At 67.0% G+C, this 113,776-nt stretch carries 106 protein-coding genes, 1 tRNA gene and 1 rRNA gene (1 of these 108 cut by a window edge); 35 read left to right on the top strand and 73 right to left on the bottom strand.

The genetic code is table 11. From position 1 onward, the window contains the following. The 7 genes from holA to LGN10_RS18400 all read right to left on the bottom strand — a co-directional run. A protein-coding gene (gene holA, locus LGN10_RS18430) for a DNA polymerase III subunit delta (RefSeq protein ID WP_059581043.1) crosses the window boundary here: on the bottom strand, positions 1-193 show its start. 902 nt of this gene lie to the left of the window's left edge; the window shows 193 of its 1,095 coding nt (coding positions 1-193); the start codon lies at positions 191-193; the stop codon falls past the left edge of the window. Between the two features lie 18 nt (positions 194-211). Continuing rightward, a complete protein-coding gene (gene lptE / locus LGN10_RS18425; protein ID WP_006483412.1) occupies positions 212-763 on the bottom strand; it encodes an LPS assembly lipoprotein LptE in 552 nt (183 codons plus the stop codon). Between the two features lie 38 nt (positions 764-801). Further along, positions 802-3,396 (bottom strand): leucine--tRNA ligase, encoded by a 2,595-nt coding sequence (leuS, locus tag LGN10_RS18420; protein WP_226224532.1) that lies wholly within the window; start codon positions 3,394-3,396, stop codon positions 802-804. A gap of 182 nt (positions 3,397-3,578) precedes the next feature. Further along, entirely contained in the window at positions 3,579-4,034 is a 456-nt protein-coding gene (locus LGN10_RS18415) for an ExbD/TolR family protein (RefSeq protein ID WP_060965568.1), read from the bottom strand. Positions 4,035-4,058: 24 nt separating this feature from the next. Continuing rightward, positions 4,059-4,727 (bottom strand): MotA/TolQ/ExbB proton channel family protein, encoded by a 669-nt coding sequence (locus tag LGN10_RS18410; RefSeq protein WP_059581034.1) that lies wholly within the window; start codon positions 4,725-4,727, stop codon positions 4,059-4,061. A gap of 19 nt (positions 4,728-4,746) precedes the next feature. Further along, positions 4,747-5,544 carry a 4-hydroxy-tetrahydrodipicolinate reductase gene (dapB, locus tag LGN10_RS18405; RefSeq protein WP_226224530.1) on the bottom strand — a complete coding sequence of 266 codons (798 nt, stop codon included), beginning with the start codon at positions 5,542-5,544 and terminating at the stop codon, positions 4,747-4,749. A 65-nt stretch (positions 5,545-5,609) separates the two neighbouring features. Further along, a complete protein-coding gene (locus tag LGN10_RS18400; RefSeq protein WP_059581029.1) occupies positions 5,610-6,407 on the bottom strand; it encodes an outer membrane protein assembly factor BamE in 798 nt (265 codons plus the stop codon). Between the two features lie 141 nt (positions 6,408-6,548). On the opposite strand from LGN10_RS18400, the gene fur reads away from it, so the two are divergent. Then, the gene (fur, locus tag LGN10_RS18395) at positions 6,549-6,977 is read left to right on the top strand and encodes a ferric iron uptake transcriptional regulator (protein ID WP_006400349.1); all 429 of its coding nucleotides are present in this window, start codon (positions 6,549-6,551) and stop codon (positions 6,975-6,977) included. Positions 6,978-7,070: 93 nt separating this feature from the next. On the opposite strand, the gene LGN10_RS18390 is transcribed toward fur, so the two are convergent. The 3 genes from LGN10_RS18390 to LGN10_RS18380 all read right to left on the bottom strand — a co-directional run bounded on the left by LGN10_RS18390 (position 7,071) and on the right by LGN10_RS18380 (position 10,076). Next, positions 7,071-7,604, bottom strand: a complete 534-nt coding sequence (locus tag LGN10_RS18390) for an ureidoglycolate lyase (RefSeq protein ID WP_226224528.1) — start codon at positions 7,602-7,604, stop codon at positions 7,071-7,073. A gap of 14 nt (positions 7,605-7,618) precedes the next feature. Continuing rightward, the gene (alc, locus tag LGN10_RS18385; protein ID WP_226224526.1) at positions 7,619-8,626 is read right to left on the bottom strand and encodes an allantoicase; all 1,008 of its coding nucleotides are present in this window, start codon (positions 8,624-8,626) and stop codon (positions 7,619-7,621) included. 130 nt (positions 8,627-8,756) lie between these two features. Next, positions 8,757-10,076 carry a C4-dicarboxylate transporter DctA gene (locus tag LGN10_RS18380; protein ID WP_059581022.1) on the bottom strand — a complete coding sequence of 440 codons (1,320 nt, stop codon included), beginning with the start codon at positions 10,074-10,076 and terminating at the stop codon, positions 8,757-8,759. 210 nt (positions 10,077-10,286) lie between these two features. On the opposite strand from LGN10_RS18380, the gene LGN10_RS18375 reads away from it, so the two are divergent. After that, positions 10,287-11,009, top strand: a complete 723-nt coding sequence (locus tag LGN10_RS18375; RefSeq protein WP_179231710.1) for a FadR/GntR family transcriptional regulator — start codon at positions 10,287-10,289, stop codon at positions 11,007-11,009. A gap of 240 nt (positions 11,010-11,249) precedes the next feature. On the opposite strand, the gene LGN10_RS18370 is transcribed toward LGN10_RS18375, so the two are convergent. Next, complete coding sequence (locus LGN10_RS18370) at positions 11,250-12,308, bottom strand: L-idonate 5-dehydrogenase (RefSeq protein ID WP_059581017.1); 1,059 nt, start codon at positions 12,306-12,308, stop codon at positions 11,250-11,252. Positions 12,309-12,323: 15 nt separating this feature from the next. Continuing rightward, a complete protein-coding gene (locus LGN10_RS18365) occupies positions 12,324-13,097 on the bottom strand; it encodes an SDR family NAD(P)-dependent oxidoreductase (RefSeq protein WP_059581203.1) in 774 nt (257 codons plus the stop codon). Between the two features lie 152 nt (positions 13,098-13,249). Here LGN10_RS18365 and LGN10_RS18360 point away from each other — a divergent pair, with 152 nt between their 5' ends. Together LGN10_RS18360 and LGN10_RS18355 are read left to right on the top strand one after the other, a co-directional pair. Next, the gene (locus tag LGN10_RS18360; protein WP_059608822.1) at positions 13,250-14,116 is read left to right on the top strand and encodes a LysR family transcriptional regulator; all 867 of its coding nucleotides are present in this window, start codon (positions 13,250-13,252) and stop codon (positions 14,114-14,116) included. 181 nt (positions 14,117-14,297) lie between these two features. Beyond that, on the top strand, positions 14,298-14,987 hold the full coding sequence (locus LGN10_RS18355; RefSeq protein WP_143328687.1) for a hypothetical protein: 690 nt from the start codon (positions 14,298-14,300) through the stop codon (positions 14,985-14,987). Between the two features lie 245 nt (positions 14,988-15,232). Here the strand turns inward: LGN10_RS18355 and gap are convergent, their stop codons facing one another. Beyond that, on the bottom strand, positions 15,233-16,243 hold the full coding sequence (gene gap, locus LGN10_RS18350) for a type I glyceraldehyde-3-phosphate dehydrogenase (protein WP_059581011.1): 1,011 nt from the start codon (positions 16,241-16,243) through the stop codon (positions 15,233-15,235). 87 nt (positions 16,244-16,330) lie between these two features. Further along, positions 16,331-18,403, bottom strand: a complete 2,073-nt coding sequence (gene tkt, locus LGN10_RS18345) for a transketolase (RefSeq protein WP_059581007.1) — start codon at positions 18,401-18,403, stop codon at positions 16,331-16,333. A gap of 217 nt (positions 18,404-18,620) precedes the next feature. On the opposite strand from tkt, the gene speE reads away from it, so the two are divergent. The 3 genes from speE to LGN10_RS18330 all read left to right on the top strand — a co-directional run bounded on the left by speE (position 18,621) and on the right by LGN10_RS18330 (position 20,768). Then, the gene (gene speE, locus LGN10_RS18340; RefSeq protein ID WP_104012447.1) at positions 18,621-19,478 is read left to right on the top strand and encodes a polyamine aminopropyltransferase; all 858 of its coding nucleotides are present in this window, start codon (positions 18,621-18,623) and stop codon (positions 19,476-19,478) included. A gap of 88 nt (positions 19,479-19,566) precedes the next feature. After that, positions 19,567-19,983 carry a VOC family protein gene (locus LGN10_RS18335; protein ID WP_059581002.1) on the top strand — a complete coding sequence of 139 codons (417 nt, stop codon included), beginning with the start codon at positions 19,567-19,569 and terminating at the stop codon, positions 19,981-19,983. A gap of 17 nt (positions 19,984-20,000) precedes the next feature. Further along, positions 20,001-20,768: a 16S rRNA (uracil(1498)-N(3))-methyltransferase gene (locus LGN10_RS18330; protein ID WP_226224524.1), complete on the top strand. Its 768-nt coding sequence runs from the start codon at positions 20,001-20,003 to the stop codon at positions 20,766-20,768. A gap of 307 nt (positions 20,769-21,075) precedes the next feature. On the opposite strand, the gene LGN10_RS18325 is transcribed toward LGN10_RS18330, so the two are convergent. From LGN10_RS18325 to LGN10_RS18315, 3 genes are all read right to left on the bottom strand, one after another. After that, positions 21,076-21,639 carry a barstar family protein gene (locus tag LGN10_RS18325; RefSeq protein ID WP_059581000.1) on the bottom strand — a complete coding sequence of 188 codons (564 nt, stop codon included), beginning with the start codon at positions 21,637-21,639 and terminating at the stop codon, positions 21,076-21,078. Positions 21,640-21,655: 16 nt separating this feature from the next. Next, a complete protein-coding gene (locus LGN10_RS18320) occupies positions 21,656-22,087 on the bottom strand; it encodes a ribonuclease domain-containing protein (RefSeq protein WP_124658328.1) in 432 nt (143 codons plus the stop codon). A gap of 375 nt (positions 22,088-22,462) precedes the next feature. Continuing rightward, entirely contained in the window at positions 22,463-24,805 is a 2,343-nt protein-coding gene (locus LGN10_RS18315; RefSeq protein ID WP_367033070.1) for an NADP-dependent malic enzyme, read from the bottom strand. Between the two features lie 134 nt (positions 24,806-24,939). Here LGN10_RS18315 and thiL point away from each other — a divergent pair, with 134 nt between their 5' ends. From thiL to LGN10_RS18300, 3 genes are read left to right on the top strand one after another with little or no spacing between them, the layout of a single operon-like run. Then, entirely contained in the window at positions 24,940-25,938 is a 999-nt protein-coding gene (gene thiL / locus LGN10_RS18310; protein ID WP_226224522.1) for a thiamine-phosphate kinase, read from the top strand. Beyond that, the gene (locus tag LGN10_RS18305; RefSeq protein ID WP_226224520.1) at positions 25,928-26,473 is read left to right on the top strand and encodes a phosphatidylglycerophosphatase A; all 546 of its coding nucleotides are present in this window, start codon (positions 25,928-25,930) and stop codon (positions 26,471-26,473) included. The genes thiL and LGN10_RS18305 overlap by 11 nt, the downstream gene beginning before the upstream one ends. A gap of 31 nt (positions 26,474-26,504) precedes the next feature. Beyond that, the gene (locus LGN10_RS18300; RefSeq protein WP_059580979.1) at positions 26,505-27,005 is read left to right on the top strand and encodes a CinA family protein; all 501 of its coding nucleotides are present in this window, start codon (positions 26,505-26,507) and stop codon (positions 27,003-27,005) included. A gap of 33 nt (positions 27,006-27,038) precedes the next feature. Here LGN10_RS18300 and LGN10_RS18295 read toward each other — a convergent pair whose 3' ends face one another. The 18 genes from LGN10_RS18295 to mpl form a co-directional block, all read right to left on the bottom strand. Next, positions 27,039-28,097 carry a haloacid dehalogenase-like hydrolase gene (locus LGN10_RS18295; RefSeq protein ID WP_226224519.1) on the bottom strand — a complete coding sequence of 353 codons (1,059 nt, stop codon included), beginning with the start codon at positions 28,095-28,097 and terminating at the stop codon, positions 27,039-27,041. Positions 28,098-28,295: 198 nt separating this feature from the next. After that, the gene (gene pyrF, locus LGN10_RS18290) at positions 28,296-29,123 is read right to left on the bottom strand and encodes an orotidine-5'-phosphate decarboxylase (RefSeq protein WP_006483119.1); all 828 of its coding nucleotides are present in this window, start codon (positions 29,121-29,123) and stop codon (positions 28,296-28,298) included. Between the two features lie 39 nt (positions 29,124-29,162). Next, positions 29,163-30,224: an aldose 1-epimerase gene (locus LGN10_RS18285; RefSeq protein WP_059638072.1), complete on the bottom strand. Its 1,062-nt coding sequence runs from the start codon at positions 30,222-30,224 to the stop codon at positions 29,163-29,165. A gap of 49 nt (positions 30,225-30,273) precedes the next feature. Next, positions 30,274-31,083 (bottom strand): SDR family NAD(P)-dependent oxidoreductase, encoded by an 810-nt coding sequence (locus tag LGN10_RS18280; protein ID WP_059580973.1) that lies wholly within the window; start codon positions 31,081-31,083, stop codon positions 30,274-30,276. Positions 31,084-31,106: 23 nt separating this feature from the next. Then, the gene (araH, locus tag LGN10_RS18275) at positions 31,107-32,123 is read right to left on the bottom strand and encodes an L-arabinose ABC transporter permease AraH (RefSeq protein ID WP_226224517.1); all 1,017 of its coding nucleotides are present in this window, start codon (positions 32,121-32,123) and stop codon (positions 31,107-31,109) included. An 88-nt stretch (positions 32,124-32,211) separates the two neighbouring features. Further along, positions 32,212-33,723, bottom strand: coding sequence for an L-arabinose ABC transporter ATP-binding protein AraG (gene araG / locus LGN10_RS18270; RefSeq protein ID WP_226224515.1), 1,512 nt, complete (start codon positions 33,721-33,723; stop codon positions 32,212-32,214). 67 nt (positions 33,724-33,790) lie between these two features. Continuing rightward, positions 33,791-34,786, bottom strand: a complete 996-nt coding sequence (locus LGN10_RS18265; RefSeq protein WP_059580965.1) for an arabinose ABC transporter substrate-binding protein — start codon at positions 34,784-34,786, stop codon at positions 33,791-33,793. A 111-nt stretch (positions 34,787-34,897) separates the two neighbouring features. Continuing rightward, positions 34,898-35,677, bottom strand: coding sequence for an SDR family oxidoreductase (locus LGN10_RS18260; protein WP_099316604.1), 780 nt, complete (start codon positions 35,675-35,677; stop codon positions 34,898-34,900). Beyond that, positions 35,677-36,354 carry a 2-dehydro-3-deoxy-6-phosphogalactonate aldolase gene (locus tag LGN10_RS18255; RefSeq protein ID WP_059638065.1) on the bottom strand — a complete coding sequence of 226 codons (678 nt, stop codon included), beginning with the start codon at positions 36,352-36,354 and terminating at the stop codon, positions 35,677-35,679. Before LGN10_RS18255 ends, LGN10_RS18260 begins: the two co-directional genes overlap by 1 nt. A 22-nt stretch (positions 36,355-36,376) precedes the next feature. Then, positions 36,377-37,402, bottom strand: coding sequence for a 2-dehydro-3-deoxygalactonokinase (locus LGN10_RS18250; protein WP_059580960.1), 1,026 nt, complete (start codon positions 37,400-37,402; stop codon positions 36,377-36,379). Beyond that, positions 37,399-38,298, bottom strand: coding sequence for an IclR family transcriptional regulator (locus tag LGN10_RS18245; protein WP_059580957.1), 900 nt, complete (start codon positions 38,296-38,298; stop codon positions 37,399-37,401). Before LGN10_RS18245 ends, LGN10_RS18250 begins: the two co-directional genes overlap by 4 nt. 350 nt (positions 38,299-38,648) lie before the next feature. Then, a complete protein-coding gene (locus LGN10_RS18240) occupies positions 38,649-39,047 on the bottom strand; it encodes a hypothetical protein (RefSeq protein WP_059580955.1) in 399 nt (132 codons plus the stop codon). A gap of 76 nt (positions 39,048-39,123) precedes the next feature. Next, entirely contained in the window at positions 39,124-40,734 is a 1,611-nt protein-coding gene (locus tag LGN10_RS18235; RefSeq protein ID WP_059580953.1) for a S10 family peptidase, read from the bottom strand. Between the two features lie 424 nt (positions 40,735-41,158). Further along, a complete protein-coding gene (mtgA, locus tag LGN10_RS18230; RefSeq protein WP_226224514.1) occupies positions 41,159-41,896 on the bottom strand; it encodes a monofunctional biosynthetic peptidoglycan transglycosylase in 738 nt (245 codons plus the stop codon). A gap of 12 nt (positions 41,897-41,908) precedes the next feature. After that, the gene (aroE, locus tag LGN10_RS18225) at positions 41,909-42,775 is read right to left on the bottom strand and encodes a shikimate dehydrogenase (protein WP_124658333.1); all 867 of its coding nucleotides are present in this window, start codon (positions 42,773-42,775) and stop codon (positions 41,909-41,911) included. After that, positions 42,772-44,856 carry an RNB domain-containing ribonuclease gene (locus tag LGN10_RS18220; RefSeq protein WP_060312609.1) on the bottom strand — a complete coding sequence of 695 codons (2,085 nt, stop codon included), beginning with the start codon at positions 44,854-44,856 and terminating at the stop codon, positions 42,772-42,774. Before LGN10_RS18220 ends, aroE begins: the two co-directional genes overlap by 4 nt. Positions 44,857-44,936: 80 nt before the next feature. Beyond that, positions 44,937-45,506, bottom strand: a complete 570-nt coding sequence (locus tag LGN10_RS18215; RefSeq protein ID WP_124861668.1) for a YqiA/YcfP family alpha/beta fold hydrolase — start codon at positions 45,504-45,506, stop codon at positions 44,937-44,939. After that, a complete protein-coding gene (gene mpl, locus LGN10_RS18210) occupies positions 45,503-46,888 on the bottom strand; it encodes a UDP-N-acetylmuramate:L-alanyl-gamma-D-glutamyl-meso-diaminopimelate ligase (protein WP_124861671.1) in 1,386 nt (461 codons plus the stop codon). The genes LGN10_RS18215 and mpl overlap by 4 nt, the downstream gene beginning before the upstream one ends. Before the next feature lie 248 nt (positions 46,889-47,136). On the opposite strand from mpl, the gene LGN10_RS18205 reads away from it, so the two are divergent. The 10 genes from LGN10_RS18205 (at position 47,137) to LGN10_RS18160 (ending at position 55,432) form a co-directional block, all read left to right on the top strand. Then, entirely contained in the window at positions 47,137-47,781 is a 645-nt protein-coding gene (locus tag LGN10_RS18205; RefSeq protein WP_059580939.1) for a hypothetical protein, read from the top strand. Positions 47,782-47,788: 7 nt separating this feature from the next. Next, positions 47,789-48,340 carry a TlpA family protein disulfide reductase gene (locus LGN10_RS18200; protein WP_059638048.1) on the top strand — a complete coding sequence of 184 codons (552 nt, stop codon included), beginning with the start codon at positions 47,789-47,791 and terminating at the stop codon, positions 48,338-48,340. 194 nt (positions 48,341-48,534) lie between these two features. Next, positions 48,535-48,987 (top strand): type II 3-dehydroquinate dehydratase, encoded by a 453-nt coding sequence (gene aroQ, locus LGN10_RS18195; protein WP_040143361.1) that lies wholly within the window; start codon positions 48,535-48,537, stop codon positions 48,985-48,987. Positions 48,988-49,053: 66 nt separating this feature from the next. Then, positions 49,054-49,527 carry an acetyl-CoA carboxylase biotin carboxyl carrier protein gene (gene accB, locus LGN10_RS18190; RefSeq protein WP_059638044.1) on the top strand — a complete coding sequence of 158 codons (474 nt, stop codon included), beginning with the start codon at positions 49,054-49,056 and terminating at the stop codon, positions 49,525-49,527. A gap of 85 nt (positions 49,528-49,612) precedes the next feature. After that, positions 49,613-50,980 carry an acetyl-CoA carboxylase biotin carboxylase subunit gene (gene accC / locus LGN10_RS18185; protein ID WP_226224512.1) on the top strand — a complete coding sequence of 456 codons (1,368 nt, stop codon included), beginning with the start codon at positions 49,613-49,615 and terminating at the stop codon, positions 50,978-50,980. A 2-nt stretch (positions 50,981-50,982) separates the two neighbouring features. Further along, positions 50,983-51,885 carry a 50S ribosomal protein L11 methyltransferase gene (gene prmA, locus LGN10_RS18180; protein ID WP_099316055.1) on the top strand — a complete coding sequence of 301 codons (903 nt, stop codon included), beginning with the start codon at positions 50,983-50,985 and terminating at the stop codon, positions 51,883-51,885. Positions 51,886-51,930: 45 nt separating this feature from the next. Then, complete coding sequence (locus LGN10_RS18175; protein WP_226224510.1) at positions 51,931-53,340, top strand: zinc-ribbon and DUF3426 domain-containing protein; 1,410 nt, start codon at positions 51,931-51,933, stop codon at positions 53,338-53,340. Between the two features lie 71 nt (positions 53,341-53,411). Continuing rightward, positions 53,412-53,915, top strand: coding sequence for a thiol peroxidase (tpx, locus tag LGN10_RS18170; protein ID WP_050013872.1), 504 nt, complete (start codon positions 53,412-53,414; stop codon positions 53,913-53,915). Positions 53,916-54,000: 85 nt separating this feature from the next. Further along, complete coding sequence (locus tag LGN10_RS18165) at positions 54,001-54,939, top strand: carbohydrate kinase family protein (protein WP_059580925.1); 939 nt, start codon at positions 54,001-54,003, stop codon at positions 54,937-54,939. Between the two features lie 19 nt (positions 54,940-54,958). Beyond that, the gene (locus tag LGN10_RS18160; protein ID WP_059580922.1) at positions 54,959-55,432 is read left to right on the top strand and encodes a glycine zipper 2TM domain-containing protein; all 474 of its coding nucleotides are present in this window, start codon (positions 54,959-54,961) and stop codon (positions 55,430-55,432) included. Between the two features lie 243 nt (positions 55,433-55,675). Here LGN10_RS18160 and LGN10_RS18155 read toward each other — a convergent pair whose 3' ends face one another. The 7 genes from LGN10_RS18155 to LGN10_RS18125 all read right to left on the bottom strand — a co-directional run bounded on the left by LGN10_RS18155 (position 55,676) and on the right by LGN10_RS18125 (position 63,607). Continuing rightward, positions 55,676-56,323 (bottom strand): histone H1-like DNA-binding protein, encoded by a 648-nt coding sequence (locus LGN10_RS18155; RefSeq protein ID WP_081059044.1) that lies wholly within the window; start codon positions 56,321-56,323, stop codon positions 55,676-55,678. A gap of 28 nt (positions 56,324-56,351) precedes the next feature. After that, complete coding sequence (locus LGN10_RS18150) at positions 56,352-56,678, bottom strand: hypothetical protein (protein ID WP_081059043.1); 327 nt, start codon at positions 56,676-56,678, stop codon at positions 56,352-56,354. A gap of 82 nt (positions 56,679-56,760) precedes the next feature. Continuing rightward, complete coding sequence (locus LGN10_RS18145) at positions 56,761-57,972, bottom strand: ribonucleotide-diphosphate reductase subunit beta (protein WP_006476978.1); 1,212 nt, start codon at positions 57,970-57,972, stop codon at positions 56,761-56,763. A gap of 365 nt (positions 57,973-58,337) precedes the next feature. Continuing rightward, positions 58,338-61,352 carry a ribonucleoside-diphosphate reductase subunit alpha gene (locus LGN10_RS18140; RefSeq protein WP_059580916.1) on the bottom strand — a complete coding sequence of 1,005 codons (3,015 nt, stop codon included), beginning with the start codon at positions 61,350-61,352 and terminating at the stop codon, positions 58,338-58,340. 452 nt (positions 61,353-61,804) lie between these two features. Further along, entirely contained in the window at positions 61,805-62,395 is a 591-nt protein-coding gene (ampD, locus tag LGN10_RS18135; protein WP_226224508.1) for a 1,6-anhydro-N-acetylmuramyl-L-alanine amidase AmpD, read from the bottom strand. Beyond that, a complete protein-coding gene (locus LGN10_RS18130; protein ID WP_060312603.1) occupies positions 62,392-62,700 on the bottom strand; it encodes a PP0621 family protein in 309 nt (102 codons plus the stop codon). Before LGN10_RS18130 ends, ampD begins: the two co-directional genes overlap by 4 nt. Positions 62,701-62,713: 13 nt before the next feature. Then, entirely contained in the window at positions 62,714-63,607 is an 894-nt protein-coding gene (locus LGN10_RS18125) for an inner membrane protein YpjD (RefSeq protein WP_059580909.1), read from the bottom strand. Positions 63,608-63,696: 89 nt separating this feature from the next. Between LGN10_RS18125 and ffh the strand changes: the two genes are divergently transcribed. Continuing rightward, positions 63,697-65,064 carry a signal recognition particle protein gene (gene ffh / locus LGN10_RS18120; protein ID WP_059580906.1) on the top strand — a complete coding sequence of 456 codons (1,368 nt, stop codon included), beginning with the start codon at positions 63,697-63,699 and terminating at the stop codon, positions 65,062-65,064. Positions 65,065-65,158: 94 nt separating this feature from the next. Then, positions 65,159-65,710: a hypoxanthine-guanine phosphoribosyltransferase gene (locus LGN10_RS18115; protein WP_059580903.1), complete on the top strand. Its 552-nt coding sequence runs from the start codon at positions 65,159-65,161 to the stop codon at positions 65,708-65,710. 92 nt (positions 65,711-65,802) lie between these two features. On the opposite strand, the gene LGN10_RS18110 is transcribed toward LGN10_RS18115, so the two are convergent. Together LGN10_RS18110 and LGN10_RS18105 are read right to left on the bottom strand one after the other, a co-directional pair. Beyond that, entirely contained in the window at positions 65,803-66,405 is a 603-nt protein-coding gene (locus LGN10_RS18110; protein WP_059580901.1) for a MarC family protein, read from the bottom strand. 20 nt (positions 66,406-66,425) lie between these two features. After that, positions 66,426-68,162 (bottom strand): proline--tRNA ligase, encoded by a 1,737-nt coding sequence (locus LGN10_RS18105; RefSeq protein WP_059580899.1) that lies wholly within the window; start codon positions 68,160-68,162, stop codon positions 66,426-66,428. Positions 68,163-68,390: 228 nt separating this feature from the next. Between LGN10_RS18105 and LGN10_RS18100 the strand changes: the two genes are divergently transcribed. Further along, the gene (locus tag LGN10_RS18100) at positions 68,391-69,035 is read left to right on the top strand and encodes an RNA pyrophosphohydrolase (protein WP_059580896.1); all 645 of its coding nucleotides are present in this window, start codon (positions 68,391-68,393) and stop codon (positions 69,033-69,035) included. A gap of 13 nt (positions 69,036-69,048) precedes the next feature. Next, on the top strand, positions 69,049-69,657 hold the full coding sequence (locus LGN10_RS18095) for a CNP1-like family protein (protein WP_059580894.1): 609 nt from the start codon (positions 69,049-69,051) through the stop codon (positions 69,655-69,657). 96 nt (positions 69,658-69,753) lie between these two features. Here the strand turns inward: LGN10_RS18095 and proB are convergent, their stop codons facing one another. From proB to rplU, 4 genes are all read right to left on the bottom strand, one after another. Beyond that, on the bottom strand, positions 69,754-70,872 hold the full coding sequence (gene proB / locus LGN10_RS18090; RefSeq protein WP_059580892.1) for a glutamate 5-kinase: 1,119 nt from the start codon (positions 70,870-70,872) through the stop codon (positions 69,754-69,756). Between the two features lie 91 nt (positions 70,873-70,963). Beyond that, positions 70,964-72,076 carry a GTPase ObgE gene (gene obgE / locus LGN10_RS18085; RefSeq protein ID WP_059580889.1) on the bottom strand — a complete coding sequence of 371 codons (1,113 nt, stop codon included), beginning with the start codon at positions 72,074-72,076 and terminating at the stop codon, positions 70,964-70,966. A gap of 186 nt (positions 72,077-72,262) precedes the next feature. Further along, entirely contained in the window at positions 72,263-72,526 is a 264-nt protein-coding gene (rpmA, locus tag LGN10_RS18080) for a 50S ribosomal protein L27 (protein ID WP_006476999.1), read from the bottom strand. 24 nt (positions 72,527-72,550) lie between these two features. Beyond that, complete coding sequence (gene rplU, locus LGN10_RS18075; RefSeq protein ID WP_006025184.1) at positions 72,551-72,862, bottom strand: 50S ribosomal protein L21; 312 nt, start codon at positions 72,860-72,862, stop codon at positions 72,551-72,553. A 210-nt stretch (positions 72,863-73,072) separates the two neighbouring features. Between rplU and LGN10_RS18070 the strand changes: the two genes are divergently transcribed. The 9 genes from LGN10_RS18070 to LGN10_RS18030 all read left to right on the top strand — a co-directional run bounded on the left by LGN10_RS18070 (position 73,073) and on the right by LGN10_RS18030 (position 80,939). Then, positions 73,073-74,068 carry a polyprenyl synthetase family protein gene (locus LGN10_RS18070; RefSeq protein ID WP_059580886.1) on the top strand — a complete coding sequence of 332 codons (996 nt, stop codon included), beginning with the start codon at positions 73,073-73,075 and terminating at the stop codon, positions 74,066-74,068. A gap of 148 nt (positions 74,069-74,216) precedes the next feature. Further along, positions 74,217-74,293, top strand: a tRNA-Pro gene (locus LGN10_RS18065). A gap of 140 nt (positions 74,294-74,433) precedes the next feature. Continuing rightward, a complete protein-coding gene (locus tag LGN10_RS18060) occupies positions 74,434-75,726 on the top strand; it encodes an HlyC/CorC family transporter (protein ID WP_226224507.1) in 1,293 nt (430 codons plus the stop codon). Positions 75,727-75,809: 83 nt separating this feature from the next. Beyond that, complete coding sequence (locus LGN10_RS18055) at positions 75,810-77,072, top strand: GspE/PulE family protein (protein WP_226224505.1); 1,263 nt, start codon at positions 75,810-75,812, stop codon at positions 77,070-77,072. Between the two features lie 2 nt (positions 77,073-77,074). Continuing rightward, positions 77,075-78,280: a type II secretion system F family protein gene (locus tag LGN10_RS18050; RefSeq protein WP_226224503.1), complete on the top strand. Its 1,206-nt coding sequence runs from the start codon at positions 77,075-77,077 to the stop codon at positions 78,278-78,280. Between the two features lie 46 nt (positions 78,281-78,326). Further along, on the top strand, positions 78,327-79,238 hold the full coding sequence (locus LGN10_RS18045) for a prepilin peptidase (RefSeq protein ID WP_226224501.1): 912 nt from the start codon (positions 78,327-78,329) through the stop codon (positions 79,236-79,238). Position 79,239: 1 nt separating this feature from the next. After that, positions 79,240-79,845 (top strand): dephospho-CoA kinase, encoded by a 606-nt coding sequence (gene coaE / locus LGN10_RS18040; protein ID WP_059580872.1) that lies wholly within the window; start codon positions 79,240-79,242, stop codon positions 79,843-79,845. A 109-nt stretch (positions 79,846-79,954) separates the two neighbouring features. Further along, the gene (gene zapD / locus LGN10_RS18035; RefSeq protein ID WP_059580870.1) at positions 79,955-80,710 is read left to right on the top strand and encodes a cell division protein ZapD; all 756 of its coding nucleotides are present in this window, start codon (positions 79,955-79,957) and stop codon (positions 80,708-80,710) included. A gap of 28 nt (positions 80,711-80,738) precedes the next feature. After that, positions 80,739-80,939, top strand: a complete 201-nt coding sequence (locus tag LGN10_RS18030) for a DNA gyrase inhibitor YacG (protein ID WP_021159902.1) — start codon at positions 80,739-80,741, stop codon at positions 80,937-80,939. Between the two features lie 57 nt (positions 80,940-80,996). Here the strand turns inward: LGN10_RS18030 and LGN10_RS18025 are convergent, their stop codons facing one another. The 4 genes from LGN10_RS18025 to secA form a co-directional block, all read right to left on the bottom strand. Further along, a complete protein-coding gene (locus tag LGN10_RS18025; protein ID WP_059580864.1) occupies positions 80,997-81,440 on the bottom strand; it encodes an NUDIX domain-containing protein in 444 nt (147 codons plus the stop codon). Then, entirely contained in the window at positions 81,437-82,306 is an 870-nt protein-coding gene (locus LGN10_RS18020; protein ID WP_027783462.1) for an ATP-binding protein, read from the bottom strand. The genes LGN10_RS18025 and LGN10_RS18020 overlap by 4 nt, the downstream gene beginning before the upstream one ends. A 19-nt stretch (positions 82,307-82,325) precedes the next feature. Then, positions 82,326-83,567, bottom strand: a complete 1,242-nt coding sequence (argJ, locus tag LGN10_RS18015) for a bifunctional glutamate N-acetyltransferase/amino-acid acetyltransferase ArgJ (RefSeq protein WP_226224499.1) — start codon at positions 83,565-83,567, stop codon at positions 82,326-82,328. 144 nt (positions 83,568-83,711) lie between these two features. Further along, positions 83,712-86,510 (bottom strand): preprotein translocase subunit SecA, encoded by a 2,799-nt coding sequence (secA, locus tag LGN10_RS18010; protein WP_059580857.1) that lies wholly within the window; start codon positions 86,508-86,510, stop codon positions 83,712-83,714. Positions 86,511-86,766: 256 nt separating this feature from the next. Here secA and LGN10_RS18005 point away from each other — a divergent pair, with 256 nt between their 5' ends. Further along, on the top strand, positions 86,767-87,243 hold the full coding sequence (locus tag LGN10_RS18005; RefSeq protein ID WP_059580855.1) for a DUF721 domain-containing protein: 477 nt from the start codon (positions 86,767-86,769) through the stop codon (positions 87,241-87,243). An 80-nt stretch (positions 87,244-87,323) separates the two neighbouring features. Here LGN10_RS18005 and lpxC read toward each other — a convergent pair whose 3' ends face one another. The 18 genes from lpxC to coq7 form a co-directional block, all read right to left on the bottom strand. Further along, positions 87,324-88,241, bottom strand: coding sequence for a UDP-3-O-acyl-N-acetylglucosamine deacetylase (lpxC, locus tag LGN10_RS18000; RefSeq protein WP_059580853.1), 918 nt, complete (start codon positions 88,239-88,241; stop codon positions 87,324-87,326). A 240-nt stretch (positions 88,242-88,481) separates the two neighbouring features. Continuing rightward, on the bottom strand, positions 88,482-88,988 hold the full coding sequence (locus tag LGN10_RS17995; RefSeq protein ID WP_059580848.1) for a peroxiredoxin: 507 nt from the start codon (positions 88,986-88,988) through the stop codon (positions 88,482-88,484). Positions 88,989-89,176: 188 nt separating this feature from the next. Then, positions 89,177-90,373 (bottom strand): cell division protein FtsZ, encoded by a 1,197-nt coding sequence (ftsZ, locus tag LGN10_RS17990; protein WP_021159911.1) that lies wholly within the window; start codon positions 90,371-90,373, stop codon positions 89,177-89,179. A gap of 116 nt (positions 90,374-90,489) precedes the next feature. Further along, positions 90,490-91,722, bottom strand: a complete 1,233-nt coding sequence (gene ftsA, locus LGN10_RS17985; protein ID WP_006487138.1) for a cell division protein FtsA — start codon at positions 91,720-91,722, stop codon at positions 90,490-90,492. A 26-nt stretch (positions 91,723-91,748) separates the two neighbouring features. Next, positions 91,749-92,501, bottom strand: coding sequence for a cell division protein FtsQ/DivIB (locus LGN10_RS17980; protein WP_034186356.1), 753 nt, complete (start codon positions 92,499-92,501; stop codon positions 91,749-91,751). Positions 92,502-92,520: 19 nt separating this feature from the next. Beyond that, on the bottom strand, positions 92,521-93,462 hold the full coding sequence (locus LGN10_RS17975; protein WP_034206326.1) for a D-alanine--D-alanine ligase: 942 nt from the start codon (positions 93,460-93,462) through the stop codon (positions 92,521-92,523). Positions 93,463-93,546: 84 nt separating this feature from the next. After that, positions 93,547-94,944, bottom strand: coding sequence for a UDP-N-acetylmuramate--L-alanine ligase (gene murC, locus LGN10_RS17970; protein ID WP_059580845.1), 1,398 nt, complete (start codon positions 94,942-94,944; stop codon positions 93,547-93,549). Beyond that, entirely contained in the window at positions 94,941-96,044 is a 1,104-nt protein-coding gene (murG, locus tag LGN10_RS17965) for an undecaprenyldiphospho-muramoylpentapeptide beta-N-acetylglucosaminyltransferase (RefSeq protein WP_226224497.1), read from the bottom strand. Before murG ends, murC begins: the two co-directional genes overlap by 4 nt. Positions 96,045-96,165: 121 nt before the next feature. Then, positions 96,166-97,449, bottom strand: a complete 1,284-nt coding sequence (gene ftsW / locus LGN10_RS17960; RefSeq protein ID WP_060965539.1) for a putative lipid II flippase FtsW — start codon at positions 97,447-97,449, stop codon at positions 96,166-96,168. Then, a complete protein-coding gene (gene murD, locus LGN10_RS17955; protein ID WP_226224495.1) occupies positions 97,446-98,954 on the bottom strand; it encodes a UDP-N-acetylmuramoyl-L-alanine--D-glutamate ligase in 1,509 nt (502 codons plus the stop codon). The genes ftsW and murD overlap by 4 nt, the downstream gene beginning before the upstream one ends. 28 nt (positions 98,955-98,982) lie before the next feature. Beyond that, positions 98,983-100,152, bottom strand: coding sequence for a phospho-N-acetylmuramoyl-pentapeptide-transferase (mraY, locus tag LGN10_RS17950; RefSeq protein WP_006477019.1), 1,170 nt, complete (start codon positions 100,150-100,152; stop codon positions 98,983-98,985). 16 nt (positions 100,153-100,168) lie between these two features. Further along, positions 100,169-101,575 carry a UDP-N-acetylmuramoyl-tripeptide--D-alanyl-D-alanine ligase gene (locus LGN10_RS17945; RefSeq protein ID WP_226224493.1) on the bottom strand — a complete coding sequence of 469 codons (1,407 nt, stop codon included), beginning with the start codon at positions 101,573-101,575 and terminating at the stop codon, positions 100,169-100,171. Further along, a complete protein-coding gene (locus LGN10_RS17940) occupies positions 101,572-103,110 on the bottom strand; it encodes a UDP-N-acetylmuramoyl-L-alanyl-D-glutamate--2,6-diaminopimelate ligase (protein WP_060312581.1) in 1,539 nt (512 codons plus the stop codon). The genes LGN10_RS17945 and LGN10_RS17940 overlap by 4 nt, the downstream gene beginning before the upstream one ends. After that, on the bottom strand, positions 103,107-104,954 hold the full coding sequence (locus LGN10_RS17935) for a peptidoglycan D,D-transpeptidase FtsI family protein (protein ID WP_226224491.1): 1,848 nt from the start codon (positions 104,952-104,954) through the stop codon (positions 103,107-103,109). Before LGN10_RS17935 ends, LGN10_RS17940 begins: the two co-directional genes overlap by 4 nt. After that, positions 104,951-105,292 carry a cell division protein FtsL gene (ftsL, locus tag LGN10_RS17930; protein ID WP_059580826.1) on the bottom strand — a complete coding sequence of 114 codons (342 nt, stop codon included), beginning with the start codon at positions 105,290-105,292 and terminating at the stop codon, positions 104,951-104,953. Before ftsL ends, LGN10_RS17935 begins: the two co-directional genes overlap by 4 nt. Further along, positions 105,289-106,230 carry a 16S rRNA (cytosine(1402)-N(4))-methyltransferase RsmH gene (gene rsmH / locus LGN10_RS17925; RefSeq protein ID WP_226224489.1) on the bottom strand — a complete coding sequence of 314 codons (942 nt, stop codon included), beginning with the start codon at positions 106,228-106,230 and terminating at the stop codon, positions 105,289-105,291. The genes ftsL and rsmH overlap by 4 nt, the downstream gene beginning before the upstream one ends. A gap of 23 nt (positions 106,231-106,253) precedes the next feature. Beyond that, positions 106,254-106,682 (bottom strand): division/cell wall cluster transcriptional repressor MraZ, encoded by a 429-nt coding sequence (gene mraZ / locus LGN10_RS17920; protein ID WP_006487094.1) that lies wholly within the window; start codon positions 106,680-106,682, stop codon positions 106,254-106,256. A 386-nt stretch (positions 106,683-107,068) separates the two neighbouring features. Beyond that, positions 107,069-107,695, bottom strand: coding sequence for a 2-polyprenyl-3-methyl-6-methoxy-1,4-benzoquinone monooxygenase (coq7, locus tag LGN10_RS17915; protein WP_060312576.1), 627 nt, complete (start codon positions 107,693-107,695; stop codon positions 107,069-107,071). Between the two features lie 276 nt (positions 107,696-107,971). On the opposite strand from coq7, the gene LGN10_RS17910 reads away from it, so the two are divergent. After that, complete coding sequence (locus LGN10_RS17910) at positions 107,972-109,123, top strand: porin (RefSeq protein ID WP_059580821.1); 1,152 nt, start codon at positions 107,972-107,974, stop codon at positions 109,121-109,123. Positions 109,124-109,411: 288 nt separating this feature from the next. On the opposite strand, the gene LGN10_RS17905 is transcribed toward LGN10_RS17910, so the two are convergent. From LGN10_RS17905 to rrf, 3 genes are all read right to left on the bottom strand, one after another. After that, positions 109,412-111,085 (bottom strand): long-chain fatty acid--CoA ligase, encoded by a 1,674-nt coding sequence (locus LGN10_RS17905; protein ID WP_226224488.1) that lies wholly within the window; start codon positions 111,083-111,085, stop codon positions 109,412-109,414. Between the two features lie 137 nt (positions 111,086-111,222). Further along, positions 111,223-113,298 carry a molybdopterin-dependent oxidoreductase gene (locus tag LGN10_RS17900; RefSeq protein ID WP_226224487.1) on the bottom strand — a complete coding sequence of 692 codons (2,076 nt, stop codon included), beginning with the start codon at positions 113,296-113,298 and terminating at the stop codon, positions 111,223-111,225. 378 nt (positions 113,299-113,676) lie between these two features. Continuing rightward, positions 113,677-113,776: ribosomal RNA gene (gene rrf, locus LGN10_RS17895) — 5S ribosomal RNA — on the bottom strand; the annotation flags it as partial.

Here is a 113,776-nt window from a genome sequence, read left to right as displayed (position 1 = left end):
CGAGCAGCACGCTCCAGTCGAAGCCGCGTTCGACCGTATGCACCGAACGCTCGGTAAAGCCGGCCGCGCGCGCGGCCGCACGAATGCGGTCGCACGCTTCCTGCGCGAGCAGCGGCTCGTCGCCGTAGACGGTGTAGAGCCCGGCCAGCCCCTTCGCGAGGTGCGGCTCCAGCGCATCAAGTCGCAATTGCATCGCTGCGTGCGCCCGCGATCAGAGCGGCGGCGGCGGCAGCGGCGCGCGCGGCGCCACGCCCGGCACCACGTCCTCCGGCGCCGGCGTCAGCGAATGGACGATCGCGAGACGCCGCATCAACTGGTCGACTGCGTCGTTCTGCATGTCGCCGTACAGGATGTCGGCTTCCTGCGCCTTCGCGTTCGTGTACTGGTCGCTGTAGGTCATCGCGCGGTTCAGCGCGATCGCGCTCGGCGGGATCAGCACGGTGCCGTCCTTGCTCGTCAGCGTGTAGTTCAGCGTGTAGAACAGCGCGTATTCCTGCGCGGAGCCGTACTTGTTGAGCGTCAGCGTGTTCTGGCCACGCGACTCCCACATGCGCAGCACGGCGTCGGCATCGTCCGCCGACTTGACGATCTTCGTGTCGCTGCCGGCCTGGACGAGGCGCGTGAGCCGCGCCTCGACGGGCGCCGGCGCACCGGCCACGAACAGGTGCTTGAACGCGTAGTCCTGCTGGCCGCGCAACTGGAAGCCGCATGCCGACAGCGCGACCGCGCTGCCGACGAGCATCAAAAACGATCTGCGGATCACCTTCGCTCCTTCTGTGTGCACCCGACGGCCCGCGGCCGTCAGACGACGATGTTCACGAGGCGGCCCGGCACGACGACGATCTTCTTCGCCGGCTTGCCGTCGCTGAATTTCGCGAATGCCTCGTCGGCCACCGCCGCCGCTTCGATCGCGTCGCGGCTCGCGTCCTTCGCGACCTTCAGCGCGCCGCGCACCTTGCCGTTCACCTGCAGCACGAGTTCGATCTCGGCCTGCTCGAGCGCGGCCTCGTCGACCTTCGGCCACGGCGCATCGAGCAGCGGACCGAATTCGTCCGCGTAGCCGAGCGCCTTCCACAGCTCGAACGTGATGTGCGGCACGACCGGGTACAGCACGCGCAGCAGCACGCCGTAGGTTTCGCGCAGCACGGCGGGCGTCGCGCCCTTCGCGCCGTCGATCGCGTTCAGCATCTTCATCGCGGCCGACACGACCGTGTTGTACTGCAGGCGCTGGTAGTCGAAATCGGCCTGCTTCAGCACGCTGTAGATCTCGCGGCGCAGCGCCTTGTCGGCGTCACCCAGCGCGGCGGCATCGAAACCCGCGCGGGCCGCGAGCGCTTCGCGGTTGCCGAAGCCGAAGCTCCACACGCGGCGCAGGAAGCGGCTCGCGCCCTCGACGCCCGCGCCCGACCACTCGAGCTGCTGCTCCGGCGGCGCCGCGAACATCGTGAACAGGCGCGCGGTATCGGCGCCGTACTGGTCGATCAGCAGTTGCGGATCGACGCCGTTGTTCTTCGACTTCGACATCTTCTCGATGCCGCCGAGCACGACCGGCTGGCCGTCCGCATTCAGCGTCGCGCCGACCGGGCGGCCCTTGTCGTCGTGCGTGACCGTCACGTCGAGCGGGTTGTACCAGGTCTTCTTGCCGGCCGCGTCCTCGCGGTAGTACGTCTCGTTCAGCACCATCCCCTGCGTGAGCAGGTTCTTCGCCGGCTCGCCGAACTTCACGAGGCCGAGGTCGCGCATCACCTTGGTCCAGAAGCGCGAATACAGCAGGTGCAGGATCGCGTGCTCGATGCCGCCGATGTATTGATCCATCGGCATCCAGTAATCGGTGCGCGCGTCGACCATGGTCTCGGCGTCCGGCGCCGTGTAGCGCGAGAAGTACCACGACGAATCGACGAAGGTGTCCATCGTGTCGGTTTCGCGCTTCGCCGCCGCGCCGCACTTGGGACACGTGCAGTTCAGGAACGCTTCGGACTTCGCGAGCGGGTTGCCCGTGCCGTCCGGCACGAGGTCTTCCGGCAGCACGACCGGCAGGTCGGCCTCCGGCACCGGCACGTCGCCGCACGACGGGCAGTGGATGATCGGGATCGGCGTGCCCCAGTAGCGCTGGCGCGACACGCCCCAGTCGCGCAGGCGCCACGTGACCTGCTTGTCGCCGAAGCCGCCGGCCTTCAGGTCGGCCGCGACCGCGTCCACCGCTTCCGTGTAGCGCAGGCCGTCGTACTTGCCGCTGTTCACGCAGACCGCGGTTTCCTTGTCGCCGTACCACTCCTGCCAGGCATCCAGCGAGTACGTCTGCCCTTCGCTCGCGATCACCTGCTTGATCGGCAGATCGTATTTCTTCGCGAACGCGAAATCGCGCTCGTCGTGGCCCGGCACGCCCATCACCGCGCCTTCGCCATAGCTCATCAGCACATAGTTGCCGATCCACACCTCGACCGGCTCGCCGGTCAGCGGGTGCTTGACCGAGAAGCCGGTCGCGACGCCCTTCTTCTCCATCGTCGCGACGTCGGCCTCGGCGACGCCGCCGCGCTTGCATTCGTCGATGAACGCGAGCAGCTCCGGCTTGTCCTGCGCGAGGCGCGTGGCGAGCGGGTGCTCGGCCGCGATCGCGCAGAACGTGACGCCCATGATCGTGTCGGCGCGCGTCGTGAACACGCGCAGCAGCTTCTGCTCGCCGTCGAGTTCGTACGGGAAGCCGAAGTTCACGCCGAAGCTCTTGCCGATCCAGTTCTGCTGCATGATCTTCACGCGCTCGGGCCAGCCGAGGCCGTCGAGGTCGTTCAGCAGCTCATCCGCGTACTGCGTGATGCGCAGGTAGTACATCGGGATCTCGCGCTTCTCGACGAGCGCGCCGGAGCGCCAGCCGCGGCCGTCGATCACCTGCTCGTTCGCGAGCACGGTCTGGTCGACCGGATCCCAGTTCACGGTGCCCGTCTTCTTGTACGCGATGCCCTTCTCGAGCATCTTCAGGAACAGCCACTGGTTCCACTTGTAGTAGTCGGGCTTGCACGTCGCGATTTCGCGCGACCAGTCGATCGCGAGGCCCATCGACTGCATCTGGCCCTTCATGTAGTCGATGTTGTCGTAGGTCCACTTCGCGGGCGGCACGCCGTTCGCCATCGCGGCGTTCTCGGCCGGCATCCCGAACGCGTCCCAGCCCATCGGCATCAGCGTGTTGTAGCCGTTCATCCGCAGATAGCGGTACATCACGTCGTTGATCGTGTAGTTGCGCACGTGACCCATGTGCAGCTTGCCGGACGGGTACGGCAGCATCGACACGCAGTAGAACTTCGGCTTCTGCGCATCTTCCTTCGTCTTGTAGGCATCGGCTGCGCGCCAGTCGCCCTGGGCGGCGGCTTCGACGTCGGCGGGTACGTATCTCTCGTGCATGGTGTGGTTCGGGCTAGGCTTTAAGCGGCGCGACGGCTCGCGCGCAGGATTGGATCGAAATCGTGCGTGCCCGGCGCGGGAACGGGCTGAGCGGTTCCGGGCCGGGAAAAACGTCGATTATACCGCCCGTGCGGGCCCGCACGGCCGGTCTCTCGCGGGCCGGGGCCCGCAACGCCGGCGTATCAGGGTTTCGCGCCGGCGGCGGGCGGCGCGGCGCCGCCGGCCGGCGGCACGTCGGTCACGAAGCCGATCCGCGTGAGGCCCGCGGCCTGCGCGGCGCCCATCACTTGCGCGATCACGTCGTAGCGCGTCGCGCGCGACGCGCGCAGCCGCAACTCGGGCGGCGCGGCGCCCGCGGCGGCGGCCCGGAAGCGCGCGGGCAGCGCGTCGAGCGCCACGGGCGCGTCGTCCCAGTAAAGCTTGCCCGCGTCGTCGATCGACAGCGTGACGGATTGCGGCGTGTCGCGCGCGACGCTCGCCGCCACCTTCGGCAGGTCGAGCCGGATCGCGTGCGTCATCAGCGGCGCGGTGATGATGAAGATGACGAGCAGCACGAGCATCACGTCGATCAGCGGCGTCATGTTGATCTCCGCCATCGGCGCGGACGTCTTGTGGTGCTCGAGCCCGCCGAATGCCATGGTCGTTCCTCCGGGGCCGGCGCGTCAGGCGCCCTGCGCGCACACGAATACGTGCAGATCGCGCGCGAAGCCGTCGAGTTCCTCGGCAAGCTGCCGGACGAGCCGGCCGAGGATGTTGTACGCGAGCACCGCGGGAATCGCGACGACCAGCCCGAACGCGGTCATGATCAGCGCCTCGCCCACCGGGCCCGCGACGTTCTCGATCTGCGCCTGCCCGCTCGCGGCGATGCTGCCGAGCGCGTGGTAGATACCCCACACGGTGCCGAGCAGCCCGACGAACGGCGCGGTGCTGCCGATCGACGCGAGCAGCACCTGGCCGAATTCGAGGCGCCGCTGCGAGCGCAGCATCGCGTGCCGCAACGCGCGCAGCACGCGTTCGCCGCGCTCGACGCGCGCGGCCAGCGCGGCCGGGTCGTGGTCGTCGGCCGCGTCGCGCGCGGCTTCGGCGAGCGGCACGAACACGCGCTCGCGATCGGCGCCGGCCAGTGCGGCGATGCCCGCGTCGAGCGACGGCGCGCGCCAGAACGCGGCGAGCGCGCGCGGCCCCTGCCGCTTCGCGCGGACCAGCAGCCAGGCTTTCATGAAGAGGAAGCACCAGCTGGCGACGGACATCGCCAGCAGCACATAGGCGACGGCGTGCGTGATCGCATCGCCGCTTTCGAGGTAGTGGACAACGCCGGTGGGAATCGCCATCGGAGTTTCCTCGCGGGTGTCAGCGCAGGCCGAGCACGTCCTGCATGTCGAACAGGCCGGCGCCGCGCGCCGACAGGAAGCGCACCGCACGCAACGCGCCCTGCGCGTACGACACGCGGCTCGACGACTTGTGCGTGATCTCGATGCGCTCGCCGATCCCGGCGAACAGCACGGTGTGATCGCCGACGATATCGCCGCCGCGCACCGCCGCAAAGCCGATCGACGACGGATCGCGCTCGCCCGTCACGCCGTGGCGGCCGTACACCGCGCAGTCGTCGAGCGAGCGGCCGAGCGCGCCGGCGACGGCTTCGCCCATCATCAGCGCGGTGCCCGACGGCGCGTCGACCTTGTGGCGGTGATGCGCCTCGATGATCTCGATGTCGTAGCCGTGCGAGAAATGCTCCGCCGCGAATTCGAGGAGCTTCAGCGTGACGTTCACGCCGACGCTCATGTTCGCCGCGAACACGATGCCGATCTTGCCCGCGGCGGCCTGCAGCTCGGCCTTCTGCTCGGCGGTGAAGCCGGTCGTGCCGATCACGAGCTTCACGTCGTGGCGCAGCGCGGCCTCGATGTGGGCCATCGTGCCTTCCGGACGCGTGAAATCGATCAGATAGTCGGCCTGCGCGAACACGGCGTCGAGATCGTCGGTCAGCTTGATCCCGGTGTCCTTGCCGAGAAACGCACCGGCGTCCTGGCCGAGGAACGGCGAACCGGCGCGGTCGAGCGCGCCGACGAGCTGCGCGTCGGCATCGTTGAGAACGGCTTCGATCAGCATCCGGCCCATTCGGCCCGATGCGCCGGCAATCGCAATCTTCATGGCTTTCTACACGACAGGTCTAAAGGCGGGCGGCGCATGCCGCCCCGTTTCCGCACGCCGGCCGCTTACTGCGCCGGTGCGGTGAGCGGCTGGTTCTGCAGGTTGTCCGAGCCTTGCGGGCCGACCGGCGGCGACGCCTCGTTCGACACGTTCGGCTGCGGCGGACGATGGAACTGAAACTGCGGCTGGATCGCCGGCGCGGCGCCCGGCGGCTGGCCGCCCGGCACCGGCGCGCCGCCCGAGGCCTGCGCGGCCGGCGTGAACCGGCGCGACGCCGCACCCTGCCCCGACACCTGGTTGGTCGCGCGGTTCGCCGCGCGCGCCGCCTGGGCGTTCGCATCCTGGTCGACCACCGCGCCCGGCGCCGGCTCGGTGGCCGGGCTCGCGGCGGCGGCAGCCTGCGCGGCGCTCGCGGCCGCAGCGGCTTCGGACGCCTTCTTCGCCGCGGCAGCGGCCTTCGCCTTCTTGCCGCCGCGGTCGCCGTCGATGTCGGCCAGCAGGTCGAGCTCGGACGGCAGGTTGTCGGCGCCGCTCCAGCTCGCGACGCGATCGCCCGAGAAGTTGATGACGAGGTCGCGCTGCTGGACGATCGACGTCGAGCCGCGCTTGAAGTAGAAGAGGTAATCCCAGCGATCCGCGTGGAACATGTCCGCCAGCAGCGGCGTGCCGAGCAGCGCGCGGACCTGCTCGCGCGTCATGCCGACCTGCAGCTGGGCGGCCTTCTCCTGCGACACGAAGTTGCCTTGCACGACGGTGATCCGATACGGCGTGATGCTCTGCGCGATGCGCTGCGTCACGCTGTCGTACGACGAACAACCCGCCAGCGCGACAACGGCGGCGGCAGCGATGATGGCACTCCGCATGCGACTCCTCTGAAAGTGCGAAAGCGATTCTGGGATCATTTCCTTCACCGTGCTGGCCCGCGTACAGGCCGCGCGTATATCTGGAACGGCGAAAAGCCGGTAACATTGAAGCCCTGCATTGTACTCTAGGGATGCCTAGCCATGACCAATCCGACGGATCTCAAGAATATCGGGCTAAAGGCCACCCTACCGCGCCTCAAGATTCTCGAGATCTTCCAGCAGAGCCCCGTGCGCCACCTGACGGCCGAAGACGTCTACCGCAACCTGCTCAACGAGCAGCTCGACATCGGGCTCGCCACCGTCTATCGCGTGCTCACGCAGTTCGAGCAGGCCGGCCTGCTGTCGCGCAGCAACTTCGAATCCGGCAAGGCGGTGTTCGAGCTGAACGAAGGCTCGCACCACGACCACCTCGTGTGCCTCGATTGCGGCCGCGTCGAGGAATTCTTCGACGCCGAGATCGAGAGCCGCCAGCAGGCGATCGCGAAGGAGCGCGGCTTCCGGCTCCAGGAGCACTCGCTCGCGATGTACGGTTCGTGCACGACCGAGAACTGCCCGCACCGCAAGCACTGAATCGCGCCACCCGCGCACGCGGCACGGCCCGGCCGGCATCTCGCCGCCCGGGCCGTGTGCTTTTTCGGCGCGCCTGCCGCGCGCCGGGAATCCTTACGAAAACCCTTCGACGCCCGCGCAGACCGGCTCGAACGCCAGCGTCCACGCGTGCTCCAGCGGGATCTCGTCGCAGTTCGGCTGCGGCCCGCCGCGATCGACGATCACGAAATCGCTGACCGCGTCGAGCGCGAGCAGCGGATGATGCCAGACGCCCTTCGCATAATTGACGCCCTGCCAGCCCTCGGCCAGGAACGCGCGCATCGCATCGGGCCGGAATTCGCCGGCCGGCGCGACGACGATCGCATAACGCGACACGGCCGCGAGCGGGATGAACGCCTGGCTGCCGTGCGGATGGCGCTCCATCAGCGTGATCGCCACCGGCAGCGCGCGCGGCTGCGCGCGAAACACGCTGACGAGCGGCCGGCCGCCGTCCGCGCACACGTCGATCGTCGCGAGATCGTGAAAGCGCTCGGTCGTGCCGCCGTTGATCGGGAAATGCCGCGCGCCTTCGAGCGCGATCACGTCGCCGAACGGCGCGAACGCTTCGCGGGTCAGGCGCTCGACGCGCAGGATCGGAGTTCCGCTCATGCCGCCCCCCTCCCTCAAGCCGGCTCGCCCCACAGACGCAGGCGCGACACGCCGCCGTCCGGGAAGATGTTGAACCGCACGTGCGTGACGGGGCCGAGCGCCGCGAGCGCGTCGAACGTGTGCACGTGGTCCATCTGCAGCTTCTGCTCGCCGAGCAGGTCGGCCCAGAACATCGCCTGCGTGACGAGCGAATCGTCGGTGCCGCCCGTGACGTGCGCGGCCTGCAGCGAGCAGCGGTCGGGGAAATTGCCCTTGAAGAACGCCGTATCGACCTCGACGCGCCGGATGATGCCCGGCCGCGCGAGCGCGACGATCGCCCAGTCGTTGCCGGGCTCGCGGCGGCGCCGCGTTTCCCAGCCGTCGCCCATGTTCGCGCCGCGCCCCGGCATCAGCATCTGCGAGGCCGGGCCGAAGTGCTGGTTGTTCGCGGCCACGAGATAACCGCCGTTCTCGATCGCCGCGAGATCGACGAGCTCGCCGGCCGGCACGTGGCGCCAGTCGCGCTGCGGCTGGCCGTACACACGCAGCCGCGCAAGCCCGCCGTCCGGGTACAGGTTCACGCGCAGATGCGTGACCGGCCGCGCATCGTCGACGCTCACGTAATGGTGCGAATTGCCCTGCAGCGTCGTCGCGGGCACGATCGTGCGCCATTCGGCGTCGTCGGGCGGCGTGTCGCCGTCCACCGCGCAGGCCTCGATCGACGCGGCCGGCGGAAAGTTGCCGGTGAAGTGGCTCGTATCGAGGTCGACGCCGTAAATCACGCCCGGCCGCGCGAGGCGCACCACGCAGAAGTCATGGCCGGTCGTGCGCTTGCGGCGCGTTTCCCAGCCGTCCATCCACTTGCCGTGGTCGTCGTACTTGCCGGGAATGAACACGGCCGGCTCGGGATTGAGCATGCGCTCCTTGGGCGCGAAGAATTCGTCGCTGGCAAAGAGCGCCTGCGCGCCGAGGCGCGGGTCGGCGAGGTTCATGTAGCGCCGCGTGAAAGCCGGCGCGTTCGGATCGAGGATGGGGGCTGCCATGTCGTCTCCATTGTTTTGAGAAGCGCCGGCGCGTCGGCGCGCCGGCCGCGTGAAGGTCGGTCGCACGGGGTGGCCGGGGGGCCGGCCAAGGGCGCCCGGCCAGGGAACCCGCGCCGCGCGAGCGTCGGGGTCAGAGCGCGTGGGCCTGGTCGCCTGCGACGGGGGCGGCGCTGCCGGGCGCGTCGGCCACGTAGCGCAGTTCGCGATTCAGCACGCGCGTCGCGCGGGCGCGGTCGATGTCGTTCTCCCACACCGCGACCACCACCGTCGCGACGCAGTTGCCGATCAGGTTGGTCAGCGCGCGGGCGATGCCGACGAACCAGTCGACCGGCAGGATCAGCACGAGGCCGAGCACGGGAATCGCGGGAATCGCCGACAGCGTCGCCGCGAGGATCACGATGGCCGAGCCCGGGATGCCGTGCGCGCCCTTCGACGTGACGAGCGACACGAGCAGCACGACGATCAGGTCGTGCGTGGACAGCGGCGTGTTGGTGGCCTGCGCGATGAACAGCACGGCGAGCGTCAGGTAGATCGAGAAGCCGTCGAGGTTGAACGAATAGCCGGTCGGGATCACGAGGCCGACGGTCGAATCCTTGATGCCCATGTATTCGAGCTTGCTCATCACCTGCGGCAGCACCGCGTCGGACGACGCCGTGCCGAGCACGATCGACAGCTCCTCGCGCAGGTAGCGGATCAGCTTGAACACGGAGAAGCCCGCGAGCCGCATCACGACGCCGAGCACGACCGTGACGAACACGAAGCAACTCAGGTAGAACACCGCCACCAGATAGCCGAGCTGCTTGAGCGACGCGACGCCGTACTTGCCGGTCGTGAACGCGATCGCGCCGAGCACGCCGAGCGGTGCGAGCTTGATGATGAAGCCGATGATCCGGAAGAACACGTGCGACAGCTCCTCGATCAGCGAGTTGACGCGCTGCGCCTTGTCGCCGAGCAGCGACAGTGCCGAGCCGAACAGCACCGCGAACACGAGGATCTGCAGGATGTCGCCCTTCGCGAACGCGTCGATCGCGGTGTCGGGGATGATCTTCATCAGGTAGCCGGCCGTGTCCTTCAGGCTTTCGGCGTTCTTCGCGTACGTCGACAGCGACGCCGCGTCGAGCGAGCGCAGGTCGATGTTCATCCCGACGCCCGGGCGCGTGAACCACGCGAGCACGAGCCCGATGCCGAGCGCGAGCGTCGTCATCACCTCGAAGTAGACGACGGCCTTCAGGCCGACCCGGCCGACCTTCTTCAGGTCGCCTGCGTTGGCCATCCCGCTCACCACGACGCAGAACACGATCGGGCCGATCACCATCTTGATGAGCTTTAGGAAGCCGTCGCCGAGCGGACGCAGCGACTCGGCGAAGTGCGGGAAGAACGCGCCGAGCGCGACCCCCAGTATCAAGGCGACGACTACCCGGCCAAACAGCGAATTAAGGAATTTCGACACGGCGCTCTCCCGATCCAACGGTTGCAGTTTCGTCTGTTCATACTGGTAAGACCAGTGATGTTATGGTGGATAGTAGGAAGCCGATATAGTGGCGTCAAGGACGGACAAAATAGGGATTTCCCGCCCCCGCGCCCGTGCTTCCGGGGCCCGAAAGGAGGCGGATCGTGGCTTTCCCGTACGGCCGCGTGCACCGCCTGCGTGCGGATTACAATGCCGGTCAGACCGGCCATCGTTCACATCATGAGAAATGTTCCGCATACCGTGACCGACGCCGCCATCGCGACGATCCGCGACCGGATCGAGGCAGGCGTGTATCCGGTCGGCAGCCTGCTGCCGGCCCAGCGCCAGCTCTCCGAGGAGCTGGAGATCAGCCGCGCGTCGCTGCGCGAGGCGCTGTCGACGCTCGAGGCGCTCGGGATGCTGCGCATCCGCGCGGGCAAGGGCGTGTACGTCGAAAGCGCGCAGGCGTCGGCCGCGCATCCGTGGCAATTCGCCGAGCAGTCGTCGCCGCCCGACACCTACCAGATGCGCTATGCGCTCGAAGGCTTCGCCGCGCGGATGGCCGCGCACGTCGTCAGCGACGCAGACATCGCATGGTTCGAGGACAACCTCGCGGACCTGCACGTCGCGCTGACCGACAGCGCGCTCGACGAGGCATCGCGGCTCGACTTCGACTTCCACATGCGGATCATCCATCTGGCCGGCAACGCGGCGATCGAGTCGATCCTGCGCAGCAGCGCGGACATCATGAAGGAAAGCCAGCGCATGCCGTTCTACCGGCGCGAGCTGCTGCTGTCGACGTGGCACGAGCACCGCGCGATCGTCGACGCGCTGATCGCGCGCGACGCGGCCGCCGCCGGCACCGCGATCGAAACGCACATCGCGAACGCCGCACAGCGCGCGGGCGTCTTCTTCCCGACACCCGGCGCGTAATCCTTCCGCGCCGCCGCGCGGCCGTACCGGTCACCGCTCTGACCGATCGCGATGCGCCAGCATGCGGTCGATGAACGCGCGCGCCGCGACGCTGCGGCACGCGGCGGGTCACGCAGTGATGCGGCGGGCCGGCAATCCGGCAGTCCGTTTCCACCGCACGACAAAAAGGCACGCACCGCGCATCGCGGGCGTGCCTTTTTGCCAAGGGCGCTGCTGCCGTCGCGCGCTAACGCTGCCCCGTCACGCGGCCTCGTTCGCGAAATCGATCAGCACCTTCATCGCACGCTGGCGATCGCCGGCCAGTTCGAATGCGAGGTTCGCATCGCGCATCGGGAACACGCGCGTGACGGCCGGCCGCAGGTCGACGCGCCCCGCGTTGATCAGTTGCACCGCCAGCGCGAATTCCGCGTGAAAGCGGAACGAGCCGCAGATCGACAGCTCCTTCGCGACCACCACGTTCTGCGGCAGGCTCACGTCGCCGCCGAGCCCGAGCTGCACGACGACGCCGCGCGGCCGCATCACGTCCAGCCCGTCGCGCAGCGCGCGCGCATTGCCCGAACATTCGATCATCACGTCGAACGTGCCCTTGTCGGCGCCGTAGCGCTCGACCCAACCGGCATCGGCCGCCGCGTTGATCGTGCGGTCCGCGCCGAGCGCGCTCGCCACCGCGAGCGGCGCGTCGACGACATCGGTCGCGACGATCTCCGCGGCGCCGTGCACGCGCGCCGCCGCGACCGCCAGCACGCCGATCGGCCCGCAACCCGACACGAGCACGCGCTTGCCGATCAGCGGGCCCGCGCGCGACACCGCATGCAGGCCGACCGCGAACGGCTCGGCGAGCGCCGCGAGCGACAGCGGCACGTGATCGGCGACCTTCACGCACTGCACCGCGTCGCACACGAGCGCATTGCGGAACGCACCCTGCACGTGCGGCATCCGCATCGCGCTGCCGTAGAAGCGCATGTCGAGACACTGGTTCGGCAGCCCTTCGAGACAGTAGCGGCAGGCGCCGCACGGCCGGCTCGGGTTGACCGCGACGCGATCGCCGACTTTCACCGACGTCACGTCCGGAGCCACCTCCGCGACGGTGCCGGCGACCTCGTGGCCGAGCACCATCGGCTGCTGCAACCGGATCGCGCCGAAGCCGCCATGCCGGAAGTAATGCAGGTCGGAGCCGCAGATGCCACCCATCGCGACGTCGACGCGCACCTGGCCCGGGCCGATCTCGCCGGCGTCCTGCTCCTCGACCCGCAGGTCGTTCGGCCCGTGAATCACGACACACATGCAACGCATACGCATGACACGCTCTCCTCGTTAGACGGCGCTGGTCAGGCCGCCGTCGACGAACAACGTCTGGCCGTTCACGAAATCGGACGCGGCCGACGCGAGGAAGATCGCCGCGCCGCACAGCTCGTCGACCTGCCCCCAGCGGCCGGCCGGCGTGCGCTTGCACAGCCAGTCGGAAAACGCCGCGTCGTCGACCAGCGCGCGATTCAGCTCGGTTTCGAAATAGCCGGGCGCGAGGCCGTTCGCCTGGATGCCGTGGCGCGCCCAGTCGGCGCACATTCCTTTGGTCAGCATTCGCACCGCGCCCTTGGTCGCCGCATACGGCGCGATCGTCGGCCGCGCAAGCTCGCTCTGCACCGAGCAGATGTTGATGATCTTGCCGCGACCGCGCGCGATCATGTGCCGCGCGACCGCCTGCGCGACGTTGAACACGCCGTCGAGATTCACGCGCATCAGCGCATGCCAGTCGTCCGGGTCGAATGCGTCGAGCGGCGCACGGCGCTGGATGCCCGCGTTGTTCACGAGGATGTCGATCGCGCCGACGCGCGCCTCGAAGTCGTCGATCGCCGCGCGTACCTGCGCGTGCTCGGCCACGTCGAACACCGCATGGTCGGCCGCGAAGCCTTCGTCGCGGAACTGGCGCGCGAGCGTCGCCGCCTTCTCTTCATTGCGATCGTTGATGACGATCGCCGCGCCGGCTTCCGCGAGCCCGCGGGCGAGCGTCAGCCCGATCCCGCGGCCGGAACCGGTAATCAGCGCGCGGCGGCCGTCGAGGCGGAACCGGTCAAGCGCGTTAGCCATGGATGTCTCCTCGTGCCGGTCGAGCCGGCTGCCCATCGCGGCCGGTCTCGCATCGACGGTATCTTCGGCCGCCGGCCGGGTCCGCGCCAATGGTCTTTTTTGATCCGGTTATCATGAAAACTGATTACCGCCTTCTCGCACCCGCCGCCCCAATGGAACTCAAGCAATTGCGCGCCTTCGTCACGCTCGCGGAAGAGCTGCATTTCGGGCGCGCCGCGCAGCGCCTGTGCATCGTGCAGCCCGCGCTGAGCATGCAGATCAAGGCGCTCGAGGCGGAACTCGGCGCGCGCCTGTTCGAGCGCGACCGGCACAAGGTCGAATTGAGCGACACCGGGCGCGTGTTCCTGCCCGAAGCGCGGGCGACGCTGCAGCAGGCCGCGCGCGCGGAACAGATCGCGCGGCGGTCGAGCCGCGGCGAAATCGGCACGCTGCGGATCGCGTTCGTGTCGTCGGTCTTGCCGGCGCTGTTGCCGGCCGTGCTGCGCACGATGCGCGAGCGCTATCCGTTGATCGCGCTCGAGCTGAAGGACATGCCGACGCCCGACCAGATCGCCGCGCTGCGCGAGCGCCGGATCGATTTCGGGATGATCCGGCTGCCGGCCGCCTACGCGGGCATCGACACGCGCGTGGTGCTCGAGGAAGGCTTCGTCGTCGCGCTGCCGCTCGACCATCCGCTGGCCGCGCACGATGCGATTTCACCGGCCGCGCTGCGCGGCGAGCCCACGTTCGTGCTCGCGCGCCGCTACGCGCCCGGCTTTCACGACGAGATGCTGCTCGCATTGAGCCGCGCGGGCACGACGCTCGACATTGCGCAGGAGTTCGGGGAATTCACGACGATGCTCGCGCTCGTCGCGGCCGGGATGGGGATCGGGCTGATCCCGGCGGAAGCGGCCAGCGCGCTGCCGCCGAACGTGCTCGCGCGGCCGCTCGACCTGGCCGGCCACCGCAGCGGCATCGGGCTCGCGTGGACGGATCTCGACAGCCCGCTCAAGCGCGCGTTCGTCGATGCGATCGGGTAGGTGACGGCGGATTCTCGGCCAGAAAAAGAGCGTGCTCAAATTTCCGTAGATGTCGCGCACCGATGCACGTCAATCGTCCAAGTAAGCACAAGTGTCGCCTACGCACGAAAACGGCCACGGTGCATATGAACTTCATTCGGTATCGGTACGGCGATCTCACTCGAAAAAGCATAGGTCTAACATGGCAACCAACGAAAACATCAGAGAGCGAAATTTTTACTCAGGTTCCGAATCCGAGTTACCGTATTTAGTTAAACAGTACAGTACGTTCCAACTTCCTCATCCCCCTAGCATCCCTGGCTTAATCAACGGCGTGCTGGTTGCAGTCGAAATCGAGAATCGCCTCCGACATCTGGCCATGTTAGTTGACGCGGCAACCGATGCCTATCAAGCCAAGGAAATATTCAAATACTTTTTCACGGTCGAAGCGGTGCTCCTGTCCATGCGCCGAGTAATCGACGATCTTGTGATGTCGCTTTACTGCAGATCCCGATCAGAAGAAATAGCGAGAACTCGGCGCATTGAGGTCGACGGATATGGGATGCTATTTCGTTCCGGCAGGCCGACCGCGTTTGGCGCTGAAATTATCCGTGAGTACATTCGACCGAATGAAGAAATCGCCGAGATCCTCATAGAGTTATCGAATTCGTATAAGCACAGCTATCTACTGCCCGAAGCACGCGCATGGGGCGCCGACGTTCCGACAGTACTTGCTATCCATGCCCATCGAAACGACTATTCAAAGTCCATAACCATTCACAATCACAGCTTGGGGCAACTGGTAATTGGTTTCAATTCACTAATTCAACGAATCGTACAAAACTCGCGCAAGCATAACGTCTCGGAAAATGGAGACAAGGACGCTATCTAACGCTTAGCTGTCAACCGATGCCGATGATTATCGGCAGACCTACGCCCCGTTTCTGTCCGCCGGTCACCTTGGCGTCAAATGTTCGTTCTTCTAGGCGACCACCATCAATTTTTGACCGAACGCGGACGACCAGCCCCATGCTCTCCGAGAGGTTACGCCGGGCAATAAAAAACCCGGCCGGGAAACCCCGGGCCGGGTTCGTTCGCCACGCCGGCCGCCTTGCGGCGGCCGCGCGACGTGCACGATTACTTCGCGTTCGCGAATGCGACAGCCGTATCGAGCATGCGGTTCGAGAAACCCCACTCGTTGTCGTACCAGCTCGACACCTTCACGAGACGGCCCGACACCTTGGTCAGCGTCGCGTCGAACGTCGACGAAGCCGGGTTGTGGTTGAAGTCGATCGACACCAGCGGTGCGTCGTTGTAGCCGAGGATGCCCTTCAGCGCGCCTTCCGATGCTTCCTTCATGATCGCGTTGACTTCCTCGACCGTCGTGTCGCGCTTCGCGATGAACGACAGGTCGACGATCGACACATTGATCGTCGGGACGCGGATCGCGTAGCCGTCGAGCTTGCCGTTCAGTTCCGGCAGCACGAGGCCGACGGCCGATGCGGCACCCGTCTTCGTCGGGATCTGGCTGTGCGTGGCCGAACGCGCGCGGCGCAGGTCTTCGTGATAGACGTCCGTCAGCACCTGGTCGTTCGTGTACGCGTGGATCGTCGTCATCAGGCCGGTTTCGAGGCCGATCTTGTCGTTCAGCGGCTTGACGAGCGGCGCGAGGCAGTTCGTCGTGCACGATGCGTTCGAGATGACCGTGTGCTCGGCCTTCAGCACGTCGTGGTTCACGCCGTAGACGATCGTCGCGTCGACGTCCTTGCCGCCCGGCGCCGAGATGATTACCTTCTTCGCGCCGCCCTTCAGGTGCGCGCTCGCCTTTTCCTTCGTCGTGAAGAAGCCCGTGCATTCCATCACGACGTCGACACCCAGCTCGCCCCACGGCAGTTCGGCCGGGTTGCGGTTCGCGAGCACGCGGATCTTGTCGCCGTTCACGACGAGGTAGTCGCCGTCGACCGACACGTCGCCCGGGAACTTGCCGTGCGCGGTGTCGTACTGGGTCAGGTGCGCGTTGGTCTTCGCATCGCCCAGGTCGTTGATCGCGACGATCTCGAGATCGTGCTTCTTGCCGTTTTCATAGAACGCGCGCAGCGTGTTGCGGCCGATACGGCCGTAGCCGTTGATTGCGACGCGAATCGTCATGGTCTATCTCCTGATGGCTGAAAAAATTCGTTTCGTGCAGCTTCACGGTGCGACGCGCGCAACGGGTGGCGCGCGTCGCGTATGCTTTCAGGCCAGCACGGCCTTCACGGTCTCGACGACGTGCTCGACGGTGAAACCGAAGTACTTGAACAGCACGCCGGCCGGCGCCGATTCGCCGAACGTGTCGATCCCGACGACGCCGCCCTCGAGGCCGACGTACTTGTGCCAGAAGCTCGTCACGCCCGCTTCGATCGCGACGCGGCGCACGCCGTGCGGCAGCACGCGTTCGCGGTATTCGGCGTCCTGGCGATCGAACACGTTGGTCGACGGCATCGACACGACGCGGGCCGCGATGCCCTGTTGCGCGAGCGGCTCGACGGCCTTCATCGCGAGTTCGACTTCCGAGCCCGTCGCGATCAGGATGATCTTGCGCGCGACGATTTCCTCGTCCCAGTCCTTCAGCACGTAGCCGCCCTTCTCGATGTTCGCGATCTGCGCATCGGTACGCGGGTTGAACGCAAGGTTCTGACGGCTGAAGATCAGGCTCGACGGACGATCGGCGGCGACCGCGTGGGTCCACGCGACGGCCGTCTCGACCGTGTCGGCAGGACGCCACACGTCGTGGTTCGGGATCAGGCGCAGGCTCGACACGTGCTCGATCGACTGGTGCGTCGGGCCGTCTTCGCCGAGGCCGATCGAATCGTGCGTGAACACGAAGATCGACGGCACCTTCATCAGCGCGGCCACGCGCAGCGCGTTGCGGCTGTAGTCGGAGAACGTCAGGAACGTGCCGCCGAACGGCTTGTGGCCGCCGTGCAGCGCGAGGCCGTTGATCGCGGCGCTCATGCCGAATTCGCGCACGCCGTAGTTGATGTGGTTGCCGAGCAGCACGCCCGCGCCTTCCGGATTCGCGCGCACCGCCTTCGACGCCTTCCAGTTGGTCAGGTTCGAGCCGGTCAGATCGGCCGAGCCGCCGAGCAGCTCGGGCAGCGCGGCGGCGAGGCCTTCGATCGCCTGCTGCGACGCCTTGCGGGTCGCGACCGTCTCGGCGCGCTCGTTCGCGCCGGCGATGATCGCCGCGGCCTTCTCGGCCCAGTCGGCCGGCAGCTTGTTCGCCATCCGGCGCTCGAATTCGGCCGCTTCCGCCGGGAACTTCGCGCGATAGGCCGCGAACGTCGCGTCCCATTCGGACTCGGCCCGCTTGCCGGCTTCCTTCGCGTCCCAGGCCGCATAGACTTCCTGAGGAATCACGAACGGCTCCCACTTCCAGCCGAGCGCTTCGCGCGTCTTCGCGATTTCTTCCGCGCCGAGCGCCGCGCCGTGCACGTCGTGGCCGCCGGCCTTGGTCGCCGCGCCCTTGCCGATCACCGTCTTGCAGCAGATCAGCGTCGGCTTGTCCGACAACTTCGCCTTCGCGATGGCCGCGTCGACCGCGTCGACGTCGTGGCCGTTCACGTTCGGGATCACGTTCCAGCCGTACGCTTCGAAGCGCTTCGGCGTGTCGTCGTGGAACCAGTTCACGACGTCGCCGTCGATCGAGATGCCGTTGTCGTCGTACAGCGCGATCAGCTTGTTCAGCTTCAGCGTGCCCGCGAGCGAGCAGGCTTCGTGCGAGATGCCTTCCATCAGGCAGCCGTCGCCGAGGAACACGTACGTGTGGTGATCGACGATCTTCGCGCCGTCACGGTTGAACTCGTCGGCCATCAGCGCTTCGCCGAGCGCCATGCCGACCGCGTTCGCGAGACCCTGGCCGAGCGGGCCGGTGGTGGTCTCGACGCCCGGCGTGATCCCGTATTCCGGGTGGCCCGGCGTCTTCGAGTGCAGTTGGCGGAAGTTCTTCAGCTCTTCGATCGGCAGGTCGTAGCCGGTCAGGTGCAGCAGCGAGTACAGCAGCATCGAGCCATGGCCGTTCGACAGCACGAAACGGTCGCGGTCGGCCCAGTGCGGGTTCGCCGGGTTGTGCTTCAGATGGCGCGACCAGAGCGCGACGCCGATTTCGGCCATGCCCATCGGCATGCCCGGGTGGCCGGAGTTCGCTTGCTGGACGGCGTCCATCGCGAGCGCACGGATCGCGTTGGCCATCAAGGTGGTGGAGGCGGGAGACGAAGTCGTCATGTCGAGTCCGGAGAACGAGTCGAGGAAACGGGGGCACGGCGGCATCCGGAAGCTCGAGCGTCAATCGTTCCCGGCGCGCGGTGCGGCGCCTGACGGACGCGAAGCGGACGGAGCCAACGGACGGGGCTGCAAAGCTCGTCATTTTAACAGATGGGCCGGCATTTCCCTTGTCGGCGCGTCGTGTTCCGGCACGGTTTTCCGCCAAACCGCCCGCCTCCTATAATTCAGGCGTCGGAACTGCCCGCCCCCCGCGGCCCCACCCGTGAGCACGACCCTTCTCTTCCATCCCACGCCCAACGCCGCCTACGGCTTCCCGAACGCGCGCCGGCTCGCGCACGTGGCGTCGCCGCACCAGCGCATCGAAGTGTGGGAAACGCCGCAGCTCGGGCGCCTGTTCACGCTGGACGGCCGGCCGATGACGTCGGTCGGCGACGAGTACGTGTATCACGAGTGCATGACGCACCCGGCCGCGCTCGCGCATCCGGCGCCGAAGAAAGCGCTCGTGCTCGGCGGCGGCGACGGCGGCGCGGCGCGCCAGTTGCTCAAGCACGCGTGCATCGAACGGATCGTGATCGCCGAGCTCGACCACGAGGTGGTCGGGATGGCGCGCCGCTATCTCGACGACGTGCACCAGGGCGCGCTCGACGACCCGCGCGTCGAAGTCGTGATCGGCGACGCCGCGCACTTCGTCGATGCGACGGTCGAACATTTCGATCTCGTCGTGTTCGACCTCACGCCGCCCGATTCGCCGGCGGCCGGCCTCTATACGCGTGCGTTCTACGCGCGGCTCAAGCGAATCCTCACGCGCTGCGGCGCGATCTCGATGCATCTCGGCTCGCCGGTGTTCCATGCCGCGCGCATCGCCGCGCTGCTCGACGATCTGCGCGCGAGCTTCGCGGTCGTCGACCCACTGTCGGCGCACGTGCCGCTGTACGGCTCGCAGTGGCTGATGGCGATCGCGAGCGACACGCTCGATGCGGCCGCGCTGTTCGCGCACGACGTGGACGAACGGCTCGCGGCCCGCCGCGTCGACGGCTTGCGCTACTACGATGCGCGGCTGCATGCGTCCCTCTTTGCCCTGCCGCGCGCGCTGCGCGATACACTGGGCGTTCGCCGCTGAACCTCGGCACGCCGCGCAACGTTCCGTCGTTCCAGCATGAGACCGGCGCAGGCGCCGCGGCGCCGATACCGTGCAACAGGAGATTTTCATGACCGATCCACGTCCGGCCAACGTGCCTTGGTTGACGCCCTACCTGACCGTGCGCAACGCGCGCGCGGCCATCGAGTTCTTCCAGGCCGCATTCGGCTTCACGGTACGCGACGTGCACGACGAGGACGGCGCGATCATGCACGTCGAGATGGCCTATCGCGGCCAGTTGATCGTGATGTTCGCGCCCGAGGGCGCGTTCGGCTCGCCCGCGCTCACGCCGAAGCGCGCGAACGCCACCGCGCCGCAATCGTTCTATCTGTATGTCGACGACGTCGACGCCACCTGGCAGCGCGCGCTCGACGCGGGCGCGAAATCGCTGAGCGCGCCGCAGGATCAGTTCTGGGGCGACCGGTTCGCGCAGATCGAGGATCTCGACGGCTACCGCTGGGCGCTCGGGTGTCGTCTCGACGCATGACCGAAACCGCCACACGCATGAACGAAGCCACCACCACCGCGGCCGTGCCGCGCTTTTTCGTCGACGCCGCGCCGCGCGCCGACACCCCGCTCGCATTGCCGGCCGACGTCGCGCGCCACGTGCAGGTGCTGCGCCTGCAGCCCGGCGACGCGCTCGCGCTGTTCGACGGCACGGGCGGCCAGTACCGCGCGCGGCTCGTCGAGGTCGACAAGCGCGGCGCGCTCGTGCAGGTCGATACGTTCGAGCCCGCCGAGGCCGAGCCGCCGTATCGCGTGACGCTCGCGCAGGGCATCGCCGGCGGCGACAAGATGGACTGGGTGATCGAGAAAGCCGTCGAGCTCGGCGTCGCGGCGGTCGTGCCGCTGTCGACCGCGCGCGGCGTCGTGAAGCTCGCCGGCGAACGGGCGGACAAGCGCGTCGCGCACTGGCGCGGCGTCGTGCGCGCGTCGTGCGAACAGTGCGGACGCAACCGCGTGCCCGACGTCGCGCCGGTGGCCAGCTTCCACGCGTGGCTCGACGCGCTGCCGGCCGCGCCGGCCGACGGCGAACTGCGGCTGCTGCTGTCGCCGCGCGCGAGCATCCCGTTCGCGTCGCTGCCCGACGCGCCGCCCGCGGGCGCCGTCACGCTGCTGATCGGCCCGGAGGGCGGGCTGTCGCCGGACGAGGAAAACGCGGCCCGCGCACGCGGGTTCACGGCGTTGTCGCTCGGGCCGCGCGTGCTGCGCACCGAGACGGCCGGCGCGGCCGTGCTCGCGGCGCTGGCGGCACGCTGGGGCGGGTGGTGATCGGCGACCGCGAGCGATTCGCTCCGGCTCGACTTCAACGCGCGGATCGTCTCGGGTTCATTCCGCGGCGATGAATTGCGTTGTCGTGTACGGGACGATCCGTGCAAGCGCATGCTCGTCGCCGGCATCGCTGCAATGACGTGAAGTACGCCCATCGGGCGTACGGCGCACTCGCCGATTCAGTCGCCAGATGCACAAAAACCCGCGCAATGGCGGGTTTTCGAGACGCTGCGCACCGGATTCCGGTGCCGGCGGCGAACAACGACCGGAAGCTGCGACAACGCGGCGTGCCGGCCCGCCGACGCGCTTACGCGAACGAGTAGAACACGCGGAACGCGACCTTGCGCTCGGCCCAGAATTCGGCCGCCTCGCGGAACACGTCGAGCAGCGTTTCGCGCCCTTCCTTGTCGAATTTCTGCGCGATCGGCAACCCTTCGAGGACGATCACGAAACCAGGCTGCGCGCCGGCCTTCGCGACGAGATCGGTGAGGCAATCGTACAGCGCGTCGTAGTTCTTCCCGAAATGCTTCGGAAACAGGAACGAGGTCGCGATCGTTTCCATCACTTCCTGCTTCGACTGCGCGGCGCCGCAATACGCATACAGGAAATGCTGGCCGAGCCGACCGGCTTCGTCGGCGAGATCCTGCACGCGGAACGCGCGGATCGACTGCACGAGATTGGGTCGCACGGTCGTGAAAAGGCTCATAGGCTCCTCGTTCGATGAAAGCCCGGGCTCGGCTTCCTGTTGCTCCGGCGTGCCGCCGGCCTGCGCCGCCGCGTGCAGCTGAATCACACGCTGAAACAGATTGCCGTCGCCGGCCGCGAACAGATCCGCCGCCGCCGTATCGTGCGCGTAGATGGAGTCGCTCATGCCATTCGTCCCGAAGTCATTCAACAATACGTTTAAAACTGTTGTAGTGGTCGCCCGTGTAATAACAGTTGTCGATCCGGCGCAACGGCCCGCCACAGACGATCCGGCGCGCGCCGCGATTGCGCGCCCGCGGCGTCGGCACCGTGTACTCATGGTAGTAACCGCGCTTCGCCTTCGGCAGGATCCGCTCGCGGTTGCCGAACACGACGCCGTCTTTCTCGTACGGATAGGGGCCGCCGGCGCTGATCAGGCCCAGCGTGGTCACGGCCTCGCGCGGAAGACTGGCAGTCGAGATCGTATCGAGCCCGCTGGCGGCCACGTCGGCCGGAACGGCCTCCCGTGCGTAAGCGGCGGAAACCAGACTGCCCGTCGGCGTGCCGACGATACCCATCGCGAACATCGCGAAGACGGACGCGAGCGCGCCGTTGCGGAGCCACTTGCGTGCCATGAACCAGGGTTCCCGCTGTTAAATCAAGTAGTTGACGACCAACAAAGGCGTTAGCGTAGCGTTATTGGCCGCGCGAATCAATGTCCGTTTGGGAATCGAAAGCCACGCGACGCCCCGAATTCCGCATTTTTTACCGAAATTGCACTACATTTATCTTACATAGGATAAAATGCGTGCGGCATCTTTCGTATGGCAAGACCTGCCTCCTTGCCACACTCGCTACCCGGAGTGGAAAGATGCTGCTGTTGCTTATGGGAAGCGCGGTTGCGCCCTGCCCGCGGCGTGCCCCTTGCGGGCACGCCTCTTTTTGCCTTTGTTTACAATTTCGCCCGGCGCGCGGCCCCGGTTCGACCGGCGCCGCGCGTTCGTGTCGGCTCAGCGCGCGGCGTTGACGTCGGCCACCAGCAGCGCCGCCATGTTGACGATGCGACGAACGGTCGCCGATTCGGTCAGCACGTGCACCGGCTGCGCGGCGCCCAGCAGGATCGGCCCGATCGCGATGTTGTTGCCGGCGGCCGTCTTCAGCAGGTTGTACGCGATGTTCGCGGCGTCGATGTTCGGCAGGATCAGCAGGTTCGCTTCGCCTTCCAGCGTCGATTCCGGCAGGATCTCCTTGCGCAGCGCCGCGTCGAGCGCGACGTCGCCGTGCATTTCGCCGTCCACCTTCAGCTCCGGCGCGGTTTCCTGCAGGATCGCGAGCGTATCGCGCATCTTCTTCGCCGAAGGTGCGTTGCTCGTGCCGAAATTCGAGTGCGACACCAGCGCGACCTTCGGCTCGATGCCGAAGCGGCGCACTTCTTCGGCGGCCATGATCGTGATCTCGGCCAGCTCTTCCGGGGTCGGATCGACGTTCACGTGCGTATCGACGAGGAAAATCTGGCGGCCCGGCAGCACGAGGCCGTTCATCGCCGCGTACACGCTGCAGCCCGGGCGCTTGCCGATCACCTGGTCGATGAAGTGCAGGTGGCGGTGTGTGGTGCTGATCGTGCCGCAGATCATCCCGTCCGCTTCGCCCTTCTTCACCAGCATCGAGCCGATCAGCGTCGTCCGACGGCGCATTTCGACACGCGCGAGCTGCTCGCTGATGCCCTTGCGCGCCATCATCTTGTAGTACGTCTGCCAGAAGTCGCGGTAGCGCTCGTCGTGCTCGGTATTGACGACCGTGAAGTCGGTGCCCGGCGTCAGGCGCAGGCCGTAGCGCTGGATACGGTGCTCGATCACCGACGGGCGGCCGATCAGGATCGGCTTCGCGAGTTTTTCGTCGACGATGATCTGAACGGCGCGCAACACGCGCTCTTCCTCGCCTTCCGCGAACACCACGCGCTTCTTCTCTTCCGGCGCGGCGCGCGCGATCTGGAAGATCGGCTTCATCGTCGTGCCGCTGTGGTACACGAACTGCTGCAGGTGCTGCTTGTACGCGTCCATGTCCTCGATCGGGCGCGTCGCGACGCCGCCGTCCATCGCGGCCTGCGCGACGGCCGGTGCGATCTTCACGATCAGGCGCGGATCGAACGGCTTCGGAATCAGGTATTCGGGCCCGAACGACAGATCCTGGATGCCGTACGCGGTCGCGACGATGTCGCTCTGCTCGTGCTGCGCGAGTTCGGCGATCGCGTTCACGGCCGCGATCTCCATTTCACGCGTGATCGTCGTCGCGCCGACGTCGAGCGCGCCGCGGAAGATGAACGGGAAGCACAGGACGTTGTTGACCTGGTTCGGGTAATCGGTGCGGCCGGTGGCCAGCACGGCGTCCGGGCGCACTTCGAGCGCGAGTTCCGGCAGGATTTCCGGCGTCGGGTTCGCGAGCGCGAGGATCAGCGGGCGCTCGGCCATGCCCTTCACCATCTCCTGCTTCAGCACGCCGGCGGCCGACAGGCCGAGGAAGATGTCCGCGCCGTCGATCACCTCGGCGAGCGTGCGGGCGTCGGTTTCGCGCGCGAAACGCTCCTTGTCCGGATCCATCAGCTCGGTGCGGCCCTTGTAGACCACGCCGGCCAGGTCGGTCACCGTGATGTTCTCGAGCGGCAGCCCGATGTCGACCAGCAGGTCCAGGCACGCGAGCGCGGCCGCGCCCGCGCCGGACGCGACGAGCTTGACCTTCTTGATGTCCTTGTTGACGACCTTCAGGCCGTTCGTCACGGCCGCGGCCACGACGATCGCGGTGCCGTGCTGGTCGTCGTGGAACACCGGGATCTTCATCCGCTTGCGCGCTTCGCGCTCGACGATGAAGCAGTCCGGCGCCTTGATGTCCTCGAGGTTGATCCCGCCGAAGGTCGGCTCCAGCGCGGCAATCACGTCGACGAGCTTGTGCGGGTCCGACTCGTTCAGCTCGATGTCGAATACGTCGATGCCCGCGAACTTCTTGAACAGCACGGCCTTGCCTTCCATCACCGGCTTCGACGCGAGCGGGCCGATGTTGCCGAGACCGAGCACCGCCGTGCCGTTCGTGACGACGCCGACCAGGTTGCTGCGCGCGGTGAAGCGCGCGGCGTTCAGCGGATTCTCGACGATCTCCTCGCACGCGTACGCCACGCCCGGCGAATACGCGAGCGCGAGGTCGCGCTGGTTGATCATCTGCTTGGTCGGGGCGATCGCGATTTTGCCGGGGGTCGGAAATTCGTGATAGTCGAGCGCGGCTTCGCGGAGCTTGGCTTTGGAGGAGGCTTGGGTAGACATGTGTCTCGTGACGGGCGGATTAGAATAACTGTTCGACGGCATTGTAGCGCCAATCACCGGCCGCCAGACCGGCGATTCGGGTGCGACAGTCGCGACAAAAATGAACTGGATGGTACAGGCGCGCCGCCGCCCGCCTCGTACAATGCCGTTCCTTCAACCGTTTCGGACCGCCCGCCGTGCCAGCCGCCCTCTCCGAGTTTTCGCTGATCGAACGCTTCTTCACGCGCCGCGCGGCCCGGGGCGCCCGCGCGTCGACGCTCGGCATCGGCGACGATTGCGCACTGATTGCGCCCCGATCCGGGAAATTACTGGCCATTTCGACGGACATGCTGGTGGAAGGCCGCCACTTCTTTCCCGATGTCGCGCCCGACGCGCTCGGCCACAAGACGCTCGCGGTCAATTTGTCGGATCTCGCGGCGATGGGCGCCGAGCCGCGCGCGTTCACGCTCGCGTGCGCGCTACCGCGCGCCGACGCGGCGTGGCTCGAAGCGTTCAGCAACGGGCTGTTCGCGCTGGCCGAGCGATACGGCTGCGAGCTGATCGGCGGCGACACGACGAGCGGGCCACTGAACCTGTGCGTGACCGTGTTCGGCGAAGTCGCGCCCGGCGCGGCGCTGCGGCGCGATGCCGCGCGCGACGGCGACGACGTATGGGTATCCGGCACGCTCGGCGATGCGCGCGCGGGGCTCGGCGTCGCCCGCGGCGAATGGACCGCCGGCGCGCATGAAGCCGCCGCGTTCCGGCGCGCGCTCGAGCGGCCCGAACCGCGCGTCGCGCTCGGCCTGGCGCTCGCGGGCGTCGCGCACGCGGCGCTCGACCTGTCGGACGGCCTCGCCGGCGATCTCCAGCACATCCTGACGCGCTCGAACGTGCGCGCCGAGATCGACGCCGACGCGGTGCCGCGCTCGGCCGCGCTCGCGACGCTGCCGGCCGACGTGCAGCGCCGCTGCACGCTGGCGGGCGGCGACGATTACGAACTGTGCTTCACGGCGCCCGTCGCGGCCCGCGCGGCGGTCGAAGCGGCCGGCGCCGCGGCCGGCGTGCCGGTCACGCGAATCGGTACAATACGCGCGTTGTCCGCGCCTTCGGCGCAGCCCGCCATCGCGTGGCGCGACGCCGCCGGCGCGCCCCTCGCTCTCACGTTGCACGGCTTCGACCACTTCCATGCAGACTGATCCGACGCCCGCGCACGCCGCGGCCGAGTCCGGCGCCGCGCGGCCCGCGCCGACACGCGTGACGGCCCGCTTCATGCTGTCGCACCCCGCGCATATCGTGTCGCCCGGCTTCGGCAGCGGGCTCGCGCCGATCATGCCCGGCACGTTCGGCTCGCTGTTCGGCTGGCTCACGTTCGTCGTGCTCAACCGCTACCTGACGGTGCCCGAATGGTGGGCGCTGATCGCCGTCGGCTTCGCGGCCGGCACGTGGATCACCGGTTTCACCGCGAAGCAGGCCGGCGTGTCCGATCCGGGCGCCGTCGTCTGGGACGAGATCGTCGCGATCTGGCTCGTGATGCTGTTCGTCACGCCGGCGACCTTCGTCGGCCAGCTATGGGCGTTCGTCGCGTTCCGCTTCTTCGACATGCTCAAGCCGCCGCCGATCCGCTACTTCGACCGCCGCCTGAAAGGCGGGCTCGGCATCATGGTCGACGACCTCGTCGCCGCGTTCATGACGCTGCTCGTGATCGCGCTGTGGCGCTCCGTCGCCGGCTGACCGATTTCCCGACTCCCGTTTCCCGACGCGCATGCCAACCGATTCCGTCGTCCACCAGCTTGCGATCCGCGCAGGCAACAAGCTGCGTGACGAGCACCTCACGCTCGCCACCGCCGAATCCTGCACCGGCGGGATGATCGCCACGGCGATCACCGACATTTCCGGCAGCAGCCAGTGGTTCGAGCGCGGCTTCGTCACGTACTCGAACCAGGCCAAGATCGAGATGATCGGCGTGCCGCCCGACTTGATCGACAAGCACGGCGCCGTCAGCGAGCCCGTCGCGCGCGCGATGGCCGAAGGCGCGCTGCGCAACAGCCGCGCGCAGGTCGCGCTGTCCGTCACCGGCATCGCGGGCCCGGCCGGCGGCAGCGAGAAGAAGCCGGTCGGCACCGTGTCGTTCGGCTGGAGCAACCGGCTGCATACCGACGTCGAGACGCGCGTGTTCAAGGGCGACCGCGAACAGATCCGCACGCAGGCGGCCGCGCATGCGCTGCGCGGGCTGCTGAAGCTGCTCGACGAACACGAAGGCTGAGCGGCCCGGGCGCGCGTGGCGCGCCGCGCCCGCTTATTGAATCGCGTCGGGCTTCACGACGATCCAGTTCTTGTCCGCCGTCACCGGCAGGCCGAGCGCCTTCTGCTTCGCGGCCGATTCGTCCGACCACGCGCGGATCTGCGCCATCTGCTTGTCCTTCTTGTTGACCCACACGCGCACGCCGCCGCGCGCGACGTCGGTCGCGTTCAGCAGCATGTAGCCGTCGGAGCTCGGCGTGTCGCCCGCGACGAGCACCGGCTTCTTCCACTGGTCGATCCAGCCGACGATCGAACCGAGCTTGCCTTCGTACCACGTCATCGGGTTCATCAGGAACGGCGTGATCACGAGGTTGCGGTTCGCGGCCTCGTCGTACTTGCCGGCCTTGATCTGCAGCCGCGACGTGGTCAGCGCGCCGGTGGCCGGGTCGCGCAGCAGCGTCGTCACGCCGATCACGTTCTGCGGCTTCACGTTGTAGCCGTACTTCGGGTCGGACAGCACGAGCCGCGCGAGTTCCTCGTGCGCGGCCGTCATCACGTAGACGTCGATGCCGTTCTCGCGCAGCGCGTTGTACAGCTCCTGCATCCCGCGGAAGAAGCGCGGCGGATTCACCGTGCCGTCGACCACCTTGTCGCCCTGCCAGTAGCGGATCGGGATCGGCTTGCCGTCGGCGAGCATCGCGTCGACGTGGCGCTTCAGGCTGGCGAGCGACTGCCCGGCGAACGCCTGCGCGATCCACGGATAGCAGACCAGATCGTCGATCTCGCACAGCCGGTAGTAGTAGCTCGTCAGCGATTCCTTGTAGTCGGCGGAATCCTTGAACGGGATCAGCTTGAGCGACGGATCGAGCGAGTCGCGCGTCAGCACGCCGTGGTTCTCGAGATACGGCAGCAGCGATTCCTCGAGGTCGTAGCGGTAGGTCGTGTTGTCGGCGTCGAACACCGCGTAGTCGCCGCGGTTCGCGTGCGCGGCGATCATCGCGTTCAGCGCTTTCGCGCTGTCGGCCGGCCAGTGCGACAGGTCCGCCGCATGGGCGAACGTCATGCACAGCGACGCGGCGAACGCGCTCAGAAGACAGCGGGACAGCTTGGGCATGGCGTCGCTCCTTTTCTTGACATTTTCGTGACGGATCGATGACAAACGGCAGCATGGCGCGACTAAATTGCGCACGTGCAGTACGGAAGCGACGGAAAATTGTTCGCGTGCGCCAGGACGGCGAATACACGATGAAGGCGCGCGGCCCGCGAACGCGGGCGCGGCGGTCGAAGGCCGCCCGAGCGGGCGGCCGGTATTTCAGCGATGCGCGTTGATCGTGTCGCGCGTCTTCTGCGCGGCGAGCGCCGCGGCTTCGGCGAAATCCTCGCCCTTGCTCGCATACAGGATCGCGCGCGACGAGTTGATCATCATCCCGGTGCCGTCGGCCGTGCGGCCCGCGTTGACGGTCGCCTGCACGTCGCCGCCCTGCGCGCCGATGCCGGGGATCAGGAGCGGCATGTCGCCGACGATCCCGCGCACGATCTCGATTTCCTTCGGGAACGTCGCGCCGACCACGAGGCCGAGCTGGCCGTTCTTCGCGTTCCACTTGTTCGCCGCGAGATCGGCGACGACCTGATACAGCGGCCGCCCGTTCGTATCGAGGAACTGCAGATCCGAGCCGCCCGGGTTCGACGTGCGGCACAGCACGATCACGCCCTTGCCTTCATGCTCGAAGTACGGCTCGACCGAGTCGTAGCCCATGTACGGGTTCACCGTGACGGCGTCCGCGCGATAGCGCTCGAACGCCTCGCGCGCGTACTGCTCGGCCGTGCTGCCGATGTCGCCGCGCTTCGCGTCGAGGATCACGGGCAGGCCCGGATGCTGGAGATGGATGTGCGCGATCAGCCGCTCGAGCTGGTCTTCCGCGCGATGCGCGGCGAAGTACGCGATCTGCGGCTTGAACGCGCTCGCATACGGCGCGGTCGCGTCGACGATCTGCCGGCAGAATTCGAAGATCGCGTCGGGCTGGCCGTCGAACTGCACGGGAAAGCGCGACGGCTCGGGATCGAGGCCGACGCACAGCAGCGAATTCGTGCGCTGCCACGCGGCGCGCAGCGATTCGATGAAAGTAAGCGGGGAAGACATGGCGGATACTCGCGGCAAACCGTTGGTAGACCGCGTATTTTACCCGCGTCGCCGCGCTGCCTCGCGTGTCGCGCCATTGCCGCGCGCATCGGCGCGCTCGACCGTGAACGCGAAGCGCCGCGTGAGCCGCTCGCCGGGCGCGAGCAACGTCATCCCGTGCGCGGCCGCGCCGCCCGGCAGGTTCACCGCATTGATCGGATGATCGACCGGCTCGAAGCAGAAGAAATCCTCGCCCGGCGGCGTATAGAGCACGTACGCGTCGGCATCGGCCGCGACGGTCAGCGACAGCCGGCGGCGCGGCCAGCTCACCGTCGCGTGGCCGCCCCAGCCGGTGAACGCGTGATTGACGAGCGTGGCCGGCAGCGGATACGCGACGCCGAACTGCCAGGCCGGCGGCACGCTGACGTGCCGCACCGGCAGGAAATCGGCGCCCGACAGCCACAGGCCGCCCGCCGCCGCGGCCAGCTCGGTCTCCGTATCGCGCACGAGGAACGGATGCACGCCGAGCCCGAACGGCAGCCGCGCGCGCCCGGCGTTCTCGATCGTCAGCGCGATCGACAGCGTCGCGTCGTCGAGTTCGAACGACTGGATCGCGCGGAACGCATACGGCGCGCCGGCCGCACGATCGAGCGACAGTTGCAGCGACGTGTCGGTCGCATCGTCCACCTGCCACGGCGCGAGCCAGCCGTCGCCGTGGATCGGCAGCGGCTCGTCGCGGCGGTTGCGCGGCACCGCGACCTTGCGCCCGTCGCATTCGAAGCGCCCGCCGCCGATCCGGTTCGAGTACGGCAGCAGCGGGTAGCATGCGAGCTCGTTCGGGTCCGTCGCCGTCTCCGGGTGCTCGCAACGGCGGAACACCGGCATCAGCGCGCCGTTGTCGCCGCGCCAGTCGAAGCGCGCGATGCCGCCGCCGAGGTGCGGCAGCACGTCGAGCCGCAGCGACGCGTTCGACAGCGTGACGGCCGCCGCATGCGCGGCGCCGACGCCCTGCGCGAACACGGCCGTCTGCGGGCCGGGGCTGACCGGCTGGGCGGCGGCGGCCAGGCGCGCGCGGCGCGACTGGCTGGTGGACGACGATGCGCGCGAGGACGTGGCGGTCATGGTGAGCTCCTTTCCTTCGTCGAAGAAACGATGCAGGTCTTGCGAACGGTCAGGCCCAGCCGCCGTCGACGATCACGTCCTGCGCGGTGATCATCCGGCTGTCGTCGGCCGCGAGAAACAGCGCCATCCGTGCGAGGTCGGCCGGCAGCAGTTCGGCGTCGATGCACTGGCCGGCCTTGATCGCCGCGCGGCCCGCGTCGTCGAGCCACAGCCGGCGCTGCTTGTCGGTCATCACCCAGCCGGGCACCAGCGAATTCACGCGGATGCCGAACGGGCCGAGATCGCGTGCGAGGCCGCGCGTCAGGCCCTGCACGGCCGCCTTCGCCATCACGTAGACGGGATAGCCGCCGTTCTTCAGCATCCAGCTGATCGAGCCGAGATTGACGATCGAGCCGCCGCCCTGCCGCTTCATGTCGTCGATCACCGCCTGCGCGGCGAAGAACTGATGACGCAGGTTCACCGCGATGCCGGCATCGAACGACGCGGGCGTCACGTCGCCGATCGCATGGCGCGTGTCGTTCGCCGCATTGTTCACGAGCACCGCGATCGCGCCGATGCGCGCGCGGATCGCGTCGATCGCCCGGCGCAGCGCGTCGATGTCGGTCAGGTCGCAGGACAGGAACAGCGGCGCATGGCGCACGTGCGCGAGGCGTTCGGCCAGTGCGGCGCCGGCCGCCGCGTCGAGATCGACGAACGCGACGCGCGCGCCCTGTTCGGCGAAGTGCTCGACGAACGACGCGCCGATGCCGGTCGCGCCGCCCGTGATCAGCACCGCGCGATCCTCGAGGCTCGGGTAGCGCGCATAGCGCGCGTCGCTCGCCGCCGCGTGCGTGCCCTGCGCTGATGGGTCGATGGTCATGCGTGTCGTCTCCGTGGATTCGGTCAGTCGCGTACGCCGCGGTTCTTCAACTGGTCGAGCAGCACGGCCGCGAGCAGGATCGCGCCGCGCACGAGATACTGGTAGAACGCGTCGATGTTCAGCAGGTTCATCACGTTCTCGACGGTGCCCATGATCAGCACGCCGATCACGACGCCGGAAATCGTCGCGCGGCCGCCCATCAGCGACACGCCGCCGAGCACGCACGCGGAGATCACGTTCAGCTCGAAGCCTTGCGCGGCGTTCGGCTGGCCCGACGTGATGCGCGACGCGAGGATCACGCCCGCGAGCGCCGTCACCGCGCCCTGGATCAGGAAGATGTACACGCGCGTGCGTTCGACGTTGATCCCCGCGAGCCGCGACGCTTCCGGATTGCCGCCGATCGCGAGCGTGTTGCGGCCATAGATGGTCTGGTTCAGCAGCACGCCGAACCCGATGAAGCACAGCAGCGTGACCCAGATCGGCAGCGACACGCCGAACATCGACAGCCCGCCGAGCGCGATGAAGGTGTCCGACGACACGCCGACCGCCTGCCCCTTCGACACGATGAAGCCGAGCCCGCGCACGATCTCCATCGTCGCGAGCGTCGTGATCAGCGCGTTGATGCGCAGGTACGCGATCACCGCGCCGTTCACGAAGCCGATCGCGGCGCCGGCCGCGACCGCGGCGACGATCGCGACGAACGTGTTGTCGGTCGCGTTCAGCACCATCGCGCACAGCACGCCGGAGAACGCGACGGTCGAGCCGATCGACAGGTCGAAGTCGCGCGACGCGAGACAGAACATCATCGTGCACGCGACCATGCCGATCTGCGAGATGGACAGCGCGAGGCCGAGCATGTTGTCGATCGAGAAGAAGTGATCGACGGTCAGCGACATCGTGATGAACATCATCGCGAAGATCGCGATCAGGCTGTATTCGGTCAGATGCTGCCACCACTTCTGGCGGTCGCTCTGCTGCGGAACCAGCGCGTCGGCCGACGGCTTCACGGCGGCGCTGGCAAGGTTTTCGTTGGCTTGCATGGTGTGTCTCCTGCTCCTGCATCGCGCGGCCCGCGCCGCGCGTGTTCGATTCGATTGTCCCGGGCTTGTCCGGACGTAGCCGGCCGCGTCAGGCCGCCTCGGCCGCGCTCGTCTGCGGCAGCGCGAGGTTCAGCACCGCGTGCTCGTTCGCGTCGGCGCGCGCCAGCTCGCCGGCGATCCGCCCTTCGCGCATCACGACGATGCGGTCGGACACGCCGAGCACTTCCGGCAGTTCCGACGACACCATCACGATCGCGCAGCCGCGCTCCGCGAGCCGGTAGATCACGTCGTAGATCTCGTGCTTCGCGCCGACGTCGATCCCGCGCGTCGGCTCGTCGAGGATCACGACCTTCAGGTCGGGCTCCGCGAGCCAGCGCGACAGGATCGCCTTCTGCTGGTTGCCGCCCGACAGGAAGCGGATCTTCTGCCGCCGGTTCGGCGTCTTGATCTTCAGCCGCTGGATGAAGCGGTCGGCCGTCGCGCTTTCGGTCTTGCCGTTGATGAACAGCCCTGCACGCAGCGAATGGCGGCGGCAGCTGATGTTGATGTTCTCCGCGACCGACGCGATCGCGATGATTCCTTCTTCCTTGCGGTCCTCCGGGCACAGCACGATGCCGTGGCGGATCGCGTCGCCGGTGCGCTTCACGTCGATGCGCTGGCCGTCGAGCGTCAGCACGCCCGCGCGCCGGCGGTCCGCGCCGTACACGAGCCGCATCAGCTCGCTGCGGCCGGCGCCGACGAGCCCGAAGAAGCCGACGATCTCGCCCGCGCGCACCGAGAAGCTCGCCGGTTCGCGCAGCGCCGGGCCGTCGACGCCTTCGGCGGAAAACCGCACGTCGCCGAGCGCGCGCGGCGCGTAATGGTAGATGTCGGCGATCTCGCGCCCCACCATCTCGGCGACGAGCCGCTCGCGCGGCACGTCGGCCAGCGCCTCGTGCGACGCGATCTTGCGCCCGTCGCGGAAGATCGTGCACGCGTCGCACAGCCGGTAGATCTCGTCCATCCGGTGCGAGATGTAGATCAGCGCACGGCCCTGCGCGCGCAGATCGTCGACCAGCTTGAACAGCACTTCCGTCTCGCGATGCGACAACGAGCTCGTCGGTTCGTCGAGCGCGATCACGCGTGCATTGCGCATCAGCGCCTTGCAGATCTCGACCATCTGCCGCTGCGCGATCGACAGCCGCCCGAGCCGCGCGTCGGGGTCCAGATCGACGCCCATCTCGGCGAGCCGCTCGCGCACGTAACGCTTCGCCTCGCGCTTCCTGACCCAGCCGAACGCATTCGGCAGGCGGCCGAGCAGCAGGTTTTCCGCGACCGTCAAATCGGGCACGTACTGCAATTCCTGGTGAATCACCGCGATGCCGGCCGCGATCGACGCGGCCGCATTCGCGAACTGCACGGGCTGGCCGTCGACCAGCACGCTGCCCGCGTCGGGCTGGTATTCGCCGCCGAGAATCTTCAACAGCGTCGACTTGCCCGCGCCGTTCTCGCCCATCAGGCCATGCACCTCGCCCGCATGCACGTCGAACGAAATGCCGTCGAGTGCGCGCACGCCGGGAAATACCTTCCCGATATTGTCAAAACGCAGTGCCGCTGACACGTCGTCTCCCCACTTCCAGATCCATCGACCGCCCGCCGCCGCGTCGCCGCGGCAGCCGGCGGGCCGCTTACTTCGATGCGAGCCCCATCTCCTCGCGCACCTTCGACACGTTCTCGCGCGTCGCGAGCATGCCCGTCGTCAGCGTCAGCGGCGGCGGCGCCTTGCCCTGCGTGATCCACGCGTACATCAGGTCCGAGGTTTCCTCGCCGTGGCGCTTCGGGCTGATGATCACGGTGCCGTAGAAGCCCGTCGGCTGCGGCTTCTTGAACTCGTTCAACGCCGAATCAGAGCCGCCGATGCCGATGCCGATCATGTTGTCGGCCTTGAAGCCGCGCCCTTCGGCCGCGCGCACCGCGCCGAGCACGGCCTCGTCGTTCAGGCCGTACGCGACCCAGTGCTTGAACTGCGGGTTCTTCGTGAGCGCGATGTTCGCCGCGTTGAACGCGTTCTCGGTGTCGGTCTTCGCCTGCGGCGCCGCGATCACGTTCGCCTTCGGGAAGCCGGCGGCCACCAGCGCGTCGGTCGCGCCGCTCGTGCGGTCGTGCGCGGTCGGCAACTGCTCGTAGGTGATGTCGATCGCACCGACGTCCTTCATGTCCCAGCCGCGCTTCTTGATCTCGGCCGCGATGCCGTCGCCGACCTGCTTGCCGATGTTGTATGCGGAAATCCCCATGTGAGGCACCGACTCGATCGGCTTGCCCGCGCCGTCGACGAGGCGGTCGTCGACCGTCATCATCTTCAGGTTGTGCGACTTCGCCTTCGCGACGATGCCCGGCCCGAGCTTCACGTCGGGCGTGCAGATGATGAAGCCCTGCGCCTTCTGCGCGGACAGGTTGTCGATCGCGCTCATCACCTTCTCGCCGGACGGCGCGCCGATCTTCACGAGCGTGAAGCCCTTCTGCTTCGCGGCGATCTCGGCGAATTTCCACTCGTCCTGGAACCACGGCTCTTCGGGCTGCTTCACGAGGAAGCCGATCTTGACCGGGTCGGCCGCGTGCGCGACCGGGCTGCCCATCACCACCGCGGCCGCGGCGGCCAGCGTTACGAACGTTCTGCGTTTCATCTCCAGTGTCTCCTTGTTTTCATCGAACAGGATGCAGCCGCTTGTTGGTTTCGACGCAGCGTGCGCGCGGCCGTCGCACGTGCGGTCTTTCGAATCGTTACGTCAATCGTGTCAGTCGTGATACAGCGCCGCGCGCCCGCCATCGACGGTGATGCACGCGGCATTGATGAACGGCGCCTCGTCGGACGCCAGGAACACGGCCGTCATCGCGACCTCCTCCGGTTTCCCGATCCGCTTCATCGGCTGCAGCGCGAGCGTCTCGGCGCGCGCGGCGGCCGGATCGGGCTGCGCGTCCCACCAGTCGCGCGTCAGTTGCGTCTCGATGTAGCCCGGCGCGATCGCGTTCACGCGCACGTTGCGCGCCGCGTATTCGATGCCGAGCGCACGCGTCAGGCCGAGCACGCCGTGCTTCGCGACCGGGTATGGAAAGCAGCCCGGAATGATCCTGAACGCATGCGTCGACGCGATGTTCACGATGCTGCCGCGACCGCGCTCGACCATGCCCTCCAGCGCCGCGCGGCAGCCGTGCCACACGCCGTCGAGATCGACCGCGAAGCAGCGCCGCCAGTCGTCGTCGGTCATCGTCAGCGGATCGGCGAACACGTTGATGCCCGCGTTGTTCACGAGCACGTCGAGCGGGCCGAACGCCGCTTCCGTCCGCGCGAGCGCATCGCGCACCGCCTGTTGCCGCGCAACGTCCGCCTGCAGCGGCAGCACGCGCGCGCCGTCGCATTCGTGTGCGATCGCGGCGGCCGTGTGCTGCGCCTGCGGGAAGTCGAGATCGACGAGCGCGACGGCCGCGCCTTCGCGCACGAACACACGCGCGATCGCGGCGCCGATGCCGCGGCCCGCGCCCGTCACCATCGCGACCTTGCCCGCGAGGCGGCCCATCATGCGGCTCCGCCGCGTGCCGCGCGCAAGCCGGCCTGGAACGCGCGCGCATTCGCCGCGGTCGTATCCGCCGACTGGCCGGGACGGTACAGCGCCGAGCCGAGCCCGAAACCGTTCGCGCCGGCGTCGAGGAACGGCCGCATGTTGTCCGGTGCGATCCCTCCGACCGGAACCAGCGGCACCGCACGGTCGATCACCGCGCGCCACGCCTTCACGACCGTCACGCCGAGCTGCTCGGCCGGGAACATCTTCAGCACGTCGGCGCCGTTCGTCAGCGCCGCGAATGCTTCGGTCGGCGTTGCGACGCCCGGCGCGCTCGCCAGCCCGCGCTCGCGGGCGCGGCGGATCACGGCCGCGTCGCTGTGCGGCATCACGATCAGCGCGCCGCCCGCGTCCTGCACGCGGTCGACGTACTCGGCGCGCAACACCGTGCCCGCGCCGACGATCATGTCGTCGGGCAACGCGCGCCGCAGCGCCGCGATGCTGTCGAACGGCTCCGGCGAGTTCAGCGGCACCTCGACGATCCGGAAGCCGGCTTCGTAGAGCGCGCGGCCGTGGTCGGCCGCTTCCGCGGGCGTGATGCCACGCATGATCGCGATCAGCGGGCACGCATCGAACGCGCGCATCAGGGCGGCGTGGGGCGTGTACGGCGCGGGCAATGTCAGGTCGGACGGCATCGAGGATTCCTCTGCAAGCAGTTCATTGGTCGGCGCAGACGGGCTCGCCGTCCGCGCGCACGAGCCCGGCGCGCGACGCGATCCGCCACAGGCCGCGCTCGGTCGCCTGCGCGGCGACACGCGCATGCGCATGGCCGAATACCTGCAGCGCATCGACGTAGCGCGAACACAGGCCGCCGTCGCCGATCAGCAGCAGCGGCTGGTCCGCGAGCGCGATGCCGCGCTCCGCGAGCATCGCGTCGAGCGCATTGAGCTCATGGCCGATCAGCAGGCCGGACAGGTAGTCGCCCTGCGCATCGGGCGCGAGCCGGTCGGTCAGGCCGAGCGTGCGCGTGCTGAAAATCGTCGCGAGCAGCCCCGTGTGCCGCGCGCCGCGCGCGACCGCCACGCCGCGCACGAACGCGCCACGGTCGGGCGACGCACCCGCGCGCATCGTGCGGCCGAGGATCGTGTGATCGCGCAGCACCGCGAACAGCTCGCCGGTCATGAAGGTCTGGAAGCGTTCGATCAGCCCGTCCTTCACCCACGCCCATTTCGCATGCGTTCCCGGCAAGCCGATCAGTACGCCTGAACGATCGGCGCCAAGCGTGGGATCGCTCGCGAGCGCGCCGACGATCTGCGTTTCTTCGCCGCGCATCACGTCGGGCAAGTCGCCCGTCGCGATCACGCCCGGCACGATCGAGACTGTCGCGCCGCGCGCCGTCGTCACCGTGATGAGGCCCGCGACGAGCGCGTCGGCGCCGGCCGGCACCGCGACGTACGGCGCTTCGCGCCAGCCCTGCGCGCTGCCGACCATCCCGGCGGCGAGCACCGGCAGGCCGGGCGTGCGGTCGAGCCAGTCGCCGCACGCTTCCTCGAACACCGCGTCGAACGCACGCGCGCCGCCACCCGGCACGTGCATCACGCCGGCCGCCCGGCTGCGCGTGTCGATCGGCACACCGTGCGCGTCGTACAGATAGGCGCGCAGCGACGTGGTGCCCCAGTCGAGCGCGATCAGCGACGGGGCGGCGGAACAGGCATCCGGAACGGGCCGGGTCGAAGTCGTCATCGTTTGATCCTGCGGGTACCCTGCGGCGGGCTCCAGCCCAGTTCCGCGGAAATGGCTCGCGCTTCGCGCTGCACGAGCGGAATCAGTTCGTCCATCCGGTCGTGCGGCATGTACGGAATCGTGCTCGCGACCGACACCGCCGCGACGATCGCGCCCGACGCGTCGCGGATCGGCGCGGCCACGCAGCGGATCGACGCCTCGTTTTCCTCGAGGTCGAACGTATAGCCGCCGGCCGCGTAATGGGCCATGCGCTGCAGGAACGCATTCGTCTCGGGCCGGTTGTCGGGCTTGAAGTTGACGCCGGCCAGCGCGCGCCGCGCGGCTTCGAACAGCGAGCGCCACAGCTCGGGATCGAGGTCGAGCATCATCGCCTTGCCGATGCCGGTCGATGCGAGCGGCATCCGGTGGCCGACGCGCGAGCGCATCTCGAGGCCGCGCGTGCCGGGAATCTTGTCGATGTACAGCACGTCGTCGCCGTCGCGCACGCCGAGATGGATCGTATCGAGCGTCGCTTCCGCGAGCGCCTCCAGATGCGGACGCGCCACCGCGGTGAGCGGCATCTGTTCGAGCGCGATCGTGCCGAGCTCGATCAGCTTCGGGCCGAGCAGGTAGCCGCCCTGCACCTGGCGCAGATAGCGCGCCTGCACGAGGCTGCTGACGAGGCGATGCGTCGTGCTGCGCGTCGTGCCGAGCGCGGCGCCGATCGCACGCATGTCGCGCGCGCCGTTCGCGATCGCCTCGAGGATCGCGAGGCCGCGCAGCAGCGTCTGCGTGCCGGCCTGCTGCGCGGCGAGGTCGAGCGGCGTGCTGGTCGCGCCGATGCTGTCGGTCAGCGACGGTTCGGCCGGCATCGCGCGCCGGGCGTCGAGGGCAAGGGAGTCTGGCATCTTGGTCATGGGGCGGGGCTTCTTCAACGGAATCGGTGAAGCCGCTCGCGCGGCGCCGGAACTGCGTCCCGTGCTGCGGCGTGGCGGCGGTCGATGCACCGAGTAAAGCGCCCGGCGAACTTCATGGAAGGTGTCTCCGTGTGCGACGGGCGCCGCGCGATGCGTGGGTCCGAAGCTGTCGATGTGCTTCGGATTGTAGGAGCGCACGCACTCGGCTCCAATATTTGAATGCGTTGTCCAGATAATGAGAATTCAGGCGAGATCGACTCGGGGGCTCGCGCAACCGCCGGGCGATGCGCACGGGGGCGGAACCCGCCGTGCCGCAGGTTCCGCCCCCGTTTGCTCACCGCGTCCCGCGCTTACTGCTGGCTCGTGCCGCGCGCCTGCATGTAGCGCTGTACGTCGGCGAACGACACGCGGCCGCTGCCGCCCGCATCGATCTGCCGGAAGTGGTTCGCGACGTAGCCGAGGCCGGCCGCGCGCGCCTGCGACTCGGTGATCGAACCCGTGTTCTGCGTATCGGCCGCGCTGAACTGCCGCGCGAGCTTGCGCACCACCTGCGCATGCAGTGCGGCGCCGGTCGTCTGCGTGCCGGCGCTCGCGTGGCGCGCGGCCGGCGGCACGTACGGATCGCCGAGCTGCGCCTGGCGCGCACGCGCCGGCGCGACGGCGTCGCTCGCCTGTGCGAACGCGGAAACGGATGTGGCGGCGCCGACGCATGCGAGCGCCGCGGCAACGACGATGAAACGATTCTTCATGTCAGGCTCCAGTCTGGAATGAGGTCGACTGCCGGCGAGCGGCGCCGCCGAGGGCACCTATCGCCGGCCTCGCGCATCAGTGCGCGGCCGCGTTGTAGAAGGTCACGAGGTCGGCTTTCTCCTGCGGACGCGACGTATCGTCGAGATAGACCATGTGCCCGCCCTGATAGTCCTTGATCGTCAGGTTCGGTTGCGTGCCGAGCCGCGCGAGGTCGAGCTCGGTCTGGTAGAACGGCGTCGCGATGTCGTGATACCCGTTCAGCGACAGCACCTTCAACTGCGGGTTCAGCGTCAGCGCCGCGGCCAGATCGGGGATCGTGTCGGGCATCGCGAGGCCGTCGTGCGTCCAGTCCCACGTGTTGATCGCATTGCTGCTCACCGAGTAGGCCGACTGCGCGGTGTACTTGAGTTCGTTCGGCAGGTAGCTGCCGATCGTGTCGGTGAACGGCTTCGTGATGAACGAGCTGGACGGATCGCCGTCGGCCGCGAGCGGGCTCGACAGGGGCACGTTCACGCGTGCGTCGTAGCGGCCGATCAGCGTGCCCGGAACGAGCGACAACTGGAAGCTGTTGTCGAAGAAGGTCGGGACCACGTTGAAGTCCGCATTCCACAGCGCTTGCTTCACGCCGGTCGAATTCACCATCGTCGTGACCAGGTTCGGCGGCGGCGGCGTGTGGCTCGCGAGGTACGCGTTCACGGCGGGCGCGTAGCTGCCGGCCGTCAGCAGGCGCATCTGGTCCGCATACTGCGGCAGGTTCGACGGGTTCGGGTTGTCGAGCTGGTAGTACGCGCCGACCGTGCCGTACGACGGCACGAAGCCCGCGCAGCTCACCGGGCTCGCGCCGTTGTTCGAGTTGCCGACATAGTCGCTCGCCATGTCGCAGTTGGTGTTGTAGTTCAGGATCGACGACTGCAGCACGATGCCGTCGAGCTTCACGCCGGCCGTCTCGAGCAGGTTCGCGAGCACGTCGGTGCGCGGCGTGCCGTACGATTCGCCGAACAGGTATTTCGGCGAAGCGCCGCGCTGGTTCACGTTCAGGTAGCGCGTCACGAAATCGCGGAATGCGCCGGCGTCCTGGTCGACGCCCCAGAACGTCTGGTTCGTGTTCGGCGCGATCGCCTCCGAAAAGCCGGTGCCGATCGCATCGACGAACACGAGGTCGGTCGTGTCGAGCAGCGTGTCCTGGTTGTCGACGAACGGGAACGTCGACGTGTTCGCGTTCGGGTCGCCGGTCTGGATACGACGCGGGCCGAACGAGCCGAGATGCAGCCACACCGAGGCCGAACCGGGGCCGCCGTTGTACAGGAACGTGACGGGCCGCTTCGCCGCGGGCTGGTTGTCGGCCGTGTAGGCGACGTAGAAGAACGACGCTTCAGGCGCGCCCGTCTGCGGATTGCGCGCGACGAGGTGGCCGGCGGTGGCCGTGTACCGGATCGTCTTGCCGTTCAGCGTGATCTGGTGGTGCGTGACGGCCGCCTTTTCGACCGCGGCGGCCGCGTCGAGCGACGCGTTCGCGCTCGACGAATAACTGTTCGGATCGTTGTACGCGCGGTCGACCTGACCGGCGGGATCGGCTGAATTCGCGGCGCTCGCCGCAGCGGACGACGTCACGTCGTCGTTGCAGGCCGTCAGAATCAGCGAAGAACACACCACCCCCAACAACAGCTTCGCTTTGCTCGCTGGCATCGTTGCGTTCCTTCTCTCGGATGTTTTTCGTGTCGAGCAGCCGGATAAGCCGCCCCCCCGCCTCGATTGCGGCCGATGAGCCGAGGCGCCGGCCAATATACGCGAGCCCGCCGGCTTTGAAAAATTTGGAAATATTTGGCGTGCGGCCGGTGCGGCGCACACCTTTCAGGAATGCTTCGATTCGCGAAACGTTGCATTTCACGTCGCTTTCGCCGACTTTCGCGTTGACCGGAAACGATTAAAAAAGCACCCGTTTCGTGCAATGCCGGTCAACAAAATCAGGTAGTCGCCGATATTGCTCAGCAAATCGAAATAGACGGATTCGTCTAAAGGATCCGGCCCGACATGATCGCGACACGAATGCGCTGCGGTGCAGCAACCGTGCGCCAACGGCAGAACGGACAATGCAGCGGCGCGCCGCCGCTTACTCGGATTGCGGCAGCTCGGCCGCCCCCATCCGGCGCGCGATGACCGCCGCACGCTGCGCCTGGTAGGCCGAGCCGCGATGCGCATCGAACCAGCGCGGCTTCGGCAGCATCACCGCGAGACGCGCCGACTGCCACGCGCCGAGCCGGCTCGCGGGAATCCTGTAGTAATAGCGTGCGGCCGCCTCGGCCCCGTACACACCGCGGCCCCATTCGACCGAATTCAGGTAGATCTCGAAGATGCGTTCCTTGTCGAGCACCGTTTCGAGCATCCACGTGATGATGAGCTCCTGCCCCTTGCGGATGTAGCTCTTCTCGCGCGACAGGAACAGGTTGCGGGCGAGCTGCTGCGTGATCGTCGAGCCGCCCGCGACGATCCTGCCGCGCGCCTTGTTCTTCTCCCACGCCTGCAGGATCGCGTCGACGTCGTAGCCGTTGTTGGTCGCGAACGTCGAATCCTCGGAGGCGATCAGCGCACGCTTCAGGTTGCGCGAGATCTGGTCGTACGGCACCCACAGGTGCCGGATTTGCGCGGGCGGCGTGTCGCGCGACAGCCACCACGCGTCGGTGCGCATGAATGCGGTCGAGCCCGGATTCACGAACGACCACAGCGCGATCTGCGCGAGATAGAACAGTTGCGTCGCGAGCCACGCGCCCGCCAACACCGACCCTGCGTAGACGAGCCAGCGAGCGACGCTCACCGTCCGCGTGCGCTGCATGCCGCCCACCGCCACCACGTGCCGCTCCGTTCAGCTCGCCGCGAGCGCCTGGCGCAGCGCGGCCAGCACCGGCGCACCGTCCGGCCGCACGCCGCGCCAGATGAAGAACGATTCGGCGGCCTGCTCGACGAGCATCCCGAGCCCGTCGGCCGTGCGCGCGCCGAGCGACGCCGCGTGCTGCATGAACACGGTCGGCTGCGCGCCGTACATCATGTCGTACGCGAGCGTGCCCGTGCCGAACGCGGCCGCGTCGCATTCCGGCAGCGCGGCATCGAGGCTGCCGGCCGTCGCATTGATCACCACGTCGTACGGCTCGGCGCGCACGACGCCGGGGCCGCCGCCCGCGAGCGTGCAGCCCGCATCGTGCGCGGCCTGCATGAACTGGCCGACGAGCGCCTCGGCCTTGCTCGCGGTGCGATTCACGATCGTCATGGACAGCGGCGCGCGGTCGAGCAGCGGCAGCACGACGCCGCGCGCGGCGCCGCCCGCGCCGAGCAGCAGGATGCGCGCACCGGCGAGCGACACGCCGAGATTCGCCTCGATGTCGCGCACGAGGCCGACGCCGTCGGTGTTGTCGCCATGGAGGCGGCCGTCGGCGTCGATGCGCAGCGTGTTCACCGCACCGGCCGCCGCCGCGCGCGGCGACAGCGTATCGGCGAGCGCATGCGCGTCGAGCTTGAACGGCACCGTCACGTTCGCGCCGCGTCCGCCTTCGGCGACGAACGCGCGCACCGCGGCCTCGAACCCGTCGACCGGCGCGAGCCGGTGCGTGTACTCGATCGGCTCGCCGGTCTGCGCGGCGAACTGCGCGTGGATGAACGGCGACTTGCTGTGCGCCACCGGGTTGCCGAACACGACATAGCGGTCGGCGCCGCTCATCGACGCAGTTGCGTTCATGATGCGCGCCCCGCTTCGCCGTCGTTGCCGCCCGCGGCCTCGCCGCCCTCTGCCGCCGCGTCGCCCGATTCGGCCAGCGCCTCGGCCTCGGCTTGCGCCGACGCGTCTTGCGCGTCGACCAGCGTGTCGTCGCCGCCTTCGGCGTCATCCTCTTCGTCGGCCGCGTCGCCGCTCGTCACGGTCGGCGCGTCGAGCACGTTCAAGAGCCGCACCGACGCCTCGATCGTCAGCTCGTCGAGCGACATCACGTCGAGCAGCACGCGCGTGCCGCGCGCATGCACGCCGAGCCCCGGCACGTGCAGCAGCAGCGGGATTTCCTCGAGGCGCACGAGATCGCCCTTCACGACGCTCGCGACCACCTGCTTCTTCTGCTCCTGCGCGAGCCAGCGCAGGCACCAGAAGTACTCCATCCGGCGCTGGTAGTCGGCGTAGGCCGTATACGTATCGTCGAAGCCCTGCACGACCGCGTAGAGATCGGCGTCCTTCGGCTTGAACGGCGCGGCGAGCTTCGCGGTGACGCCGTGCTGCACGCACGCGAGCAGCTGCCACTGGTTCACGAGGTCGACGTAGCGGCGCAGCGGCGACGTGCTCCACGCGTATTGCGCGACGCCGAGGCCTTCGTGCGGCGCGGCCGTCGTCTGCATCCGCGTGCGCTTCGGGCCCGGCGCGCCGAAGCCGCGCTGCGACCGGTAGATGCCCGGCACCGTATGGTCGTGCAGGAACGCGCCCCAGGTCGAGTTCGCGAGGATCGCGAGCTCCGACACGATCAGGTCGAGCGGCGAGCCGCGGCGGCGCGGCGTGATCGTCACGTGCTCGCCTTCGACGTAGAAGTTGTAGTCGGTGTTGCGCTGCACCTCGCGCTTCAGCCCGTAGCCCGCGCGCGCGACCTGGCGCTTCTCGAACAGCGCCTGCGCGAGCGGCCACAGCACGGCGATGTCGTCCTTGTGCGGATAGTCGCCGGTGCCGGCCGCGAGCGTCTCTTCGTTGACGAGCTCGTCGAGCGTGTTGTGGCGCAGGTTGCTCTTCACGAACACGAGCTCGGCGCGCGTCTCGTTCGCGACGATCTCCTGCGTCTCGCGGTTGACGATGATGTACAGCGACAGCGCCGGGCGATAGTCACCCTCTTTCAGCGTGAACACGTCCACCACGTCGTCCGGCAGCATCGTGATCTTGTCGCCCGGCATGTAGACGGTCGACAGGCGCGCACGCGCGATCGCGTCGACCGGGTCGCCGCGCACGATGCCGAGCGCCGGCGCCGCGATGTGCACGCCGATTCGCACCCGGCCGTCGGACAGGTGCTCGACCGAAAACGCGTCGTCGATTTCGGTGGTCGTGATGTCGTCGATCGAGAACGCCTCGACGTTCGCGCGCGGCAGGTCGTCCGGCAGCGGGCCGACCGTGACGGGCGGAAAGCCCGTGCCGTGAGGGAAGAATTCCGCGAGAAAGCGCGCTTCGTGCAGCGCACGCGGCGACTCGATGCCGCCGCAGTCGAGCATCAGCCGCGCCGGCGACACGCCGCGCGCGCCGGCCGCCGCTTCCATCGCCTTGTATTCGATCGAATTCTTGTCCGGCCGCGTCAGCAGCCCGAGCACCTTGCCCGCGAACGCTTCCGGCAGCTTGCCGGCCTTCAGTTCCTCTTCATACTGCGCCTGCACGAGCGCCTGCTGGCGCTTGCGCTCGAGCGACGCGAGCGCCATCTTGAGCTGCTCTTCCGGCGCGCGCTGGTACTGGCCGCGCCCCTTGCGGCGAAAATAGACGGGCGAGCCGTGCAGCCGCAGCACCAGCGCGGCGCGCTCGACCGGGCCGTACGTCGCGCCGAAGTATTCGGCGGCCAGCGCCGTGTACGCGAACTCGTCGGCCGGCGCGCATTCCCACAGAAAATCCAGATCGATCTGCTGCGCGGCCGTGTCGGCCTCCTGCATCAGTTCGCTTGCGGCCGGCTTGTCGAATTCGATCAGCACGTCTTTCGCGCGCACCTTCGCGCGCCGCCCGCCGGGCAACTCGACCTGAAATGCGTCGCCCTGGCGCGACAGCACGCTGCCCGCCTTGAAACTGCCCGATTCCTCGAAGAAAACGTTCACTCAGTACTCTCGTTCAGACTGCCGGGCGCCGCGTCGGCGGCGCCGCATGATGTTGGGGATTCGATCGGCACGCGGCCGGTTTATGACGTCTTTCCGTCGCAAAACGCGAGAACGTCGTCGACATAGTCGGCAAATTCGCTGATCCCGTGATCGCTGCCGTCGATCACGCGGGTTTTCGCGCCCGGGTAATGGGCGAGCATCTCGCGATAATCGAGCACTTCGTCGCCGGTCGCCGCGAACAGATAGTAGCGGTCGGCGCGCGTGATCGCCGGCACACGCAGCGCGTCGAGTTCGTGCAGGTGACGGCGCTCGACGACGATCGTGCCGCCGCCGTGCCACAGCGGCTGCTCGCCCAGATGCTGTTCGAGATCGCGCTGCGGCACGATCGCCGGATTCAGCAGCACGGCTTTCCAGCCATGCTTTTCGGCGAGCCACGTCGCGTAATACCCGCCGAGCGAGCTGCCGATCACGGTCACGTCGCGCGCGCCCGCGACCTCGGCTTCCGCGAACGCGATCGCGTCGAGCGGCGACACCGACAGCGACGGGCACCGCCACTCGCCGGTGCGGCCGAGTTCGGCCATCCGTGCGGCGAGCAGCCGTGACTTCTGCGATTCCGGCGACGACCGGAAGCCGTGCAGATACAGGATCACGTGCGGCTCCCGAGCGCGTCGAGCAGCTTCTGGTGCACGCCGCCGAAACCGCCGTTGCTCATCACGAGCACGTGGTCGCCCGGGCGCGCGGCCTCGACCACCGCCTTCACCAGCGCGTGCAGGTCGTCGAATGCGCGCGCACGCTCGCCGAGCGGCGCGAGCGCTTCGGCAAGATTCCAGCCGAGCGCATCGCGCCCGGTCGGTGCGCCGTAGCCGAACACGAGATCGGCGTCGGCGAGGCTCGACGGCAATTGCGACTTCATCACGCCGAGCTTCATCGTGTTCGAGCGCGGCTCCAGCACGGCGAGGATGCGGGCATTCTTGCGGCCGATGCGCGCGCGAAGGCCGGCGATCGTGGTGTCGATCGCGGTTGGATGGTGGGCGAAATCGTCATAGACGGTCACGCCGTCCACGCTGCCGCGCACTTCCATGCGGCGCTTCACGTTGCGGAACGAGGCGAGCGAAACGGCCGCCTGCGCGGGCGGCACGCCGACGTGGCGCGCGGCGGCGATCGCCGCGAGCGCGTTCATCCGGTTGTGGTCGCCCTGCACCTGCCACGCGACTTCGCCGACACGCTCGGCTTGGCGATACACCGCGAAGCGTTCGTCCACCGGCACGCCGTCCTCGGCCGGCAGCGCCTGCCAGCCGCCGTCGACGCCGAAGCGTTCGACCTCGCTCCAGCAGCCGCGCGCCAGCACGCGCTCGAGCGCGTCGGAGCGGCCGTTCGTGACGATCCGCCCGACGCCGGGCACGGTGCGCACCAGATGATGGAATTGCGTCTCGATCGCGGCGAGATCGGGGAAGATGTCGGCGTGATCGAATTCCAGGTTGTTCAGCACCGCGGTGCGCGGCCGATAGTGCACGAACTTCGAGCGCTTGTCGAAGAATGCCGTGTCGTACTCGTCGGCCTCGATCACGAAGAAGCTCGAATCGGTAAGCCGCGCGGACACGCCGAAGTTCAGCGGCACGCCGCCGATCAGGAAGCCCGGGTTGAGCCCCGCGTCCTCCAGCAGCCACGCGAGCATCGACGACGTGGTCGTCTTGCCGTGCGTGCCCGCCACGGCAAGCACCCACTTGCCGGCCAGCACGTGCTCGCCGAGCCACTGCGGGCCGGACACGTAAGGCAGGCCGCGATCGAGGATCGCCTCCATCAGCGGATTGCCGCGCGTGACGACGTTGCCGATCACGAACAGGTCCGGCTTCAGGTCGATCTGCTCGGCGCCGTAGCCGTCGATCAGCGTGATGCCCTGCGCCTCGAGCTGCGTGCTCATCGGCGGATAGACGCCCGCGTCGCAACCCGTCACCGTGTGGCCCGCCGCGCGTGCGAGTACGGCGAGACCGCCCATGAAGGTGCCGCAGATGCCAAGAATGTGGATGTGCATAGATGAATGCTTTCGCGCCGCCGGGGCGCCGTCGATTCGGAAAGGATGCGTGCGCGGCGCGCCGGCGAGGCCGTGCGGCCGGCGCCCGGCCAACGACCTGGCCGCGACACAAAAGAGCACTATTGTAACTGACGGCCTGCGATGCCCGGCGGCCCGAACGATGCGGGCGAACGGCGCCGCCACCCTCGGGCGGCGGGCCGCCGCACCCGTGCTCGGGCGCCGCGACGATCGAGTATGATTGCCGGATCATGTCTCGCAAACCTCTTGTCGACCCGCGGCGCGTCCGCGAGGAAATCGCCCAGTCCGCCGCCCGCCTGATCGCGGAGGACGGGCTGGACTACGCCGGCGCGAAACGCAAGGCCGCGCGCCAGTTGCTGGGCGATTCGCGCGTTGCGGGCGAATGGCTGCCGGATAACGACCAGATCGAGGAAGAACTGCGCGAGTACCTCGCGCTGTTCCAGAGCGACACGCAGCCGGACGAACTGCGCCGCCTGCGCGAGATCGCGCTCGACTGGATGCGCCGGCTCGCCGAGTTCCATCCTTACGTGACGGGCGCCGTGCTGAACGGCACCGCGAACGCGCATTCGGATATCCATTTGCAGGCGTTCACCGACAACCCGAAGGACGTCGCGATCTACCTGCTGAACCAGAACGTCCAGTACGACGTGTCCGAGACGCGGCATTTCGCGGGCCGCGGCGACGTCGAGACGCTCAGTTTCCTGTGGCGCCCGCGGCGCGACGTGGACGCGATCGGCATCCATCTCGCGCTGTATGCGAGCGACGACCTGCGCGGCGCGGTGAAGGCCGACGCGCGCGGCCGCGTCGCCCGCGCGGACGCCGCCGCGCTGCGCGCACTCGTCGCGGCAGGCGAGGCCCCTTCCGAACCGGAATGATTCAACGATGATGATGAAACGCATGTTGGCGCTCGCGGTGGTCGCGGCCGCCGCCGTTGCCGGCGGGATCGCCGCCGGCCACTGGTTCCGCGGCACGACCGACGACGGCGTCGCCGTCGCCGCGCCGGCCGCCCACGGCAGTCCGGTCGACCAGCTGTGGGCGTCGTCGCTCACCGGCGTCGACGGCAAGCCGGCCACGCTGGCCGCCTTCAAGGGCCAGAAAGTCGTCGTCAATTTCTGGGCGTCGTGGTGCGGCCCGTGCGTCGAGGAGATGCCCGAGCTCGTCGCGCTGTCGCATCAGTACAAGCAGAAAGGCATCCGCTTCGTCGGAATCGGCGTGGATTCCGAGCAGAACGTGAAGAATTTCCTGCAGAAGGTGAAGGTCGATTACCCGGTCTTCGTCAGCGGCTATGCGGGCGCCGATCTGGCCCGCAATTTCGGAAATACCGCCGGCGCGCTGCCGTTTACCGTCGTCATCGACGAAACCGGCAAGATCCGCGAGACAAAATTAGGACAAATCCAGCCGGCCGAGCTGAAAAAGACGCTCGACGCGCTGTAATCCGCGCAAGCGGCGGCCTGCGCGTTCGTGGTGATTTGCCGTTCATTCGCCGCAATTTCGCGTGAATTCGCCGATACTTTGCATCCGCACCGGTAATTCTTGCGGGTCCGACGCGTCTGGCCGTTCGGCAAAACTAGACAAATTTCTCTAAATAGCGCTAAAGTTCGCGCAATTCCGCAGAAATAGAAGCGACCATGACACGATTGCTGGTGTTGCACGGCCCCAACCTGAACCTTCTCGGCACCCGGGAACCGGAGGTGTACGGCCGCGTCACGCTCGCGCAGATCGATCAGGCGCTTGCCGCGCGCGCCCAGGAGGCCGGCGCCGAACTGTCGTCGTTCCAGAGCAACCATGAAGGTGCGCTGGTCGACCGCATCCAGGCCGCGCGGGAGGAACAGACCGACTTCATCCTGATCAACCCGGCCGCGTACACGCATACGAGCGTTGCGATCCGGGACGCGATCGCCGGCGTTGGCATTCCGTTCGTCGAGGTTCACCTGTCGAACGTGCATCGCCGCGAAGCGTTCAGGCACCACTCCTACTTTTCCGACCAGGCCGAAGGCGTGATCTGCGGGCTCGGCTGGAAAGGTTATCTGTACGCGCTCGAGTACGCGCTGGACAAGCTGCAAGGCGCGTCGCGCGGCTGATTTCGCGATCTAGATTCAGCGCCGGCCGCTCACCGGCGCTTTCACGTATTGAAAGGGGAATTCCCGATGGATCTTCGTAAGCTGAAAACTCTGATCGACCTCGTTTCCGAATCCGGCATCTCCGAGCTGGAAGTGACGGAAGGCGAAGGCAAGGTGCGTATCGTCAAGAACGCGCCGCCGGTCTACGTGCAGCCGACGGCTGGGTATGCCCCGCAAGTCAGCGCGCCCGCGCCGTCGGCCGCGCTGCCGGCCGAAGGCGCCGCCGCGCCGGCCGCCGGCGCTGCAGCCGCACCGGCCGCTCCGCAGGGCCACGTCGTGACGTCGCCGATGGTCGGCACGTTCTATCGCGCGCCGTCGCCGGGCGCCGACCCGTTCGTGCAGGCCGGCGACACGGTCAAGGAAGGCCAGACGATCTGCATCATCGAAGCGATGAAGTTGCTCAACGAGATCGAGTCGGACAAGGCCGGCGTGATCAAGGAAATCCTCGTCGAGAACGGCCAGGCCGTCGAATACGGCCAGCCGCTTTTCGTGATCGGCTAAGCCCGCCGCGCGGCCCAGCCGGCCGCGCGCCGCCGATGCTCGCCAGGCGCCGTTCGCGCGCCCCTCGAAGAGACGAATACTCGCTATGTTTGAAAAAATCCTCATTGCCAACCGCGGTGAAATCGCGCTGCGCATCCAGCGTGCGTGCCGCGAACTCGGCGTCAAGACGGTGGTCGTCTACTCGGAAGCCGACAAGGAAGCCAAGTACGTGCGCCTCGCGGACGAAGCCGTCTGCATCGGCCCGGCCCCGTCGAACCTGAGCTACCTGAACATGCCGGCGCTGATCAGCGCCGCGGAAGCCACCGATGCCGAGGCGATCCACCCCGGCTACGGCTTCCTGTCGGAGAACGCCGATTTCGCGGAGCGCGTCGAGCAGTCGGGCTTCACGTTCATCGGCCCGCGTCCGGAAACGATCCGCATGATGGGTGACAAGGTCACCGCGAAGCAGACGATGATCAAGACCGGCGTGCCGTGCGTGCCGGGCTCGGAAGGCGCGTTGCCGGACGATCCGAAGGAGATCGTCAAGATTGCGCGCGCGATCGGCTATCCGGTCATCATCAAGGCGGCAGGCGGCGGCGGCGGGCGCGGGATGCGCGTCGTGCACACCGAAGCCGCGCTCGTCAACGCGGTCAACATGACCCGCGAGGAAGCCGGCCGTGCGTTCGGCAACCCGCAGGTGTACATGGAGAAGTTCCTCGAGAACCCGCGCCACATCGAGATCCAGGTGCTGTCGGACGCGCACAAGAACGCGATCTGGCTCGGCGAGCGCGACTGCTCGATGCAGCGCCGCCACCAGAAGGTGATCGAGGAAGCGCCGGCGCCCGGCATTCCGCGCCGCCTGATCGACCGCATCGGCGACCGCTGCGCGGACGCGTGCAAGAAGATGGGCTACCTCGGTGCGGGCACGTTCGAATTCCTGTACGAGAACGGTGAGTTCTACTTCATCGAGATGAACACGCGCGTGCAGGTCGAGCATCCGGTATCGGAGCTGATCACGGGCGTCGACATCGTGCAGGAACAGATTCGCATCGCGGCCGGCGAGAAGCTCGCGCTGCGCCAGCGCGACATCCAGTTCCGCGGGCATGCGATCGAATGCCGGATCAACGCCGAAGATCCGTTCAAGTTCACGCCGTCGCCGGGCCGGATCACGTCGTGGCATACGCCGGGCGGCCCCGGCGTGCGCGTCGATTCGCACGCATACAATGGTTATTTCGTGCCGCCGAACTACGATTCGATGATCGGCAAGCTGATCACCTACGGCGCGACGCGCGAACAGGCGATCCGCCGGATGCGCATCGCGCTGTCGGAAATGGTCGTCGAAGGCATCCAGACCAACATCCCGCTGCACCGCGAGCTGATGATCGATTCGAAGTTCGTCGAAGGCGGCACCAGCATCCACTACCTCGAAAACCGGCTCGCGCAGAAGCAGCAGGTCGCACCGGAAGAAGCGTAAGCATGAGTTATCGCGAACTCGTCGTCGAACTGGCCCGCGAGCATGCGGAGGCCCTGTCCGACGCGCTGCTCGAGCTCGGCGCGCTGTCGGTGTCCGTCGAGGACGCCGACGCCGACACGCCCGACGAACAGCCGCTCTTCGGCGAGCCGGGCCTCGTGCCCGATCGCACCGCGTGGCAGCGCTCGCGCGTGGTCGCGCTGCTGTCGGCCGACCACGAGCCGGCCGTGCTGCTCGCGGCGGCCGCGAACGAGATCGGCATCGCCGAGACGCCGAAGTTCGTCGTGCGCGAAGTCGAGGAGCAGGACTGGGTGCGGCTCACGCAGTCGCAGTTCGAGCCGATCCCGATCGGCGAGCGGATCTGGGTCGTGCCGTCGTGGCACGACGCGCCCGATCCCGATGCGCTCGTCCTCGAGCTCGATCCCGGCCTCGCGTTCGGCACCGGCAGCCACCCCACTACCCGGCTGTGCATGGAATGGCTCGAGCAGTCGGTGAAGCCGGGCCAGTCGGTGCTCGACTACGGCTGCGGCTCGGGCATCCTCGCGATCTTGGCGAAGAAATGCGGTGCGAACCCCGTGATCGGCATCGACATCGATCCGCAGGCGGTCGAATCGGCGCGCCAGAACAGCGAACGCAACCGCGCGGAAGTCACGTACGGGCTGCCCGACGCCTGCCCGGACGGCGAATTCGACATCGTCGTCGCGAACATCCTGTCGAACCCGCTGAAGCTGATGGCCTCGATGCTCGCGTCGAAGGTCAAGCCGGGCGGGCGCATCGCGCTGTCCGGCGTGCTCGCGCGCCAGGCCGACGAAGTGGCGGCCGTCTATGCGCGCTACGTCGACATCTCGGTCTGGCGCGAGCACGAAGGTTGGGTATGCCTCGCCGGAACCCGCCGCGAAAGCCATTAGAATAGCGCTGTCCTTCACTCTGGCCAGCAGGCCGCCCGGCTCGACATGCTTCTTGCGACGCGCTGCCCTCATTGCGAAACCGTCTTCCGGCTGCAGCAGGAACAGCTCTCGCTGCACCACGGGCTCGTGCGCTGCGGGCATTGCCACGAAGTCTTCAACGCCGCCGAATCGCTCGTTCCCGAGTACGCGCGGCAGCCCGAGCCGGCCTTGACCGAACCGGCTGCCGCGCCGCAGGGCGGCGACGCACGCCAGCAAGCCGCCCCGGCGCGGCTGTTCACCTCCGACGCGCCGCCCGAATTGCCGACCGGCGCCGATTACAAGCCGGAAGGCTGGGACATGTGGGCGCCGTGGCTCGACGGCGGCGTCGATCCGTCGCTGCAGCACAGCGCCGTGACCGTGCGCACCGAACCGCTGATACCGCTCGCGCTTCCGTCCACGGAAGCCGGCGTCGTCCATCTGTCGGGTACGCCCGAGCCGTTCGCGTCGTCTCCGGCCGAACTCGATGCCTCGGCAGCCGTCGAGCAACCGGCCGAACCGCATTCGCCGCAACCGCACGAACCGCACGAAACCGGGGAAGCCGCGTCGTCGCCCGCGCCCGTCGAGCGCGACCCGCGCGAGCCGCGCTTCGTCGCTCACCTGCCGCCCGAAACGGAAACCGCCGCCGAACCGGTCGAACCCGTCGTGCCCGCGCACTTCGCGGCGCCCGACGACGAACGCGCGCCGCGCGAACCGCGCTTTGCGTTCAGGCCCGCGCCCGCCGTTACCGAAACCGAAACCGCATCGGAACCCGATACCTTCTCCCGGCACGACAAGGCCCCGACGACAGCAGCGGCCGACGAACCGATCATCCAGCCAGACGCCCAGCCGGCCGTTCAACCGGCCGTCCAACTGGCCGTCCCGTTCCCCGCCGCACCGACCGATGACGATCGTCCACACTTCGCCGTCACGCGCGAGACGCGCGCGCCGCAGCGGCGCGGGATGCTCGGCGGCTTTTTCGGCGGCCTCGTCGCGGCCGCGCTGGTCGCCCTGCTCGCCGCGCAACTGGCGTGGTGGCAGCGCGAAACGCTGATGATCTACTGGCCCGCCACGCAGGGCTGGTTCCGGCAGGCGTGCGCGCCGCTCGGCTGCACGGTCACGCCGCCGCGTGCGATCGACGGATTGCGGCTCGACGCGACCGACCTGCGCCAGCTCGACGGCCCGCGCGAGCTCGAACTGAAGGTGCCGCTGACGAACCGCTACCGCGTCGCGCTCGCGTACCCGTCGCTCGAACTCACGCTGCTCGACGACACCAACCACGTCACCGTGCGCCGCGTGCTCGCGCCGCGCGACTACGTGCGCCCGGGCACGCCGATCGACGCCGGGCTGCCGCCCGGCACGACGCAGACGATGGTCGTCCGCCTCGAAACGAACGGCACGCCGGCCTCGAATTTCCGCGTCCAGATCTTTTATCCGTGACGCGCCGCGGCGCGCTTGCGCGCCCGTCTCAACCCGCGCGCCCGAGCGGCGCGCTATTTCGGAGCACGAACATGAGCAAAGTTACGCTGGGTGGCAACCCGATCGATCTCGCCGGCACGTTCCCGGCTGTCGGCGCGCAAGCCGCCGATTTCAAGCTGGTCGGCAAGGATCTCGCCGATCTGACGCTCGCCAGCTTCGCCGGCAAGCGCAAGGTGCTGAACATCGTGCCGAGCCTCGACACGCCGACCTGCGCGACGTCCACCCGCAAGTTCAACGAAGCCGCGTCGTCGCTCGACAACACGGTCGTGATCGTCGTGTCCGCCGACCTGCCGTTCGCCGCCACGCGCTTCTGCACGACCGAAGGCCTCGCGAACGTCGTGACGGCATCGACGTTCCGCACCGGCCGCGCATTCGCGAACGCGTACGGCGTCGACGTGACGAGCGGCCCGCTGAACGGCCTGACCGCGCGTGCGGTGGTGGTGCTCGACGCGCAGGACAAGGTGATCCACGCGGAACTCGTCGGCGAAATCAAGGACGAGCCGAACTACGATGCAGCGCTCGCCGCACTGAAGTAAGCTTTCTTCCGCTTTCCCCTGCCGCGCCGCGCCCTTCGCGCGGCGTTGTCGCGCAGGGCCCCTCATTTCTACAGGAACGCACACCTTGGCTACGCTGATTTGCGGCTCGATCGCCTACGACTCCATCATGACCTTCGAAGGGCGATTCCGCGAGCACATCCTGCCCGACCAGGTGCACCTCATCAACCTGAGCTTCCTCGTGCCGACGATGCGCCGCGAATTCGGCGGCTGTGCGGGCAACATCGCGTACGCGCTGCACCTGCTCGGCGGCGATGCGCGCATCATGGCCACGATGGGCGCGTTCGACGCGCAGCCGTATCTCGACCGGTTCGACCAGCTCGGCCTGCGCCGCGACCATGTGCGCGTGCTGCCCGATACGTACACCGCGCAGGCGATGATCACGACCGATCTCGACAACAACCAGATCACCGCATTCCACCCGGGCGCGATGATGCAGTCGCACCTGAACCATGCGGGCGACGCGCCGGACATCAAGCTCGCGATCGTCGGCCCGGACGGTTTCGACGGAATGGTGCAGCACGTGGAAGAACTCGCCCGCGCCGGTGTGCCGTTCGTGTTCGATCCGGGCCAGGGCCTGCCGCTGTTCGACGGTGCGACGCTGCGCCGCAGCATTGAACTTGCGACCTATGTAGCGGTCAACGACTACGAGGCCAAGCTGGTGAGCGACAAGACGGGATGGTCCGAAGACGAAATCGCCAGTCGGGTCGACGCTCTCGTCATTACGCGCGGCGAGCACGGCGCGACCATCCGCCACAAGCAGGGCACGGAGCAGATTCCGGTCGTGCCGGCCGAGCGCATCGCCGATCCGACCGGCTGCGGCGACGCCTTCCGGGGCGGCTTGCTGTACGGCATCGAGCACGGTCTCGACTGGGCAACCACGGGCCGCCTCGCGAGCCTGTTGGGCTCGCTCAAGATCGCTCATCAAGGGCCCCAGACTTACGTACTGACGCGCGAGGAAATCGACGCACGCTTCGAGACTGCATTCGGTTACAGTCTCAAATGAATATTGTGGGAGAGCAAAGATGTTGACCAGAAAAACCCTCACGCTCGCGGCCATGCTGACGGCCACGCTGACCCTCGCCGGCTGCTTCACGGCACCCGGTTCGGCGGATGTCTATAGCGTCGGCCAGGCGCAGCGCGAACAAACTGTCCGCATGGGCACGGTCGAAAGCGTCCGCGCGGTGCGCATCCAGTCCGACGGCGGCGGCAGCGCGATCGGCACGCTCGGCGGCGGCGCACTCGGTGCGGTCGCGGGCAGCGCGATCGGCGGCGGCAAAGGTTCGATCCTGACGGCGATCGCCGGCGGCCTCGTCGGTGCGGTCGCGGGCAACGCGGTCGGCGAAAACCTCAGCACGGCGAACGGTGTCGAAATCACCGTGCGTCTCGACAACGGCGACCTGCGCTCGATCACGCAGGCAGCGAGCGGCGAAGCGTTCCGCGCCGGCGAGCGCGTACGCCTGCTGTCGAGCGGCGGCGTCACGCGCGTCACGCACTAACCGATATCCTCAGCACGCGGCGCAAGCCGCGGTCGAACGCATGTGCGAAGCCGCGCATGCGTTTTTTTTTCGTCCGCCCGTTTTCGTCCGCGCTCGCGTCGGCCCGCCGATCGATGACCCATACGGACGAATACGGACGAAAAAAATCCCGCCACCTGAGCTGAGCCAGATGGCGGGACTGATTGAGTAGCGCTACTCAACCCACGGACACATGAGTGTCCGGGTGATGCTGCTCAGCCGCGATTACGGACGGCTGCCGGTCGGGAACGGCCATGCTGCTGCCGGGTTGAGCGCGGTCTTCACGCCCGATGCCGGCGCAACCGATGCGGTCGACGCGGTCGTTGCCGGCGCGGCCTTCTTCACGACGGCCTTCTTCGGGGCAGCAGCCTTCTTCGCCGGTGCGGCAGCCGTCTTCGCAGGGGCAGCCTTCTTGGCGGGCGCAGCCTTCTTCGCGGCAGCCTTCTTCGCCGGTGCGGCCTTCTTCGCGGCAGCCTTCTTCGCGGGCGCGGCCTTCTTCGCAGCAGCCTTCTTCGCCGGTGCGGCCTTCTTCGCGGCAACCTTCTTCACCGCGACTTTCTTGGCTGCAACCTTCTTCGCGGCGGCCTTCTTGGCCGGTGCTGCCTTCTTTGCAGCAACCTTCTTCACCGCGACCTTCTTCGCTGCGACTTTCTTGGCTGCAACCTTCTTCGTTGCGACCTTCTTGGCTGCAACCTTCTTTGCAGCGGCCTTCTTCGCCGGTGCTGCCTTCTTCGCGGCAACCTTCTTCACCGCGACCTTCTTCGCGGCAACCTTCTTCACCGCGGCCTTCTTCGCCGGAGCAGCAGCCTTCTTCGCAACGGTCTTCTTTGCAGCAACCTTCTTAGCAGCCGGTTTCTTCTTGGCAGTAGCCATGTTGTTCTCCTTCAGGTTCAGATGAGAGTCAGTTCAAACTACACCCTTCGTCAAAACCCGCTTCCCGCGGACGCTGTTCAGGACGTGCGCTTCGAAGCGGGCTATTCATCGGCGTACGCAGATACCGCGCGCTTACGCTAATGAATACGGTATGGCGCGCGTGACCACCCGGCCTCGCGCGCCAAATCAAGTCGGTAGCCGGCGCACCTCGCGCCGCTACCCCTAATCGCTTGATCAAGCGGACCGCCACACGGCCGTCCGCTTTTTCCGGAGGGAAGTTTGCCCATCCCACTGAAGGGTTCGCAAAGTGCCTGTCGTATCGTTGGGCCGCTAAGGCACCGGGCATGCTTTGCATCAGGCGTTCTTGCTCCTAAACCTTGGGCCGGGGCCGAGAGGCCACCGGCTGCTCCATCATGTAACGGGTTCGCTGCTGCGGGTTATTCCCAGGACAGCGCGCCCCCCGTCTGATACTCGATCACACGCGTCTCGAAGAAGTTGCGTTCCTTCTTCAGGTCGATCATCTCGCTCATCCACGGGAACGGGTTTTCCTCGTTCGGGAACAGCGGGTCGAGGCCGATCTGCTGGCAACGGCGGTTGCTGATGAAGCGCAGATAGCTCTTGAACATCGACGCGTTCAAACCCAGCACGCCGCGCGGCATCGTGTCCTCGGCGTAGCGGTATTCGAGTTCGACAGCCTGCTTGAACAGCTCGCGGATCTCGGCGCGGAATTCGGCGGTCCAGAGATGCGGGTTCTCGAGCTTGATCTGGTTGATCAGGTCGATGCCGAAGTTGCAGTGCATCGACTCGTCGCGCAGGATGTACTGATATTGCTCCGCAGCACCCGTCATCTTGTTCTGGCGGCCGAGTGCGAGGATCTGCGTAAACCCGACATAGAAGAACAGGCCTTCCATGATGCAGGCGAACACGATCAGCGACTTCAGCAGCTTCTGATCCGCTTCGAGCGTGCCGGTCTTGAAGGCCGGGTCCGTCAGCGTATGAATGAACGGGATCAGGAATTCGTCCTTCGCGCGGATCGACGTGACCTCGTGGTACGCGTTGAAGATCTCGCCTTCGTCGAGGCCGAGCGATTCGACGATGTATTGGTACGCGTGCGTGTGGATCGCTTCCTCGAACGCCTGGCGCAGCAGGAACTGCCGGCACTCGGGCGCCGTGATGTGGCGGTACGTGCCGAGCACGATGTTGTTCGCCGCGAGCGAATCGGCCGTCACGAAGAAGCCGAGGTTGCGCTTCACGATGCGGCGCTCGTCCTCGGTCAGACCGTTCGGGTCCTTCCACAGTGCGATGTCGCGGGACATGTTGATTTCCTGCGGCATCCAGTGGTTCGCGCAACCGGCCAGATACTTTTCCCACGCCCACTTGTACTTGAACGGCACCAGCTGATTGACGTCAGTCTGGCCGTTGATGATGCGCTTGTCGGCGACATTGACCCGCGCTTCCGTACCGCCGGCGGGAACAGCCGATGCTTGCGGCGGCACCGCAAGATCGCCTTCGAAAATGTCACGGACCTGATGGGCGGCAGGCGTTGCAGCCTGCATTCCGACAGCCATCCCGGCGGAGGTGCGCATCGCGTTTTGCTGCGCTCCGCTCGCGGGGGTTACGGCAGTCTTCTCGTCATCCCAGTTGAGCATAAATTCTCACCATCAATTTAGAACGGTTTGTACCATCTTTTCCTGAGCGATAAAAGGGTTCGCTCACGAAAAATCCTTTTTTCGATTCGCGTTGCGACCTCGATACAACACTTTGAGCAACGCATCGTCATTCATGCAGCGCGCGACGTGAGTCGCGCTTGTATCGCGAGGTGCGCTCGACGCGTCGAACGCTGATCGAAACGCGACGTCGTCGGGGCTGTTTCGATCGCTTGTCACTGCCTGCAACGCAGGTGTCGCGTTACAGATTCCTTATCATTTTTTTAGTTGAGAGCGGCGCACACTTCAACCTCGATCGGTCGTCGTGCGCGCCGCCCAGGCCTGCTTCTCAGGTCAGGCGCACTGCGTTACTGGCACGCTTCGCACTCGTCGAAGCCGGGGTCGCCCGGACGCATCGTGCACACCGGACCGTCTGCTTCCACCGGCGCGAGCGCCGGCGCCGCGTTGACCGTACCCGACGATGCAGCGCCGCCTGCCGCACCGAAGCCGCCCGCCGCGCCTTGCGCGCCGCCGCTGCCCGAACCGCCTGCACCGCCGCTGCCCGCACCGCCCGTCGGCACCGCGTTCAGCGCGCCGTGCGCGACCGTCGACTTCTCGACGTGCGTCGCCGCCATCGTGCGGAGGTAGTAGGTCGTCTTCAGGCCGCGCAGCCATGCGAGCTTGTACACCTCGTCGAGCTTCTTGCCCGACGCGCCGCCCATGTAGATGTTCAGCGACTGCGCCTGGTCGATCCACTTCTGGCGACGCGATGCCGCTTCGACCAGCCACGTCGGGTCGACCTCGAACGCGGTCGCGTAGATCGCGCGCAGGTCGGCCGGGATGCGGTCGATGCGCGACAGCATGCCGTCGAAGTACTTCAGGTCGGCGACCATCACTTCGTCCCACAGGCCGCGCTCCTTCAGGTCGCGGACGAGATATTCGTTCACCACCGTGAATTCGCCCGACAGGTTCGACTTCACGTACAGGTTCTGGAAGGTCGGCTCGATACAGGCCGACACGCCGATGATGTTCGAGATCGTCGCCGTCGGCGCGATCGCGACGCAGTTCGAGTTGCGCATGCCGTGCGTGGCGATCCGCGCACGCAGCGTCGTCCAGTCGAGCGATTCCGACGTGTCGACCTCGACGTAGCCGCCGCGCGCTTCCGTCAGCAGCTTCAGCGTGTCCTGCGGGAGGATGCCGCGATCCCACAGCGAGCCGCGGTAGCTCGAGTAGCGGCCGCGCTCCTCGGCCAGCTCGGTCGACGCGTAGTACGCGTAGTAGCAGACGGCTTCCATCGAACGGTCGGCGAACTCGACCGCCGCTTGCGACGCGTACGGCGTGCGCAGCAGGTGCAGGCAGTCCTGGAAGCCCATGATGCCCATGCCGACCGGGCGGTGCTTCAGGTTCGAGTTACGCGCCTTCGGCACCGCGTAGTAGTTGATGTCGATCACGTTGTCGAGCATGCGCATCGCGACGCTGATCGTGCGCTTGAGCTTGTCATGGTCGAGCGCGTAGCTGCCGTCGGCCTGCTTCACCAGGTGGGCGACGAGGTTCACCGAGCCGAGGTTGCACACCGCGATTTCGGTGTCGCTCGTGTTCAGCGTGATTTCCGTGCACAGGTTCGACGAGTGGACGACGCCGACGTGCTGCTGCGGCGAGCGCACGTTGCACGGATCCTTGAACGTGATCCACGGGTGACCCGTCTCGAACAGCATGCCGAGCATCTTGCGCCAGAGCTGCTGCGCCGGGATCTTCTTGAACAGCTTGATCTCGCCGCGCGCGACCTTGTCTTCGTAAGCCGTGTAAGCCGCCTCGAATTCCGCGCCGAACTTGTCGTGCAGGTCCGGGCAGGTCGACGGCGAGAACAGCGTCCAGTCGGCGCCTTCCATCACGCGCTTCATGAACAGGTCGGGAATCCAGTTCGCCGTGTTCATGTCGTGCGTGCGGCGGCGATCGTCGCCGGTGTTCTTGCGCAGCTCGAGGAACTCCTCGATGTCGAGGTGCCACGATTCGAGGTACGCGCAGACCGCGCCCTTGCGCTTGCCGCCCTGGTTCACCGCGACGGCCGTGTCGTTCACGACCTTCAGGAACGGGACCACGCCTTGCGACTTGCCGTTCGTGCCCTTGATATGCGAGCCGAGTGCGCGCACGCGCGTCCAGTCGTTGCCGAGGCCGCCGGCGAACTTCGACAGCAGCGCGTTTTCCTTCAGCGCTTCATAGATGCCGTCGAGATCGTCCGCGACCGTCGTCAGGTAGCACGACGACAGCTGCGAGCGGTGCGTGCCCGAGTTGAACAGCGTCGGCGTCGAGCTCATGAAGTCGAAGCTCGACAGCACGTTGTAGAACTCGATCGCGCGCGTTTCGCGGTCGATCTCGTTCAGCGACAGGCCCATCGCGACGCGCATGAAGAATGCCTGCGGCATTTCGATGCGGGTGCCTTCGACGTGCAGGAAGTAGCGGTCGTACAGCGTCTGCAGGCCGAGGTAGCCGAACTGCAGGTCGCGGTTCGCGTCGAGCGCTTCGCCGAGGCGCTTCAGGTCGAACTGCAGCAGCTTGTCGTCGAGCAGGCCGGCGTCCACGCCGCGCTTCAGGAACTGCGGGAAGTATTCGGCGTAGCGGGTCGACATCTCGGCCTGCACGACTTCCTCGCCGAGGATCTCGCGACGGATCGTGTGCAGCAGGATGCGGGCCGTGACCTGGCTGTATGCCGGATCCTTTTCGATCATCGTGCGCGCCGCGAGGATCGCCGAGTCGTAGACCTGGCTCATCGGCACGCCGTCGTACAGGTTCTTCACCGTCTCCGCGACGATCGGGTCAGGGTTAACCGCAGCGCCGAGGCCGTCGCACGCCGACACGATCAGCGCGCGCAGCGCGTTCAGGTCGAGCGGGCGCGTGACGCCGTTGTCGACGACGTTGATGCCGGTGGTCGACTCGCCGCCCGCTGCCGCCGCTTCCTCGCCCGCATGCTGGCGCTCGAGGTGACGCTTCTCGCGGTACAGCACGTACGCACGCGCGACGTTGTGCTCGCCGCCGCGCATCAGCGCGAGTTCGACCTGATCCTGGATGTCTTCGATATGGAACGTACCGCCGTTCGGGCGGCTGCGCACGAGCGCGCGAACGACGTTGTGCGTCAGTTGCTCGACCTGCTCGCGTACGCGCGCCGATGCCGCGCCCTGCCCGCCATTGACGGCCAGGAAAGCCTTGGTCACCGCGATCGCGATCTTCGAGGGTTCGAACGACACCACGCTGCCGTTGCGGCGGATCACCTTGTAGTCGGCGAACGTGGCCTGCGGCGCGAGCGCCTTCGCGCCCTGTTCGGTCCCGCCGAGCGGACGGCTCGAGGCGCTCTCGTACTGGGACGTCGCGTTGTCGGTGGTTTGCATGTGCAAAGCTCCTGGTGTTGGATGGTGCGGAGAGAACCGCGGATTAAAACGAACGCTGCGCAATGCGGTGCGCGAGCGGTAAGAGGCGAGCGATGCGCCGGGGAAGCCGGTTCGGTCGATGCGCGACAACCCGGCCGGTCGTGTGCTTCGTCATGTGTACCCTGCCCCGTCGATGTTCGCTGCGCTGGTCGCGACGCCCGGACCGCCCGGCCTGACGCGCCGCCTTGAGAACCCTGTCCGCCGACGTTGCCCGCCGGCCGGTGCCGCTCGGGTTTTCCCCTGCGACACACACTATATCTAGTACAGAACCGCTCAACTGGCACCAAGTATAGTGGACATTCGGAGGACGTCCAAACGGATAATTTGCGATAGAGGTCTTGACATCGCTCACGCGCAGACGCGGCAAGGCATTGATCGGAGAAAAAACTTTCTCCGATCAAAAAACCCCGCGATCAGTGCTGACGGAAAGGAAAGTATTCGGCGGAAAAACCGGCATCGCTCGCGAAGCGTTGCCAATCGAAATGCGGGCCCGGGTCGGTCTTGCGGCCCGGCGCGACGTCCGAATGCCCGGCGAACGCATCGACCGGGTAGCGCGCGGCGAGCGCGCGCGAGAGCGCGGCGAGCACCGCGTATTGCGCATCGTCGAACGGCACGTCGTCGGCCCCCTCGAGCTCGATGCCGATCGAAAAGTCGTTGCAGCGCGTGCGGCCGAAGAACTCGGACGAGCCGGCGTGCCATGCGCGCTCGTCGCACGACACGAACTGCACGAGCTCGCCGCCGCGACGGATCAGGAAATGGGCGGACACGCGCACGCCGCGCAGGTGGCTCTGGCAATAGGGGTGCGCATCGCAGTCGAGACGATTCAGGAACAGCGCCTCGATCGCGTCGCCGCCGAATTCGCCGGGCGGCAGGCTGATGTTGTGGACGACCACGAGCGTCGGCACCGCACCCGCGGGCCGCGCCTCGAAGTTCGGCGACGGCGCATGGCGCGCTTCGCGCACCCAGCCGTTCGCGTCGACCGACAACACCGGCGCGTCGCTCATCGCGCGTCGCGGCCGTTCACGCGCGCGGCGTGGCGCTGCGCATGCTCGGCGCTGCAGAAGTACTCGCCGCTCGCGGCGATGGCATCGCCCTTCGGCGCATGCACGCCGCACTCGGCGCAGCGCACCATCGGTTCGGGCAGCGAGCGCGCGTCGCCGTTCGGGCGCGCGGCGCCGGCGCCGGGCGCACCGCCGTTACCGGCGCCGCGACCGCCGCGCGCCTGCGCCTGTTCCTGCGCGTGGCGCAGCTTGCGCGCGAGCCACGAACCCGCGAAGAAGAGAAGAATCAGGAGAAGAATCTGTCGCATCGGAAACCTGCGGTCAAACCACGGAGCGGTGCAGCAGCACCTCGAAAACGAACCGGCTGCCGACATACGCGAGCAGCAGCGCGGCGAACGACACGAGCACCCAGCGCGCGGCCCCGCGGCCACGCCAGCCCGACGTCTTGCGGGCGACCAGCAGGCCGCCGAACATCAGCCACGACAGGATCGCGAACACCGTCTTGTGATCGAGCCGCAACGCGCGCGCGTCGACCTGCTCGCTGAACAGGATGCCCGACGCGAGCGTCAGCGTCAGCAGCACGAAGCCGGCGCCGATCAGGCGGAACAGCAGCTTCTCGAGCGTGAGCAGCGGCGGCAGCGTTTCGAGCCAGCTCGCGATCCAGCCCGTCGAGCCGTCGCGCCCGCCGCTCCTCAGCGACTGCAGACGCCGCTCGACCATCAGCATCAGGATCGCGTGCAGCGCGGCGATCGCGAAGAGGCCGTACGCGATGTTCGCGATCAGGAAATGCAGCTTGAACAGCGGCGCCGCGGCATAGGGCAGCACCCGCACGCCGCCGAATATCAGCGGCAGCAGCGACGCGCCGCACGCGAGCGGCAGCACCAGCAGGCGCAGGCTGTCGAGCGGGAAGAAGAAGCTCTCGATCCAGTAGATGCCGGCGCCGAGCCAGAACATCGCGGACAGCGCGAACGCGAAGCCGAACACCATCGCGTCGTTCGGAAAGATCGTCATGTGCAGCAGCACGCCGTGCGCGACCAGCGCGGCGAACAGCAGCGCGCGGCCGGCCCCGCTCATCCCGGACGCGGCGGACGCCGGGACCGGCACGGCCGGCACGCTCGCGACGAGCGGCGTCGCACCCTGGCGGTGCGCACGCCAGCCTGCGACGGCGAGGCCGCCGTACAGGAATGCGGTGAGGGCATACAGTACAATATCCATGTTCGAAGTTTACACTAGGCCCCCTCCCCGCGACGGCTCCCTTTGTTCGGTTCCGCCGCGCCTTCGGGCCCCACTGTCCATCGCTCCCCATGCTCGACAATCTCACTCAACGGATGGCGCGCGTCGTCAAGACGCTGCGCGGCGAGGCCCGGCTCACCGAGGCGAATACGCAGGAGATGCTCCGCGAGGTGCGTCTCGCGCTGCTGGAAGCCGACGTGTCGCTGCCGGTCGTCCGCGAATTCATCGCCAAGGTCAAGGAAAAGGCGCTCGGCGAAGAAGTGATCAGCAGCCTGTCGCCGGGCCAGGCGCTCGTCGGCGTGGTCCAGAAGGAACTCACCGCCGTGATCGGCGGCGACTACGAAGGCAAGGCCGCCGAGCTGAACCTCGCGGTCACGCCGCCCGCGGTGATCCTGATGGCCGGCCTGCAAGGCGCGGGCAAGACCACGACCGCCGGCAAGCTCGCGAAGCTGCTGCGCGAGAAGTACAAGAAGAAGGTGCTGACCGTGTCGTGCGACGTGTATCGCCCGGCCGCGATCATGCAGCTGAAAACGGTGAGCGAACAGGTCGGCGCCGATTTCTTCCCGTCCACGCCGGACCAGAAGCCCGTCGACATCGCGCTCGCGGCCGTCGACTGGGCGAAGCGCCACTACCATGACGTGCTGATCGTCGACACGGCCGGCCGCCTCGGCATCGACGAGGCGATGATGCAGGAAATCGCCGCGCTGCACGGCGTGCTGAAGCCGGCCGAAACGCTGTTCGTCGTCGACGCGATGCTCGGCCAGGACGCGGTCAACACCGCGAAGGCCTTCAACGACACGCTGCCGCTCACAGGCGTCGTACTCACCAAGCTCGACGGCGACTCGCGCGGCGGCGCCGCGTTGTCGGTGCGGCACATCACGGGCAAGCCGATCAAGTTCGTCGGCGTCGCCGAGAAGCTCGACGGCCTCGAGGTGTTCCACCCCGACCGGATGGCGAACCGGATCCTCGGCATGGGCGACATCCTCGCGCTCGTCGAGGAGGCGCAGCGCGGCGTCGACGTCCAGGCCGCGCAGAAGCTCGCCGACAAGGTCAAGAAAGGCGGCGACTTCGACCTGAACGATTTCCGCGCGCAGATCTCGCAGATGAAGAACATGGGCGGCCTGTCGTCGCTGATGGACAAACTGCCCGCGCAGTTCCAGCAGGCGGCGGCCGGCGCCGACATGGGCCAGGCCGAGAAGTCGATCCGCCGGATGGAAGGCATCATCAGCTCGATGACGCCCGCCGAGCGCGCGAAACCCGAAATCATCAAGGCGACGCGCAAGCGCCGCATTGCAGCCGGCGCGGGCGTGCCGGTGCAGGAAGTCAACCGGATGCTGAACCAGTACGACCAGATGCGTACGATGATGAAGAAGCTGAAGGGCGGCAACATGCAGAAGATGATGCGCGGGCTGAAGGGCATGATGCCCGGCATGCGCTGATTTCGCCCGTCGGCCGGCGCGCGGGTTTTTGCCGTAGCGCGCGCCGGCCGTTCTGCTTCATCCTTATTTGTATACCGACTGCCCGCCAGAACACATGAACCGCGAAGAAGCCCTCCACATTTTCGACCACTCCGAAGAGATCGTCTCGGCCGACGCCGTCAACGCGTCGATCTCGAAGATGGCCGACGCGATCCGCGCCGAGATCGGCGACGCGTTCCCGCTCGTTCTCTCGGTGATGGGCGGCGCCGCGGTGTTTACCGGGATGCTGCTGCCGCATCTCGATTTCCCGCTCGAATTCGACTACATCCACCTGACCCGCTACCGCAACACGACGCAGGGCAGCCCGGAGATGCACTGGCGCGTCGCACCGCGCGAATCGGTGAAAGACCGCATCGTGCTCGTACTCGACGACATCCTCGACGAAGGCGAGACGATGGCCGCGATCCGCGACCGCATCCTCGACATGGGCGCGAAGCGCTTCATGTCCGCCGTGCTGTGCGAGAAGACGCTCACGAAGGCGAAACCGCTGCACCCCGACTTCTGCGGCTTCTCGGTGCCGGACCGCTACGTGTTCGGCTGCGGGATGGACGCGAAGGGCTACTGGCGCAACCTGCCGACGATCCGCGCGCTGACCGCGAACGTCTGATCGCCGCGCTGTCCGCCATATACCCGCTATATAAATGGAAAGCGGCGCGCCGGTTGCCCGGAGCGCCGCTTTTTTGTTTCCGCGCCGCCTGCTTATAACTGGTGCGCGAACGCGCGGATGCCGGCCAGCAGCATCTCGACCGAGATCGCGACCAGCACGAGCCCCATCAGCCGCTCGAACGCCGCGACCGTCCGCTCGCCGAGCCACTGCTGGATCCGTTCGGCCAGCACCAGCGTGATCGCGCAGACGAGCATCGTGACCGTCAGCGCGCCGACCCACTCGAGCATCTTGCCGGGCGCCTGCGACGTCATCAGCATCACCGTCGCGAGCGCGGACGGCCCCGCCAGCGCGGGAATCGCGAGCGGCACGATGAACGGCTCGCCACCCGCGCGCGGATCGCTGCCGAGCGCGCCGTCCGGATGCGGGAAAATCATCCGCAGCGCGATCAGGAACAGCACGATCCCGCCGCCGAGCCGCAGCGACAGGTCGGTGAGGCTCATCATCCGCAGAAAGCGATCGCCGACCAGCATGAAGAACAGCAGGATCACGAACGCGATCCCCACTTCGCGCAGGATCAGCTTCACGCGCCGCTCGCGCGGCACATCCCGCATCGCCGAAATGAACAGCGGGATGTTGCCGAGCGGGTCCGTGATCAGCACGAGGAGCACGGTGGCGGACAGGAACGTGTATTCCATCGTGTCCCCGGTCGCCGCGCTCAGTGCGCGAGCGCGGCGCGGATCTTCTCGGCGACCGTCGCCGCGGCCGCGTCGGCCGGCAGCAGCGTCGCTTCGGCGTCGCGGCGGCCCTGGTATTCGACCTTGCCTTCCTTCAGGCCGCGCTCGCCGATCACGAGACGATGCGGCACGCCGATCAGCTCCCAGTCGGCGAACATCACGCCCGGGCGCTCGCCGCGATCGTCGAGGATCACGTCGATGCCGGCGGCGACGAGTTCCGCGTACAGCTTGTCGGCCGTCTCGCGCACCATGTCGCTGCGGTCGTAGCCCATCGGGCACAGCACGACCTCGAACGGCGCGATCGACTCGGGCCAGATGATGCCGCGGTCGTCGAAGTTCTGCTCGATCGCCGCACCCAGGATACGCGTGATACCGACGCCGTAGCAGCCCATCAGCATCGGCTGCGGCTTGCCCGACTCGTCGAGGAACGTCGCGCCCATCGCTTCCGAGTACTTGGTGCCGAGCTGGAACACGTGGCCGACTTCGATGCCGCGGCAGATGTCGATCACGCCCTTGCCGTCCGGCGACGGATCGCCCTTCTTCACGTTGCGCACGTCGGCAACTTCCGGCTCCGGCAGGTCGCGGCCCCAGTTCACGCCCGCGATGTGATAGTCGACCTCGTTCGCGCCGACGACGAAGTCGCTCATGTTCGCGACCGTGCGGTCGGCAATTACCTTCACCGGCTTCTTCGTGCCGACCGGGCCGAGGTAGCCCGGCGGCGTGCCGAACCACTCGACGATTTCCTGCTCGGTCGCGAAGCGGTGGTTCTTCAGGCCCGGCAGCTTCGACACCTTGATCTCGTTCAGGTCGTGATCGCCGCGCAGCATCACGAGCCAGATGGTCGGCTCGGCGCCTTCATTGTCGGTCGCGAGCACGATCGACTTGATCGTGCGCTCGAGCGGGATCGACAGCAGTTCGGCGACGGCCTCGCACTTCGCCTTGCCGGGCGTCGCGACCTTTTCCATCGTTTCGGCCGGCGCCGCGCGCTCGGCAATCAGCGGCAGCGCTTCGGCCGCCTCGACGTTCGCCGCGAATTCGGACGTCGGGCAGTACGCGATCGCGTCCTCGCCAGTGTCGGCGATCACGTGAAATTCGTGCGAGAAGTTGCCGCCGATCGAGCCGCTGTCGGCCGCCACCGCGCGGAACTCGAGGCCGAGGCGCGTGAAGATGCGCACGTACGCGTCGTACATCTTGCGGTACGACTCGTTCAGGCCCGCCGCATCCTTGTCGAACGAATACGCGTCCTTCATGATGAATTCGCGGCCGCGCATCACGCCGAAGCGCGGACGGATCTCGTCGCGGAACTTCGTCTGGATCTGGTAGAAGTTCACCGGCATCTGCCGGTAGCTCTTGATCTGGTTGCGCGCGATGTCGGTGACGACTTCCTCGTGCGTCGGCCCGATCACGAAATCGTTGTCCTTGCGGTCCTTGAAGCGCAGCAACTCGGGGCCGTACTGTTCCCAGCGGCCCGATTCCTGCCACAGCTCGGCCGGCTGCACGGCCGGCATCAGCAGCTCGATGGCGCCCGCCCGGTTCATTTCCTCGCGCACGATCGCCTCGACCTTGCGAATCGAACGCAGGCCGACCGGCAGATAGTTGTAGATGCCGCCGGCGACGCGACGGATCATGCCGGCGCGGACCATCAGCTTGTGGCTGACGATCTCTGCGTCGGCGGGTGCCTCTTTCAGGGTGCCGATAAAGAAACGGGAAGCTTTCATGCGGACGGTTCCAAAAACGGCGCCCCCAGGCGGGGCGCCCGAAAAAGTTTCAAGGTGAAAAAGCTGCGCGCGGCGAACAACGAGGGACGACGATGGCGCAGACGACGTAGCAGACTAATCAGGGACAATTCAGCCGGCGTACCCCGCGCGGATTCGCTCCGTCACGGTGCGCAGCGCCCGTTATCTGTTTATAATCAAAGCAATTTTAAAGGATTCGAAGGTGGTTGTATGCTGGATCGTGAAGGCTTTCGCCCGAACGTCGGCATCATCCTCTTGAACGCGCGCAACGAGGTGTTTTGGGGCAAGCGGCTCCGCGAGCATTCCTGGCAGTTTCCTCAAGGTGGGATCAAGTACGGCGAGACCCCCATGCAGGCGATGTACCGGGAACTGCACGAGGAAACGGGCCTGCATCCGGAACACGTCAAGATAATCGGCCGCACTCGCGACTGGTTGCGTTACGAGGTGCCTGACAAGTTCATCAAACGCGAAGTACGCGGTCATTACCGCGGCCAGAAGCAGATCTGGTTCCTGCTGCGGATGGTCGGACGCGATTGCGACATTTGCTTGCGCGCGACCGATCACCCGGAGTTCGATGCGTGGCGCTGGAACGAGTACTGGGTGCCGCTCGATGCGGTGATCGAGTTCAAGCGGGATGTCTATCAGTTGGCGCTGACGGAACTGTCGCGCTTCCTGCGCCGCCCGGCGCAGCGAGCCGAGAAGCCGCGCGGGCCGCGTGTGTCGCGCTATCCGCGCGTCATCGGCGCACAGGCCCAGACGCTGACGATTGTCGACGCATCGGTAGTCTGTTCGGAGGTCGAAGTGGAAGCGAGCACGCTCGACGAGATGCCGCCCCGCGTGATCGTCGGCAAATGACGAGTTGGACTGCATGACCGGGCGCGACCTTGGTGTCGCGCCCTTTTTTTACGAGGAATGCATATTGAAAGCGATTGCTCTCGCGCTCGCATCGATCGCCGCGATGGCCGCCCTGGCCGGTTGCGCGAACTCGAAAGCGCCGTCCAACAAGGATGACAGCGAGTTCGTGTACCTGCTCGACCGGCAGGGAACCTGGAAGGAAAACGCCGTCGACACGCTGCCGCCGCTACCGCAAACGGGCGATCTGCTGCCATTCAACGTGTCGCAGAACACGCCGCTCAAGTTCTTCGTCGATGCGAAGTCGCTCGACGTCGGCACCGACGGCGTCGTGCGCTACGCCGTCGTGATCACGAGCCCGGCCGGCGCGCGCAACGTGAACTACGAAGGCATCCGCTGCGACACCTACGAATGGCGCCAGTACGCCGGCCTGAACGCGGACCACAACGGCTGGGATCGCACCGTCGAGAACGACTGGCGGCGCATCGAGAACGGCGAGTTGAACGCCTACCACTCCGCGCTCTACCAGGACTACTTCTGCTCGAACAAGATGCCCCAGGGCTCCACCCGGCAGATCCTCGAAAACATCCGGTTCCACCGCACCGCGATGACGCAGCTGCGCTGACGGCGCGCGGGGGCCCGTCGCCCGCATCGCCCCGCTGCAACGAAAAGCCCGCGCGATGCGGGCTTTTTCATTTCGACGACGAAAACCGGCTGGCGATCACACCAGCACGAGGTTGTCGCGATGAATCAGTTCGGGCTCCAGCATGTAGCCGAGCACGGCCTCGATCTCGCCGCTCGGCTTGCGGTGAATCAGCTTCGTTTCCGCGCTGCTGTAGTTCGTGAGCCCGCGCGCCACCTCGCGCCCGTCCGGGCCGACACACGCGATCACCTCGCCGCGCGCGAACGCGCCCTGCACGTCGGTGACGCCGATCGGCAGCAGGCTCTTGCCGCCGGCCGTCAGCTTCTCGACCGCGCCGGCATCGATCACGACATGGCCGCGCACCTGCAGATGATCGGCCATCCATTGCTTGCGTGCCGCCATCCGCGCGGTCCGTGCGATCAGTTGCGTGCCGATCGCCTCGCCGGCCGCCAGACGCACGAGCACGTCGGACTCCCGGCCGCTTGCGATCACGGTATTCGCGCCGCTGTGTGCCGCCCGCTTCGCCGCGAGGATCTTCGTCAGCATTCCGCCGCGGCCAAGACTCGAACCGGCCCCGCCTGCCATCGCCTCGAGCTCCGGTGCGCCCGCGTTGGCCTCGCCGACGAGCGTCGCATTCGGGTCCTTGCGCGGATCGGCCGTGAACAGCCCCGACTGGTCGGTGAGGATGATCAGTGCATCGCCTTCGATCAGGTTCGCGACGAGCGCGCCGAGCGTGTCGTTGTCGCCGAACTTGATTTCGTCGGTGACGACCGTGTCGTTCTCGTTGATGATCGGCACGACGCCGAGCCGCAGCAGCGTGAGCAGCGTCGAACGCGCGTTCAGATAGCGCTCGCGATCCGCCAGGTCGGCGTGCGTGAGCAGGATCTGCGCGGTGCGGATGCCGTGCTCGGTAAAGCGGCTTTCGTAGACTTGCGCGAGCCCCATCTGGCCGACCGCGGCGGCGGCCTGCAACTCGTCGATTTCCCGCGGCCGCTTGCTCCAGCCGAGCCGCTGCATGCCTTCGGCGATCGCGCCCGAACTGACGAGCACGACTTCCTTGCCCTGCGCACGCAGCGCAGCGATCTGGGCTGCCCAGCGGCCGATTGCAGCATGATCGAGCCCCTTGCCGTCGTTGGTCACGAGGCTCGAGCCCACCTTCACCACCAATCGCTTCGAATCCGCGATGATCGAACGCATCCTGCACTGTCTCCTGTATCTGATGCCCGCCCCGGCCGGGCCCGATGGAACGCCAACGCCGGGCGGCACGCCCGGCGCGTCAGCGAACCGTTCAGGCGTCGTCGCCCGGCGCCGCACCACCCTTCGCCGACGGCGCCTCGCGGAAACGCACGTCCGCCGCGAGATCCTCCGCCTCCGCCGCGCGATGCGCGTCCGAATGTTCGGAGAGGTAGTCGTAGATCGCGTAGCACAGCGCTTCGCAGCCCTGGCCCGTCAGCGCCGAGATCTCGAACACGGGGCCGTCCCAGCCGAAGCGGTCGAGGAAATCCGCGACGCGCGCCTCGCGCTCGTCTTCCGGCACCATGTCCAGCTTGTTGAGCACGAGCCAGCGCGGCTTCTCGTAGAGCGCCTCGTCGTACTTGCGCAGTTCGCCGACGATCGCCGTCGCTTCCGCGACCGGATCGACGCTTTCGTCGAACGGCGCGAGATCGACCAGATGCAGCAGCACGCCGGTACGCTGCAGGTGGCGCAGGAATTGATGCCCGAGGCCCGCGCCTTCGGCCGCCCCTTCGATCAGCCCCGGGATATCGGCGATCACGAAGCTCTTGCTCGGCCCGACACGCACCACGCCGAGATTCGGCGCGAGCGTCGTGAACGGGTAGTCGGCGATCTTCGGCTTCGCGTTCGACACCGACGAGATGAAGGTCGACTTGCCCGCGTTCGGCATGCCGAGCAGGCCGACGTCGGCGAGCACCTTCAGCTCGAGCTTCAGCATGCGCCGCTCGCCCGGCTTGCCGTCCGTCTTCTGGCGCGGCGCGCGGTTCGTGCTCGACTTGAAATGCAGGTTGCCGAGGCCGCCGGCGCCGCCCTGCGCGAGCATCACCCGCTGGTCGTGCTCGGTCAGATCGGCGATCAGCTCGCCGGTATCCATGTCGCTGATGATCGTGCCGACCGGCATGCGCAGCGTGACATCGTCGCCACCCTTGCCGTAGCAATCCGAGCCGCGGCCGTTTTCGCCGTTGCGTGCGAGATGCTTCTTCGCGTAACGGTAGTCGATCAGCGTGTTGATGTTGCGGTCGGCGATCGCGTAAACGCTGCCGCCCCGGCCGCCGTCGCCGCCGTCCGGCCCGCCGAACGGGACGAATTTCTCGCGGCGCATCGACGCGCTGCCATCGCCTCCGTCGCCGGCGATGACTTCGATTCGTGCTTCGTCAATGAACTTCATTCGTCACTCCGCCCAGTATTTCCGCTATTGTGCCGCGCGCCGACACGCTTGAACAATCTGCCGTTCGGCCGATCGTACGCCGGTTGCGCGAGGGCCGCCGGCCCGCATTTGCGGCCGGCGACCCAATAAAAAAGGCCCCGCGAAGACTGCGGGGCCTTTCGGCTACGAAGCCCGTGGGTGCCTGACTCAGGCAGCCGCCGGGACGACGATGACCAGATGCTTCTTGTCCGCGCCCTTCGTCGCGAACTTGACGTGACCGTCGACCAGCGCGAACAGGGTGTGATCCTTGCCCATGCCGACGTTCTCGCCAGCGTGCATGCGCGTGCCGCGCTGACGCACGATGATGCCGCCAGCGTTGATTGCCTGGCCGCCGTACACTTTCACGCCGAGACGTTTCGACTCGGAGTCGCGGCCGTTCCGGGAAGAGCCGCCTGCCTTTTTGTGTGCCATCTGATTGCTCCTTTACCGAGGCGCTTACGCGTTGATCGCGTCGATGCGCAGCTCAGTGTAGTTCTGGCGGTGGCCGCCGTGCTTTTGGTAGTGCTTCCGGCGACGCATCTTGAAGATGGTGACCTTGGCATGACGACCGTGCGACACGACGGTGGCCTTGACGGAAGCCCCACTGACCAGCGGCGTACCGAACTTAATCGATTCGCCTTCGCCCACTGCGAGAACCTGGTCGAGCGTGATTTCAGCGTCAATGTCAGCCGGTATCTGTTCTACTTTGAGTTTTTCGCCAACGGCAACCTTGTACTGCTTGCCGCCGGTTTTTATGACCGCGTACATTGAGAACCTCACTCTGGATCCAATTTTTCCGCACACCACGCGCGGAAAACACGTGATTATACATGGGGTTAGCACCCAAGTCAAAGCCGATCGACGATTGCCGCGCGCGGGCCTCGGCCGAACGGCCAAAATCGCGCCACGGGTATGTCTGACAGACCGGCATATCGCGGATTCGACTTATAATCCGCCGCATCACCCAATTCCATCATCATGTCGTCGTCCACCGCCTCCCCCACCCTCAGCGCCGCCCACCTGCTCGCCCCGATCACCAGCGACATGGAGCAGGTGAATCGCGTTATCCGGCAAAGCCTCGCGTCCGACGTGCTGCTGATCAACCAGATCGCCGAGTACATCATCGGCGCGGGCGGCAAGCGGCTGCGTCCGGCGTTGCTGCTGCTCGTCGCCGGCGCGCTCGGCGAAACGTCGCACCAGCGGCACGTGCTGGCCGCCGTCGTCGAGTTCATCCATACGGCCACGCTGCTGCATGACGACGTCGTCGACGAATCCGAGCTGCGCCGCGGCCGCCAGACCGCCAATGCGCTGTTCGGCAACGCGGCGAGCGTGCTGGTAGGCGATTACCTCTACTCGCGCTCGTTCGAGATGATGGTCGGCGTCGGCAAGATGCGCGTGATGGAGATCCTGTCCGAAGCGACGACGATCATTTCGGAAGGCGAGGTGCTGCAACTCCTGAACATGCACGACGCGGACGTCGACGAGACGCGCTACATGCAGGTGATCCGCTACAAGACGGCGAAGCTGTTCGAGGCATCGGCCCGCCTGGGCGCGGTGCTCGCGGGCGCCGACGCGCCGACCGAGGCCGCCGCCGCCGAATACGGCCGCCGGATCGGCACCGCATTCCAGATCATGGACGACTGGCTCGACTATGCGGGCACCGCCGAGGCGATGGGCAAGAATGCCGGCGACGACCTGCGCGAAGGCAAGCCGACGCTGCCGCTCATCTATCTGATCGAACGCGGCACGCCCGACCAGTCGGCGCTCGCCCGCGAGGCGATCGAACACGGCGGCACCGATCGCTTCGACACGATTTTCGAAGCGATCACGCGCTCGGGCGCGCTCGACCACACGCTCGAATGCGCACGCCAGGAAGCGCAGGCAGCGGCGGCGGCGATTGCCGCGTTCCCCGATTCGATCTACAAGGAAAGCCTGCTCGGGTTGTGTTCATACTCGACGTCGCGGCAGTCGTAAACACGCGGCGAACGGGAAGCGCCGCCTTGTCTCGAAAAATTTCTTCACCAAAGTATTCCCTTTTAGAAAAAACATCGTTATAGTTACGTTCTTGCTTGTGACGACGCAGCGATCTTCAAGAAGACGGCAAAGTCCGAAGAGCAAAAATCGGGGTGTAGCTTAGCCTGGTAGAGCGCTACGTTCGGGACGTAGAGGCCGGAGGTTCGAATCCTCTCACCCCGACCAGATTTAAAAAAACCGTGCACCTTGTGCACGGTTTTTTTTCGTCCGGCCGCCGCGGGCCCTCGTGTCGCGCGCGACACATCGCGGTCGCCGGCCTCTGCTATATTTGCCCCATCCCTGTCCTTCACTGCCCTTTCCAACGCGTGGACCAAATTCCCTTATGGGCGCAAATCGGCGCCGTCTTCCTGCTTCTCCTCTGTTCCAGCTTCTTTTCCATTTCCGAGACCGCGATGATGGCGCTCAATCGCCATCGGCTGAAGCATCTCGCCGGCCAGGGCGTGCTCGGCGCGAAAACCACGCAGGGGCTGCTCACGCGCACTGACTTGCTGCTCAGCGTGATCCTGATCGGCAACAACCTGTTCAACACGATCATTCCGGTCCTCACGACGTCGCTCGCGCTCCATACGTTCGGCCGCAACAACCTCGCGCTGTCGATCGCGACCGGCGTCGTCGCGTTCCTGATCATCGTGTTCGCGGAAATCGCGCCGAAGATCGTCGGCGCGACGTTCCCCGAGCGCATCGCGCTGCCCGCGAGCCTCGTGATCGCCCCGTTGATGCGCGTGTTCAAGCCGGTCGTCTGGTTCGTCAATGCGCTCGCGAACGGCGTGCTGTGGGTGCTGCGCATCAACACGAAGAAGGGCCGCGACCAGCGAATGTCGGCCGACGAGCTGCGCGCCATCGTGCTCGAATCGAGCAGTTTCATGCCGACCAAGCACCGCAGCATCCTGCTCAACCTGTTCGACCTCGAGAACATCACGGTCGACGACGTGATGGTGCCGCGCCGCCAGATCGAGTCGCTCAACTTCTACGCGCCGCTCGACGACATCCTGCATCAGCTCGAAACCTGCTATCACAACCGCCTGGTGGTCTACGAAGGCGACATCGACAAGGTGCTCGGCGTGCTGCACGTACGCAAGACGCTCACCGCGCTGCACAACCAGGATTTCGACCGCGAGACGCTGCGCACGCTGCTCGCCGAGCCGTACTACGTGCCGTCGGGCACGCCGGTGGTCCAGCAGCTCCAGTTCTTCCAGGAAACCCGGCAGCGCACCGCGCTCGTCGTCAACGAGTACGGCGAGCTCGAAGGACTCGTCACGCCCGAGGACATCATCGAGGAGCTGATCGGCGAATTCACGACGTCGATGCCGCGCAGCGAACGCGCGGGCGGCTGGGACGAGAACGGCGAATGCATCGTGTCGGCCAGCATGCCGCTGCGCGAACTGAACCGCTGGCTGCACCTGAAACTGCCGACCGACGGGCCGAAGACGCTGAATGGGCTCGTGCTCGAGATCCTCGAGGAAATTCCCGAAGACGACGTGTGCCTGAAAATCGGCGACGTGATGCTCGAAGTGATGCGCAGCGACGATCAGGCGGTACGCACCGTCAAGCTCTTCAAGCCGCGCGGCACGCGCAGCGGGCGCGCCGCCTCCCGCTAGCCGAACGGCCGACTGCCGGCGCCGCCCGCGACGCGCGATCATCTGCGCATCACGGTCAACAGGCGGCCAGCGTGCCGGCTCACATGCACTTCCCTTCCTCCGGGGCGTCGCCGCACACGCAGTCGGCGCCCGCGCACGCCGCCGCACCCCATGCACTCGATGCGGCCCAGCTCGACGATGCCCCCGCCGTACGGCTGCTGACGGACACGCTGCACGCGGCGCGCGTGCGCGACGCGTCGGACATCCACGTCGAGCCGTTCGAAGCCGGCTGGCGCATCCGTCTGCGCATCGACGGCGTACTGCATGAACATGCGCGACCGCCGCTGCACCTGCGCGATGCGCTCGTGACGCGGATCAAGGTGCTCTCGCGCATGGACATCGCCGAGCGGCGGCTTCCGCAGGACGGCCGGCTGCGCATCGCGATCGACGGCGGCACGCGCGGCGACTACCGCGTCAGTTCGCTGCCGACGCTGTTCGGCGAAAAGCTCGTGCTGCGGCGGCTCGAAACGCTGCCGCCCGATCTCACGCTTGCCAACCTCGGCTTCGACACGCGGCAGGCCGCCGCGATGGAGGCCGCGATCCGTGCGCCGCATGGCCTCGTGCTCGTCACCGGCCCGACCGGCAGCGGCAAGACGCTGTCGCTCTACTGCGCGCTGCAGATGCTCGATCGCGACGCGCACAACGTCTGTACGGTCGAGGATCCCGCCGAGATCCAGCTCGACGGGATCAACCAGGTCGGCGTCGCCGACAAGGCCGGTCTCACGTTTGCGACCGCGCTGCGCGCGCTGTTGCGACAGGATCCCGACGTCATCATGGTCGGCGAGATTCGCGATGCGGAGACGGCCGATGTCGCGATCAAGGCCGCCCAGACAGGCCATCTCGTGCTGTCGACGCTGCATACGAACGACGCGCCGGCCGCCGTCGCGCGGCTGCTCGACATCGGCGTCGCACCGTACAACCTCGCGGCCGCGCTGCACCTCGTCACCGCGCAGCGCCTCGTCCGGCGCCTGTGCGTCGCCTGCCGCGTGCATTCGGACGCATCGGCGCGCGCGCTGCGGGAAGCCGGCTGCGACCCGGCGGCGCTGGCGACCGGCTGGCGGCCGTTCGTCGCGCGCGGCTGTTCCGCCTGTCACGGAATCGGCTATCGCGGCCGCATCGGCCTGCATCAGACGATGCCGGTATCGCCCGGGCTGGCCGAGCGCATCGTCGCGCGGGCAAGCGTCCGCGAACTCGCGCAATGCGTGGCGGCCGAGGGCGTGCGTACCCTGCGCGACGCGGCATTCGCGCGCGTGCTGGACGGCACGACGAGCATCGCTGAAGCCGTCGCCGCCACGCCCGCGGCGTGAAGATGCGCACGCCACCGCGCGAAACCCGCTTTGCATGGCGCGGCCGCCATCGCGACGGCGCGCCGCGCCGCGGGATCGTCATCGCCTTCGACGCGGCGGCCGCGCGTGCCACGCTCGCGCGCGACGGCATCGCGGTACTGTCGCTCGACGTCCGCGGGCCGGCCCGCCCGCCGGCGGCCGGCGCCCGTGACATCACGCGCTTCACGCGCCAGCTCGCGAGCCTGTTGCAGGCCGGCCTGCCGCTTGCACCGTCGCTCGAGATGCTCGCGCGCACCCGCACGCGCGACGGCGTGCCGCGCATCGCCGCGGGGCTCGCCCGCGAGATCGTCGGCGGCCGGCGCTTCGCCGACGCACTCGCACGTTATCCCTCGCAGTTCGGTACGCTGTATCGTCAGTTGATCGAGGTCGGCGAGGCGTCCGGTTCGCTCGGCATCGTGCTGACGCGGGTCGCGGAACACCGCGAGCGCGCCGACGCGCAATGGCGCAAGCTGCGTGCCGCGCTCGCGTATCCGGCCGCCGTCATCCTGTTCGCGCTCGCGATCTCGGCAGCATTGATGGTGTGGGTCGTGCCGACCTTCCGGCAGATCTTCGACGGTTTCGGCGCCGCCCTGCCCGCACCGACCCGCGCGCTGCTCGCGCTGTCCTCCGCGCTGTCGGCGTGGGGCGGCGTGCTGCTGGCCGGCGCGGCCGCCACGGGGCTTGCCGCGCAGCACGCGCTTCGGCGCTCGTCCGCATTGCGCCATGCGCTCGCGCGACACCTGTTGCGCGCCCCGCTCGCGGGCAGCGCGCTGGAGCGGTTCGCGGCCGCACGCTGGTGCCGCTCGCTGGCGACCCTGCTCGGCGCCGGCGTGCCGCTCGCCGATGCGTTCGCCACGCTCGAGCGCACGGCCGGCCACCCGGTGTTCGCCCACGCCACCGCGTACATCGCCGCTCGCGTGTTGCGCGGCGTGCGTCTGGCCGATGCGATGCATTCGGCCGGCTGCTTTCCGGACGACGTCGTGCAACCGATCGCCGTCGCCGAGGAAACCGGTGCGCTCGACACGATGCTCGCCGACATCGCCGCGTTGTGCGAACGTCAGCTCGACGCGCGCCTCGATGCGCTCGCGGCGCTCGGCGAACCGTTGATCGTGATCGTCCTGGGCGCGCTCGTCGGCGGCCTCGTGATCGCGATGTACCTGCCCATCCTTCAGCTCGGCAACGTGGTGTAGCATCGCAACCGACTCTGTCGCCTTTTTGCCCCGAACCTTGATCCTCATGACGCCAGCGCTCCTGTCCGCCGTTTCCGATTCGCCCCAGAGCACGCTGCTCGCGCTGGCGATGCTGCCGCCCGCGCTGCAGTATGCGTTCGCGATCGTCATCGGCCTGTGCGTCGGCAGCTTCCTGAACGTGGTCGCGCACCGGCTGCCCGTGATGATGCAGCGTGCGTGGCAGGCCGAAATCGCCGAAGCGACGGGCACCGAGCCCCCGCCGCCCGACGACGGTTATCCGCCGCGCTACGATCTGTGGCGCCCGCGCAGCGCCTGCCCGCATTGCGGCCACGTGTTGCGCGCCTGGGAGAACATCCCGCTCGTCAGCTACCTGGTGCTGCGCGGGCGCTGCCGGCGCTGCGGCCATGCGATCGGCATCCGCTATGTGCTCGTCGAACTCGCGTGCGCGCTGCTCGCCGCCGTCTCGCTCGCGGCGTTCGGCCCGACCGTCGCCGCGCTTGCCGCGTTCGCGCTGTGCGCGGCGCTGCTCGCGATGAGCGCGATCGACATCCGCACCGGCTACCTGCCCGATTCGATGACGCTGCCGCTGCTGTGGGCCGGGCTCGCGCTCAACCTCGGCGGCACCTTCACGTCGCTGCGCTCGGCCGTGATCGGCGCGATGGCCGGCTACCTGTTCCTGTGGTCGATCTACTGGCTGTTCAAATGGCTGCGCGGCATCGAGGGCATCGGTTTCGGCGACCTGAAGCTGCTGGCCGCGCTCGGCGCATGGATGGGCTGGGCCGCGCTGCCGCAGGTCGTGCTGTTCGCGGCGGTGACCGGCGCGATCGTCGGGCTCGTCGCGACCTGGCGCGGCCGCATGCGCTTCGAGGAGCCGATTCCGTTCGGCCCGTTCCTCGCGGCCGGCGGCGTCGCCACGCTGTTTTTCGGCACCCCTTTCTATGCGGCGCTCGGAGGCTGACATGTTTTCAGTAGGACTCACGGGCGGCATCGGCAGCGGCAAGACGACCGTTGCCGACCTGTTCGGCGCCCGCGGCGCATCGCTCGTCGATACCGACCTGATCGCCCACCGCATCACCGCGCCGGGCGGTCTCGCGATGCCGGCGATCGAGCAGGCTTTCGGCCGCGGCTTCGTGGCCGCCGACGGCTCGCTCGATCGCGCGAAGATGCGCACGCTGATCTTCAGCGACGACGACGCGCGCCGGCGCCTCGAAGCGATCACGCATCCGCTGATCCGCGCGGAGACCGACCGCGAGGCGCGCGAGGCGCGGGGCCCGTACGTGATGTTCGTCGTGCCGCTGCTCGTCGAGTCGGGCACCTGGAAGGCGCGCAGCGATCGCGTGCTCGTCGTCGACTGCCCGGTCGAAACGCAGATCGCGCGCGTGATGCGGCGCAACGGCTTCACGCGCGAACAGGTCGAAGCGATCATCGCGCGACAGGCGACGCGCGAAGCCCGCCTCGCGGCGGCCGACGACGTGATCGTCAACGACGCGGTCACGCCCGACGCGCTCGCCGCGCAGGTCGATGCACTGCACCAACGCTACGTCGGATTCGCGGCCGCGCACTGAGCATCGCATGCAATCCTGATGGTGTACGAAATTGGCGCGTTGCTAGGGTAGAGAGGGGGCATTAGAATGTCCTTCATTGTTTCAATCCCTACCCAAGAGGCGAGCGCGCTTGATTCTTTACGAGTATCCGTTCAACGAGCGAATTCGCACGCTGTTGCGTCTCGAAGATCTGTTCGAGCGCTTCGCGTTCTTTTTGGCTCAGGAGGACCCGCGTGAGCACCACGTCGCGCTGACGACGCTGTTCGAAATCGCCGAGGTGACGGGCCGCGCGGATCTGAAATCGGATCTGATGAAGGAGCTCGAACGCCAACGCCAGACGCTCGCCCCCTTTCGCGGCAATCCGGGTATCGAGCAGAACGCGCTCGAAGCCGTGCTCGGCGAAATCGAGCAGACGCTCGCGAATCTCGCGCAGATGCAGGGCAAGACCGGCCAGCACCTCGTCGACAACGAGTGGCTCGCCAGCATCCGCAGCCGCGCGGTGATCCCGGGCGGGACGTGCAAGTTCGACCTGCCGTCGTACTACGCGTGGCAGCAATGGCCGGCCGAGCAGCGGCGCCAGGACATCGCGAAGTGGATCCTGCCGTTGCTGCCGTTGCGCGACGCAGCGGCGATCGTGCTGCGGCTCGCGCGCGAATCGGGTCAGGCGTCGAAGGTCATGGCGATGCAGGGCAGCTACCAGCAGATGCTGTCCGGGCGGAGCTACCAGTTGATGCAGGTGCGGGTGTCGCCGGAGCTGCGCGTGATTCCCGAGGCGAGCGCGAACAAATACATGCTGTGGGTGCGGTTCACGATGCAGGACGGCGACGTGCGGCCGCGCGCGGTGGACATCGACGTGCCGTTCCATCTGACCCTGTGTAATCTGTAACGGCCGCGTGCCGGTTCAACGCTTTCGTATGACTACCGTCGTGAAATGTCCTTCGTGCGGCGCAGAAGTGCGCTGGACGCCTGAAAACAAGTTCCGTCCGTTCTGTTCGGCCCGCTGCAAGCAGCTCGACCTCGGCGCATGGGCCGCGGAAAAGTATCGGATCGGCGGTTCTTCCGACGAGGGCCCGTCGTCGGAAGAAGACGGCACGGACAATCGCCGCGACAGTTGAGCGGCGCGCGGCGCCGTCCGCCAATATGGCCTGCGTTTCAGGCAGGCCGCCGCGGCGTCACTGCGACGCCGCTTCCTTCTCGAGCAGTTCGAGCACCGGCAGCGCCGCCGGCAACAGCGGCGCGACCTCGACCGGCAGTTGCTGCCACACGAACGCCTGCCCTTCCTTGCTGTGCGGCTCGCCCGTCCAGCCCGTCACCTTGCAGAAATAGAGCCGGACATACGCGTGCGGATAATCGTGCTCGAGCGTGTGCCAGCGGTGGCTGGCCGTGACTTCGATGCCGAGTTCCTCGTGCAGCTCGCGCGCCAGTGCGTCCTCGACGCTTTCGCCGGCCTCCAGCTTGCCGCCCGGGAACTCCCAGTAACCTTCATACGGCTTGCCCTGCAGGCGTTGCGCGAGCAGATACCTGCCGTCCGGCTGCACCATCACGCCAACCGCGACTTCGGTCACCTTGCGGCCGTCCGGCGCCCGCACGGCGCCTTGTGCCTGATCCGCGCTCATGCCTGCTCCTTGCGGCCCGACCAGTCCCGCGCGAACTGCCACGCGACGCGGCCCGAGCGCGAGCCGCGCTCGAGCGCCCATACGAGCGCGTCGCCGCGCGCGGTCTCGATCTCCGCATCCGGGCAGCCAAAGTGACGCAGCCAGTGCGCGACGATGTCGAGGTAGTCGTCCTGCTTGAACGGATAGAAGCTGACCCACAGGCCGAAGCGCTCCGACAGCGAGATCTTCTCCTCGACGACCTCGCCGGGGTGAATCTCGCCGTCCGGCAGATGCTTGTACGACTCGTTGTCGCTCATGTACTCGGGCAGCAGGTGACGGCGGTTCGACGTCGCGTAGATCAGCACGTTGTCCGATTGCGCGGCGATCGAGCCGTCGAGCGCGACCTTCAGCGCCTTGTAGCCCGATTCGCCGTCCTCGAACGACAAGTCGTCGCAAAACACGATGAACCGCTCCGGCCGCTGCGAGATCAGGTCGACGATGTCGCCGAGATCGTGCAGGTCGTCCTTGTCCACTTCGATCAGGCGCAGCCCGTCGTTCGCGTACGCATTCAGGCACGCCTTGATCAGCGACGACTTGCCGGTACCGCGTGCGCCGGTCAGCAGCACGTTGTTGGCCGGCTTGCGCTGCACGAACTGGCGCGTGTTCTGGTCGATCAGCGCTTTCTGGCGGTCGATGTTGTGCAGGTCGCCGAGCGTGATCGACGACACGGCCGGCACCGGCTGCAGGTAACCGCGCCCCTGGCGCTTGCGCCAGCGGAACGCGTGCGCCGCGTTCCAGTCGATGGCCGCCGGCGCGGGCGGCAGCATCCCTTCGAGACGGCCGAGCAGCGCTTCCGCGCGTGTCAGAAACTGTTCAAGCTTGTCCATGTCGTTCGAGCGCTCCCGATCAGGAGCGGTAATCCGCGTTGATGCTCACGTAATCGTGCGACAGGTCGCACGTCCAGACGGTGGCCTCCGCATCGCCGCGCCCCAGCAGCACGCGGATCGTGATCTCGCTCTGCTTCATCACGCGCTGGCCGTCTTCTTCCTGGTAGGCCGGATTGCGGCCGCCTGCCTTCGCGACCAACACGTCGTCGAGATAAAGATCGATCTTGCCGACGTCGAGATCCGCAACGCCCGCATAGCCGATCGCCGCGAGAATCCGGCCGAGGTTGGGGTCGGATGCGTAGAAGGCCGTCTTCACGAGCGGCGAATGGCCGATCGCGTACGCGATCTGGCGGCATTCGGCGACGCTCCTGCCGCCTTCGACCTGCACCGTCATGAACTTCGTCGCGCCTTCGCCATCGCGCACGATCAGTTGCGACAGCACCTGCGCGACTTCCGTCACCGCGTCGCGCAGCGCCGCATAGGCGGGCGAATCGGTCGACGTGATCGCCGGCAGCGTGCTCTTGCCCGACGCGATCAGGATGAACGAGTCGTTCGTCGACGTGTCGCCGTCGATCGTGATGCAGTTGAACGAGCGGTCGGCGACTTCCTTCACGAGCGTGTCGAGCACCGGCTGCGCGACGTTCGCATCGAACGCGAGGAAGCCGAGCATCGTCGCCATGTTCGGCTTGATCATGCCCGCGCCCTTGCTGATGCCCGTCAGCGTGACCGTGTGGCCGTCGATCGTCACCTGGCGCGACGTCGCCTTCGGCAGCGTGTCGGTCGTCATGATCGCCTGCGCGGCATCGAACCAGTTCGCGGCCTTGCGGTTCGCGAGCGCGGCCGGCAGGCCGGCCTTCAGGCGATCGATCGGCAGCGGCTCGAGGATCACGCCGGTCGAGAACGGCAGCACCTGCGCCGGCTCGATGCCGGCCAGACGCGCGAGTTCCGTGCAGGTTTCGCGTGCGTTCACGAGGCCCGGCTCGCCGGTGCCCGCGTTCGCATTGCCCGTATTCACGACCAGCGCGCGAATGCCCGCGCCGCCGGCACGCACCTTCGCCAGGTGCTCGCGGCAGACGGTGACCGGCGCTGCGCAGAAACGGTTTTCGGTGAACACGCCCGCGACCGTCGCGCCTTCGTCGACGGAGATGACCAGCACGTCCTTGCGATTCGGCTTGCGGATGTTCGCTTCCGCCCAGCCGAGCGTGACGCCGGCGACGGGATGGAGTTGGGCGGGATCGATCGACGGAAAATTGACAGCCATGGGGCACACCTGCCGGATGGAAAATGCCGGCACGTGCCGGCATCGATTGGAAGAACCGGCGGCCGCACGCGCGGGCCGCCACAACTCACGTCACTGACTGGAAGCTGCGAACGACGCGGCGCGCGTGATGCGCGCCGCCGCCGATCATGACAGCTTCCCGTGACATTGCTTGTACTTCTTGCCGCTGCCGCACGGGCACGGATCGTTGCGGCCGACCTTCGGCATTTCGCCGCCGGGCCCGCTGTGCGTCATCGCGCTGCCGACCATGTCGGCCGTCGCCGTGGCCGCCGCGGCTGCCGTGACGTTCGCCACCGGCGCGCCGGCATCCGCGTAATCGGCATGCTGGTATTCGACGTTCTCGAGATGACCGCTGCGCTCCTCGATCTGCTCGGCGGCTTCCTCGAGCTGCTCCGGCGACTGGATCTGCACGTTCATCACGATGCGCGTGACTTCCTGCTTGATCGCGTCGAGCATCGCGGCGAACAGTTCGAACGCCTCGCGCTTGTACTCCTGCTTCGGGTTCTTCTGCGCGTAGCCGCGCAGATGAATACCCTGGCGCAGGTGGTCGAGCGCCGCGAGGTGCTCGCGCCACAGGCGGTCGACCGTCTGCAGCATCACCGAGCGCTCGAACGCGCTGAACGATTCGCGGCCGACCATCGCGACCTTCGCCTCGTACTGCTCGTCGGCGGCCGTCGTCACGGCGTCGAGGATCTCGTCGGCCGTGATCGACGACGACTCGTTCACCATTTCCTGGATCGCGAGATCGAGCTGCCAGTCGTTGCGCAGCGCTTCCTCGAGCTCCGGCACGTCCCACTGCTCCTCGATGCTGCCTTCCGGCACGAACTGGCGGACGACTTCGGTGATCACCCCGTGACGCATCGCGGTGATCGTCTCGGTGATGTCGTGCGCTTCGAGCAGTTCGTTGCGCTGCTGGTAGATCACCTTGCGCTGGTCGTTCGACACGTCGTCGTATTCGAGCAGCTGCTTGCGGATGTCGAAGTTGCGCGCCTCGACCTTGCGCTGCGCCGATTCGATCGACCGCGTGACGATGCCGGCCTCGATCGCCTCGCCTTCCGGCATCTTCAGGCGATCCATGATCGAGCGCACGCGGTCGCCCGCGAAAATGCGCAGCAGCGGATCGTCGAGCGACAGGTAGAAGCGCGACGAGCCGGGGTCGCCCTGACGGCCCGCACGGCCGCGCAGCTGGTTGTCGATCCGGCGCGATTCGTGGCGCTCGGTGCCGATGATGTGCAGGCCGCCCGCGGCCTTCACCTCCTCGTGCAGCGTTTCCCACTCGTCGTGAAGCTGCTTGATGCGGCGTGCCTTCTCGTCGGCCGGAATCGAATCGTCGGCCTCGATGAACGCCGCCTGCTTCTCCGCGTTGCCGCCGAGCACGATGTCGGTACCGCGGCCGGCCATGTTGGTCGCGATCGTGATGCGCTTCGGACGGCCGGCTTCCGCGACGATCGCCGCTTCACGCTCGTGCTGCTTCGCGTTCAGCACTTCGTGCGGCAGCCCCGCCTGCTTCAGCAGGTGCGACAGCAGTTCGGAGTTCTCGATCGACGTCGTGCCGACCAGCACCGGCTGGCCGCGCTCGTAGCAGTCGCGAATGTCGCGGATCACCGCGTCGTAGCGCTCCTTGGCCGTCTTGTAGATCTGGTCCTGCTTGTCGATCCGCTTCGGCGGGCGGTTGGTCGGGATCACGACCGTCTCGAGGCCGTAGATCTCGTTGAATTCGTACGCTTCGGTGTCCGCGGTACCGGTCATGCCGGCCAGCTTCGCGTACATCCGGAAGTAGTTCTGGAACGTGATCGACGCGAGCGTCTGGTTCTCGCTCTGGATCTTCACGTGCTCCTTCGCCTCGACCGCCTGGTGCAGGCCGTCGGACCAGCGGCGGCCGGCCATCAGGCGGCCCGTGAATTCGTCGACGATCACCACTTCGCCGTTCTGCACGACGTAGTGCTGATCCTTGTGGAACAACGTGTGGGCGCGCAGCGCCGCGTACACGTGGTGCATCAGCGTGATGTTCTGCGGCGCGTACAGGCTCTCGCCCTCGCCGATCAGGCCCCATTCGGCGAGCAGGCGCTCGGCCTTCTCGTGGCCCGATTCCGTCAGGAACACCTGGCGCGACTTTTCGTCGAGCGTGTAGTCACCCGGCTTCTCGACGCCCGTGCCGTCGGCCTTCTCTTCGCCGATCTGGCGCTCGAGCAGCGGCGGCAGTGCGTTCATCCGCACGTACAGCTCGGTGTGATCCTCGGCCTGACCCGAAATGATCAGCGGCGTACGCGCTTCGTCGATCAGGATCGAGTCCACTTCGTCGACGACGGCAAAATTCAGCGCCCGCTGCACGCGCGCGTCGGTCTCGTAGACCATGTTGTCGCGCAGGTAGTCGAAGCCGAATTCGTTGTTCGTGCCGTACGTGATGTCCGCCGCGTACGCCTGCTGCTTCTGGTCGTGCTCCATGCCGGACAGGTTGATGCCGACCGACAGACCGAGGAAGTTGTAGAGGCGCGCCATCCACTCGGCATCGCGCTGCGCGAGGTAGTCGTTGACGGTCACGACGTGCACGCCGCGGCCGGCCAGCGCATTCAGGTACACGGGCAGTGTCGCGACGAGCGTCTTGCCCTCGCCGGTGCGCATTTCCGCGATCTTGCCGTAGTGGAGCACCATGCCGCCGATCAGCTGCACGTCGAAGTGGCGCATCTTCAGCACGCGGCGGCTTGCCTCGCGACAGACCGCGAACGCTTCGGGCAGCAGCTTGTCGAGCGACTCGCCGGCCGCGACCCGCTGGCGGAATTCGTCCGTCTTGCCGCGCAACTGGTCGTCCGTCAGCTTCTCGATCTGCGTTTCGAGCGCATTGATCGTCGCGACGGTCTTTTGGTATTGCTTGACGAGCCGCTGGTTGCGGCTGCCAAAAATTTTCTGGAGAAAACCGGTTGTCATCGGATCGGATCCTGCGTCGCAGCACCGGCGCCCGGCGCGTGTTGCGCGCCCCGGCGCCCGAGCCTCGGCGGCTTAGCGAATTAGTGGACTCAAACGTCGAATTTTAGCACGCGGGGACGCATGCGCCCGCGTCCCGGCCGGACGGCCATCGCGCGCCGGGGCCGGGCGGACAGGGGCGAAAGCCGCGCGTGCGCGAGCCGGCGCGAGTACAATCGGCTGCAACCTCCGCGCGCGTGCGCGCTCGAAGAAAGCCTCGATGAACCGATTTTCCAAGCGTTTCGGCCCGCTCGCCGCCTATCGTCCGCAACCCGTGTCCGAAGTGCTCGGCCGCACCGACGCGTTCGCGGCGTTGCGCGCCGGCGTCGAGCAGATCGCGTCGCTGCAGCGCGACCTCGGCGCGTGCCTGCCCGATTATCTGGCGAATCACGTCGAACCGGGCTTCATCAAGGACGGCACCCTGACCCTCTTTGCCGCACACAATGCGCTGGCAGCACGGCTGCGGCAGGTCGAAATGCGGCTGCTCGGCGATCTCCAGAAGCGCGGCTGGCCGGTGACGACGCTGCGGGTGCGCGTGCGGCCGAAGGACGCGCCCGAACCGCCACATGTGAAGCAGGCGCGGATGACCTCGGCCGGCGCCGCCGCGTTGCGCGACCTCGCCGATCACCTCGAACCGTCGCCGCTGCAGGCGGCGCTCGCGCGGATGGCGGCACGGCACGGCGCGAAGCCGCGTTGATCGCCAGGGCCGCAGGCGGCGGCCAGCCAATAAAAAAGCGACCCGAGGGTCGCTTTTTTATCGCTTGCACTGAACGCAGCTCACGCGAAGGCCGTCTGCGCGTCGAACGCGAACCCCTTCGGCGCCGCCTGCGGATCGTCGAACGTCACGATCTCGTACGCGTCTTCGTGCGCGAGCAGCTCGCGCAGCAACGCGTTGTTCAGCCCGTGGCCCGACTTGTACGCGGTGTACGACGCCAGCAGCGGGTGGCCGATCACGTACAGGTCGCCGATCGCGTCGAGCATCTTGTGCTTCACGAACTCGTCGTCGTAGCGCAGCCCGTCGTTGTTCAGGATCCGGTACTCGTCGAGCACGATCGCGTTGTCCATGCTGCCGCCGCGGGCGAGACCCAGCTCGCGCATCATTTCGACTTCATGGGCAAAACCGAACGTGCGCGCGCGCGCGATCTCGCGTACGTACGACGTATTCGCGAAATCGACCTCCAACTCCTGGCCGGTCTTGTCGACGGCCGGGTGACGGAAGTCGATCGTGAACTTCAGCTTGAAACCGAAATACGGATCGAGACGCGCGAACTTGTCGCCATCGCGAATTTCGACCGGCTTCTTCACCTGGATGAAGCGCTTCGGCGCGTTCTGCTCTTCGATGCCGGCGGATTGAATCAGGAACACGAAGGACGCGGCGCTGCCGTCCATGATCGGGATTTCCTCGGCCGTCACGTCGACATAGAGGTTGTCGATGCCGAGGCCGGCGCACGCCGACATCAGGTGCTCGACCGTCGACACGCGCGCGCCATCCTTCTGCAGCACCGACGCGAGCCGCGTGTCGCCGATCGACATCGCGGAGGCCGGAATATCGACGGGCGTGGGCAGGTCGACGCGCGAGAACACGATACCCGTGCCCGGCGCGGCCGGACGGAGCGTCAGTTCGACCTTGCGGCCCGAGTGGAGACCGATACCGACGGTCTTCACGATGGATTTGATGGTGCGCTGCTTCAACATGGTCTTCTTCGTCTTGATTGAGGATATCAATCAGGAGTTATATTCGATAGGCGCGATTATAGCGTAATTCCCAATTCAACGCTGTCTGAAACTGCGTATCAATCTGTTTCGACTGTTTACCCGCGCCGATACGGGACGGGCCGATGCCCGGAACGGAGGCGTTTCCGGTCATCGACCCGTGTTACAACTGCCCTGAGGCCGGCGAGCAGCGTTGCCGGAAGGCAACGGCGCGCCGCACGATCAGGACGTCAACGTCGCGAGCACACTCGCCGCATCGCTCACTTCGAATTTGCCCGGCGCCTCGACGGCCAGCGTCTTGACCACACCGCCGTCGATCACCATCGCGTAGCGCAGGGAACGAATTCCCATGCCACGCGCGGACAAATCCTGCGTCAGCCCCAGCGCATGAGTGAAAGCCGCGCTGCCGTCCGCCATCATGCGCACCTTGCCCGCGGTGTGCAGATCACGTCCCCATGCGCCCATCACGAATGCGTCGTTGACGGACACGCACCAGATCTCGTCGATACCCGCCGCGCGCAGTTGCTCGGCGTGCTCGACGTAGCCCGGCACATGCTGCGCCGAGCAGGTCGGCGTGAACGCGCCCGGCAATCCGAAGATCACCACCCGCTTTCCCGCAACCTGGTCGCGCACGCTGAAGGCATTCGGCCCCAGCGTGCACCCTTCGCGCGCGTCGTCGACGAACTCGAACAATTGCGCGTCGGGCAGCGCGTCGCCCACTTGAATCATGGCTGGTCCCTCATAGCGATACGGTTTTTCAGCGTGTCGCGGACAGCACGGCCCATCCCGCTTCGCACAAGCGAAGAGGGCACCTTTCCCGGCCCGGCGTCGCATCCGACGCGGCCTGTCGTGGTCTGTGGCATCCGTCACGCCGGCGATACCGCGGCGGTGTCGCCGCGGCTTCGCCTGTGTTTGCGTCAGTCAGCCTGCTTGCGCAGGAAAGCCGGGATGTCGTACGTGTCGACCCCCTTCTCCTGCAGCGCCTGCACGTGCGATGCCGCGGTTTCGCGCGAGTTGCGCCACACCGCCGGCGTATCGAGCGCGCCGTAGTCGGCCGTGCTGACGTGATGCGCCGGCGCATAGCCGTGCGACACCGCGCTGACCGGCTGGTTGTCCGTACCCGTGCGCAGCAGCGTCATCGGTGCCGACTGCTGCTTCTTCGCCGCACGGCCCAGACCCGTCGCCACGACCGTCACGCGCAACGCATCGCCCATCGCGTCGTCGTACACCGCACCGAAGATCACCGTCGCATCTTCCGCCGCGTAGCTCTTGATCGTGTTCATCACTTCGCGCGTTTCCGACAGGCGCAGCGAACGGCTCGACGTGATGTTGACCAGCACGCCGCGCGCGCCCGACAGATCGACGCCTTCGAGCAGCGGGCTCGCCACGGCCTGTTCCGCCGCGAGGCGCGCGCGATCGACGCCGGCGACCGTCGCCGTGCCCATCATCGCCTTGCCCTGCTCGCCCATCACCGTCTTCACGTCCTCGAAGTCGACGTTCACGAGGCCGTCGACGTTGATGATTTCCGCGATACCCGCCACCGCGTTGTTCAACACGTCGTCCGCGCACTGGAAGCACTTGTCCATCTCGGCGTCGTCGCCCATCACGTCGAACAGCTTGTCGTTCAGCACGACGATCAGCGAGTCGACGTGATCCTCCAGTTGCTGCGAGCCTGCTTCGGCGACGCGCATGCGCTTGCCGCCTTCGAACTCGAACGGCTTGCTGACGACACCGACCGTCAGAATGCCCATCTCCTTCGCGATCTGCGCGACCACCGGCGCCGCGCCCGTGCCCGTGCCGCCACCCATGCCGGCCGTGATGAACACCATGTGCGCGCCGCGCAGTGCGTCGGCGATGCGCTCACGCGCCTCTTCCGCTGCCGCACGGCCCATTTCCGGCTTCGCACCGGCGCCAAGACCCGTGTTGCCGAGCTGGATCACCGACGATGCGCGCGAACGCGACAGCGCCTGGGCGTCCGTGTTCATCACGATGAAATCGACGCCCTGCACGCCGCGGTTGATCATGTGCTGGACGGCATTGCCGCCAGCGCCGCCAACGCCGACCACCTTGATGATGGTGCCGTTGGTCTCGGTTTCCAGCATTTCGAATTCCATGTTGCCTCCGTCAAGAGAATGACTGCTACTCGGCCGTTATTCGGCAGGAGATCGGGCAACCCCCTGTCGCGCGCCAGCCGCCGGCACCAGCGCGAATTTCGATTCGGTTCGACTCGTCAGAAGTTGCTCAGGAACCATTCCTTCATCCGCGAGAACACCTGCCCCGCGTTGCCGGACTGCACGGCGACCTTGCGGCCGCGCATGCGCTGCGCACTGCCTTCGACGAGCAACCCCATCGCCGTCGAGTAGCGCGGATTGCGCACGACGTCGGAGAGGCCGCCTGCATATTCCGGCGCGCCGATGCGCACCGGTTTCAGGAAAATGTCTTCGCCGAGCTCGACCATGCCCGGCATCATCGACGCGCCGCCGGTAATGACCACGCCGGAGCTCAGGAGTTCTTCGTAACCCGACTCGCGCACGACCTGCTGCACGAGCGAGAACAGTTCCTCGACGCGCGGCTCGATCACGGCCGCGAGCGCCTGGCGCGACAGCGTGCGCGGGCCGCGTTCGCCGAGGCCCGGCACTTCGACCATTTCGTCCGGATCGGCGAGCGCCTGCTTCGCGATCCCGTAGCCGACCTTGATGTCTTCCGCATCCGGCGTCGGCGTGCGCAGCGCCATCGCGATGTCGCTCGTGATCTGGTCGCCGGCGATCGGAATCACCGCCGTGTGGCGGATCGCGCCTTCGGCGAAGATCGCGATGTCCGTCGTGCCGCCGCCGATGTCGACCAGCACCACGCCGAGATCCTTCTCGTCTTCCGTCAGCACCGCCAGCGACGACGCGAGCGGCTGCAGGATCAGGTCGTTCACTTCCAGCCCGCAGCGGCGCACGCACTTGACGATGTTCTGCGCGGCGCTCACCGCGCCCGTCACGATGTGCACCTTCACTTCCAGCCGGATGCCGCTCATCCCGATCGGCTCGCGCACGTCTTCCTGGCCGTCGATGATGAATTCCTGCGTGAGGATGTGCAGCACCTGCTGGTCGGTCGGGATGTTGATCGCCTTCGCGGTCTCGATCACGCGCGCGACGTCCGTCTGCGTGACCTCCTTGTCCTTGATCGCGACCATCCCGCTCGAGTTGAAGCTGCGGATGTGGCTGCCCGCGATCCCCGTAAACACGTTGGTGATCTTGCAGTCGGCCATCAGCTCGGCTTCCTCGAGCGCGCGCTGGATCGACTGCACGGTGGCCTCGATGTTGACCACCACACCTTTCTTCAGACCCTTCGACTCGCTCTGGCCGAGACCGATCACCTCGTAGTGGCCCTCGCCTTTCAGCTCGGCGACGATGGCCACTACCTTCGACGTGCCGATGTCGAGGGAAACCAGCAGATCCTTGTAGTCTTTGCTCATAAAGTGCTCTTGCGTGTGATCTCTCGTTACTTCTTGCGCTTGTCGGTATCGGTCAGGAACCGCATGCCTGCCGCGCGAATCGCGAATCCGTTCGGATAACGCAGATCCGCGTACTCGATGTCGTTGCCCCAACGCTCCGTGACGGCCGGCCACGCGGCCACCAGGCGCTGGCTCCGGTCATGCAGCGTGTCGCTGTTGCGTTCCTTGCCCAGCTCGACCTGCATGCCGTTCGACAGCTTCACCGTCCACGCGTACCGCGCCGACAGCGTCACTTCTTCCGGCGCCGCCTTCAGCGGCGCAAACCATTTCCCGAAGTCGCGATACCGCGTGACGACTTCCTTCGCACTGCCTTCCGGGCCGTCGAACGCCGGCAGTTCCTGCTCCAGCTCGCCCTGGTTCGCGGTGAACAGCTCGCCGTCGACGCTCACCAGCTGATCGCTGCCCCAGGTCCCGAGCGGCTTGTACTCCTCGAGCGTGACAGCCAGCGCATTCGGCCACACCCGGCGCACGCTCGCGTGACGCACCCACGGCATCTGCTCGAACGCGGCACGCGCCGCATCGAGATCGACCGTGAAGAAATTGCCCTTCAGCCGGCCGACCACGCCCGCGCGCACCGTCGGCGAGTTGATGTGCTCGGTGTCGCCGTCGATCCGGATTTCCCGCAGCGCGAACGTCGGGCGCTGGATCAGCCAGTAGCAGCCGGCCGCCGCCAACACGAGCAGCAGCAGCGCGTACAGCGCGCTGGCGGCAAGGTTGAGTTGGCGAACGTTGTTCCACATACGTCGTTCCGTTCCTGCGTCAGTCGTTGAGCGTGAGCGACAACACCTTCACGACCAGCTCCGAATAGCCGATGCCGACCGCGCGCGCGGCCTTCGGCGGCAGCGAGTGGTCGGTCATCCCGGGGGCCGTGTTCACTTCCAGGAAATACGCATTGCCGGCCGCGTCGAGCATGAAATCCGCACGGCCCCAGTCGGTGCAGCCGAGCACGTCGAACGCGCGGCGCGCGATGCGCTTCAATTCCGCCTCCTGTTGCGCCGGCAGGCCGCACGGGATCAGGTACTGCGTATCGTCGGCGACGTACTTCGCGTGGTAGTCGTAGAACTCGCCCGCCGGCACGATCTTGATCAGCGGCAGGTCGAGATCGCCGGCGATGCACGCGGTGTATTCGCCGCCGCCTTCGATGCTCTTCTCGACGATCACGATCTTGTCGTGCGTCGCGGCTTCCGCGAGCGCGGCCGGCAGCGCGTCGGCCGTCTTCACCTTCAGCACCGCGACGCTCGAGCCTTCGCTCGCCGGCTTCACGAACAGCGGCAGGCCGAGCTTCGCGACAATGTCGGTCGCGCGCGCGGCCAGATCGTCGCCGCGCATCACCGTCTCGAACGGCGGCGTCGGCACGCCCGTCTGCTGCCACACGAGCTTCGTGCGGAACTTGTCGAGGCCGAGCGCCGACCCGAGCACGCCGCTGCCCGTGTAGCGGATCCCGTAGAAATCGAGCGCGCCCTGGATCTGGCCGTTCTCGCCGTAGCCGCCGTGCAGCGCGTTGAACGCGCGCACGAAGCCTTCGTCCTTCAGCGCCGACAGCGGCCGCTCGGCCGGGTCGAACGGATGCGCGTCGACGCCCGCGTCACGCAGGCCCTGCAGCACGAGGCGGCCCGAGGTGAGCGACACCTCGCGCTCGGCGGATTCGCCGCCGAACAACACCGCCACCTTGCCGAAGCGTTTCGGATCGATTCCGCTCATGCCGACCTCCGCCGGGCCGCCCCAACGAGGCTGACCGCCCCCGCGGGGGGCAGCGAACGAAGTAAGCGTGGGAGTCGTTTCATGTCATGCCTTCTGTTCAGTGTGTTGCACGAGCTTCGCCGGCACGCCGCCGATCGAACCCGCGCCCATCGTGATCACCACGTCGCCGTTCTGCGCGACTTTCGCCAATGCGTCCGGCACGTCGTCGACCGTCGCGACGAACACCGGGTCGACCTTGCCCGCCGCGCGCAGCGCACGCGACAGCGCGTCGCCGCTGGCCGTCGGGATCGCCGCTTCGCCCGCCGCGTAGACTTCCGTCAGCACCAGCGCATCGACCGTCGACAGCACGTTGACGAAATCGTCGAAGCAGTCGCGCGTGCGCGTATAGCGGTGCGGCTGGAACGCCAGCACGAGGCGACGGCCCGGGAACGCACCGCGCGCGGCCGCGATCGTCGCGGCCATCTCGACCGGGTGATGACCGTAGTCGTCGATCAGCGTGTACTGGCCGCCGTCCGCGCTCGGCACTTCGCCGTAACGCTGGAAGCGCCGGCCGACGCCGTTGAATTCCGCCAGCGCCAGCTGGATCGCGTCGTCCGACACGCCGAGATCGGTCGCGATCGCGATCGCCGCGAGTGCGTTCTGCACGTTGTGCAGGCCGGGCATGTTCAGCACCACCGCGAGCGGCGCGCGACCTTCGCGAATCACGTTGAAATGCATCCGGCCGTCGCGCGCGTCGATGTCCTCCGCGCGCACCTGCGCGTCCGGCGACAGGCCGTAGCGCACGACCGGCTTCGAAATGAACGGAATGATCTGCCGCACGTTCGGATCGTCGACGCACACCACCGCGCTGCCGTAGAACGGCAGGCGCTGCGTGAATTCGATGAACGCCTGCTTGAGCCGCGCGAAATCGTGGCCGTAGGTGTCCATGTGGTCGGCGTCGATGTTCGTGATGACTTCGATCACCGGATACAGGTTCAGGAACGACGCGTCCGACTCGTCGGCCTCGGCGACGATGAAGTCGCCCGTGCCGAGCCGTGCATTCGCGCCGGCGCTGATCAGCCGGCCGCCGATCACGAACGTCGGGTCCAGCCCGCCCGCCGCGAGCACGCTCGCGACGAGGCTCGTCGTCGTGGTCTTGCCGTGCGTGCCGGCGATCGCGATGCCCTGCTTCAGGCGCATCAGTTCCGCGAGCATCACCGCGCGCTGCACGATCGGCACGCCCTGGTGGCGAGCGGCCAGCACTTCCGGATTGTCCGAACGCACGGCCGTCGACACGACGACCGCGTTCGCGCCCTCGATGTTCGCCGCGTCGTGGCCGATCGCGATCCGCGCGCCCAGCGCCGCGAGGCGATCGGTCACCGCGTTGCGCGACAGGTCCGAGCCGCTGACCGCGTAGCCGAGGTTGACGAGCACTTCGGCGATGCCGCTCATGCCCGCGCCGCCGATCCCGACGAAATGAATGTGTTTGACGATGTGTTTCATTGCAGTTGTTCCAGGTTCGCGCCGGCCGCCTTCGCGCACACACGCGCGACTTCGTCGGTGGCCTCGGGCTTCGCGAGCGAGCGCGAACGTTCCGCCATCTCCGCGAGCGATGCCCGCGACTGGCCGCGCAGCCAGTCGGCGAGCAGTTCCGCCGACAGGTCGCGTTGTTGCACCAGCACGGCCGCGCCCGCATCGGCGAGGAACGCGGCGTTGGTCGTCTGGTGATCGTCGACCGCGTACGGGAACGGCACGAATAGCGCCGCCACGCCCACCGCCGCAATCTCCGACACCGTCATCGCGCCCGACCGGCAGATCACCAGATCCGCCGCCGCATATGCGGCCGCCATGTCGTCGATGAACGGCACGAGCCGCACGTCTTCGCCGGCCGCGAAACCGGCCGCTTCGTAATTCGCCTTCAATGCATCGATGTGCTTCACGCCGGCCTGGTGCACGACGCGCGGGCGCTCGCACGGCGCCAGCAGCGCCAGCGCGCGCGGCACGACTTCGTTCAGCGCGGCCGCCCCGAGGCTGCCGCCGACGACCAGCACGTTCAGCGGGCCGCTGCGCGACGCATAGCGCGCGTGGGGCGGCTCGGTATGCGCAAGTTCCGCGCGAATCGGGTTGCCCGTCCATTCCGCGTGCGGCAGCGCGCCGGGGAACGCGACGAGCACACGCTTCGCGAGTTTCGCGAGCACCTTGTTCGTCAGGCCCGCGATCGAATTCTGTTCATGCAGCACGAGCGGACGCCCCGACAGCGCGGTCATCACACCCGCCGGGAACGTGATGTAGCCGCCCATCCCGAGCACGACGTCCGGCCGCACGCGGCGCAGCGCGCCGAGGCTCTGCCAGCATGCGCGCAGCAGGTTGACCGGCAGCGTCAGCTTGGTCTTCAGGCCCTTGCCGCGCAGCCCGCCGAACCGCACGTACTCCATCGGAATGCCGTGCTTCGGCACGAGCGTCGCTTCCATCCCGGCCGGATTGCCGAGCCATACGACGCGCCAGCCCGCCGCTTCCATCCGGTGCGCGACCGCGAGCCCAGGGAACACGTGGCCCCCGGTGCCGCCTGCCATCACCATCAGCGTGCGTTGCGACGCGGTCATACCTTCCCTCCGCGCATCAGCAAGAATGAACGCATGTTTTGGCTACGGCCGCTTCGCTTGACTTCGCGCGCTTCGCGCACGAAGTGAGCCTTCACCGAAATCGCGTACTGACGCGGGGAGGTCATACCTTCCCTCCCCGCATCAGTACGCGATTTTCGTAATCGACCCGCAGCAGCACCGCGAGCGCGACGCAGTTCAGCAAAATGCCCGAACCGCCGTAGCTCACGAGCGGCAGCGTCAGGCCCTTGGTCGGCAGCAGCCCGAGGTTCACGCCCATGTTGATGAACGTCTGCGCGCCGAACCAGATGCCGATGCCCTTCGCCATCAGGCCCGCGAACGTGCGATCGAGCGCGAGCGCCTGGCGGCCGATCTCGAACGCGCGGCGCACGATCCAGTAGAACAGCAGAATCACGACCAGCACGCCGATGAAACCGAGCTCCTCGCCGATCACCGCGAGGATGAAGTCGGTATGCGCTTCCGGCAGGTAGTTCAGCTTCTCGACGCTACCGCCGAGACCGACGCCGAACCATTCGCCGCGGCCGAACGCGATCAGCGAGTGCGTGAGCTGGTAGGCCTTGCCCTGCGCGTAGCGTTCGTCCCACGGATCGAGATACGCGAAGATCCGCTCGCGACGCCACGGCGACAGCCACACGAGCATCGTGAACGTGCCGACCGCCGTCGCGACGAGGCCGCCGAACAGCTTGCCGTTCACGCCGCCGAGGAACAGCACGCCCATCGCGATCGCGGCGACCACCATGAACGCGCCCATGTCGGGCTCGAGCAGCAGCAGCGCGCCGACGAGACCGACCGCGAACGCCATCGGCAGGAAGCCCTTCGCGAAGCTCTGCATGTATTCCTGCTTGCGCACCGTGTAGTTCGCCGCGTAAATCGTCACCGCGAGCTTCATGATTTCCGACGGCTGCATGTTCGTGATGCCGAGCGGAATCCAGCGGCGCGCACCGTTCACGCCCTTGCCGACGTGCGGGATCAGCACGATCACGAGGCCGACGAGCGCGATCAGGAAAAGATGCGGCGCGTACTTGTCCCAGGTCGACACCGGCACGCGGAACGCGATCACCGCCGCGACGAACGCGACGCCGAGCGACACGCAGTGGCGCATCAGGAACGCGTAATCGTGATACGACGCGTATTTTGGCGAATCGGGCATCGCGATCGACGCCGAATACACCATCACGACGCCGAGCCCGAGCAGCGCGATCGCGACCCACAGCAGCGAATAGTCGAAATCGAGCATCCGCGAACGGCTCGGACGTACGCCGTTGACGACGCTGGCGAGGCCGCCCGTCGCGGCGCGCGTGGCCGATGCGACGCGGCCGCCCGCGGCGTTGCCGCCGGTGTCGCGTCGGTCGTTGAAACGGGAGACGAGGCGATCGGACCAGCTCATGGCGTCGCTCCTTTGTCGATGGCGATGGCGTCGACCGCCGCGCGGAACACTTCCGCACGATGGGCGTAGTTCCTGAACATGTCGAGGCTCGCGCACGCGGGCGACAGCAGCACCGCATCGCCCGGCTCGGCCAGCTCGGCCGCCGCGTGCACGGCGCCTTCGAGCGTCGCGTGATCGGCGAGCGGCACGCCCGTTTCGGCGAGCGTGTCGCGCAGCGCCGGCGCGTCGCGGCCGATCAGCATCACCGCGCGGCACCAGCGCGCGACCGGCGCGACGAGCGGCGCGAAATCCTGCCCCTTGCCGTCGCCGCCGGCGATCAGCACGGTCTTCTGCGCGAGCCCGTCGAGCGCGGCCACCGTCGCGCCGACGTTCGTCCCCTTGCTGTCGTCGACGTAGTCGACGTCGTCGATCGTCGCGATCACTTCGACGCGATGCGCCTCGCCGCGGTATTCGCGCAGCGCGTGCAGCAGCGGCGCGGTCGGCAGATCGATCGCGCGCGCGAGCGCGAACGCGGCCAGCGCGTTCGCGGCGTTGTGCAGCCCGCGGATGCGCAGCGCGTCGACCGGCATCAGGCGCTTCTGCGCGATGTCGGGCGTGTGCGCGGCGTCGCGCTTGCGCCGGCGGGTCGTCGCCTCATCCGGCGCGTCGCGATCGACGGCCTCCACCAGCCACGCGATGCCGTTGTCGCGCGACAGCCCGTAGTCGCCGTCCTGCGTCGGCTCGTTCAGGCCGAACGTGACCGTGCGCGGCGCATCGGCCGCGCCGGCTGCCGGCGCGAACTTCATCACGGCCGCGTCGTCGCGGTTCAGCACGCGCGTCGTCGTCGCGCCGAAGATCCGGCCCTTTGCCTGCGCGTACGCGTCGAAGCTGCCGTGCCAGTCGAGATGGTCCTGCGTGATGTTGAGGATCGCGGCCGCATCGGGCGCGAACGTGCGTGCGGTCTCGAGCTGGAAGCTCGACAGTTCGAGCACCCAGACGTCCGGCAACGCGGTTTCGTCGATCGCGCTCGCGAGCCGGTCGAGCATCGCCGGGCTGATGTTGCCCGCGACCGCGACCTTCTTGCCCGAGCGCTGGCACAGCAGGCCCGTGAGGCTCGTCGTCGTGGTCTTGCCGTTGGTGCCGGTAATCGCGAGCACCTTCGGCTGGTAGCCGCTCGTGCCGAGCGCGCGCAGCGCCTGCGCGAAGAATTCCAGCTCGCCCCATACCGCGATGCCGCGCTCGTTCGCGGCCGCGACCAGCGCCGCGAGCGCCGGCTCCAGCGGCGACAGCCCGGGGCTCAGCCCGACGATCTCGACGCCGCCGTCGAGCAGCGCGGGCGTGAACGCCCCGCCGACGAATTCCGCGTCGATGCCTTCGGCCTGCAGCGCGGCAAGGTTCGGCGGCGCCTCGCGGGTATCGGCAATGCGCAGCCGGCACCCGTGCCTCGCGCACCATCGCGCGATCGCGAGACCCGATTCCCCGAGCCCCAGTACGAGCACCATCGGCCGTTGCCGATCTCCAAACATCTCGCCAGACATCCTTGTTACCTTTCCTTTACCGCAGCTTGAGGGTGGTCAGACCGAACAGGCACAGCATCAGCGTGATGATCCAGAAACGCACGACCACCTGCGTTTCCTTCCAGCCGGACAATTCGAAATGGTGATGCAGCGGCGCCATCTTCAGCAGGCGCCGGCCTTCGCCATAACGCTTCTTCGTGTACTTGAACCACGACACCTGCAGCATCACCGACAGCGTTTCCGCGACGAAGATGCCGCCCATGATGAACAGCACGATTTCCTGGCGCACGATCACCGCGACCGTGCCGAGCGCGCCGCCCAGCGCCAGCGCGCCGACGTCGCCCATGAACACCTGCGCGGGGTGCGTGTTGTACCAGAGGAACGCGAGCCCGGCTCCGCCCATCGCGGAACAGAAGATCAGCAGTTCGCCCGCGCCGGGGATGTGCGGAAACAGCAGGTATTTTGAATAGACCGCGCTGCCCATCACGTACGCGAACACACCCAGCGACGCGCCGACCAGCACGACCGGCATGATCACGAGGCCGTCGAGGCCGTCGGTCAGGTTCACCGCGTTGCTCGCGCCGACGATCACGAAGTAGGTCAGCACGATGAAGCCCCACACGCCGAGCGGGTAGCTGATCGACTTCAGGAACGGCAGCATCAGGTCGGCGCGCGCCGGCAGCCCCATCGACAGGCCGCTCCTCACCCACGCCATGAACAGGTCGAACACGCGCACGTTGTTCGCCTCGGACACGCTGAACGCGAGATAGACGGCCGCGAACAGCCCGATCACCGACTGCCAGAAATACTTCTCGCGCGACGACATCCCGCGCGGGTCCTTGTGGACGACCTTGCGGTAATCGTCGACCCAACCGATCACGCCGAAACCGAACGTGACGAGCATCACGATCCAGATGAAACGGTTCGTCAGGTCGCCCCACAGCAGCGTCGCGACCGCGATGCCGATCAGGATCAGCACGCCGCCCATCGTCGGCGTGCCGGACTTGACGAGGTGGGTCTGCGGGCCGTCCTTGCGCACGGCCTGCCCGACCTTCATCTGCGTCAGCTTGCGGATCACCCACGGTCCGCACACGAGCCCGATCCCGAGCGCGGTGATGGTGGCCATCACCGCACGGAACGTGAGGTACGTGAACAAGCGCAAAAAGCTTGCGTCTCCTTGCAGCCATTGCGCCAGCGCCAGCAGCATGCTTCCTTCCTTCTACTCAGTGTGCGGCGGGCACCGTGCCCGCCGCGGGTTGGTTCGTCAGCGCGTCGACCACGCGCTCCATCTTCATGTACCGCGAGCCCTTCACGAGCACCGTCGCCTGCGCGCCGTAACCGGCCGCGAGCAGCGCCGACACGAGCGCGCCGACGTCGCCGAAATGGCGTGCGGTGTCGCCGTAGGCCGTGCACGCGTCGCGCGATGCGTCGCCGAGCGCGAACAGCGCGTCGATCCCGCGTTCGCGCGCGTACGCGCCGATCTCGCGGTGGAATGCCGGCCCTTCGTCGCCGACCTCGCCCATGTCGCCGATCACCAGCACGCGCGGCGCCGGATGCGCGGCGAGCACGTCGATCGCGGCGCGCATCGAATCCGGGTTCGCGTTGTACGTATCGTCGACGACCGTCGCGCCGACGAGGCTGCCGACGCTCGCCTGCTTCACTTGCAGCCGGCCCTTGACCGGTTCGAACGATTCGAGCCCCTGCCGGATCGCCGACAGCGCGACGCCGGCGCCGAGCGCCGCGGCCGTCGCGGCGAGTGCGTTGCGCGCGTTGTGTTCGCCGAGCGCGCGCAGCCGCACCGTGACGGCACCCGCCGGCGTGTCGATCGCGAGTTCGCCGCCGTGCAGGCGACCGACGACCTGCGCGTCGTTCTGCCGTTCGGCGTCGTGCAGCGCGAAATCGAGGATCCGGTTGCCGGTCGCCGCGACGCGCCAGATGCTTGCGTACGCGTCGTCGGCCGGGAACACCGCGACGCCGTCCGGCGGCAGCGCATGGATCACGGCTGCGTGTTCGAGCGCGACGGCTTCGACCGTCGCCATGAATTCCTGGTGCTCGCGCTGCGCGTTGTTGACGAGCGCGACCGTCGGCGCGGTAAGACGCGCGAGGACTTCGGTTTCGCCCGGGTGGTTCATGCCGATCTCGATCACCGCGAGACGATGCGCGGCCGACAGGCGCAGCAGCGTCAGCGGCAGGCCGACATCGTTGTTCAGGTTGCCGGCCGTCGCGAGCCGCGCGTCGGCGCCTACCGCCGCCGCGAGGATCGACGCGATCATTTCCTTGACGGTCGTCTTGCCGTTGCTGCCCGTCACCGCGACGAGCGGCAGCGGGAACCGCATCCGCCAGCCGTGCGCGAGCGCGCCGAGCGCGGCACGCGTTTCGCCGCCTTCGATCATCGGCATCGCGATGCCCGCCGACGCGTGCGCGACGAGTGCCGCGGCCGCTCCGCGCGCGGCGACGTCGCCGAGGAAGTCGTGCGCGTCGAAGCGCTCGCCCTTCAGCGCGACGAACAGGTCGCCCGGGCCGACCGTGCGGCTGTCGGTCGACACGCGATCGAACGTGACGCCCGCGTCGCCGTGGACGGTGGCGCCGGGAATCAGGCGGGCGGCTTCGCCGAGACTGAGCATCGTCATTCGGCGCCTCCCTTGCCGTGCGTCGCGCGCGCCGCGAGCGCGAGCCGTGCGTGGTCCTGGTCGGAGAATGCGCGTTTCTTGCCCATGATTTCCTGCGTGGCCTCGTGGCCCTTGCCGGCTAGCACGACGACGTCCTCGCGTGCGGCACCGCGCACGGCCTGCAGGATCGCGCTCGCGCGATCCTCGATACGGCGTGCGCGATCGGGTGCGGTCATGCCCGCGACGACCTGATCGATGATGCGCTGCGGATCTTCGCTGCGCGGGTTGTCGCTCGTGACGACGGTTTCGTCGGCGAGCCGCTCCACGATCGCGCCCATCAGCGGGCGCTTCGTCGCATCGCGATCGCCGCCGCAGCCGAACATGCAGATCAGCCGGCCACCGCGCGCCGCGGCGATCGGGCGCAGCGCATCGAGCGTCTTTTCGAGCGCATCGGGCGTGTGTGCGTAGTCGATCACGACGAGCGGTTCGTCGTTCTGCAGCCGGCCGCCGAGCCGCTGCATCCGGCCGTTGACCGACTCGAGCCGCTCGATCTCGGCGAGTGCCGCGTCGAACGGCACGTCGGCCGCGAGCAGCGAACCCAGCACGGCAAGCAGGTTGCTGACGTTGAACGTGCCGAGCGTACCGACCTCGACGTCCGCGTCGCCCCACGACGAACGCAGGCGGAATGCGGTACCCGTCGCGGTGGCGCGCACGTCGAGCGCGACCAGCGCGCGATCGGCGTCGGGCGCCGGTGCGTCGCCGATTCCGTACGCGATCGTGCGCACGCGGCCGGCCAGTTTCTCGAGCAGGCGGCGGCCTGCCGCGTCGTCGCGGTTGATCACCGCCGCGCGCAGGCCGCGCCATGCGAACAGCTTCGCCTTCGCGGCCTCGTACGCGTCGAACGTGCCGTGATAGTCGAGGTGATCCTGCGTGAGGTTCGTAAACACCGCGATGTCGAACGCCGTTCCGTTCACGCGCCCCTGGTGCAGCGCGTGCGACGATACTTCCATCGCCACGGCCTGCGCGCCCGCGTCGCGCAATTGCGCGAGGCTGCGCTGCAGCTGCGGTGCGTCGGGCGTGGTGAAGCCCGTCGGCACGAGCTGGCCGGGCATCCCGGTGCCGAGCGTGCCGATCACCGCGCACGGCTCGCGCAGCGCCGTCAGTGCGGTGGCGATCCATTGCGTGCACGACGTCTTGCCGTTCGTGCCCGTGACACCGATCGCGAGCAGGCTGTCGCTCGGATCGCCGTACCAGCCGCTGGCGATCTCGCCGGCGAGTTGATCGAGCGCCGGCACCGCGAGCGCGACGGGTACGGCCGGCGCGTCGACCAGCCCTTCCGGCTGATACAACACGGCGGCCGCGCCGCGTGCGACGGCGTCGGCCATGAACGCGCGATTGTCTGCCCCGTCGACCGCATACGCGACGAACACGTCGCCAGCCTCGAGGCTGCGCGTGTCGGCATGCAGTTGCGCCGCGGGGGCCACATGCTGACGCAGCCACGCGAGCGCGGCTGCGATCTGCTGATGCGCCGGATGGGAACTGCGGGCGGCGCTCATCGAACAACTCCTGGTGAATTACGGGTCGTGCTGGATACGATCATATGCCTCGCGCCGCCCCCCGTAGCCAGCTTTTGCGGGCCTTTTGCGGCGGCGGAATCCGGCGAATCGTCGGACACGACGAGCTGCTTGATCGGCATGTTCGGCGGGACGTTCAACGCGCGCATCGTGTCGCCGGCGATCGCCGAGAATACGGGGCCCGACACCTGGCCACCGAAGTGGCTGCCGGCCGTCGGCTCGTCGACCGACACCGCGATCACGACGCGCGGGTTCGGCATCGGCGCCATCCCGACGAACGACGCGCGGTACTTGCGCGTGTAGCCGTGGCCTTCGTGCTTGTACGCGGTCCCGCTCTTGCCGCCGACGCGATAGCCCGGCACGGCCGCATCCGGCGACGTGCCGCCCGGCGCGACGACCGTCTCGAGCATCGCGCGTACTTCGCGCGCGGTGGTCGGGTTGAACACCTGCGTGCCCGCGATCGGCTGATTGGGGTCGGTCTTGAAAATGGTCACGGGCATCAGCTCGCCGTCGTGCGCGATCGCCGTATACGCCCGCGCGAGCTGGAACAGCGACACCGACAGGCCGTAGCCGTACGACATCGTCGCCTGCTCGATGCGGCGCCAGCTCTTCCACGGCCGCAGGCGGCCGGCCACCGCGCCCGGGAAGCCGACCTTCGGCGCCTGGCCGAGGCCGATGCTCGTATACATGTTCCACATTTCCTCGGGCCGCATCGTCATCGCGATCTTCGTCGCGCCGATGTTGCTCGACTTCTGGATCACGCCGCCGACCGTCAGCGTGCCGAAGCCGGCATCATCGGTAATCGGCGCGCCGTCGAGCACGAAATGCCCGTTGCCCGTCTCGACGAGCGTGTTCGGCGTCACGCGGTGCAAGTCGAGCGCGAGCGATACCGTAAACGGCTTCATGATCGAGCCCGGCTCGAACACGTCGGTCATGATCCGGTTGCGCAACTGCTCGCCGGTCATGCGCGAGCGGTCGTTCGGGTTGTACGTCGGATAGTTGACGAGCGCGAGCACTTCGCCGGTACGCACGTCGACGACCATCGCCGCGCCGGCCTTCGCCTTGAACTTCTCGACGGCGGCCTTCAGGTTCGCGTACGCGATGTACTGGATCTTGCTGTCGATCGACAGGTCGACGTCGGTGCCGTTGTGTGGCGGGATCTGCTCGGCGACATCCTCGACGATGTGCCCCATCCGGTCCTTGATCACGCGACGCATGCCCGACGTGCCGGACAGCATCTTCTGGTCGCCCAGCTCGACGCCTTCCTGCCCTTCGTCCTCGACGTTCGTGAAGCCGATCAGGTGAGCGGTGATCTCGCCTTCCGGGTAGAAGCGCTTGTATTCGTTGCGCTGATAGATGCCGGGAATGTCGAGCGCGGCGACCTTGTCCGCGACGTCGATCGGCACCTGGCGCTTCACATAGACGAAGCCCTTGTCTTCCGACAGCTTCACGCGCAGCTCCTTCGACGTCATGCCGAGGAGCTTGCCGAGCTGGTTGATCTTGTCGGCGTCGAGATCGTCCGGCACCGCGTCGGGAATCGCCCAGATCGCGCGCACGGGCAGGCTCGTCGCGAGCACGAGCCCGTTGCGGTCGAGGATCTTGCCGCGCGTCGCGGGCAGTTCGATCGTGCGCTGGTAGCGGCTTTCGCCCTGCTTCTGATAGAACGCGTTGCCGGGCCCCTGGATCCAGAACGCCCGCGCGGCCAGCGCGACGAACGCCATGAACAGCAGGAACACGACGAGCTTCGAGCGCCACATCGGCAGATGCACGCCCAGCACCGGGCTCGACGAGAACTTCACGTTCTGGCGCTTCGGGGACGGCTTCATCGCGCGCCTCCCTTGCCCTTGCCGGCCGTGTCGGCCGACGCCGGGATCGGCGCGTCGATCGCCTTCGCGGCGCCCGGCGGCAGCGTCAGGTATTGCGTGCGGCCCGTCGAGATCGCCTGCATCTTCAGCGAATCGTTCGCGAGCTGCTCGATGCGCGACGTCTTCGACAGCGCGCTCTGCTGATATTGAAGCTGCGCGTAGTCCTGCTGGAGCTGACGCTCCTGCGACTGCGCGCGCTGCAGCTGGATGAAGATCTGGCGTTGCTGGTTCGTCGAGTTGACGACCGACAGCGCGCAACCCATCACGATGATCAGCAGGAAGATATTGAGGCGGCTCATGGCGTGACGCGCTCCGCGATGCGCATCACGGCCGAGCGGGCGCGCGGATTCGCGGCGACTTCCGCGTCGCTCGGAAACTGGCGGCTGATGATCTTGAGCGGCGGGCTCGGCAGATCGACGGCGCGGATCGGCAGGCGACGATCGACCGCAGGCGCACTCGCGTGCGCCTGCATGAATCGCTTGACGATCCGGTCCTCGAGTGAATGAAAGCTGATGACCACCAGCCGCCCCCCTTGCTCCAGCAACGACAGTGCCGCGTCTAGTACGACTTGCAGGTCCGCAAGCTCTTGATTGACGTGAATCCGTATAGCCTGAAAGGTGCGGGTTGCCGGATCCTTGCCCTTCTCACGGGTTTTGACGACGTGACCCACGATTTGGGCAAGCTCGCCCGTGGTGTCGAGAGGCCCAAGACGGTCGGACTCTGCCCGGCGAGCAACAAGCGCCTTTGCAATCTGAAAAGCAAACCGTTCTTCCCCATAATCCCGTATCACCTCCGTCAATTCCTGCACCGAAGCCCGCGCGAGCCATTCGGCCGCCGACTCGCCACGCGTCGGATCCATTCGCATGTCCAGCGGACCATCGGCGCGGAAACTGAAGCCGCGCGCCGGATCGTCCACCTGCGGCGAGGACACGCCCAGGTCCAGCAACACCCCCGACACCTTCTCGACGCCGCGCGCCGCAAGCGCGTCGCGCATCGATGCAAAGCTGTCATGCACGATCGAGAAGCGCGCATCCTCGATGCCCTGCGCCGTCTCGATCGCCCTCGGATCCTTGTCGAACGCGATCAGCCGCCCGGCCGCCGCCAGCCGCGCGAGCACCGCGCAGCTGTGGCCGCCGCGCCCGAACGTGCCGTCGACATACACGCCGTCCGGCCGCGTCACGAGCGACTCGACCGCCTCATCCAACAGCACCGTCCGATGCCGCAATTCATTTCCCATCGCGGGCGTCTCCGTCACCGCAATCAGAACGTGAAATTCTTCAGCGCGTCGGGCATGCCCTGCGCCATCGCTGCCTGCTCCTTCGCGTTGTAGGTCTGCGAATCCCACAGCTCGAAGTGACTACCCATTCCCAACAACATGACTTCCTTTTCCAGTCCGGCTGCCATGCGCAGCTCGGGCGATACGAGAATCCGGCCCGCGCTGTCGAGATCGACATCCATCGCATTGCCGAGAAAAATTCGCCGCCACCAGTGCGCGTCCATCGGCAGCGCGGCGATCTTGGCGCGGAACACTTCCCATTCGGGGCGCGGAAACAGCAACAGGCAGCCGTCCGGGTGCTTGGTCACAGTCACCCGTCCTTCTGCCTGTCCTTGCAGCGCTTCGCGATAGCGAGCCGGCACCGACATCCGCCCTTTCGCATCGAGCGTCAGCGCCGACGCCCCTTGGAACACTTTCCGCTCTCCCGTTCAGGGCACCGAAGCACCCGCTCAATGCTGAGAATTTAGCCGGAACAGCCTGCTAAATCACACAAAAATACACTTTCTCACACTGTCTCCCACTTTAGAGGAAGGGTGTGGCACGGTCAAGGGAGCGGCCCGCTTTTTTGACGAATTTTGTTAGTTAGAACAAGGACTTACGCGCACAAGCTCATGCGGCCCCTCATACCAAAAACCGTTATAAATGAATGAGCTAGTGCAACTTGTGAAGGTGATACGTGAGAAAGGCGGGCCAGACGGGCGTGCGGACGGGGCTTTCGGGGGCGGGAAAACGAGGAGTAGGCGGGCGATGCCGGAGGCGGCGAACCGGGGCGACGTCCCACGCCGCCCCGGCGCGAATCTCAGAGATAGTACGCGGTGCTCGTCATGACTTTCGACGCGGCACGCATCAGCATCCGCGCGGGCAGCGGCAGCTCGATCCCGCCGGCGTCGGTCGCGGCCTTGCCATGCTTCACTTCGTCGATCCGCATCTGGTCGACGATCGCGCGCGACGCGGCGTCGGTGGCCGGCAACTCCGACATGTGACCTTCGAGATGGCTCTCGACCTGCCGCTCCGTCTCGGCCATGAAGCCGAGGCTCACCTTGTCGCCGAGGGTGCCGGCCGCCACGCCGATCGCGAGCGCGCCGGCATACCACAGCGGGTTCAGCAGGCTCGGCCGCGAGTCGAGTTCCTTCAGCCGGTGCGCGGTCCACGCGAGGTGATCCTCCTCCTCGCGCGCGGCCTCCTCGAACATCGCCTTCGCCGACGCCGTGCGCGCGGTGAGCTTCTGCGCCTGGTAGAGCGCCTGCGCGCAGACCTCGCCGACGTGGTTCACACGCATCAGTCCGGCCGCGTGCGTGCGCTCGGCGGGCGTCAGTTCGACGTCCGGCGCATCGGCCGGCACGGGCACCGGCCGGCTCATCCGGCTAATGCCGGTCAGCGATCGCAGGCCACGATCGAATTCGCTGATCAGTTCATCCAACACCATCCTGTTCTCCTGGCTGCAGGTGCCGCTGCGCGCGGCAAGGGCACGAGTCCGCTGCGTAACCGACTTGATTATTCAGCGGAAATTGCGGTTAACCCGTGATTTTAACCATTGTTGCATAAAGGAAACATGGCGACCTTGAGCAGCAGCATTTCGCTTTGTGGCAAAAATCGGCTTTGCTACATTACGTCCGACTTCTTGCGAAGTTGATGGGGCTCGTCGACAGAACATAACTATCCGCCCCGTCAAAAAAATTCAGTGATTCTTGGAGATCCGCTAATGAAAAAGTCGCTTCTCGCGCTCGTCGCGCTGGGCGCGTTCGCTGGCGCTGCCCATGCGCAAAGCAGCGTGACGCTTTACGGCATCATCGATGAAGGCTTCCTCTTCAACAACAACGCAGGCGGCAAGCACCTGTACGGCCTCGCCAGCGGCGTGATGCAAGGCAGCCGCTTCGGCCTGCGCGGCACCGAAGACCTCGGTGGCGGCCTGAAGGCGATCTTCACCCTCGAAAACGGTTTCGACGTGAACAGCGGCAGGCTCGGTCAAGGCGGCCTGATGTTCGGTCGTCAGGCTTACGTCGGTCTGTCGAGCCCGTACGGTACGGTCACGCTGGGTCGTCAGTACGACTCCGTCGTCGACTTCGTCGGCCCGCTCGAGGCAGGCGACCAGTGGGGCGGCTACATCGCCGCTCACCCGGGCGACCTCGACAACTTCAACAACGCGTATCGCGTGAACAACGCGGTCAAGTTCACGAGCGCGAACTACGGCGGCCTCACGTTCGGCGGCCTGTACAGCTTCGGCGGTCAGGCGGGCCAGTTCTCGAAGAACCAGGTCTGGTCGCTCGGCGCCGGCTACACCAACGGCCCGTTGGTGTTGGGCGTCGGTTACTTGAACGCACGTACGCCGAACCAGTTCGGCGGCATGTTCAACAACGGCTCGACGTCTTCGTCGGTCTCGTCGCCGATCTACGGCGCGTACGCGAACAACGCGAACACGTACCAGGTCATCGGTGCGGGCGGTGCCTACACGTTCGGCGCGGCGACGATCGGTGCGACGTACTCGAACACGAAGTTCAAGGGCTTCTCGGCAGGCCCGTTCGTGAACCAGACCGCGACGTTCAACAATGGCGAAATCAACTTCAAGTACCAGTTGACCCCGGCGTTGATCCTCGGCGCGGCGTACGACTACACGCAAGGCAGCAAGATCGACGGCAACTCGGCGGCCAAGTACCACCAGGGCTCGCTGGGCGTCGACTACTTCCTGTCGAAGCGCACCGACGTCTACGTGATCGGCGTGTACCAGCACGCATCGGGCAACGTGCTCGATTCGAACGGCAACGTCCTGAAGGCAACGGCAGCGATCAACGGTCTGGCCGGGTCGAGCACCAGCAACCAGGTCGCGGCACGCGTCGGTATCCGTCACAAGTTCTAATCAGCTTGTCTGACAAGCCGCGGCATATTGAAGGCGCCTTCGGGCGCCTTTTTCTTTTCCGGGGCGGCGGGGAGGCCGGCGGGTGGCGGGTCGGCGGCAGTGGGTCGAGCGGGTCGACGGTAGACGCACGTCGCGGCGCGCCGTCCCCTCCCCCCGACCGTCAGGCCGAAACGCGAGGCTTGCCGCGGTCTCCCGCACGTAACGCGCGCTTCCGTCATCCAGCCCACCCCACAGACAAAAAACCCGGCAAGTGCCGGGCTTTCTCGTTCGATCGCATCGTTGCGCGCGTTACGCGCGTCCGTCGCGCAGTTCGCGCCGCAGGATCTTGCCGACGTTCGTCTTCGGCAGCTCCGTGCGGAACTCGACCAGCTTCGGCCGCTTGTACCCGGTGAGCCGCTCCTTGCAATAGGCGAGGATGTCCTTGTCGGTCAGCGCCGGATCCTTTTTCACGACGAACAGCTTCACGGCTTCGCCGGAATGCTCGTCCGGCACGCCGACCGCCGCCACCTCGAATACGCCCGGATGCGACGCCACCACGTCCTCGACTTCATTCGGATACACGTTGAAGCCGGATACGAGAATCATGTCCTTCTTGCGATCGACGATCTTCACGTAGCCGCGCGCATCCATCACGCCGACATCGCCCGTCTTGAAGAAGCCGTCCGCGAACATGACCTTCGCGGTCTCGTCCGGCCGGTTCCAGTAGCCGGCCATCACCTGCGGCCCGCGGATGCAGATCTCGCCGGGTTCGCCGAGCGGGACGTCGTTGCCGGCATCGTCGCGGATCGCGACTTCGGTCGACGGCAGCGGCAGACCAATCGTGCCGCTGTATTCGGTCGCCGTCACGGGGTTGCAGGTGGCCACCGGCGACGTTTCGGACAACCCGTATCCTTCGATGATCGCGGTGCCGGTCTTTTCATACCAGCGCTTCGCCACGCCTTCCTGGATCGCCATGCCGCCACCGTTGGCGATCACGAGCTTCGACAGGTCGAGCTGACCGAATTCGGGATGGTTCAGCAGCGCGTTGTACAGCGTGTTGACGGCCGGAATCGTCGAGATCTGGTAGCCCTTCAGCTCCTTGATCATGCCGGCGATGTCGCGTGGGTTCGGGATCAGGATGCCCATGCCGCCCGTGCGCATCGTCAGGAAACCGCAGACGGTCAGCGCGAACACGTGATACAGCGGCAGTGCGACGACCGTCACGAACTGTTTCACGTCCGGGAATTTCTCATGAGCCGGATGGTGCCAGGCGCCCGCCTGCAGCACGTTCGACACGATGTTCCGGTGCAGCAGCGTCGCCCCCTTCGCGACGCCGGTCGTACCACCCGTGTACTGCAGGAACGCGACGTCGTCGGGGCCGATTTTCTGCGGCCTGAACGTCTGCCGCGCGCCTTCGGACAGCGCGGCCTTGAAGCGCGTGAACGACGGCAGTTGCCACGCCGGCACCATCTTCTTCACGTTGCGCACGACGTAATTGACGAGCCATCCCTTGATGCCCAGCAGGTCGCCCATCGATGCGACGACCACGTGCTTGACGGCCGTATTGGCGATGACGGCCTGCAGCGTCGACGCGAAATTCTCCAGGATGACGATCGCCTCGGCACCACTGTCCTTCAGTTGATGCTCGAGCTCGCGCGGCGTATAGAGCGGATTGACGTTGACCACGGTATAGCCGGCGCGCAATACCGCGGCGATCGTCACCGGGTATTGCAGCACGTTCGGCATCATGATCGCGACGCGCGCCCCGCGTGCCAGACCGCGGGATTGCAGCCACGCACCGAACTCGCGCGACAGCGTGTCGAGTTCGCCGTACGTAATGCCCTTGCCCATGCAGACGAACGCGGTACGGTCCCGATACTGACGGAAGCTCTCGTCGAGCAGGTCAGGGACAGATGGATAAGGCGAGGAGTCAATTTCGGCTGGAACGCCGGGTGGGTACGATTTCAGCCAAATTTTGTCCATACCGCGCGTCTCCTCACAGATTTTCGAATGGTCGTGCTAAAACGCATCCTAACGGCTCCCCCGCCCCGAGACAACAGGGTTAGATGTCCACTTCGAACTTCCCTATCGATATTGTCTGATCATACGGCAATATTCGATCAAATCCGCTCAACTTCCACAAGACAATCGTAAAACGTCGCCGAATTACCCAGATCGGTCAGCGCCTGGCTCGTCACTTCGTTCGCGTTCCTGCCGTCCGGCGACAGCTTCTTCCACCAGATCGACAACCCGACGACCAGCCCGGCACGCGCACGGTCAGTGATTCGCGCAAGCGCCTGCATCGAGCCGCGGTCATTGAAGATGCGGACGACGTCGCCCTCCGCGATGCCGCGCGCGCTGGCGTCGGACGGGTGCATGTCGAGGTGCGGCTCGCCTTCCGTCGAGCGCAGGCTGTCGACGTTCACGAACGTGCTGTTCAGGAAGTGGCGGGCCGGCGGCGAAATCATCGCCAGCGGATAGCGTGCGGCGAGCTCGGGCGCGGCTTCGGCCGATTCGAACGGCGGCAGGTAGTCGGGGACGGGGTCCTTGCCCATCTGCTCGAGCCGCGGGCTGGAGAACTCGCACTTTCCCGAAGGCGTGCGGAAGCCGCCGTTCGCGAACGGCGCGTCCAGCAGCTTGAGCTTCAGCCAGCCGGCCTGCTTCAGCGTGTCCCAGTCGCTGTCGAGCGCCGGATCGTCCCAGCGAAGCGCCGCGCGCGCGACCTCTTCGTCGCTGTGATAGAGCGCGGGCTCGTCGAGTCCCATACTGTGTGCGATCCCGCGAAAGATCTCCGTGTTCGGCCGCGCGTCGCCCACCGGCGGAATCGCCGGCAGGTTTGCCATCACGTAGGTATGGCCGTACGACTTATGGACATCCAGATGCTCGAGTTGCGTGGTCGCCGGCAATACAATGTCGGCGAAATCGGCTGTATCTGTCTTGAAGTGCTCTAGAACGACCGTGAATAGATCGTCGCGTGCGAAGCCTGCGGCGACCTTCGACGAATCGGGCGCGACCGCGACCGGATTCGAGTTGTACACGATCACCGCTTCGACTTTCGGCCCGAATGTCGCGTCGCCCGGGTGCAGCAACGCGTCGCCGATCGCATTCATGTTGATGATGCGCGGCAGCTTGTGCGGCCAACCCGGCATCAGATCCGGACGCAGCAGCGCCGCTTGGTTGACCGGTGCGGATTCCGACGACGAGAGCAGCAGCCCACCGGCCCGATCGCGCCATGCCCCGGTCAACGCCGGCAGGCTGGCGATCGCGCGCACGGCATTGCCGCCGCCGCGAACGCGCTGCATGCCGTAGTTGAGGCGGATCGAAGCCTTGCGGGTGGCGCCGTAGCGACGCGCAAGATCGATCAGTTCCGATGGGTCGATGCCGCAGATCTGCGCAACGCGTTCCGGCGGATAGGACATGGCGCGCGCCTTGAGCGCGTCGAAGCCGAGCGTATGGTCGGCGATGTAACCGTGATCGAGCAGGTTTTCGGTAATCAGCACATGCATCATGCCGAGCGCAAACGCGCCATCGGTACCGGGCTTCAATGCGATGTGCTGGTGGCATTTCTCCGCGGTCAGCGAACGATACGGGTCGATCGCGACAAGACGCGCGCCCCGGCGCTTCGCTTCCTGCGCGCGGGTCCAGAAGTGCAGGCTCGATGCAATCGGATTCGCGCCCCATATCAGAATCAGCTCGCTTTCCTCGAAGTACTCGAGATGCATGCCGACGTTGCCGCCGTACGTATATCGCAACCCCGCTGCGCCGGCTGCCGAGCAGATCGTGCGCTCGAGCCGCGAGGCGCCGAGCTTGTGAAAAAAGCGCTGCGCGATGCCCTCGCCTTGCACGAGCCCCATCGTTCCCGCATAGCTGTATGGCACGATCGCCTCCGGCGCGCGCGCGGCGATTTCACCGAGGCGACGCCCAATCTCGTCGAACGCCTCGCTCCAGCTGATTGGCACGAAGCGCCCTTCCCCCTTGGCACCGACACGCTTGAGCGGGACCGTGAGGCGGTCGGGATGATGAACGCGATCCGCGTATCGGCTGACTTTCGTACACAACACGCCCTGCGTCGGCGGATGGTCGGGATCGCCCGTGACCTTGATCGCCTTGCCATTTTCGACGGTCACACGCATTGCGCATGTGTCCGGACAATCATGCGGGCAAACGGCCCGGGCTACTTGGGTGGCGGCGTTCATGGTCTTGAATGCAGAGATGGGGATTTGCAAATTTTACGTGGACAGGCGGAATAACGCGTTCATTTCGCACCGATTGGGGATTATCTGACCGAAGACCAAGTGGAGGTGCCGGGTGCGGTGGAGGGAAAGCAACCGCACTGGACTGCTTGCCGGTGAGGCGCTTCAAGGCAAATGCGACCTTGATCGGAGATACGGCCAGTATGCGGCTGAATCACTAGAGATGGCAGTCATTGGGAGAATCGACGCCGCGATCGATGTGTCGGACGGGAAGTTCACTCAGGTAGGTCACCTTGGCAACGCTTTGCCCGTCCGCGTGCATTTCCATCGCTGAAATGCAAAAACCCCCGCCTGTTCGGGCGGGGGTTCTTGGCTTAGGGAGCCTGACGATTACCTACTTTCACACGGGAATCCGCACTATCATCGGCGTAGAGTCGTTTCACGGTCCTGTTCGGGATGGGAAGGGGTGGGACCGACTCGC

Source organism: Burkholderia sp. AU32262 (assembly GCF_020419985.1).
In the GTDB taxonomy this organism is placed as follows: Bacteria; Pseudomonadota; Gammaproteobacteria; order Burkholderiales; family Burkholderiaceae; genus Burkholderia; species Burkholderia semiarida.
Note: the sequence above shows the minus strand (reverse complement) of the source record. Positions and strands in the feature narration are given on the sequence as shown.

Bases quoted from the DNA above. Each gene is read 5' to 3' on its own strand.
- leuS (WP_226224532.1), bottom strand. From the start codon at position 3,396: ATGCACGAGAGATACGTACCCGCCGACGTCGAAGCCGCCGCCCAGGGC.
- LGN10_RS18415 (WP_060965568.1), bottom strand. From the start codon at position 4,034: ATGGCATTCGGCGGGCTCGAGCACCACAAGACGTCCGCGCCGATGGCG.
- LGN10_RS18410 (WP_059581034.1), bottom strand. From the start codon at position 4,727: ATGGCGATTCCCACCGGCGTTGTCCACTACCTCGAAAGCGGCGATGCG.
- dapB (WP_226224530.1), bottom strand. From the start codon at position 5,544: ATGAAGATTGCGATTGCCGGCGCATCGGGCCGAATGGGCCGGATGCTG.
- LGN10_RS18400 (WP_059581029.1), bottom strand. From the start codon at position 6,407: ATGCGGAGTGCCATCATCGCTGCCGCCGCCGTTGTCGCGCTGGCGGGT.
- fur (WP_006400349.1), top strand. From the start codon at position 6,549: ATGACCAATCCGACGGATCTCAAGAATATCGGGCTAAAGGCCACCCTA.
- LGN10_RS18390 (WP_226224528.1), bottom strand. From the start codon at position 7,604: ATGAGCGGAACTCCGATCCTGCGCGTCGAGCGCCTGACCCGCGAAGCG.
- alc (WP_226224526.1), bottom strand. From the start codon at position 8,626: ATGGCAGCCCCCATCCTCGATCCGAACGCGCCGGCTTTCACGCGGCGC.
- LGN10_RS18375 (WP_179231710.1), top strand. From the start codon at position 10,287: ATGCCGGTCAGACCGGCCATCGTTCACATCATGAGAAATGTTCCGCAT.
- LGN10_RS18370 (WP_059581017.1), bottom strand. From the start codon at position 12,308: ATGCGTATGCGTTGCATGTGTGTCGTGATTCACGGGCCGAACGACCTG.
- LGN10_RS18365 (WP_059581203.1), bottom strand. From the start codon at position 13,097: ATGGCTAACGCGCTTGACCGGTTCCGCCTCGACGGCCGCCGCGCGCTG.
- LGN10_RS18360 (WP_059608822.1), top strand. From the start codon at position 13,250: ATGGAACTCAAGCAATTGCGCGCCTTCGTCACGCTCGCGGAAGAGCTG.
- LGN10_RS18355 (WP_143328687.1), top strand. From the start codon at position 14,298: ATGGCAACCAACGAAAACATCAGAGAGCGAAATTTTTACTCAGGTTCC.
- gap (WP_059581011.1), bottom strand. From the start codon at position 16,243: ATGACGATTCGCGTCGCAATCAACGGCTACGGCCGTATCGGCCGCAAC.
- tkt (WP_059581007.1), bottom strand. From the start codon at position 18,403: ATGCCGCCGTGCCCCCGTTTCCTCGACTCGTTCTCCGGACTCGACATG.
- LGN10_RS18335 (WP_059581002.1), top strand. From the start codon at position 19,567: ATGACCGATCCACGTCCGGCCAACGTGCCTTGGTTGACGCCCTACCTG.
- LGN10_RS18330 (WP_226224524.1), top strand. From the start codon at position 20,001: ATGAACGAAGCCACCACCACCGCGGCCGTGCCGCGCTTTTTCGTCGAC.
- LGN10_RS18325 (WP_059581000.1), bottom strand. From the start codon at position 21,639: ATGAGCGACTCCATCTACGCGCACGATACGGCGGCGGCGGATCTGTTC.
- LGN10_RS18320 (WP_124658328.1), bottom strand. From the start codon at position 22,087: ATGGCACGCAAGTGGCTCCGCAACGGCGCGCTCGCGTCCGTCTTCGCG.
- LGN10_RS18315 (WP_367033070.1), bottom strand. From the start codon at position 24,805: ATGCCGTCGAACAGTTATTCTAATCCGCCCGTCACGAGACACATGTCT.
- LGN10_RS18305 (WP_226224520.1), top strand. From the start codon at position 25,928: ATGCAGACTGATCCGACGCCCGCGCACGCCGCGGCCGAGTCCGGCGCC.
- LGN10_RS18300 (WP_059580979.1), top strand. From the start codon at position 26,505: ATGCCAACCGATTCCGTCGTCCACCAGCTTGCGATCCGCGCAGGCAAC.
- LGN10_RS18295 (WP_226224519.1), bottom strand. From the start codon at position 28,097: ATGCCCAAGCTGTCCCGCTGTCTTCTGAGCGCGTTCGCCGCGTCGCTG.
- pyrF (WP_006483119.1), bottom strand. From the start codon at position 29,123: ATGTCTTCCCCGCTTACTTTCATCGAATCGCTGCGCGCCGCGTGGCAG.
- LGN10_RS18285 (WP_059638072.1), bottom strand. From the start codon at position 30,224: ATGACCGCCACGTCCTCGCGCGCATCGTCGTCCACCAGCCAGTCGCGC.
- LGN10_RS18280 (WP_059580973.1), bottom strand. From the start codon at position 31,083: ATGACCATCGACCCATCAGCGCAGGGCACGCACGCGGCGGCGAGCGAC.
- araH (WP_226224517.1), bottom strand. From the start codon at position 32,123: ATGCAAGCCAACGAAAACCTTGCCAGCGCCGCCGTGAAGCCGTCGGCC.
- LGN10_RS18265 (WP_059580965.1), bottom strand. From the start codon at position 34,786: ATGAAACGCAGAACGTTCGTAACGCTGGCCGCCGCGGCCGCGGTGGTG.
- LGN10_RS18260 (WP_099316604.1), bottom strand. From the start codon at position 35,677: ATGGGCCGCCTCGCGGGCAAGGTCGCGATGGTGACGGGCGCGGGCCGC.
- LGN10_RS18255 (WP_059638065.1), bottom strand. From the start codon at position 36,354: ATGCCGTCCGACCTGACATTGCCCGCGCCGTACACGCCCCACGCCGCC.
- LGN10_RS18250 (WP_059580960.1), bottom strand. From the start codon at position 37,402: ATGACGACTTCGACCCGGCCCGTTCCGGATGCCTGTTCCGCCGCCCCG.
- LGN10_RS18245 (WP_059580957.1), bottom strand. From the start codon at position 38,298: ATGACCAAGATGCCAGACTCCCTTGCCCTCGACGCCCGGCGCGCGATG.
- LGN10_RS18240 (WP_059580955.1), bottom strand. From the start codon at position 39,047: ATGAAGAATCGTTTCATCGTCGTTGCCGCGGCGCTCGCATGCGTCGGC.
- LGN10_RS18235 (WP_059580953.1), bottom strand. From the start codon at position 40,734: ATGCCAGCGAGCAAAGCGAAGCTGTTGTTGGGGGTGGTGTGTTCTTCG.
- aroE (WP_124658333.1), bottom strand. From the start codon at position 42,775: ATGAACGCAACTGCGTCGATGAGCGGCGCCGACCGCTATGTCGTGTTC.
- mpl (WP_124861671.1), bottom strand. From the start codon at position 46,888: ATGCACATCCACATTCTTGGCATCTGCGGCACCTTCATGGGCGGTCTC.
- LGN10_RS18205 (WP_059580939.1), top strand. From the start codon at position 47,137: ATGTCTCGCAAACCTCTTGTCGACCCGCGGCGCGTCCGCGAGGAAATC.
- LGN10_RS18200 (WP_059638048.1), top strand. From the start codon at position 47,789: ATGATGATGAAACGCATGTTGGCGCTCGCGGTGGTCGCGGCCGCCGCC.
- aroQ (WP_040143361.1), top strand. From the start codon at position 48,535: ATGACACGATTGCTGGTGTTGCACGGCCCCAACCTGAACCTTCTCGGC.
- accB (WP_059638044.1), top strand. From the start codon at position 49,054: ATGGATCTTCGTAAGCTGAAAACTCTGATCGACCTCGTTTCCGAATCC.
- accC (WP_226224512.1), top strand. From the start codon at position 49,613: ATGTTTGAAAAAATCCTCATTGCCAACCGCGGTGAAATCGCGCTGCGC.
- prmA (WP_099316055.1), top strand. From the start codon at position 50,983: ATGAGTTATCGCGAACTCGTCGTCGAACTGGCCCGCGAGCATGCGGAG.
- LGN10_RS18175 (WP_226224510.1), top strand. From the start codon at position 51,931: ATGCTTCTTGCGACGCGCTGCCCTCATTGCGAAACCGTCTTCCGGCTG.
- tpx (WP_050013872.1), top strand. From the start codon at position 53,412: ATGAGCAAAGTTACGCTGGGTGGCAACCCGATCGATCTCGCCGGCACG.
- LGN10_RS18160 (WP_059580922.1), top strand. From the start codon at position 54,959: ATGTTGACCAGAAAAACCCTCACGCTCGCGGCCATGCTGACGGCCACG.
- LGN10_RS18155 (WP_081059044.1), bottom strand. From the start codon at position 56,323: ATGGCTACTGCCAAGAAGAAACCGGCTGCTAAGAAGGTTGCTGCAAAG.
- LGN10_RS18150 (WP_081059043.1), bottom strand. From the start codon at position 56,678: ATGCAAAGCATGCCCGGTGCCTTAGCGGCCCAACGATACGACAGGCAC.
- LGN10_RS18145 (WP_006476978.1), bottom strand. From the start codon at position 57,972: ATGCTCAACTGGGATGACGAGAAGACTGCCGTAACCCCCGCGAGCGGA.
- LGN10_RS18140 (WP_059580916.1), bottom strand. From the start codon at position 61,352: ATGCAAACCACCGACAACGCGACGTCCCAGTACGAGAGCGCCTCGAGC.
- ampD (WP_226224508.1), bottom strand. From the start codon at position 62,395: ATGAGCGACGCGCCGGTGTTGTCGGTCGACGCGAACGGCTGGGTGCGC.
- LGN10_RS18130 (WP_060312603.1), bottom strand. From the start codon at position 62,700: ATGCGACAGATTCTTCTCCTGATTCTTCTCTTCTTCGCGGGTTCGTGG.
- LGN10_RS18125 (WP_059580909.1), bottom strand. From the start codon at position 63,607: ATGGATATTGTACTGTATGCCCTCACCGCATTCCTGTACGGCGGCCTC.
- ffh (WP_059580906.1), top strand. From the start codon at position 63,697: ATGCTCGACAATCTCACTCAACGGATGGCGCGCGTCGTCAAGACGCTG.
- LGN10_RS18115 (WP_059580903.1), top strand. From the start codon at position 65,159: ATGAACCGCGAAGAAGCCCTCCACATTTTCGACCACTCCGAAGAGATC.
- LGN10_RS18110 (WP_059580901.1), bottom strand. From the start codon at position 66,405: ATGGAATACACGTTCCTGTCCGCCACCGTGCTCCTCGTGCTGATCACG.
- LGN10_RS18105 (WP_059580899.1), bottom strand. From the start codon at position 68,162: ATGAAAGCTTCCCGTTTCTTTATCGGCACCCTGAAAGAGGCACCCGCC.
- LGN10_RS18100 (WP_059580896.1), top strand. From the start codon at position 68,391: ATGCTGGATCGTGAAGGCTTTCGCCCGAACGTCGGCATCATCCTCTTG.
- LGN10_RS18095 (WP_059580894.1), top strand. From the start codon at position 69,049: ATGACCGGGCGCGACCTTGGTGTCGCGCCCTTTTTTTACGAGGAATGC.
- proB (WP_059580892.1), bottom strand. From the start codon at position 70,872: ATGCGTTCGATCATCGCGGATTCGAAGCGATTGGTGGTGAAGGTGGGC.
- obgE (WP_059580889.1), bottom strand. From the start codon at position 72,076: ATGAAGTTCATTGACGAAGCACGAATCGAAGTCATCGCCGGCGACGGA.
- rpmA (WP_006476999.1), bottom strand. From the start codon at position 72,526: ATGGCACACAAAAAGGCAGGCGGCTCTTCCCGGAACGGCCGCGACTCC.
- rplU (WP_006025184.1), bottom strand. From the start codon at position 72,862: ATGTACGCGGTCATAAAAACCGGCGGCAAGCAGTACAAGGTTGCCGTT.
- LGN10_RS18070 (WP_059580886.1), top strand. From the start codon at position 73,073: ATGTCGTCGTCCACCGCCTCCCCCACCCTCAGCGCCGCCCACCTGCTC.
- LGN10_RS18055 (WP_226224505.1), top strand. From the start codon at position 75,810: ATGCACTTCCCTTCCTCCGGGGCGTCGCCGCACACGCAGTCGGCGCCC.
- LGN10_RS18050 (WP_226224503.1), top strand. From the start codon at position 77,075: ATGCGCACGCCACCGCGCGAAACCCGCTTTGCATGGCGCGGCCGCCAT.
- LGN10_RS18045 (WP_226224501.1), top strand. From the start codon at position 78,327: ATGACGCCAGCGCTCCTGTCCGCCGTTTCCGATTCGCCCCAGAGCACG.
- coaE (WP_059580872.1), top strand. From the start codon at position 79,240: ATGTTTTCAGTAGGACTCACGGGCGGCATCGGCAGCGGCAAGACGACC.
- LGN10_RS18030 (WP_021159902.1), top strand. From the start codon at position 80,739: ATGACTACCGTCGTGAAATGTCCTTCGTGCGGCGCAGAAGTGCGCTGG.
- LGN10_RS18025 (WP_059580864.1), bottom strand. From the start codon at position 81,440: ATGAGCGCGGATCAGGCACAAGGCGCCGTGCGGGCGCCGGACGGCCGC.
- LGN10_RS18020 (WP_027783462.1), bottom strand. From the start codon at position 82,306: ATGGACAAGCTTGAACAGTTTCTGACACGCGCGGAAGCGCTGCTCGGC.
- argJ (WP_226224499.1), bottom strand. From the start codon at position 83,567: ATGGCTGTCAATTTTCCGTCGATCGATCCCGCCCAACTCCATCCCGTC.
- secA (WP_059580857.1), bottom strand. From the start codon at position 86,510: ATGACAACCGGTTTTCTCCAGAAAATTTTTGGCAGCCGCAACCAGCGG.
- LGN10_RS18005 (WP_059580855.1), top strand. From the start codon at position 86,767: ATGAACCGATTTTCCAAGCGTTTCGGCCCGCTCGCCGCCTATCGTCCG.
- lpxC (WP_059580853.1), bottom strand. From the start codon at position 88,241: ATGTTGAAGCAGCGCACCATCAAATCCATCGTGAAGACCGTCGGTATC.
- LGN10_RS17995 (WP_059580848.1), bottom strand. From the start codon at position 88,988: ATGATTCAAGTGGGCGACGCGCTGCCCGACGCGCAATTGTTCGAGTTC.
- ftsZ (WP_021159911.1), bottom strand. From the start codon at position 90,373: ATGGAATTCGAAATGCTGGAAACCGAGACCAACGGCACCATCATCAAG.
- ftsA (WP_006487138.1), bottom strand. From the start codon at position 91,722: ATGAGCAAAGACTACAAGGATCTGCTGGTTTCCCTCGACATCGGCACG.
- LGN10_RS17980 (WP_034186356.1), bottom strand. From the start codon at position 92,501: ATGTGGAACAACGTTCGCCAACTCAACCTTGCCGCCAGCGCGCTGTAC.
- LGN10_RS17975 (WP_034206326.1), bottom strand. From the start codon at position 93,462: ATGAGCGGAATCGATCCGAAACGCTTCGGCAAGGTGGCGGTGTTGTTC.
- murC (WP_059580845.1), bottom strand. From the start codon at position 94,944: ATGAAACACATCGTCAAACACATTCATTTCGTCGGGATCGGCGGCGCG.
- murG (WP_226224497.1), bottom strand. From the start codon at position 96,044: ATGACCGCGTCGCAACGCACGCTGATGGTGATGGCAGGCGGCACCGGG.
- ftsW (WP_060965539.1), bottom strand. From the start codon at position 97,449: ATGAGCTGGTCCGATCGCCTCGTCTCCCGTTTCAACGACCGACGCGAC.
- murD (WP_226224495.1), bottom strand. From the start codon at position 98,954: ATGTTTGGAGATCGGCAACGGCCGATGGTGCTCGTACTGGGGCTCGGG.
- mraY (WP_006477019.1), bottom strand. From the start codon at position 100,152: ATGCTGCTGGCGCTGGCGCAATGGCTGCAAGGAGACGCAAGCTTTTTG.
- LGN10_RS17945 (WP_226224493.1), bottom strand. From the start codon at position 101,575: ATGACGATGCTCAGTCTCGGCGAAGCCGCCCGCCTGATTCCCGGCGCC.
- LGN10_RS17940 (WP_060312581.1), bottom strand. From the start codon at position 103,110: ATGAGCGCCGCCCGCAGTTCCCATCCGGCGCATCAGCAGATCGCAGCC.
- LGN10_RS17935 (WP_226224491.1), bottom strand. From the start codon at position 104,954: ATGAAGCCGTCCCCGAAGCGCCAGAACGTGAAGTTCTCGTCGAGCCCG.
- ftsL (WP_059580826.1), bottom strand. From the start codon at position 105,292: ATGAGCCGCCTCAATATCTTCCTGCTGATCATCGTGATGGGTTGCGCG.
- rsmH (WP_226224489.1), bottom strand. From the start codon at position 106,230: ATGGGAAATGAATTGCGGCATCGGACGGTGCTGTTGGATGAGGCGGTC.
- coq7 (WP_060312576.1), bottom strand. From the start codon at position 107,695: ATGGTGTTGGATGAACTGATCAGCGAATTCGATCGTGGCCTGCGATCG.
- LGN10_RS17910 (WP_059580821.1), top strand. From the start codon at position 107,972: ATGAAAAAGTCGCTTCTCGCGCTCGTCGCGCTGGGCGCGTTCGCTGGC.
- LGN10_RS17905 (WP_226224488.1), bottom strand. From the start codon at position 111,085: ATGGACAAAATTTGGCTGAAATCGTACCCACCCGGCGTTCCAGCCGAA.
- LGN10_RS17900 (WP_226224487.1), bottom strand. From the start codon at position 113,298: ATGAACGCCGCCACCCAAGTAGCCCGGGCCGTTTGCCCGCATGATTGT.